General features: G+C 66.3%; 105 protein-coding genes (2 of these 105 running past the window's edge). 47 read left to right on the forward strand and 58 right to left on the reverse strand.

Annotated features, from left to right (window positions below):
• Positions 1–106, forward strand: the 3' end of a protein-coding gene (gene purN / locus HN018_RS14365) for a phosphoribosylglycinamide formyltransferase (protein WP_171833406.1). It extends 515 nt beyond the left edge of the window; 106 of the gene's 621 nt are visible here — the last part of the coding sequence; its start codon lies off the left edge, out of view; the stop codon is at positions 104–106.
• A 52-nt stretch (positions 107–158) separates the two neighbouring features.
• The gene (locus HN018_RS14370) at positions 159–2801 is read left to right on the forward strand and encodes a hypothetical protein (protein WP_171833405.1); all 2643 of its coding nucleotides are present in this window, start codon (positions 159–161) and stop codon (positions 2799–2801) included.
• 10 nt (positions 2802–2811) lie between these two features.
• On the opposite strand, the gene HN018_RS14375 is transcribed toward HN018_RS14370, so the two are convergent.
• The 3 genes from HN018_RS14375 to ndk form a co-directional block, all read right to left on the reverse strand.
• Positions 2812–4230, reverse strand: coding sequence for a DUF2142 domain-containing protein (locus HN018_RS14375; protein WP_171833404.1), 1419 nt, complete (start codon positions 4228–4230; stop codon positions 2812–2814).
• Between the two features lie 185 nt (positions 4231–4415).
• Complete coding sequence (locus HN018_RS14380; protein WP_171833403.1) at positions 4416–5687, reverse strand: MFS transporter; 1272 nt, start codon at positions 5685–5687, stop codon at positions 4416–4418.
• Between the two features lie 59 nt (positions 5688–5746).
• Positions 5747–6169 (reverse strand): nucleoside-diphosphate kinase, encoded by a 423-nt coding sequence (gene ndk, locus HN018_RS14385; RefSeq protein ID WP_171833402.1) that lies wholly within the window; start codon positions 6167–6169, stop codon positions 5747–5749.
• 130 nt (positions 6170–6299) lie between these two features.
• Between ndk and HN018_RS14390 the strand changes: the two genes are divergently transcribed.
• On the forward strand, positions 6300–8189 hold the full coding sequence (locus HN018_RS14390) for an ABC-F family ATP-binding cassette domain-containing protein (protein ID WP_171833401.1): 1890 nt from the start codon (positions 6300–6302) through the stop codon (positions 8187–8189).
• A gap of 15 nt (positions 8190–8204) precedes the next feature.
• Here the strand turns inward: HN018_RS14390 and HN018_RS14395 are convergent, their stop codons facing one another.
• Positions 8205–8954, reverse strand: a complete 750-nt coding sequence (locus HN018_RS14395) for an SDR family oxidoreductase (protein WP_171833400.1) — start codon at positions 8952–8954, stop codon at positions 8205–8207.
• Positions 8955–9508: 554 nt separating this feature from the next.
• Between HN018_RS14395 and HN018_RS14400 the strand changes: the two genes are divergently transcribed.
• On the forward strand, positions 9509–9817 hold the full coding sequence (locus HN018_RS14400; RefSeq protein ID WP_171833399.1) for a hypothetical protein: 309 nt from the start codon (positions 9509–9511) through the stop codon (positions 9815–9817).
• A gap of 315 nt (positions 9818–10132) precedes the next feature.
• On the opposite strand, the gene HN018_RS14405 is transcribed toward HN018_RS14400, so the two are convergent.
• Both HN018_RS14405 and HN018_RS14410 read right to left on the reverse strand, forming a co-directional pair.
• Entirely contained in the window at positions 10133–12463 is a 2331-nt protein-coding gene (locus HN018_RS14405) for a GH92 family glycosyl hydrolase (protein ID WP_171833398.1), read from the reverse strand.
• A gap of 365 nt (positions 12464–12828) precedes the next feature.
• Positions 12829–12984 (reverse strand): hypothetical protein, encoded by a 156-nt coding sequence (locus HN018_RS14410; protein ID WP_171833397.1) that lies wholly within the window; start codon positions 12982–12984, stop codon positions 12829–12831.
• A gap of 461 nt (positions 12985–13445) precedes the next feature.
• On the opposite strand from HN018_RS14410, the gene HN018_RS14415 reads away from it, so the two are divergent.
• Entirely contained in the window at positions 13446–14498 is a 1053-nt protein-coding gene (locus tag HN018_RS14415; RefSeq protein WP_171833396.1) for a nucleoside hydrolase, read from the forward strand.
• A gap of 179 nt (positions 14499–14677) precedes the next feature.
• Here HN018_RS14415 and HN018_RS29405 read toward each other — a convergent pair whose 3' ends face one another.
• On the reverse strand, positions 14678–15070 hold the full coding sequence (locus HN018_RS29405) for a VOC family protein (protein WP_171833395.1): 393 nt from the start codon (positions 15068–15070) through the stop codon (positions 14678–14680).
• A 406-nt stretch (positions 15071–15476) separates the two neighbouring features.
• Positions 15477–16352, reverse strand: a complete 876-nt coding sequence (locus HN018_RS14425) for a LysR family transcriptional regulator (RefSeq protein WP_239478681.1) — start codon at positions 16350–16352, stop codon at positions 15477–15479.
• A 192-nt stretch (positions 16353–16544) separates the two neighbouring features.
• Here HN018_RS14425 and HN018_RS14430 point away from each other — a divergent pair, with 192 nt between their 5' ends.
• A complete protein-coding gene (locus tag HN018_RS14430; RefSeq protein WP_171833394.1) occupies positions 16545–16961 on the forward strand; it encodes a RidA family protein in 417 nt (138 codons plus the stop codon).
• Positions 16962–17165: 204 nt separating this feature from the next.
• Here HN018_RS14430 and cysN read toward each other — a convergent pair whose 3' ends face one another.
• From cysN to HN018_RS14450, 4 genes are all read right to left on the reverse strand, one after another.
• Positions 17166–19079 (reverse strand): sulfate adenylyltransferase subunit CysN, encoded by a 1914-nt coding sequence (cysN, locus tag HN018_RS14435; RefSeq protein ID WP_171833393.1) that lies wholly within the window; start codon positions 19077–19079, stop codon positions 17166–17168.
• On the reverse strand, positions 19079–20017 hold the full coding sequence (gene cysD, locus HN018_RS14440; RefSeq protein WP_171833392.1) for a sulfate adenylyltransferase subunit CysD: 939 nt from the start codon (positions 20015–20017) through the stop codon (positions 19079–19081). Before cysD ends, cysN begins: the two co-directional genes overlap by 1 nt.
• 48 nt (positions 20018–20065) lie before the next feature.
• A complete protein-coding gene (cysQ, locus tag HN018_RS14445; RefSeq protein ID WP_171833391.1) occupies positions 20066–20911 on the reverse strand; it encodes a 3'(2'),5'-bisphosphate nucleotidase CysQ in 846 nt (281 codons plus the stop codon).
• A 126-nt stretch (positions 20912–21037) separates the two neighbouring features.
• Positions 21038–22264, reverse strand: a complete 1227-nt coding sequence (locus HN018_RS14450; protein ID WP_171833390.1) for an MFS transporter — start codon at positions 22262–22264, stop codon at positions 21038–21040.
• Positions 22265–22331: 67 nt separating this feature from the next.
• Between HN018_RS14450 and HN018_RS14455 the strand changes: the two genes are divergently transcribed.
• Positions 22332–23288 (forward strand): AraC family transcriptional regulator, encoded by a 957-nt coding sequence (locus HN018_RS14455; RefSeq protein WP_171833389.1) that lies wholly within the window; start codon positions 22332–22334, stop codon positions 23286–23288.
• 146 nt (positions 23289–23434) lie between these two features.
• Positions 23435–24526: an SDR family oxidoreductase gene (locus HN018_RS14460; protein WP_171833388.1), complete on the forward strand. Its 1092-nt coding sequence runs from the start codon at positions 23435–23437 to the stop codon at positions 24524–24526.
• On the opposite strand, the gene HN018_RS14465 is transcribed toward HN018_RS14460, so the two are convergent.
• Complete coding sequence (locus tag HN018_RS14465; RefSeq protein ID WP_171833569.1) at positions 24411–25280, reverse strand: SDR family NAD(P)-dependent oxidoreductase; 870 nt, start codon at positions 25278–25280, stop codon at positions 24411–24413. The two genes, HN018_RS14460 and HN018_RS14465, sit on opposite strands and share 116 nt — an antisense overlap.
• Complete coding sequence (locus tag HN018_RS28685) at positions 25277–25669, reverse strand: DUF6481 family protein (RefSeq protein ID WP_338034024.1); 393 nt, start codon at positions 25667–25669, stop codon at positions 25277–25279. The genes HN018_RS14465 and HN018_RS28685 overlap by 4 nt, the downstream gene beginning before the upstream one ends.
• A gap of 142 nt (positions 25670–25811) precedes the next feature.
• Between HN018_RS28685 and HN018_RS14470 the strand changes: the two genes are divergently transcribed.
• Positions 25812–26981 carry an SDR family oxidoreductase gene (locus tag HN018_RS14470; protein WP_171833387.1) on the forward strand — a complete coding sequence of 390 codons (1170 nt, stop codon included), beginning with the start codon at positions 25812–25814 and terminating at the stop codon, positions 26979–26981.
• A gap of 90 nt (positions 26982–27071) precedes the next feature.
• Here the strand turns inward: HN018_RS14470 and HN018_RS14475 are convergent, their stop codons facing one another.
• From HN018_RS14475 to HN018_RS14485, 3 genes are all read right to left on the reverse strand, one after another.
• The gene (locus HN018_RS14475; protein WP_171833386.1) at positions 27072–27458 is read right to left on the reverse strand and encodes a hypothetical protein; all 387 of its coding nucleotides are present in this window, start codon (positions 27456–27458) and stop codon (positions 27072–27074) included.
• A gap of 286 nt (positions 27459–27744) precedes the next feature.
• Positions 27745–28914: a DegT/DnrJ/EryC1/StrS family aminotransferase gene (locus tag HN018_RS14480; RefSeq protein WP_171833385.1), complete on the reverse strand. Its 1170-nt coding sequence runs from the start codon at positions 28912–28914 to the stop codon at positions 27745–27747.
• Positions 28911–30896, reverse strand: a complete 1986-nt coding sequence (locus tag HN018_RS14485; protein ID WP_171833384.1) for a polysaccharide biosynthesis protein — start codon at positions 30894–30896, stop codon at positions 28911–28913. The genes HN018_RS14480 and HN018_RS14485 overlap by 4 nt, the downstream gene beginning before the upstream one ends.
• An 80-nt stretch (positions 30897–30976) precedes the next feature.
• Here HN018_RS14485 and HN018_RS14490 point away from each other — a divergent pair, with 80 nt between their 5' ends.
• Entirely contained in the window at positions 30977–32047 is a 1071-nt protein-coding gene (locus HN018_RS14490; protein WP_239478683.1) for a glycosyltransferase family 4 protein, read from the forward strand.
• 9 nt (positions 32048–32056) lie between these two features.
• On the opposite strand, the gene HN018_RS14495 is transcribed toward HN018_RS14490, so the two are convergent.
• From HN018_RS14495 to HN018_RS14505, 3 genes are all read right to left on the reverse strand, one after another.
• On the reverse strand, positions 32057–32506 hold the full coding sequence (locus HN018_RS14495) for a hypothetical protein (RefSeq protein ID WP_408886720.1): 450 nt from the start codon (positions 32504–32506) through the stop codon (positions 32057–32059).
• Positions 32507–32615: 109 nt separating this feature from the next.
• On the reverse strand, positions 32616–33008 hold the full coding sequence (locus HN018_RS14500; RefSeq protein ID WP_171833383.1) for a MarR family transcriptional regulator: 393 nt from the start codon (positions 33006–33008) through the stop codon (positions 32616–32618).
• Between the two features lie 206 nt (positions 33009–33214).
• Positions 33215–34681: a leucyl aminopeptidase family protein gene (locus HN018_RS14505; RefSeq protein WP_171833382.1), complete on the reverse strand. Its 1467-nt coding sequence runs from the start codon at positions 34679–34681 to the stop codon at positions 33215–33217.
• A 97-nt stretch (positions 34682–34778) separates the two neighbouring features.
• On the opposite strand from HN018_RS14505, the gene HN018_RS14510 reads away from it, so the two are divergent.
• The 4 genes from HN018_RS14510 (at position 34779) to HN018_RS14525 (ending at position 38957) form a co-directional block, all read left to right on the forward strand.
• A complete protein-coding gene (locus HN018_RS14510; protein WP_171833381.1) occupies positions 34779–37640 on the forward strand; it encodes a helicase-related protein in 2862 nt (953 codons plus the stop codon).
• Between the two features lie 12 nt (positions 37641–37652).
• On the forward strand, positions 37653–37949 hold the full coding sequence (locus HN018_RS14515; RefSeq protein WP_171833380.1) for an RNA-binding S4 domain-containing protein: 297 nt from the start codon (positions 37653–37655) through the stop codon (positions 37947–37949).
• A 163-nt stretch (positions 37950–38112) separates the two neighbouring features.
• Entirely contained in the window at positions 38113–38442 is a 330-nt protein-coding gene (fdxA, locus tag HN018_RS14520) for a ferredoxin FdxA (protein ID WP_171833379.1), read from the forward strand.
• A gap of 32 nt (positions 38443–38474) precedes the next feature.
• Positions 38475–38957 (forward strand): hypothetical protein, encoded by a 483-nt coding sequence (locus HN018_RS14525; RefSeq protein ID WP_171833378.1) that lies wholly within the window; start codon positions 38475–38477, stop codon positions 38955–38957.
• Here HN018_RS14525 and HN018_RS14530 read toward each other — a convergent pair.
• The 3 genes from HN018_RS14530 to HN018_RS14540 are packed head-to-tail and all read right to left on the reverse strand — an operon-like array spanning position 38909 to position 43061.
• Positions 38909–40369: an efflux transporter outer membrane subunit gene (locus tag HN018_RS14530; RefSeq protein WP_171833377.1), complete on the reverse strand. Its 1461-nt coding sequence runs from the start codon at positions 40367–40369 to the stop codon at positions 38909–38911. The two genes, HN018_RS14525 and HN018_RS14530, sit on opposite strands and share 49 nt — an antisense overlap.
• Before the next feature lies 1 nt (position 40370).
• Positions 40371–41489 (reverse strand): HlyD family secretion protein, encoded by a 1119-nt coding sequence (locus HN018_RS14535; protein ID WP_171833376.1) that lies wholly within the window; start codon positions 41487–41489, stop codon positions 40371–40373.
• 12 nt (positions 41490–41501) lie between these two features.
• Positions 41502–43061 carry an MFS transporter gene (locus HN018_RS14540; protein ID WP_171833375.1) on the reverse strand — a complete coding sequence of 520 codons (1560 nt, stop codon included), beginning with the start codon at positions 43059–43061 and terminating at the stop codon, positions 41502–41504.
• 84 nt (positions 43062–43145) lie between these two features.
• Here HN018_RS14540 and HN018_RS29120 point away from each other — a divergent pair, with 84 nt between their 5' ends.
• Positions 43146–43784: an IclR family transcriptional regulator gene (locus HN018_RS29120; protein ID WP_171833374.1), complete on the forward strand. Its 639-nt coding sequence runs from the start codon at positions 43146–43148 to the stop codon at positions 43782–43784.
• Between the two features lie 7 nt (positions 43785–43791).
• Here the strand turns inward: HN018_RS29120 and xylA are convergent, their stop codons facing one another.
• Together xylA and HN018_RS14555 are read right to left on the reverse strand one after the other, a co-directional pair.
• A complete protein-coding gene (gene xylA, locus HN018_RS14550) occupies positions 43792–45108 on the reverse strand; it encodes a xylose isomerase (protein ID WP_171833373.1) in 1317 nt (438 codons plus the stop codon).
• A gap of 37 nt (positions 45109–45145) precedes the next feature.
• Positions 45146–46189: a LacI family DNA-binding transcriptional regulator gene (locus HN018_RS14555; protein WP_171833372.1), complete on the reverse strand. Its 1044-nt coding sequence runs from the start codon at positions 46187–46189 to the stop codon at positions 45146–45148.
• A 107-nt stretch (positions 46190–46296) separates the two neighbouring features.
• Here HN018_RS14555 and HN018_RS14560 point away from each other — a divergent pair, with 107 nt between their 5' ends.
• The 4 genes from HN018_RS14560 to HN018_RS14575 all read left to right on the forward strand — a co-directional run bounded on the left by HN018_RS14560 (position 46297) and on the right by HN018_RS14575 (position 50441).
• On the forward strand, positions 46297–46470 hold the full coding sequence (locus HN018_RS14560) for a hypothetical protein (RefSeq protein ID WP_171833371.1): 174 nt from the start codon (positions 46297–46299) through the stop codon (positions 46468–46470).
• A 62-nt stretch (positions 46471–46532) separates the two neighbouring features.
• Positions 46533–47579 carry a D-xylose ABC transporter substrate-binding protein gene (xylF, locus tag HN018_RS14565; protein WP_239478685.1) on the forward strand — a complete coding sequence of 349 codons (1047 nt, stop codon included), beginning with the start codon at positions 46533–46535 and terminating at the stop codon, positions 47577–47579.
• A 95-nt stretch (positions 47580–47674) separates the two neighbouring features.
• Positions 47675–49213, forward strand: a complete 1539-nt coding sequence (locus tag HN018_RS14570; RefSeq protein WP_171833370.1) for a xylose ABC transporter ATP-binding protein — start codon at positions 47675–47677, stop codon at positions 49211–49213.
• Between the two features lie 16 nt (positions 49214–49229).
• Positions 49230–50441: a sugar ABC transporter permease gene (locus tag HN018_RS14575; protein WP_171833369.1), complete on the forward strand. Its 1212-nt coding sequence runs from the start codon at positions 49230–49232 to the stop codon at positions 50439–50441.
• 53 nt (positions 50442–50494) lie between these two features.
• Here the strand turns inward: HN018_RS14575 and HN018_RS14580 are convergent, their stop codons facing one another.
• Together HN018_RS14580 and HN018_RS14585 are read right to left on the reverse strand one after the other, a co-directional pair.
• A complete protein-coding gene (locus tag HN018_RS14580) occupies positions 50495–51868 on the reverse strand; it encodes an ABC1 kinase family protein (RefSeq protein ID WP_239478687.1) in 1374 nt (457 codons plus the stop codon).
• 3 nt (positions 51869–51871) lie between these two features.
• Complete coding sequence (locus HN018_RS14585) at positions 51872–53716, reverse strand: M3 family oligoendopeptidase (RefSeq protein ID WP_204259537.1); 1845 nt, start codon at positions 53714–53716, stop codon at positions 51872–51874.
• Between HN018_RS14585 and HN018_RS14590 the strand changes: the two genes are divergently transcribed.
• A complete protein-coding gene (locus tag HN018_RS14590) occupies positions 53715–53900 on the forward strand; it encodes a hypothetical protein (RefSeq protein ID WP_171833367.1) in 186 nt (61 codons plus the stop codon). The genes HN018_RS14585 and HN018_RS14590 overlap by 2 nt on opposite strands.
• Positions 53901–54192: 292 nt before the next feature.
• On the opposite strand, the gene speE is transcribed toward HN018_RS14590, so the two are convergent.
• The 9 genes from speE to HN018_RS14635 all read right to left on the reverse strand — a co-directional run bounded on the left by speE (position 54193) and on the right by HN018_RS14635 (position 62526).
• Positions 54193–55065: a polyamine aminopropyltransferase gene (gene speE / locus HN018_RS14595; RefSeq protein ID WP_171833366.1), complete on the reverse strand. Its 873-nt coding sequence runs from the start codon at positions 55063–55065 to the stop codon at positions 54193–54195.
• 127 nt (positions 55066–55192) lie between these two features.
• Positions 55193–55654: an adenosylmethionine decarboxylase gene (gene speD, locus HN018_RS14600; RefSeq protein ID WP_171833564.1), complete on the reverse strand. Its 462-nt coding sequence runs from the start codon at positions 55652–55654 to the stop codon at positions 55193–55195.
• 135 nt (positions 55655–55789) lie between these two features.
• Entirely contained in the window at positions 55790–58699 is a 2910-nt protein-coding gene (locus HN018_RS14605) for a hypothetical protein (protein ID WP_171833365.1), read from the reverse strand.
• A complete protein-coding gene (locus HN018_RS14610) occupies positions 58699–59319 on the reverse strand; it encodes a protein phosphatase CheZ (protein ID WP_171833364.1) in 621 nt (206 codons plus the stop codon). Before HN018_RS14610 ends, HN018_RS14605 begins: the two co-directional genes overlap by 1 nt.
• Positions 59312–59698 (reverse strand): chemotaxis response regulator CheY, encoded by a 387-nt coding sequence (locus HN018_RS14615; protein ID WP_171833363.1) that lies wholly within the window; start codon positions 59696–59698, stop codon positions 59312–59314. The genes HN018_RS14610 and HN018_RS14615 overlap by 8 nt, the downstream gene beginning before the upstream one ends.
• Before the next feature lie 17 nt (positions 59699–59715).
• Positions 59716–60423: a MotE family protein gene (locus HN018_RS14620; RefSeq protein ID WP_171833362.1), complete on the reverse strand. Its 708-nt coding sequence runs from the start codon at positions 60421–60423 to the stop codon at positions 59716–59718.
• 5 nt (positions 60424–60428) lie between these two features.
• The gene (locus HN018_RS14625) at positions 60429–60944 is read right to left on the reverse strand and encodes a DUF6468 domain-containing protein (protein ID WP_171833361.1); all 516 of its coding nucleotides are present in this window, start codon (positions 60942–60944) and stop codon (positions 60429–60431) included.
• The gene (fliM, locus tag HN018_RS14630; RefSeq protein WP_171833360.1) at positions 60944–62050 is read right to left on the reverse strand and encodes a flagellar motor switch protein FliM; all 1107 of its coding nucleotides are present in this window, start codon (positions 62048–62050) and stop codon (positions 60944–60946) included. The genes HN018_RS14625 and fliM overlap by 1 nt, the downstream gene beginning before the upstream one ends.
• Complete coding sequence (locus HN018_RS14635) at positions 62047–62526, reverse strand: flagellar basal body-associated FliL family protein (RefSeq protein ID WP_171833359.1); 480 nt, start codon at positions 62524–62526, stop codon at positions 62047–62049. The genes fliM and HN018_RS14635 overlap by 4 nt, the downstream gene beginning before the upstream one ends.
• A 181-nt stretch (positions 62527–62707) precedes the next feature.
• Between HN018_RS14635 and flgF the strand changes: the two genes are divergently transcribed.
• The 4 genes from flgF to flgH are packed head-to-tail and all read left to right on the forward strand — an operon-like array spanning position 62708 to position 66062.
• Positions 62708–63448 (forward strand): flagellar basal-body rod protein FlgF, encoded by a 741-nt coding sequence (gene flgF / locus HN018_RS14640; protein ID WP_171833358.1) that lies wholly within the window; start codon positions 62708–62710, stop codon positions 63446–63448.
• A 39-nt stretch (positions 63449–63487) separates the two neighbouring features.
• Positions 63488–64273, forward strand: coding sequence for a flagellar basal-body rod protein FlgG (gene flgG, locus HN018_RS14645; protein ID WP_171833357.1), 786 nt, complete (start codon positions 63488–63490; stop codon positions 64271–64273).
• On the forward strand, positions 64270–65331 hold the full coding sequence (flgA, locus tag HN018_RS14650; protein WP_171833356.1) for a flagellar basal body P-ring formation chaperone FlgA: 1062 nt from the start codon (positions 64270–64272) through the stop codon (positions 65329–65331). Before flgG ends, flgA begins: the two co-directional genes overlap by 4 nt.
• Positions 65331–66062, forward strand: a complete 732-nt coding sequence (flgH, locus tag HN018_RS14655) for a flagellar basal body L-ring protein FlgH (RefSeq protein ID WP_171833355.1) — start codon at positions 65331–65333, stop codon at positions 66060–66062. The genes flgA and flgH overlap by 1 nt, the downstream gene beginning before the upstream one ends.
• A gap of 5 nt (positions 66063–66067) precedes the next feature.
• Here flgH and dksA read toward each other — a convergent pair whose 3' ends face one another.
• Both dksA and HN018_RS14665 read right to left on the reverse strand, forming a co-directional pair.
• Positions 66068–66481 carry an RNA polymerase-binding protein DksA gene (gene dksA, locus HN018_RS14660; protein WP_171833354.1) on the reverse strand — a complete coding sequence of 138 codons (414 nt, stop codon included), beginning with the start codon at positions 66479–66481 and terminating at the stop codon, positions 66068–66070.
• 107 nt (positions 66482–66588) lie between these two features.
• Positions 66589–67032 (reverse strand): flagellar assembly protein FliX, encoded by a 444-nt coding sequence (locus HN018_RS14665; protein WP_171833353.1) that lies wholly within the window; start codon positions 67030–67032, stop codon positions 66589–66591.
• Between the two features lie 122 nt (positions 67033–67154).
• Between HN018_RS14665 and HN018_RS14670 the strand changes: the two genes are divergently transcribed.
• The 3 genes from HN018_RS14670 to HN018_RS14680 are packed head-to-tail and all read left to right on the forward strand — an operon-like array spanning position 67155 to position 68952.
• Positions 67155–68261: a flagellar basal body P-ring protein FlgI gene (locus HN018_RS14670; protein WP_171833352.1), complete on the forward strand. Its 1107-nt coding sequence runs from the start codon at positions 67155–67157 to the stop codon at positions 68259–68261.
• A complete protein-coding gene (locus HN018_RS14675) occupies positions 68258–68563 on the forward strand; it encodes a rod-binding protein (RefSeq protein ID WP_239478689.1) in 306 nt (101 codons plus the stop codon). Before HN018_RS14670 ends, HN018_RS14675 begins: the two co-directional genes overlap by 4 nt.
• A complete protein-coding gene (locus HN018_RS14680) occupies positions 68560–68952 on the forward strand; it encodes a hypothetical protein (protein WP_171833351.1) in 393 nt (130 codons plus the stop codon). Before HN018_RS14675 ends, HN018_RS14680 begins: the two co-directional genes overlap by 4 nt.
• A 78-nt stretch (positions 68953–69030) precedes the next feature.
• Here the strand turns inward: HN018_RS14680 and HN018_RS14685 are convergent, their stop codons facing one another.
• Complete coding sequence (locus tag HN018_RS14685) at positions 69031–70056, reverse strand: hypothetical protein (protein ID WP_171833350.1); 1026 nt, start codon at positions 70054–70056, stop codon at positions 69031–69033.
• Between the two features lie 656 nt (positions 70057–70712).
• Between HN018_RS14685 and mtnA the strand changes: the two genes are divergently transcribed.
• Together mtnA and HN018_RS14695 are read left to right on the forward strand one after the other, a co-directional pair.
• The gene (mtnA, locus tag HN018_RS14690; RefSeq protein ID WP_171833349.1) at positions 70713–71819 is read left to right on the forward strand and encodes an S-methyl-5-thioribose-1-phosphate isomerase; all 1107 of its coding nucleotides are present in this window, start codon (positions 70713–70715) and stop codon (positions 71817–71819) included.
• Positions 71820–71944: 125 nt separating this feature from the next.
• A complete protein-coding gene (locus HN018_RS14695) occupies positions 71945–72862 on the forward strand; it encodes a DUF2272 domain-containing protein (RefSeq protein WP_171833348.1) in 918 nt (305 codons plus the stop codon).
• Positions 72863–72880: 18 nt separating this feature from the next.
• Here HN018_RS14695 and HN018_RS14700 read toward each other — a convergent pair whose 3' ends face one another.
• Positions 72881–73291, reverse strand: coding sequence for a rhodanese-like domain-containing protein (locus HN018_RS14700; protein ID WP_171833347.1), 411 nt, complete (start codon positions 73289–73291; stop codon positions 72881–72883).
• 122 nt (positions 73292–73413) lie between these two features.
• On the opposite strand from HN018_RS14700, the gene HN018_RS14705 reads away from it, so the two are divergent.
• The gene (locus tag HN018_RS14705; RefSeq protein ID WP_239479315.1) at positions 73414–74394 is read left to right on the forward strand and encodes a cysteine synthase A; all 981 of its coding nucleotides are present in this window, start codon (positions 73414–73416) and stop codon (positions 74392–74394) included.
• Here HN018_RS14705 and HN018_RS14710 read toward each other — a convergent pair.
• Complete coding sequence (locus HN018_RS14710) at positions 74339–75760, reverse strand: MFS transporter (protein WP_171833345.1); 1422 nt, start codon at positions 75758–75760, stop codon at positions 74339–74341. The two genes, HN018_RS14705 and HN018_RS14710, sit on opposite strands and share 56 nt — an antisense overlap.
• Positions 75761–75768: 8 nt before the next feature.
• Entirely contained in the window at positions 75769–76737 is a 969-nt protein-coding gene (locus tag HN018_RS14715; protein ID WP_171833344.1) for a PRC-barrel domain-containing protein, read from the reverse strand.
• Positions 76738–76832: 95 nt separating this feature from the next.
• Between HN018_RS14715 and HN018_RS14720 the strand changes: the two genes are divergently transcribed.
• From HN018_RS14720 to HN018_RS14730, 3 genes are all read left to right on the forward strand, one after another.
• Complete coding sequence (locus HN018_RS14720) at positions 76833–77603, forward strand: SDR family oxidoreductase (protein ID WP_239478691.1); 771 nt, start codon at positions 76833–76835, stop codon at positions 77601–77603.
• Positions 77604–77689: 86 nt separating this feature from the next.
• Positions 77690–78409 (forward strand): response regulator, encoded by a 720-nt coding sequence (locus HN018_RS14725; RefSeq protein ID WP_171833343.1) that lies wholly within the window; start codon positions 77690–77692, stop codon positions 78407–78409.
• 33 nt (positions 78410–78442) lie between these two features.
• Positions 78443–79975, forward strand: coding sequence for an ATP-binding protein (locus HN018_RS14730; protein WP_239478694.1), 1533 nt, complete (start codon positions 78443–78445; stop codon positions 79973–79975).
• A 6-nt stretch (positions 79976–79981) separates the two neighbouring features.
• Here the strand turns inward: HN018_RS14730 and HN018_RS14735 are convergent, their stop codons facing one another.
• Positions 79982–81250, reverse strand: a complete 1269-nt coding sequence (locus HN018_RS14735) for an MFS transporter (RefSeq protein WP_171833342.1) — start codon at positions 81248–81250, stop codon at positions 79982–79984.
• 260 nt (positions 81251–81510) lie between these two features.
• Between HN018_RS14735 and HN018_RS14740 the strand changes: the two genes are divergently transcribed.
• Positions 81511–82086 carry a YqaA family protein gene (locus HN018_RS14740; protein WP_171833341.1) on the forward strand — a complete coding sequence of 192 codons (576 nt, stop codon included), beginning with the start codon at positions 81511–81513 and terminating at the stop codon, positions 82084–82086.
• Positions 82087–82362: 276 nt separating this feature from the next.
• Here HN018_RS14740 and HN018_RS14745 read toward each other — a convergent pair whose 3' ends face one another.
• From HN018_RS14745 to HN018_RS14755, 3 genes are all read right to left on the reverse strand, one after another.
• Positions 82363–82764, reverse strand: a complete 402-nt coding sequence (locus tag HN018_RS14745) for a hypothetical protein (RefSeq protein ID WP_171833340.1) — start codon at positions 82762–82764, stop codon at positions 82363–82365.
• Between the two features lie 68 nt (positions 82765–82832).
• The gene (locus tag HN018_RS14750) at positions 82833–83711 is read right to left on the reverse strand and encodes a 4-(cytidine 5'-diphospho)-2-C-methyl-D-erythritol kinase (RefSeq protein WP_171833339.1); all 879 of its coding nucleotides are present in this window, start codon (positions 83709–83711) and stop codon (positions 82833–82835) included.
• A gap of 10 nt (positions 83712–83721) precedes the next feature.
• Positions 83722–85506 (reverse strand): tetratricopeptide repeat protein, encoded by a 1785-nt coding sequence (locus HN018_RS14755; protein WP_171833338.1) that lies wholly within the window; start codon positions 85504–85506, stop codon positions 83722–83724.
• On the opposite strand from HN018_RS14755, the gene HN018_RS14760 reads away from it, so the two are divergent.
• Both HN018_RS14760 and HN018_RS14765 read left to right on the forward strand, forming a co-directional pair.
• Entirely contained in the window at positions 85501–86457 is a 957-nt protein-coding gene (locus HN018_RS14760; protein ID WP_239478696.1) for a uracil-DNA glycosylase, read from the forward strand. The genes HN018_RS14755 and HN018_RS14760 overlap by 6 nt on opposite strands.
• A 227-nt stretch (positions 86458–86684) precedes the next feature.
• Positions 86685–88508, forward strand: coding sequence for a lytic transglycosylase domain-containing protein (locus tag HN018_RS14765; protein ID WP_338033976.1), 1824 nt, complete (start codon positions 86685–86687; stop codon positions 88506–88508).
• A 45-nt stretch (positions 88509–88553) separates the two neighbouring features.
• Here HN018_RS14765 and HN018_RS14770 read toward each other — a convergent pair whose 3' ends face one another.
• The 5 genes from HN018_RS14770 to HN018_RS14790 all read right to left on the reverse strand — a co-directional run bounded on the left by HN018_RS14770 (position 88554) and on the right by HN018_RS14790 (position 94023).
• Positions 88554–90287: a peptide-N4-asparagine amidase gene (locus HN018_RS14770; RefSeq protein ID WP_171833336.1), complete on the reverse strand. Its 1734-nt coding sequence runs from the start codon at positions 90285–90287 to the stop codon at positions 88554–88556.
• Positions 90288–90475: 188 nt separating this feature from the next.
• Positions 90476–90625, reverse strand: a complete 150-nt coding sequence (locus HN018_RS14775; RefSeq protein WP_171833335.1) for an AbrB/MazE/SpoVT family DNA-binding domain-containing protein — start codon at positions 90623–90625, stop codon at positions 90476–90478.
• A gap of 36 nt (positions 90626–90661) precedes the next feature.
• On the reverse strand, positions 90662–91951 hold the full coding sequence (locus tag HN018_RS14780) for a hemolysin family protein (RefSeq protein ID WP_171833334.1): 1290 nt from the start codon (positions 91949–91951) through the stop codon (positions 90662–90664).
• 34 nt (positions 91952–91985) lie between these two features.
• The gene (locus HN018_RS14785) at positions 91986–93638 is read right to left on the reverse strand and encodes a copper resistance D family protein (protein ID WP_171833333.1); all 1653 of its coding nucleotides are present in this window, start codon (positions 93636–93638) and stop codon (positions 91986–91988) included.
• Between the two features lie 10 nt (positions 93639–93648).
• The gene (locus tag HN018_RS14790; RefSeq protein ID WP_171833332.1) at positions 93649–94023 is read right to left on the reverse strand and encodes a copper resistance CopC family protein; all 375 of its coding nucleotides are present in this window, start codon (positions 94021–94023) and stop codon (positions 93649–93651) included.
• Between the two features lie 111 nt (positions 94024–94134).
• Here HN018_RS14790 and HN018_RS14795 point away from each other — a divergent pair, with 111 nt between their 5' ends.
• On the forward strand, positions 94135–94665 hold the full coding sequence (locus tag HN018_RS14795) for a M23 family metallopeptidase (protein WP_171833331.1): 531 nt from the start codon (positions 94135–94137) through the stop codon (positions 94663–94665).
• Positions 94666–94707: 42 nt separating this feature from the next.
• Here HN018_RS14795 and HN018_RS14800 read toward each other — a convergent pair whose 3' ends face one another.
• Positions 94708–95862, reverse strand: coding sequence for a type III PLP-dependent enzyme (locus HN018_RS14800; protein ID WP_171833330.1), 1155 nt, complete (start codon positions 95860–95862; stop codon positions 94708–94710).
• A gap of 348 nt (positions 95863–96210) precedes the next feature.
• On the opposite strand from HN018_RS14800, the gene HN018_RS14805 reads away from it, so the two are divergent.
• Complete coding sequence (locus HN018_RS14805) at positions 96211–97308, forward strand: YihY/virulence factor BrkB family protein (RefSeq protein WP_239478698.1); 1098 nt, start codon at positions 96211–96213, stop codon at positions 97306–97308.
• Here HN018_RS14805 and HN018_RS14810 read toward each other — a convergent pair.
• Positions 97259–97984 carry a septal ring lytic transglycosylase RlpA family protein gene (locus HN018_RS14810; protein ID WP_239478702.1) on the reverse strand — a complete coding sequence of 242 codons (726 nt, stop codon included), beginning with the start codon at positions 97982–97984 and terminating at the stop codon, positions 97259–97261. The genes HN018_RS14805 and HN018_RS14810 overlap by 50 nt on opposite strands.
• Before the next feature lie 333 nt (positions 97985–98317).
• Here HN018_RS14810 and aroQ point away from each other — a divergent pair, with 333 nt between their 5' ends.
• The 3 genes from aroQ to accC are packed head-to-tail and all read left to right on the forward strand — an operon-like array spanning position 98318 to position 100582.
• Complete coding sequence (gene aroQ / locus HN018_RS14815; RefSeq protein ID WP_171833557.1) at positions 98318–98773, forward strand: type II 3-dehydroquinate dehydratase; 456 nt, start codon at positions 98318–98320, stop codon at positions 98771–98773.
• Positions 98770–99228: an acetyl-CoA carboxylase biotin carboxyl carrier protein gene (locus HN018_RS14820; RefSeq protein ID WP_171833329.1), complete on the forward strand. Its 459-nt coding sequence runs from the start codon at positions 98770–98772 to the stop codon at positions 99226–99228. The genes aroQ and HN018_RS14820 overlap by 4 nt, the downstream gene beginning before the upstream one ends.
• 10 nt (positions 99229–99238) lie before the next feature.
• On the forward strand, positions 99239–100582 hold the full coding sequence (gene accC / locus HN018_RS14825; RefSeq protein WP_171833328.1) for an acetyl-CoA carboxylase biotin carboxylase subunit: 1344 nt from the start codon (positions 99239–99241) through the stop codon (positions 100580–100582).
• 223 nt (positions 100583–100805) lie between these two features.
• Here the strand turns inward: accC and sthA are convergent, their stop codons facing one another.
• The 4 genes from sthA to HN018_RS14845 form a co-directional block, all read right to left on the reverse strand.
• Entirely contained in the window at positions 100806–102257 is a 1452-nt protein-coding gene (sthA, locus tag HN018_RS14830; RefSeq protein WP_204259538.1) for a Si-specific NAD(P)(+) transhydrogenase, read from the reverse strand.
• 51 nt (positions 102258–102308) lie between these two features.
• The gene (locus HN018_RS14835) at positions 102309–102824 is read right to left on the reverse strand and encodes an adenine phosphoribosyltransferase (protein WP_171833327.1); all 516 of its coding nucleotides are present in this window, start codon (positions 102822–102824) and stop codon (positions 102309–102311) included.
• 128 nt (positions 102825–102952) lie between these two features.
• Complete coding sequence (locus tag HN018_RS14840) at positions 102953–104749, reverse strand: ATP-binding protein (RefSeq protein ID WP_171833326.1); 1797 nt, start codon at positions 104747–104749, stop codon at positions 102953–102955.
• Positions 104750–104855: 106 nt separating this feature from the next.
• On the reverse strand, positions 104856–105572 hold the full coding sequence (locus HN018_RS14845) for a TVP38/TMEM64 family protein (RefSeq protein ID WP_171833325.1): 717 nt from the start codon (positions 105570–105572) through the stop codon (positions 104856–104858).
• A gap of 232 nt (positions 105573–105804) precedes the next feature.
• Here HN018_RS14845 and HN018_RS14850 point away from each other — a divergent pair, with 232 nt between their 5' ends.
• From HN018_RS14850 to HN018_RS14875, 6 genes are all read left to right on the forward strand, one after another.
• A complete protein-coding gene (locus HN018_RS14850) occupies positions 105805–106824 on the forward strand; it encodes a COX15/CtaA family protein (RefSeq protein ID WP_239479316.1) in 1020 nt (339 codons plus the stop codon).
• A complete protein-coding gene (gene tldD, locus HN018_RS14855; RefSeq protein WP_171833323.1) occupies positions 106821–108260 on the forward strand; it encodes a metalloprotease TldD in 1440 nt (479 codons plus the stop codon). Before HN018_RS14850 ends, tldD begins: the two co-directional genes overlap by 4 nt.
• 84 nt (positions 108261–108344) lie before the next feature.
• Positions 108345–109535: a multidrug effflux MFS transporter gene (locus HN018_RS14860; protein WP_171833322.1), complete on the forward strand. Its 1191-nt coding sequence runs from the start codon at positions 108345–108347 to the stop codon at positions 109533–109535.
• A complete protein-coding gene (locus HN018_RS14865) occupies positions 109528–110757 on the forward strand; it encodes an MFS transporter (RefSeq protein ID WP_171833321.1) in 1230 nt (409 codons plus the stop codon). Before HN018_RS14860 ends, HN018_RS14865 begins: the two co-directional genes overlap by 8 nt.
• 189 nt (positions 110758–110946) lie before the next feature.
• The gene (locus tag HN018_RS14870; protein ID WP_171833320.1) at positions 110947–112002 is read left to right on the forward strand and encodes an aldo/keto reductase; all 1056 of its coding nucleotides are present in this window, start codon (positions 110947–110949) and stop codon (positions 112000–112002) included.
• Positions 112003–112223: 221 nt separating this feature from the next.
• Positions 112224–114071, forward strand: a complete 1848-nt coding sequence (locus HN018_RS14875) for a DUF1217 domain-containing protein (RefSeq protein WP_171833319.1) — start codon at positions 112224–112226, stop codon at positions 114069–114071.
• Here HN018_RS14875 and radA read toward each other — a convergent pair.
• Positions 114060–114332 carry the 3' end of a DNA repair protein RadA gene (radA, locus tag HN018_RS14880; protein WP_171833318.1) on the reverse strand. 1149 nt of this gene lie beyond the right edge of the window, so the window shows 273 of its 1422 coding nt (coding positions 1150–1422); its start codon lies off the right edge, out of view — the gene reads right to left on this strand; the stop codon is at positions 114060–114062. The genes HN018_RS14875 and radA overlap by 12 nt on opposite strands.

Consider the following 114332-nt stretch of genomic DNA (forward strand, 5'->3'; position numbering starts at 1 on the left):
GCGCGTGCTGGCACAGGAGCACCGCCTGTATCCGGCAGCCCTGGCCCGCCACTTGGGCGCTGGCGCCCCAACGGAGCAGGCGGACCGGACGTTGCTGTCGGTGTGACCCCACGCCGCCGGACTGTCCCGACCCTGGAACCGCGTCGGGTCCGGGCCGGATGACACGGATCCGCGGCGTCACGGTCTGCAGCATCGCGCTCATCGTCGTGTTGCCGATCCTGGTGCAGCTACCGGCGCTGATCGGCTGGCTATCCGCGAACCCACTGTTCAGGGACGCGGGCCTCAATATCGGCCAGGTCAGCCAGATCGTTCCGGGCTTCCCCGGCTGGATCGATCCGAATGCCGGCGCGACGACGCAGGCGCTCGGGCATCTGGCCGCCGAGGACTGGCTGCACGGGGAACTGCCCTGGTGGAACCCGTACGCCGCGCTCGGAATGCCGCTGGCCGCGGAAATGCAGAACTCCGCGCTGTTCCTGCCGTTCGTGCTGCTGCTGCATTTCGCCGACGGCCTGCTCTATCTGAAGATCAACCTGCAGATCCTCGCCGGCCTCAGCATGCTGGCGCTCCTGCACGAGATCGGGGTAGGCCGCCGGGAACGTCTGGTCGGCGCGCTCCTGCTGGAGTTCTGCGGCGCCTTTGCCTGGTTCGGCCACGCGCCGATCACCCCGATCGCGTTCCTGCCGCTGCTCGTGCTCGGGATCGAACGCTGCGCGCGTCTAAGCCGCGAAGGCCGGCCGGGTGGATGGCCCATGATCGCCATCGCCATCGCCGGTTCCATCGTCGCCGGGTTCCCCGAGACCGCCTTCCTGGACGGCCTGCTTGCCTTGGCCATTGCAGCCTGGCGGGTGGTGTCGGCCGGCTCCGTCCGACTGGCGCTGGCGCGGCGGATCATCGGCGGAGGCATTGTCGGCCTGATGCTGTCGGCTCCTGCGTGGTTGCCGTTCGCCGAGTCTCTTCCGGTTTCCTATCTCGGACAGAACGCCGATCTCCGCGGCGCTCACCTGATGGCAGCGAGCTATGCGCTGCTGCTGTTGCCGTACCTGCTCGGATCGCTGCTGTACGGACCCGAGACGATCCACGCCTCGGCGGAAATCTGGTGGCACACCGGCGGGTATTGCGATCTCGCAATGGTCTTTGTCGCCCTGGTGGCAATCACCGGCACGGGCGGACGGCAGATTGGACTCCGGCGGGTTTTTGCCGGCTGGCTGGCCCTCAGCCTGCTCAAGGCCGCCGGGATGCCCGTCATCAGCCAGGCGTTCGACCTGATCCCGTTCATCCGCCAGACCCTGTTCCACGTCTATGCGTCGCCCGGCTGGGAATTTGCGCTGTGCGTACTTGCAGCCCTGGCACTGGATGATCTGAGATCGAACGCCGGCCCGTCCCGGCTGCGTCTTGGCGCACTTGCCACGGCCTGCGTCGTCGCGACCGTCGTCGCGAGCCTGAAGGCCGCACCGCTTATGCGCGAACTGGCCGCCCGCCTGCCCGGCTATCGTCTGTATCCGCTGCTGTCCGCGGCATGGGCCGCCGTCGCCGTTGCCGGATTGTGCTTCCTGCTGGCACCCGGCCGCGGAACGTTCGGGCGCCGTGCAGCGTCGTCCCTGCTCGTCGTGAACGGCATCGCGCTCTTCGCGATACCCGTGCTGTCCGGAACGGTCGGTGGGAATATCGACACGGGACTGATGAAATTTCTGCAGGATCGTGCTGGGTTCGAACGATTCTACAGCATGTTCATCGTGGCGCCGAACTACGGCAGCTATTTCCGGGTCGCCTCGCTCAACTACACGGCTGTGCCGGTTCCAGTTGCATTGACCACGCGGCTTGCGCGTGACCTGGACCCGGACATGGACATGAGCGGCCTGCTCAGCGACAGGCTGCACAATATCGGCCGGGAGACAGCCGATCCGGCAAGCGAACAGATCAACGCTGCGACCGCGATCGCACGCCTGGAACGGCTTGGGGTCGGTTATCTGGTGATGCCGCGGGGTTTCGATCCGCTGGTGGAGACGATGTCCGTGCAGGCGATACCCGGCGCGCTGATGCCGCAGTCGCTCGCTACCGTCACGACCATGACGGGATCTCTCTCGACCGGCCTGACCGGCAACGCGGACATACAGCAGGTCGGTATCGTGGTCGGCACCTATGGCGGGCATCCGCGCGGCCTGCTGACCGTGACGGTGTGCGCCGGTGGCACCTGTTCGACCGGGCAGGCCGATCTTGCAGGCGCGGTCGATAACAAGCCGCTCTGGGTCGTGCTGGCACGCCCACTCGAAACCCGATCCGGCGACCGGATCGACTACCGGATCGTGCCGGGCCCACTGACCGGGCCGGTGGCAGTCTGGACGGTTCCGATCGGGCCCGGCAACCAGCCAGCGTCCTCAGGCATCCCGCCGGGCCATGCGGCCTTCGTGCTGTTGCGTTACCGCGCCCGCGTTGCCGGCCTGGAACTGGTGTATCGCGACGCGCTGGCCGACATCGTTCGCCTGCCCGACCCAGCACCCTATCTCGCAACCGAGCAGGGCCGTTGCGTGTTCCAGGTGCAATCGCGACAGGATCTGACCGCGACCTGCACCGGGACGGACCGGCTGATCCGGCGGGAACTGTTCTTTCCAGGCTGGAGCGCCGCCATCTCCGGGCGGGATGTCGGCGTCGACCGGTTCGACGACAGCTTCCAGAGCATTCCGCTGCCTGCCGGCCGGTCGCGTATTCGCTTCTCCTACGCTCCGCCGAATATCGGCTGGGCGTGGGCGGCCATGCTGCTCGGCTTCGCCGCTTTCGCCCTGCCCATGCGCCGACGCACATGAGTGCGGGCCGCTACCACCCTGGGGTATAGTGGTGGCGGATCGCGCTGATGGTGACGAGAGCCGCCAGTAACGCCCAGCCAACGCAGACGACCGTGCTGCCTCTCGGCGCGATTGCTTTAGGCTGCAACAACAGGATTCCGAAACACGCAAGCGGGATGAAGTAGCGGCCCTGCAGGCCGTCGACCGTCGCGGCACCGACCCTGGTCCAGTTGAGATAGAGCGTGCCGAGGATGCCGATCCCGCACAGCGCGATCACCATCAGCGTTGCCGACAGCACGTATGGCCGTTGGCGGCCTGGACGCTCCTGTCCAAGCAATGCCCCGATCACGAACACGCTGACGCCGTAGAACACCGGCGACATCGGAACGTCCAGCCATCCCAGGACGCCGATGAACTCCAGGCCCAGCCGTGCAGCCTCTATATGCAGCGTCTCGACGACGATCGCCGGAATCCGCAGCGGATGCGCCAGCAGCCAGCCGATCTGCTTGCCGGCATCGTTGGGTGTAATTACCGGACGGGCACCGAGGATCAGCCAGCCGAGCCCGATCGCCAGTGGCAGAAGCGGCAGCAGCAGCCACGATAAACCGGAACCATGCAGCCGCATCCGGCCGCTTCGCAGCCCGCCGATACCCGCCCAGAGGAGTGGAAGCGGCGCCAGCAGGAGATACGGAAGCTTCGCGGCGGCGATGCAACCGAGACCAGCCGAGACCGCAATCCAGGCGCCAGGGCCGGCATGCCGACGGTAGGCAAGCCTGGAGATCGACGCCGCTACGAGAGCCGAGGACGCAATGACCAAGGCGTCCTGCGAACAGGATGCGAACAGGGACAGTGTCATCGGCAGGCACAGCAGCCAGAATAACGGCAGGGCGCCGGACACGGTGATGGCGATCGCAAACGCTGCCATCAGCGTGGCGCAGAATGCGGTCGCCAAGCGTGCCAAGCGTAGGTCGGTTAACACTCCCTGGCCGGTTGCCTCGCCGGCCAGGATGCCGGCCGCGGCGGGCAGATAGAAGACCGGCGGATAGATCGCTGTGTTGGCAAAACTCACTTCGACCGGCGCACCCGGCTGCACCAGCGCGTCCCGCTCATAACGCCGCGCCGGAACGTCGACGTGGGCATGGAAGCGGAGATCGAAATAACCGTGGGCTAGCTGGTCGGCGCCGGCGGGCAACATTCCGCCGATCCGGCCGCTCTTCATGCGGGCGGATACCAGGCCACCATGCGCAACCTGTAACGCTCGCAGGAAATGACTATCCTCGTCGGCGGTCTGGAACGGTGGCATGTGCCAACTCAGTAAACAGGCGACCGGCAATGCGACAAGCAGATACAGCGCCGCCAGAAGTCGCGGGCCACGCAATCCCGAGCGAACACGCGAGCTTGCAAGGCGCGTCCTGTCGCGCAGGATCAGATCGACGCTCGAGGAAGCCATCGCCCTGATCAAGCATCGACCAGGTCAAATGTTTCCCGTTCCGGACGCGATATTGCGGCAGAAAGGTTCAGCACGAACTGTTTTCGCTCTCGACGAGACCGCAGCGCCGGTCCGATGAATTCGCGTCACGCGATCTTGAGCGGATTCTCGCGCCGAACGACGCTCGCAGCCGTCCTGTCGTCAGCCTAAAAGGCGCGGACCCGAGGCGAACGCGTGCGCAACCCGAACGCCGCAAGTACGGCGGCGAGGTTCAGCACGGCCAGGTACCACGCCGGCGACACCGGATCGCCGGTCCAGTGGATCAGCGTCGCGAAGATGATCTGCGCGGTGCCGCCGAACACCGAGATACCCAGCGCATACAGGGTGCCGAAGCCGGTGGCGCGCACCGCCGGCGGGAACAGCTCGCACAGCACCACGATCGCCGCGGCGAAGCTGCCGACCTGGAGTATGGCGATGATCGCGGTGACCACGGCGAACGCCCATGCGCCCGGATGCGCCTGCAGCAGCCACAGCATCGGCACGATCCCGAGCGCCAGCGCCAGGCGCGGCCAGACGATCAGCGGCAGCCGGCCGATCCGGTCCGACAGCGCGCCGGCCCCCAGCGCCGCGACAGTGCCGAACACGCCGGCGACCACGGTGCCGAGCAGCGACAGGCCGGTCGGCAGATGCAGCACGGTCAGGGCGTAGGTGGTGATGTAGTTGAGGAAATACTGGCTGACGGTTCCGGCGATCACCAGCATCAACCCGCACAGCAGCGGCAGCACGCCCCCGGACAGCAACAGGGCGATCCGCCCGGACCCCGCCTTGGTTGCCGCGACCGGCACCTCGTACAGCCCACGGCGCAGCAGCATGCCGACCGGCACCACCAGCACGCCGAGCGCGAACGGGATGCGCCAGCCCCAGTCCTCCATCGCCGGAGTTCCCAGCAGCTTGTCGGCGCCGTAGCCGAGCAGGCCGGCGGCCAGCACCGCCAGCATCTGGCTCGCCGACTGCCACGACGCGAAATAGCCGGCGCGACCGGGCGGCGCATTCTCCAGCAGATAGGTGGTGGCGGGGCCAGCCTCGGCGCCCCAGGCCAGGCCCTGGATCAGCCGTGCCAGCACCAGCAGGACCGGCGCGGCGAGGCCGATGCTGCGGTAGCCGGGCAGCACGGCGATCATCAGGCTGCCGAGCCCCATCAGGCCGAGCGAGACCATCATGCCGGCGCTGCGACCGCGCCGGTCGGCAAGATGGCCGACCAGGAATGCGCCGAGCGGCCGGGTCACGAAGCCGATGCCGAAGGTCGACACCGATAGCAGCAGGCTGATGAACGGGTCGTGGGCCGGGAAGAACACCCGGCCGATCATGACGGCAAACGTGCCGTAGGCGATGAAGTCGAACACCTCGAGCGCGTTGCCGAACACGGCGGCCGCGATCGCGGGCCGGCGCACGACATCGGCGTAAGGCGGCGACTTCATGCCAGGGTCGGCGCCCGCGATCGGACCCGACGGGTCCGATGCGGGCGCCAGTCCGAGGATCAGGGCAGGATCTCGGTGCCGGCGAAGAAGAACGCGATCTCGGTCGCGGCATTCTCGGCGCTGTCCGAGCCATGCACGGAATTCGCCTCGATGCTCTCGGCGAACTGCGCGCGCACGGTGTGCGGCTCGGCCTTCTTGGGGTCGGTCGCGCCCATCACGTCGCGGTGCTTCAGGATGGCGCCTTCGCCTTCCAGCACCTGCACGACGACCGGTGCGCCGGTCATCGAGGACACCAGGCTGCCGTAGAACGGGCGCGCCTTGTGGACTTCGTAGAACGCGCCGGCCTGCGCGTCGGACAGCTTGATGCGCTTCTGCGCGACGATGCGGAGGCCCGCTTCCTCGAACAGGGCGTTGATCTTGCCGGTAAGGTTACGACGCGTGGCGTCCGGCTTGAGGATCGACAGGGTGCGCTCGATGGCCATGGCCATTATCTCCTGGTTGGCCGGCACGAAGCAGGCTGGTGAGGTTGGGCCGCGATTTAGAGCAAAAACGTGGCACGTGCCACCGTCTCCACTGCTAGAACGCCGCACGATCCACAGGAGCACGATCCGCTTGAGCCTGCTCGTCATTTCCGCGCTGACGCTGCGCATCGCCGGCCGCACCCTGCTCGACCAGGCCGACCTCACCATCGATCCGGGTCGCCGCATCGGTCTGGTCGGTCGGAACGGCGCCGGCAAGTCTACGCTGCTGGCGGCGATCGCCGGCGACATCCAGCCCGACGGCGGCGAGATCCGCCTGTCCAGCCGGGCCCGCATGGCGCGTATCCTGCAGGAGGCGCCGTCCGGCCCGCAGTCGCTACTGGACACCGTGCTGTCCGGCGACGTCGAGCGCACGCAGCTGCTGTCGGACGCCGACACCGTCACCGATGCGACCCGCCTAGCCGACATCCACGAGCGCCTGCGGGCGATCGAGGCCGACAGCGCACCGGCCCGCGCGGCCACGATCCTGTCCGGCCTCGGCTTCGATGCGGCCGCGCAGCAGCGCGCGGTGAATGACTTCTCCGGCGGCTGGCGCATGCGGGTGGCGCTGGCGACGGCGCTGTTCCTCAACCCCGACCTGCTGCTGCTCGACGAGCCGACCAACCATCTCGACCTCGAGGCGACGCTGTGGCTGGAGACCTGGCTGGCCCGGTTCCCGGGTGCGGCACTGATCGTCAGCCACGATCGCGGCCTGCTCGATCGCGCGGTCGAGGCGATCGCGCATCTGGACCGTGGCAAGATCTCGCTCACGCCGGGCGGCTACGACGAGTTCGTACGCATCCGCACCGAGCACGCGATGCAGCAGAACCGCGCCGCCGAGCGGATTGCGGCCCGCCGCGCGCACATGCAGTCGTTCGTGGACCGGTTCCGCGCCAAGGCCACCAAGGCGAAGCAGGCGCAGGCCCGGATCAAGGCGCTGGAGCGGCTGCCGGCGATCGAGAGCGTGGTCGAGGACACGCCGACCCGCTTCGCCTTCCCCGAGCCGCTGCAGCTGCCGCCGCCGATGCTGACGCTGGAGCGGGCGACGATCGGCTATGACGGCAGGCCGGTGCTGTCGAACCTGTCGCTGCGGCTCGACATGGAGGACCGGATCGCGCTGCTCGGCGCCAACGGCAACGGCAAGTCCACCTTCGCCAAGCTGATCGCCGGCCGCCTCACGCCGATCTCCGGCACCATGCAGCGCCACCCGAAGCTGAAGGTCGGGTATTTCGCCCAGCACCAGGCGGAGGAGCTGGTGTTCGACGAGAGCCCGGTGCAGCACATGGCGCGGGCATTGCCGGCAGCACTTCCGACCGTGCTGCGCTCGCAGCTGGCCCGCTTCGGCCTGGACGCCAACCGCGCCGACACGCCGACGCGCGACCTGTCCGGCGGCGAGAAGGCGCGGCTGCTGCTGGCGCTGGCGACGCGGGATGCGCCGCAACTGCTGATCCTCGACGAACCGACCAACCATCTCGACCTCGACGCCCGCGAGGCGCTGATCCGTGCACTGGCCGAGTTCGAGGGCGCGGTGCTGCTGATCAGCCACGACCCGCATCTGGTCGAGCTGGTCGCGGACCGGCTCTGGCTGGTCGGTGACGGCCGCGTGCAGCCGTTCGACGGGGACATGGCGGAATACCGGGTCTGGCTGTCGGAGCGGGCCCGCGCCGCCGCCCGCGAGGCACCGCGCGAACCGGGCTCGCGCCCCTCGCCCGCCCGCGCCGACGACCGCCGCGACCGGGCCGAGGTGCGCAAGGCGATGGCCCCGGTCCGCAAGCGCGCCCGCGACGCGGAAGCGCTGATGGCCAAGCTGGCTGCCGAGCGGACGGCGCTGGAAGCCAGGCTCGCCGACCCGGCGCTCTACGCCCCCGGCCGCACCGACGAAATCACCCGCGCCAACACCCGGCTGGCCGCGATCGGCCGCGAGCAGGCCAGCGCCGAGGAACAGTGGCTGGAAGCCGAGCAGGAACTCGAGGAGGCCTGCTGAGCCTCCGACGACCCGTTACCGTCCGCCGGACACCGTCATGATGGTTCCGGTCACGTAGGAAGCGGCCGGCGACATCAGCCAGGCCACCGCCTCGGCGATCTCGGCAGCGGTTCCGGCGCGCTTCATCGGGATGGTCGGGCCGACGCGGGCCTGGCGCTCCTGGCTGTTCATCTCGGTGTCGATGATGCCGGGCGCGACCGCGTTGACCCGGATGCCCTCGTCGCCCACTTCACGCGCAAGCCCCATGGTAAAGCTGTCGATCGCGCCCTTGCTCGCGGCGTACTGCACCAACTCGCCCGGTGCACCCAGCCGTGCCGCGACCGACCCCAGGTTCACGATCGAGCCACCCCGGCCACCGTGCCGCGTCGACAAGATCCGCACCGCATCGCGGGCGCACAGGATGGTGCCGATCACGTTGATCGCCATCGTCCGGGTCAGCACGTCGAGGGTCAGCTCATCCAGCCGCCCGGACGCCCCGGTGATGCCTGCATTGTTGACCAGCCCGGCCAGGGGCCCGAGTTCCGCCTGCGCTAGCTCGAACAGCCTGCGGACATCGTCCTCGTTCGAGACATCGGCCGCGATGGCGGAGGCGCGGCCACCGGACTGCCGGATGCCGGCGACGACCGCATCGGCGTCGGCCGACCGGGCGGCGTAATTGACCGCAACGGCATAGCCGTCGGCCGCAAGCTTGCGACAGATGGCGGCACCAATGCCGCGGCTGCCGCCGGTCACGATGACCAGTCCCCGTGCTGACACGTCATTCATCGCAGGTTTCCTTCGCATGATCGACCGGCAGCATGCACGCAGTGCGGCTGCGGACGCTATGGGCCACCGTGACCCCGACGGTCGGGTGCAAGCACATTATCAGCCGCTTTGTGCCAGATGTTGACCTTGAGCGAGGTTCACAGGCTCCTCGAAAGCGGACACGGGAACGAACACTGCCCGACGATGAACTGGCCGTTTATCGTGCTCGCACCACACATGTCGTGCATTGTCACGGAGCCTGCCATGGCGGCAAGGCGCAGGGGATTTGTATTGATGGTCGGACCCGGTATCGGATCAGCGCGGTCATCACGCTATCTCCTGCCACCCTTGATGGTCCTCCTGCTCCATATCGCGATGAGCATGGGCATTAGTTCACTGAGCGTGAACGACAGCTTTGGCGCAACTGCCGTCGGTATGCTTTGGCTATCGCGGGATGGCTGGTCCTGCCGGTTGCGGTTGTCGTTTACGTCGTAAGGAAGATAGCCTCCAGGCAGTGGCGATCGGCGTTTTCCGGCCTCGCGGCGATCGGTTTTGTTGTAGGCATAAGCCCGCTATTGTCGATCATCGACCTCGAGATCAGGCTGGCAGGGCGTATGCCGGATTATCTCAAGGCGCTTGCCGAGCTACCGCAAGCCAAGAGTGCCTTTCATGCTTTCGAGTGGGGAGGATGGGCTGGTGGAACGGATGAATTCTTCATCTACACCTCGAACCCCTCGGCCTTACTGCACGGGAAGCCTGCTCTCGTGGGAAATGTCCTCCAGTGGAGCAATAGAGCGCAGATGGAAGCTGCATGTGCCGGCCGCGCCCTTAAACTTCGTGCCAGGTTCTTTTACTGCAATCCGTTTGCTGGCCGATCGGAATAGTTGCTGTACCCTATTCGATCGCTTCGGCACGCATCATACAGATTGGCCCGGCCACGATCGTCTATCGAAGCACCCGTCAGCCAGCGCTCCAGAGTAGATGAATCGCTACTGGCAAACTGACGACGCGCGCAAGATCGCAGGAACTCAGTATTCTCTCGGCCTCCAGTCCGATGCAATTGTCTGTCCAAATCTCTCCATTATCCCGTAATGGACGACACGATACCGGTCTGCGTTTTGCTCGGGCTTATCACGCTACCAGCCCGCTGGTGGGTCGTTCATCGGCTGGTTCAAGCAGTCGCGCGCGTCGCGCCGACGTTACTCGCCATAGGGCGTGGTCGAGAACGGGCGGTCCTGCCTGCCTGTCGCCCAAGACTTATTCGGCGTCGCCTGCATGACGAAGCGCAGCGTGCCGCCCCGCATGATCTCGTCGTGGCGCAGGAAGCTGCGCGACAGCTTCACGCCGTCTAGCGTCACCTGGCCGACATAGGGATGCGCGTCGGACAGGCCCTCGGCGATCACGGTGAACCGCTTGCCGTTCGGCAGGCGCAGGACCGCGCGGTCCACGAACGGGCGTCCGATGACATACTCGTTCGAGCCGGGCGCCACCGGATAGAAGCCGAGCGCGGTGAAGATCATCCAGGCCGACATCTGGCCAAGGTCGTCGTTGCCGACCAGCCCGTCTGGCGCCGGGCGATACTGGCTCTCGACGATCTGTTTCAGCCGTGCCTGGCCGCGCCATGCCTGGCCGGCATAGGCGTAGAGATAGGCGAGATGGTGGCTCGGCTCGTTGCCGTGCACGTACTGGCCGATCAGCCCGGCCATGTCCTCCACCGCGTCGTACTGGTGCGGCACGATCGGGGCGTCGAACATCCCGTCGAGCTTGGCGACCAGGCGATCGTCGTCGCCCAGCAACCCGATCAAGCCTCCCACATCCTGGGGCTGATACCAGGAATACTGCCACGAATCGCCCTCGGTGAAGCCGCTTCCGGCGCCGGCGCGTGTGGGATCGAAGCCGTCGCGGAACCGGCCGTCCGCGAGTTTCGGCCGCACGAAACCGATGGCGGGGTCGAACACGTTGCGCCAGTTACGGGCGCGTTTGTCGAAGGTATCGGCGATTGCGGCGCGGCCCATGGCGCGGGCGGTGCGGGCGATGGTCCAGTCGTCGAAGGCGTATTCCATCGTCTTGGACACCGCCTCGTCGTCGTGGTCCACCGGAACGTAGCCGAGCCCCATGTAGTCGCCGAGGTGGCCATAGGGCGCGTACGTGGCGCTGGCGACCATCGCGGCCAGCGCACGGTCCCGATCGATGCCGGGAATGTTTTTCAGCACCGCGTCGGCGATTTCCGGCACCGCGTGGTAGCCGATCATGCACCAGGTTTCCTGGCCCTGGATCTGCCAGATCGGCAGGATCCCGAACGGGCTTTCGTCCCGCGAGGCCAGCAGCGAGTCCACCACGTCCACCGTGCGGCGGTAGGGCTGGATCAGCGTCATCAGCGGCTGCTCGGCGCGATAGGTGTCCCACAGCGAGAAGCTGGATACGAAATCGAAGCCACGCGCCTGATGCACCGCATTGTCCGGGCCGCGGTAGCGCCCGTCCGTGTCCATCGACAGGCTCGGCGCCAGCAGCGCGTGATAGAGCGAGGTCGCCAGCGTGCGCCGCATTGGTGTGGGTGCCGTGAACTGCACCGACGACAGCGCCTGTTCCCACGCGGCGCGGGCAGCGGCGCGCACGTGGTCGAAGTCGAAGCCGGGCACCTCCGCATGCAGGTTCGCGAGTGCGCCGGCTTCGCTGACCGAGGACAACGCCACCTCCACCACCAGCGGGGCGGCGAGCGTGCCGAAATCGACCACGCCGACCAGGCCGCGCCCGGAGATGGCATCGGTGTCGGTGGGATCGTCGCCGGGGCCCTTGAAGCCGTGATACGGCACCGGCTCGGGCTCGCGGTCGATGAAGGAATGGCCAGTAGGCGTGTGGGAAAAGCGCATGGCGAAATACAGCTGCCGGGCGGGCGCCCAGCCGCGGGTTTCGCGGGCTCCGGTGATGGTGCCGTCGGGATGGAGCGTCAGCCGCGACCACAGCACCTTGCCGGGATAGTTGTAGATGCTCTGCCGCAGGTCGATCAGCAGGTGCGCGGGCTTGCCTTCCGGAAAGCGGTAGCGATGCACGCCGACACGCGCCGTCGCGGTCAGCTCGGCCCGTATCCCGGAGTCGGAGAGGGTGACGGCATAGTAGCCCGGCTCGGCATGCTCGGTATCGTGGCTGAAGCGCGAGCGGTAGCCGGAGCCGGGCTTGTCCGGGTCGCCGGGATCGAGCTGCACGGCGCCTTCCAGCGGCATCACCAGCACGTCGCCAAGGTCGGAATGTCCGGCGCCGGAAAAATGGGTGTGGGAGAATCCCTGGATCGTCGGGTCCTCGTAGCGGTAGCCGGCGGCATGGCTGTAGGAGTGGTGGAAGTCGCCGATCCAGGTGTCCGGGCTGAGCTGGACCATGCCGAACGGCACCGTGGCACCGGGGAAGGTGTGACCGTCCGGCCCGGTCCCGATCATCGGATCGACGTCGGCGAAGTTGGATGACGGGGCCGGGGCCGGGGTGGCGCCGGCCGTGGAAATCTTTGCCAACGCGACGAGGATGCCGACGATGGGCATGCACCGGCCCAAGGTACGAATTGATAAGGTCACGACAAGCCTTTCCGGTTTTCCCGCTCCGACGCACGAACCGGCATGCCGCTACAGCATCTCGGCAAAACGCCGGCCGCCGTGAACCCTGGAAATGCGATTTCCGTGGCCGACCGCCACACACCGGGGCTGTAGTGTCATGGTGCCTGATCGGCACGGCTATGGCGAACGCCGCCAAGATCAGCGCCGCAACGGTAGGTCAGCACGTCGAGGATCAGTACATCAACCCGCCGGGACGCCCCTCTGAAGTCGGCATTCTTGACCAGCCCGGCCGGGGCCCCGCGTTCCGTGGGCGTTGCTCGAACAATCCACGGACATCGTCCTCGTTCGGGACGTCAGCTGTGTTCGCACAACACACGCACGGCCACCGGGCTCCCGGCGACGACCGCATCGGCATCACCGTCGTCCGCGAGGTTGCGACAAACAGCCGCGCCGATGCCACGGCGGCTGCCGGTCACGAAGACCAGTTCCAGTGCGGACAGGTCATTCATGGCCGGTACCTTTCGCATGATCGACCGGCAGCACGCACGTGAGGTGGCGGCAGGAGCCATCGTCTACTTCGGGAGCCGCCACCTTCGGTCACAGGACCCGGTTGCGGGGCCAGACATAACCTGCCCGATGGCTATCGGCTGCTTTGCGCCAACTCCCGACGTTCACACGCAGCCACGGATCACCCGAAAGCGGACGTCAAATGGTGTAGAGCTTTAAAGCGGATCAACCCCGGTGTCGACTGATCGGCGAAAAGGCTTACCTGGTTTTATCATCACCCAGGCAGGGCTGGAATAACGCGACAGTCCGGGGCTGCATGTGCTGGTACACCGCTCAGGCTCCTACAAGCAGCAACAACTCAAAGGCTCCGCGCGACGCTCCGCTTGGCGCGCGTCGTGCAAGGCAGCCCGCGCACGGCACTCACGTTGGCCGTCGTGGCAATGGAAGAACTGGAACCCGCACAATGAGCATCAATCGCCGACTGCTGCTGGGTGGTCTGATCGCAAGTGGAACGATGGCGATGACACCCCGCACACTGCATGCTGCAGAGCCGGGTGTGTCGGACACCCCGCTGCCCCGGCTGTTGAACAACCATCGCGTGATCATCGATACCGATCCTGGAAACGACGATGCAATCGCTATTTTGATGGCACTGGATGCACCCAATCTGCAGGTCGAGGCGATTACGATCGCACCTGGCAACATCCGCTACGATAAAGAGGTCAGAAACGCACTCTACGTCGTTGAACTTGCAGGATATGCCGGGAAGGTCGCCGTACATCCTGGGATGACCCATCCGATCCTCGATCGGCCTTATTCGACGTCCACCTTCATACATGGGACGGACGGGCTGGGTAAAGCGGCGGTACCAACGGTGCGTCAGCAGCCCGATCCCGAGCACGCGGTTGACGCCATCCGTCGTATCGTAAGGCGATATCCCGGCGAGGTGGTGATCCTGGCACTTGGCGGACTGACGAATGTCGCCATGGCACTTCTGCGCGACCCCGCGATCGCGTCGATGATCAAGGGCATCCAGTTCGTGGGTAGTGCCGGCAACGCCGTACCGAGCTTCAACTCCATGGTTGATCCAGAGGCGGCCGACATCGTCCTGAGGTCTGGAGCGCCAGTGACTATGGGGCTGGGGCGGCAGTACGACTCTCTTCTCACTCGGGCCGACTTCGATCATGTCGCGTCGTTTGACACGCCACGCAGCCGCTTTTTCATGCAGAGCAACGAGCTGCGACTCACGTTTGAAATGTCAGCCCGTAACGCGCCCGGATCGGTGAACGCCGACCCACTCGCCACGGCCATGGTCATAGACCCTGGGATTGGGATCAAGTTCAAAGCAATCCATGCGCGGGTCGAGCTAGAAGGAGAACTCACGCGCGGTGATATCCTTTATGGGGAAAACCGATATTCGATGGTTCCAACCCTGCCTGCCAACGTCAACTTATGCACTGAAGCCTCGAATGACGATTTCAAGCGGATCCTCTTTGCGACACTTGCGCACAGGTGAAGCACTTTTCCGCCATCGAGCCCGTTGGTTGAGCAGACTATCGGCCGGATGCAATTGAAACCTGTTGTTCGGCCTCCTGTTCAAGGTGGCAGACAGAGGCTAGCGGTGAGTGGAAGTGTCAGCCTTGTGCCGCCGTGCTCCATACCCGACAGTCCGGTTCCGGCCAGTTCTCTCTGAAGCTATGCAGCATTTTCGGTTGAGCGAAAATAGAGGCCATCCGGGTCCAGAAGCCTTGAATCCTTCTGGGCCCACGGACGCTGGGTTAGCTCCGTCTGGATAGGATAAGCTAAAGCCCGAAGGGTCTTCTGCAGCCCGTTCAGGTCATGCACGGGAATCACGAACTCAACCCCTACCCCGTAACCTTCTCCTTTCGGCGCCTCGCAAGCGAGGTGATTTTCGTCTAGGTGGGAACGATCCGTCAGAGTGATTAGAACTCGCCTTTTGGCGAGAAATAGGTGTCCTGCTGCGGATCGAGCATCGACAACACCGAAGCTCAGGACGTCGCAGTAGAAGGCCCGGCTCGCTTCTAGATCGTGTGGGAAGATCTCAAGTCTGAGGCGATCCCCTTCCATTCGGCCGCTTCATATCTGGGAAACTGGATGTCCGCTATTACCATGAGGCTATCTCAAAGCAGATGGTCTGCTTTCGGCCACCTTTTGCCGTTTGACGGTGGCAGTTGCGCGCCAGCAGCAGACGCTTTCTGGCATCCTGAGATAGCCAGAGAGCGGACATTGCTATGGGCGAACCCGCTTAACAGCGAACGGCGCCCGATCCCTCCAGAAGTGGTCGCTATCATACCCGTAACGTGATGAGAGCTTTAAGCGAAATGCCTAATGCTCGCATAAGACAAAACGAGACCTCCCTCACAATGATGAAATCGAAGGTTCGGCCTTCGGAATCGATGTTCAAGTTCATTAAGGAAGTTCTATAGCAGCGCGGAGGTTAGCTACAGATCACGAGCTTAAACCCGATCGATCGCTACTCCCGGAATCTCAAGATCTCGATAAGCAGACGAAAGGCAGGGGATACGTGCCGCCTCGATGGATAGTAGAGGTGATAACCAGAGAATGGAGGACACCAGTCCTCTAACAGACGCACCAATCGGCCATCCGTGATCATCGGCCGAACGGCGTCTTCTAATTGAAAGCTTATGCCACGACCTGCGAGCACTGTGCGTGTAATGAGCGGCGAGCTGTTAATCATCCACTGACCACCGACCTTACTTCTGATCTCGCGCCCTTCTTTTTCGAACTCCCATGCGTATATGTCCCCACTTTCAAATCGCATATTGATGCAGGCGTGTTGGGCGAGATCCCTTGGAGACTGGGGTGTCCCACGGCGAGCGAGATAATCCGGAGTTGCGACGGCCGCCATGCGCATGTCAGGGCCAATTCTGATGGCCACCATGTCCCTTGAGACCTCCTCACCCAGGCGGACACCCGCATCGAAGCGGCCCTCGACAATATCCACGAGACCGCCTTCGACGCTCAGCTCCACCGCAATATCCGGAAAGGAGGCAGCAAGTTCGTCGAGCGCCGGCCAGAGCAACGTCTCTGCAGCGTGATCGGTCGCCGTGATACGGATCGTGCCTACGGGGCGCTCGCTCCTCTGCCGAAGCTCTGCAAGTCTCTTGTCAATATTCTCAAGTGCCGGTTGTAGAATCTCGATGAGTTGCTGGCCGACTTCAGTCGGCGACACGCTCCGTGTCGTGCGCGCGAGCAGGCGCAGGCCGAGTCTGGTTTCGAGACGTCGGATTGCGTGGCTGACGGCCGATTGCGAGAGCCCGATCTTCCGCGCGGTTCCGGTGAAACTCCCGTGCTCGCACACGGCCAGAAAAAGGGTGAGATCGGCCATGTCTTCCCGACGCACACGAATCTCCCTCGCCATATCAATCTGCCTGATACATGAATCACATTCATTAACCCAACCAATTGAGTGGGTCTAATCATATGGGATGTAGAGGCGGATAACTCTCAAGGCTTAGCGGTAGGTTTAAATCCAGCCCTCCGCTGTAGCGACATGCAGAACATCCTTGGAGGCCAATACATGCTCCGTCTCATCAATCCGCCGGGCCCTTCCATCCCGGGTATCTCTCAGGCAGTGCTCGTCGAGTCTGGGCGCCTGCTGTTTTTGTCAGGCCATGTTCCGTTCGATGAGAGAGGGAGCATCTCTTCACCAGATATCGGGCCGCAGCTTGAGCAGGTGTTTCAAAATCTCGACGCAACTCTGAAAGCCGCGGGAGTTGGATTTGATTCCGTCGCCCGCTTGACGTTCTATGTGTGCAATCTTAATCCGGCCGTCCTGCCAATCATCCGCGAAGTCCGTGACCGCTGGATCAAGGTAGACAAGCCGCCAGCAAGCGTACTGATTGGCGTTGCGACGCTGTTTCGTCCAGATGTCATGGTGGAGGTGGATGCAGTCGCGGTTATCCCATCTGACGATAGGGTGGAAGGCGATCACTGAAGCGCCTTCCGAAGCTCGGCGGTAGGGAGTGGGACCTACCACCGGATGTCTGCTTCTTCGCTTATTATGCCACGAGCGGACTTTCCGCTCCCGGACATACTCAGCCGAAGAGCAGATCCCATATCGGCTTGGCTAAATCGGCGTCGCCTCTCCTCGCCATCGCTGGCAGGGCGTTACACGATCCCACGGGGTCGGCGGCAGCCCCTACCCGTACAGCCTCGCAACGATCAGCTCAGCCGCCTGCTCCGGGCTGGTGATCGACGTGTCGATGCGGATCTCCGGATGTTCCGGCGCTTCGTACGGGCTGTCGATGCCGGTGAAGTTCTTCAGCTCGCCCCGACGCGCCTTGCCGTAAAGCCCCTTCACGTCGCGGCGTTCCGCCTCGGCGAGTGCAGTGTCGATATGGATCTCGACGAACTCGCCGTCCGGCATCATCGACCGGACCAGCGCCCGCTCCTGCTGGAACGGCGAGATGAACGCGGTCAGCACGATCAGCCCGGCATCGGTCATCAGCCGCGCCACCTCGCCGATGCGGCGGATATTCTCCACCCGGTCGGCATCGGTGAAGCCGAGATCCTTGTTGAGGCCGTGACGGATGTTGTCGCCATCGAGCAGGAAGGTGTGCCGGCCCTGCGCGTGCAGCTTCTTCTCGACCAGGTTGGCGATGGTCGACTTGCCCGCGCCCGAAAGCCCCGTGAACCACAGCACTTTCGGTTGCTGGTTCTTCTGCGCAGCGTGCGCCTCGCGGTTGATCTCGATCGCCTGCCAATGGACGTTCTGGGCCCGCCTGAGCGAGAAATGCAGCAGGCCGGCCGCCACCGTCGCGTTGCTGATCTTGTCGATCAGGATGAACCCGCCGAGTTCGCGGCTCTGCTCATATGGCGCAAACACCAGCGGCTTGTCGGTCGACAGGTTCGCGACGCCGATCGCGTTCAGTTCCAGCGTGCGTGCCGCCAGATGCTCCATGGTGTTGACGTTGACCTGGTATTTCGGCGTCTGGATCTGCGCGGATGCCGTCTGGCTTGCCAGCTTCAGCAGATAGGACCGGCCCGGCAGCATCGGCTCGTCGGACATCCAGATGATCGTCGCCTCGAACTGGTCGGCGACTTCCGGCGGCGCGTCGGCGATGCTGATCACGTCGCCGCGCGAGCAATCGATCTCGTCAGCCAGCGTCAGCGTCACCGACTGTCCGGCGACCGCCTGGTCGAGATCGCCGTCGAAGGTGACGATACGGGCTATGCTGGTGGTGCGTCCGGACGGCAGCACCCGCACGCTGTCGCCGGGATGGATGACCCCCGATGCGATCAGGCCGGAGAAGCCGCGGAAATCGAGGTTCGGCCGCTTGACCATCTGCACCGGCATGCGGAACGCCTTGTCCTGGTCCGCGGTCACGTCCAGCTCGACGGTCTCGAGATGCTCGATCAGCGCCGGGCCGGTGTACCAGTCCATGTTGGCCGAACGCGTGGCGATGTTGTCGCCGGCGAGGCCGGAGATCGGCATGGCGACGAAGTGCCCGATGCCGATCGACGTCGCGAACGTTCTATACTCGGTAACGATGCTGTCGTAGCGCGCCTGATCGTAGCCGATCAGGTCCATCTTGTTGACCGCCAGCACCAGGTTGCGGATGCCGAGCAGGTGCGCCAGGTAGCTGTGCCGCCTGGTCTGGGTGAGGATGCCCTTGCGCGCGTCGATCAGGATCACCGCGAGGTCGGCCGTCGAGGCGCCGGTCACCATGTTGCGCGTATATTGTTCGTGCCCCGGCGTATCGGCGACGATGAACTTGCGTTTCTCGGTCGAGAAGAACCGATAGGCGACGTCGATGGTGATGCCCTGTTCCCGCTCGGCCGCGAGACCGTCCACCAGCAGCGCGAAATCGATGTTCTGGCCCTGGGTGCCGATCCGTTTCGAGTCCGCTTCCAGCGCCGCAAGCTGGTCGTCGAAGATCATCTTGCTGTCGTAGAGCAGCCGCCCGATCAGCGTCGACTTGCCGTCATCGACCGAGCCGCAGGTGATGAAGCGCAGCAGCGACTTGTGCCTGTGTAGGTCCAGGTATGCGTCGATATCGGCGGCAATCAGGGCGTCCGTCGCGTAGTTGGGCAGCACCGGTTCGTCGGCCATCAGAAGTACCCGTCCTGCTTCTTCTTTTCCATCGAGGCCATTACATCGCGATCGATCGCCCGTCCCTGGCGTTCGCTGGTGGTGGTCAGCAGCATTTCCTGGATCACCTCGGCAAGTGTTGCCGCCTCGCTCTCGATCGCCCCGGTCAGCGGATAGTCGCCGAGGGTGCGGAACCGGATCGACCGCTCGACCGGAACCTCGCCCGGGTCCAGGCGGAAGCGGTCGTCATCGACCATCAGGATCAGCCCGTCGCGCTCGACGGTCGGCCGGGGTGCGGCGAAATACAAGGGCACGATCGGGATGTTCTCGATCTGGATGTATTGCCAGATGTCGAGCTCGGTCCAGTTCGAGATCGGGAACACCCGGATGCTCTCGCCCTTGGCCTTGCGCGCGTTGTAGAGGCGCCAGAGCTCCGGCCGCTGCGTCTTCGGGTCCCAGCGGTGATTGGCCGACCGGAACGAGAATATCCGCTCCTTGGCGCGGCTCTTTTCCTCGTCGCGTCGTGCGCCGCCGAAGGCCGCGTCGAAGCCATACTTGTCGAGTGCCTGCTTCAGGCCCTCGGTCTTCCACAGGTCGGTATGCAGCGAGCCGTGATCGAACGGGTTGATGCCGCGCGCCTGCGCCTCCGGGTTATGGTGCACCAGCAATTCCATGCCGCTCTCGCGCGCCATGGTGTCGCGCAGCTTGTACATCGCCTGGAACTTCCAGGTGGTGTCGACATGCAGCAACGGGAACGGCGGCGGGCTCGGATAGAACGCCTTGCGTGCCAGGTGCAGCATCACCGCACTGTCCTTGCCGACCGAGTAGAGCATCACCGGACGCTCCACCTCGGACACCACCTCCTGCAGGATGTGGATGCTTTCCGCCTCCAGGCGTTGCAGGTGGGTGAGACTGGTGCCCGCCTGCCTGGGCCGGACGGTCTGCTCGGGTTCGCTCAACTGATATCTCCGGACTGCTGTCACGATCTGAACCGCAGGAAAGTTTGTCTAGCCGCCTGTCCGGCGCACGGTCGACATATCGAACGCGCCGGTCGCCACGAACCATGGGTTGGCGAAATCGGCATCGCCCGGCTGGCGCCGCTTGCCATAGCCCAGCCGGGCGCCGTCGAGTGTCAGCACCTGACCGCCGGCGGCTCGCAGCACGGCATCGCCGGCCGCGGTATCCCACTCCATCGTCCGTCCCATCCGTGGATAAAGGTCCGCACCGCCTTCCGCCACCTTGCAGAACTTGAGCGAGGATCCGACCGGGACCAAGTCCGCGACCTCGAACGCCTCGAGGTAACGCCGCGTCTCGTCGCTCATGTGCGAGCGGCTGCCAACGACCCGCAATCCGCCCGTCCCGGGAGTTCCGGCCTCGATCGGTGTCCAGCCGGCTGGCAGGCCACCGGCGACCTGGGCGCGGCGTGCGCCGGTCCCGATCTGGCCCGAGTACACCAGGCCCAGCGCCGGGGCATAGACCACGCCCAGCACCGCGACGCCGTTCCGGATCAGGCCGATATTGACCGTGAAATCCCCATTCCGGCTCACGAACTCCCTGGTGCCGTCCAAGGGATCGACCAGGATGAAGTCGTGCGCGGTTTCCGGGACCAGTCCGGCAGAAGCGGCTTCCTCGGCCACCACCGCCAGGCCGGGCGCCAGCAGGGCGAGCGCGCGGTGGATGATCGCCTCGGCGCGCGTATCGGCTTCCGTCACCGGCGAGCCGTCATCCTTGGAGTTCGTCTCGAACGAGGGCCGGCGATAGATCTCGAGGATGGCACCGCCGGCTTCGAGCGCAGCCGCGACGAAGCCATCGAGCAGGTCGGCATCGCCGGGCACGTCATCGGGTCGAGGCATCGGCACACAGCTCCGTCTATCGGAGCCGCTGCCCCACTGGTGGCGACAGTACGATCATTTGCGGCCCGGGAGTCATGGCTGCGGCGACATTGCTGCCGGTCCCGCACCGGGGACCGTGTTTGGTGTTCACGACGTCACTGGCACGCCATCGTCGCCGGCCTGGTCGCGCGCATACATGCTGCCGCGCCCGAGGCCCAGCATCGTGGCGGCACCGACGAGCAATGCCACGCCGCAATACCCGATCGCGCCCGGTGCGCCGAGCCGGTCCACCAGCACGCCGCCAAGAATGGCACCGGTGGCAATGGCGATCTGGAACGTCGTCACCAGCAGGGCACCGGCACTCTCCGCATGGTCCAGTGCCGCCTGAGTGGTCCAGGTCTGGATGCTGACCGGAAGCACCCCGAAGGCGAAGCCCCAGACTGCCAGTGCGACGAACGCGATAGGCGTCGAAGTGCCGTCGCCCAGCAATGCGAACGCGGTCGCGGCGAGCAGCACCGCGCCGACCGCGACGGATACCCTGGGGCTGCGACCGGACATCATGCCGCCGGCGAAGTTCCCGAAGAAGCCGCCGATCCCGAACGCGAGCAGCACCATGGATAGCGTCCGTACATCGAGCCGCGACACCTGCTCGAGGAAGGGCCGCACATAGGTGAAGCCGGCGAAATGGCCGGAGATCACGAACATCACGGTGATGAGCCCGGTCCGGATGCGGGGCCGGCGCAGCAGCAGGAAGAAGGTGCGCAGGGTCGGACCGTCGGTCGATGGCAGCCGCGGCATGGTCGTCAGCTGGATGGCCAGGGCGACGATCCCGATACTGGAAGCCGCCAGGAACGTGGCGCGCCAACCCCACAGGTCGCCGAGGTAGGCACCCAGTGCCGGAGCGCAGACCGACGCGGCGGTCACTCCGGTGAAGATGATCGACATGGCCCTTGCGACCATCCTGGCCGGAACCAGGCGAAGTGCCAGCGCCGCCGCGAGCGACCAGGTGCCGCCCAGCGCGACGCCCAGCAGAACCCGGGCCAGCAGCAGCACCCATATGTTCGAGGCAGCCGCGGCCAGCAGGTCGGACAGCACCAGCAGCAGCGACAGGCCCCACACCACCATGCGACGGTCGATCTTCGCGGTGCCGATCACCACCGCCGGCGCCGCGACCGCGGCCACCAGGGCGGTTGCGGTCACCGCCTGTCCGGCGGCGCCATAGGAAATGTGGAGGTCGGTTGCCATCGGGGTCAGGAGGCTGGCAGGCAGGAACTCAGCGGTAACCAGCGCAAAGACGCCGACCGAGAGCGACAACACGGCACCCCAGGCAGCCCCAGTGGTCGCGGTATCGTCGGCACGGGACATGTCTGACATCGGCGTCTCCAGATATGCCTGTCAATTAGGGCGGGTCGGCTGGAGCTTCCATGCTAGAATAGCCGCAATGCATGATCATTCGTCCAAACCTTGCCCGCATCTTGCCACCGATCCGCTGACCGGGCTGCTGCAGGGGCTGCGGCTCGACGGCGTCGAGTACGGTCGTTGCCGGCTCTCGGCACCGTGGGCGTTCTCGTTCCCGGCCGGGCCTGACGCCCGGTTCCACTTCGTCGCCGAGAGCGGCTGCTGGCTGCTGACCCCCGGAGGCGAGTGGGTCGAATTGAGTGCAGGCGATGCCGTGCTGCTGCCGCGCGGGAGTGCCCATTCGCTGGCAAGCGAGCCGGATGCCGTGGCGGGCCCGTTCCCTCGTTGGCAGTGCAGCCCGATCTGCGACAACGTCTTCGACCTGCAGTCCGACGGTGAGGGCGAGGGCTGCCTGCTGTTCCACGGCACCATGCGCTTCAATCTCGACAGCCTGCATCCGCTGTTGCGCATGATGCCGGACGTGATGCGCACCAACGAGAGACTGAGGCGCGAGCCGACCATCCCGCATCTGCTCGAGGCGATGGGGCACGAGGTGGCGATGAACCGGGTCGGTGCATGCGGCATCGTCGCGCGCCTGGCCGACGTCCTGGCCGCCCATATCATCCGCTCCTGGGTGGAGCACGATTGCAGCAATGCGGCCGGTTGGGTCGCAGCGGTGCGGAACCCCGAGATCGGCCGGGTGCTGGCCGCCATCCATGCCAATCCAGACCGAGACTGGCCGGTGGCCGAGCTCGCCAGGCTGATGGGCGGATCGCGGTCCAGCTTCGCAGCCAAGTTCGCGACCCTGGTCGGCGAGACCCCGGCGAACTACGTGGCCCAGGTCAGGATGCACCAGGCACGGCAGTGGATCGTGCGCGACCGCGCCCGCATCTCGGAGGTAGCGCAGCGGCTCGGCTACGAGTCCGACGCGTCCTTCAGCCGCGCATTCAAGCGGGTCATCGGCAGCGCTCCCAGCCATTTCCGCGGCCCTGCAGGCTGACGGCGTCGTTCGCCCGGCGATGCCCGGGGGCGGCTCTTCGGATCGTGTTCGGACAGGCATCTTTCCAGGCGCCCCGGACAATTTACAGGCGCCGAGGTTCCGGTCCTAATGCGTCATGCTGACCGACGCCGTCCAACACGCATCCTATGGTTGAGCCGGTCCAGCCCCGCGTCGTGGTCATTACCGGCGGATCATCCGGAATCGGCCTCGGCAGCGCTGCACTGTTCGCCTCCAAAGGCTGGCGGGTCGGCCTGATCTCCCGGAACAAGGAGAGGCTGGCCAGCGCATCTAGTTTGATCGAGGCCTGGACACCCGGTGCCACGGTTGCCTGGGCGGCAGCCGACGTATCGGACGAAGAGGCCCTGGCCGCCGCGGCACGACGGATCGCGGCGACGCTCGGCCCGATCTCGGTATGGGTGAACGCGGCTGGCAATGGCGTCTATGGCCATTTCGCCGACGTGCCCGCGGATGAGTTCCGCCGCGTCACCGAGGTCACCTATCTCGGGACGGTCAACGGCACCCGGGTCGCCCTCTCGCACATGCGTCCGCGCGACGAAGGCACTATCGTCAATGTGTGCTCGGCCGTGGTGTTCCACGGCGTGCCGCTGATGACCTCGTATTCCGGCGCCAAGGCTGCGGTCCGGGCATTCAGCCAGTCGCTGAGGCTCGAGCTGCGTCTCGCCGGCAGCCATGTCCGGCTCGGCACGCTGTTTCCGCCCGCGATCAACACGCCGTTCTTCGACCACGCGATCTCGCACATGGGCTTCCCGTCGCGTCCGGTACCGCCGGTCTATGGCACCCGTGTCGCCGCCCAGGGTGTCTATTTCTGCGCGACCGGCGGCGGCGGCGAGATGCTGCTGACCGGCGTGGTGATTGCCTACTCGCTGATCGTCCGGGTCTCGCTGCGGCTCGCCGGCTTCCTGGTGTCGAAAAGCGACTTCGCGTCGGAACTGCCGCGGGACGACCCGGGATCGGCGCGCATGCCCTCGCTGTTCGCACCGGCCTGCAGCCGATGCGTGATGGACGGTGGGTTCGGCAGTCAGGCCCGCAGTTGGAGCACACATCTCAAGCTGCTGTCGGCCTGGCGGGCGTTGCGATCGGCGATGATGCCGGCGCCGAAGCTCAGGGCGTCTCGACCAGTCGTTCGGTCGCCGCGAGCACCCGGCTGCGCAGACGCCCATCGGTCGCCCGCCGGTTCGGCACTGCCGGAGCCCGCCGCTTCAGATAGCGGCCGCTGACCCCGGCGAGCTCGGGAGACAGGCAGGCGTAGAGCGGCGTGTCGGCACCCGCCTCGGCCGTCAGCGAGAACGGTGCGATCACCCTTCTCCAGACGAACTGGTCCACGCCGCCGCTGCGCACCAGGTCGGTGGCGACCATTCCCGGATGCACCACGTTGATGGTCGTGCCGGAACCCGAAAGTTGGCCGGCAAGCTCAAAGCTGGTCATCAGCGACGCGAGCTTGGAGCGCGCGTACGCCCGCGTCATGCGCCAGCCCCGGCGCAGTTCCAGATCGTCGGGATCGATCCCTGCCCGGTCCGAGGTGGACGAGCCGGTCATCACGATCCGCCCGGCCTGCGCATGATGCAGAGCGGGGAGAAGTGCCTGCGTCAGAACGAACGGCGCCAGGTGATTGACCGCCAGCGTCAATTCGTGACCCTCGCCGGTCTCGGTCCGCCGACGCGACAGGATGCCGGCATTGTTGACCAGCAGATCCAGCGACGGCGCCTGGACGACGATCTCAGCGGCGGCCCGCCGGGTCTCGCCCAGCAGCGACAGGTCGGCGACGATCCCCACTATCGCGGCCTCGGGCACCCGAGCTGCGATCCACTCCCGGGTGGTCCGCAACCGCGCTGCGTCGCGGGCAATCAGGATCAGCCGGTAGCCCGCTGAGGCCAGACCGAGGGCGATCCAGCGTCCGATACCGCTCGTGCTACCGGTGACGACTGCGACCGGAACGGCCGCAGCGTCGCCGGAATAGGCGCCTGACGTCAGCGACGCGCCTTGCGGGCAGCATACTTGGCATCCCGCGCAGCTTTCTGCTCGAGCTTGCGCAACGCCTCGGTGCGCGTGGCCTCTACAGCCTGCGCTTCCTCTTCCTTGCGACGGACCGCCTCGGCGGCGAGGGCGGCTTCGCGCTCGGCGGCCTGACGAGCGGTTTCGGCCTCGCGCTCGACCCGGCGCTCGGCCAGTCGCGCGTCCCGTGCGTCCGCGATCGCCTTGCGTTCAACCGCTCGAGCCTGGACGTCGGGATCATCGGCGGACGGACGCTGCTGGAACTTGGCGAGAACGGCACGTTTCGCGTCGGCGGACGTGGATTGGCGCTCGCCGAACTTGTTTCCCTTGAAGATTGTCTTGGCCCTTAAACGTGGTGATACGAGAATAACGGATGATCGCCGGAGAGGTCGAACGAAGAGTCCTACCCTCCGTGATTTCCCATCTAGCGCCGGCTTCCCTTATAGCAAGGCCTGCATGTATCGCGACAGGCCGATGCAAGGCAAAGCCGGTGCCACGAGCAGGGACGCTATGCAGCGAGGACACGACATCGACAAGAAGGAAGGTCGCAAGGCCGGCATGCCTTCGGCCCCGGACTTCAAGACCGAAACCATGGACCTTCTGGTGACCGGAGGCAGCGGCTTCCTGGGATCGCAGTTCATCGTCGGCTGGCTTCAACGCCACACGGAAGCGCACGTCGCGTGCCTCATCCGCGCGCCGGACGACGATGCGGCAGCCATGAAACTGCAGGCTGCCCTGGTGCGTGCAGCGGACGATGGCGGCGTGACCACCGGGCTGGACGCGCTGCTGGCGCGTGCGACCGCCATACGCGGCGACCTGACCAGTCTCGACTGGGTGGGCCGTGTCGAGGCGTGGCGGGTCGGCGCTCCGATCCGCATCCTGCATTGCGCCGCCAACCTGTCGTTCCGGGCGAACGACCGCGAGGCCGTGCGGCAGACCAATGTCGACGGCACGCGGATCATGCTGGACGCCGCCCGTGCGCTCGGTGCGACCGAATTCAACTACGTCAGCACCGCCTACATCGCCGGCGACCGGGTCGGGACCATCCTCGAGGACGAGATCGGTCAGCCGTCCGGGTTCACCAACGCCTACGAGGAGAGCAAGTGGGAGGCGGAGGCCGTCGTGCGCACCATGTGCGCCGAGTCGGATCTGCCGTTCCGGATCTTCCGCCCGAGCATCATCATCGGGCATTCGGTCACCCACCGGCTCTCGGCGCTTTCCGGATTTTACAAGGTCGCGGAGACCATGCAGGCGCTCGGCCGATCCGGGCGCGCACAGGGCGAAACCATCCTCCTGCCGATGCCGCACGATGCGACGCTCGACCTCATTCCCGTAGACGTGGTGGTCGCCGAGATGATCGAGCTGCTGGAAGCCGGAGCCACCAGCCAGGGCCACGCGTTTCATCTGACCAGCGACATCCCGCTGCCGCTGGTCGAAGTCCTGCGCACCCTCTCGCCACTGGCCGGCTTCACGGTCGGTCGCCTGTCCGAGGATGGGGGCCCGGCGAGCAAGATGGCCGAGTTCCTGATGCAGCGGCTGCGCTACTACATGCCCTATCTCGGCCAGACCCGCAGCTTCGATCGGAGCAACGTCCACCGCGCCGGTGTCACGCCGCAGACGCTGCTCGACGTCGGGCGGCTGCGGGATTTCGTCACCAGCTTCCTGGCGCGCGAGGGCTAGAGCGACATCCGGTCGGACGGAAGCGTTCGACCGGATAACCATGTTCGCTCATGCGGCAGGTTCGCCCCCGGAGCCGCCAGGAAGCTTCGGTCAGTGCTGGAAACGCGATGCGAGACCCTGCGAGACCGGACTGGCGCCCGTATACGCGGTGCCGAACTGACCGATATTCGCGCCGGTCTGCGCATCGTAGCCATCATGCTTCTCCTGGTCGCCGGAGATCTTGTAGCGACCGAGATGGGTGGCAGGCTTGTCCGGCGGCGGCGGCATTTCCGGGCCAGGCATCGGCGCAGTCTCGAACTTGCGGCGCCGCCCGAGCACGGTGAGGTTCTCCTGCGAGTTCGCGCCGGTGCCGTCTGTCGACGCGGCTGCCGGGGGAGCAGGCTGGCTCGGTTGCTGCGCCAAAGCCCCTTCCCGACCCGCGAGTGTCGCAAGGGTCAGGACGGCGCCGAGCGTCCCGGTCCGAAGAAATCTCACCATGTCGCCTAATCCTCTGGACCACTGGCGACGACACGGCATCGCACCAAACTGATCTGATCGTTTTCGATGCGCGGGACGCTCTGCCCGCGGCGCCAGCACCGTCGAAGACATTAAATATCGGTATCACAACAATGCTGGAAAGCGTGACACCGTTTCCCGGGCGTCGCCCCGGACGGCACCGGCATGAGTTGCCGCTGATGATCCCACCCTGCCCAGCGCTCGTTATGTAGTGGCCGGCAGGACGCCATCAACCTGCCGGCGATATCGCAACCCGCACCGCGGCACTTCAGTCTCCGGTGCGTATTGCCAATTCGAATGAGCTGATGACGTGCGCCACGTCCGCATCGTCGAGTTCCGGATGGATCGGCAGTGCCAGGATGCGGCCTGCCAGATCCTCCGACACCGGCAGCGCGGTGCCATCGTGGTGCGGGCGGTAGGCCGGCTGGAGATGCAGCGGCCGCGGGTAATAGATCGCGGTCGGGACGCCCCGGCTGCGCAGGTTCGCCTGCATGCGGTCACGGGATATCCCATCCGGCAGCAGCACCGCGTAGACCGCCCAGGCACTGATGCTCTCCGGCACGCGTGCCGGCACGACCGCATGCGCCGACAGGCCGGCATCGTAGGCCTGTGCGATCTGCTCCCGGCGGTCGAGTTCCGCCTGGAACAGGTCGAGCTTGGCCAGCAGAATCGCCGCCTGCAGCGTATCGAGCCGGCCATTCATGCCGGTGCGTAATACCTCGTAACGTGTCTCGCCTTCGCCATGCGACCGCAGGCTGCGATAGAGCTTTGCCCGGTCGGCATCGTCGGTCAGCAAGGCGCCGCCGTCGCCATAGGCGCCCAGCGGCTTGGACGGAAAGAAGCTGATCGCCGTTGCATCGGCCTCGCGGCCGAGGCGCGTGTTGCCGAGGGTGCCGCCGAAGCTCTGCGCGCAATCGTCCAGCAGGAACATCCCGGCATCCCCGGCAATCCGCCGGAGTTCCGGCCAGGGCGCCGGCTGGCCGAACAGGTCGACGCCGATGATGGCCGCCGGCCGCAGCCTGCCCGCCTGCCGTACCGCCGCGATCCGTGCCTCGAGATGCACCGGATCGATCTGGAACGTGTGCGGGTCGACATCGACGAACACCGGGGTCGCGCCGAGCACCAGCGGCACCTCCGCCGTCGCCGTGTAGGTGAATGCGGGCAGGAACACCGCGTCGCCGGGACCGATGCCTTCCGCCATCATCGCGATCTGCAGGGCGTCCGTACCCGAGCTGACCGCGACGCAATGGGCCGCGCCGCAGAATGCGGCCAGACGCGTTTCGAGCTCCTGCACTTCCGGCCCGAGCACGAACTGGCAGTGCGCCAGCACGGTGTCGATCCGGGCCCGGAGTGCCGTCGCCATCCTGGCCTGCTGCGCCTTCAGGTCGAGGAAGGCGACCTGCCTCGACTCTCCTGCACGCGCTGCATCGATGGTCATGACACGGTCCTCTCGGGTTCGGCGGGCTGCATCGTTCCGGTTGCATTGTGGTCGAATTCGGGGACCAGGCGCTTCAGCAGCAGGATCGCCTCGTCCGGCCGTCCCCTCCGGCAGAGGTCGCCGATCGCATCGACGGCATCGCCGACCGCCACCGGATCGGCCGTGCGCGGCGTCGCCATCAGCAGGCCGGGATAACCGGTCGGGACCGGCGCCTCGCGGCCATGGAACAGTTCCTCGAACAGCTTCTCCCCCGGACGCAGGCCGGTGAACCGGATCTGCACGTCCTCGTCCGGACGCAGGCCGGCGAGCCTGATCATCTGGCGTGCCAGGTCGACGATCTTCACCGGCTCGCCCATGTCGAGCACGAAGATGCCGCCACTCTGGAGCAGCGCCTCGGTCTTCGCACCCGGCTGGACGCCCGCACGGCCGCCCGGCTGAACCGGCGTCTGCGCCGCGCCGACCGCGCTGGCCTGCAGCACCAGCCCGACCGCCTCGGTCACCGTCATGAAATACCGTTGCATATCCGGATGGGTGACGGTGAGCGGCCCGCCCCGCTCGAGCTGGCGGCGGAACAGCGGCACCACCGAGCCGGTGCTGCCCAGTACGTTGCCGAATCGCACCGTGACGCAGCGCATGCCGGATCCCGAGCGCCGGGCGGCGATGTCCAGCGACTGGCAATACATCTCGGCGGCGCGCTTCGAGGCGCCCATCAGGCTGCTCGGGTTGACCGCCTTGTCGGTCGAGATCAGCACCATTTCCGAAGCGCCGGCTGCGGCGGCGGCATCCGCCACCTGACGCGTGCCCACGATGTTGGTAAGCATTCCCTCGGACGGGTTGGCCTCGACGATCGGCACATGCTTGAGCGCCGCGGCATGGAACACGATTTCTGGCCGCACGTCCGCGAACAGGCGCGCCAGGCGGGCCGCATCGCGAACATCGGCGACGATGCTCCGGCGCGCGACCATCGGCGCCAGCTCGGCCAGCTCGAGATCAACCTGCCACAGCGCGAACTCGCCATGATCGACCAGCACCAGAGATTCCGGCATCAGCGCCGCCACCTGGCGCACCAGCTCCGAACCGATGGTGCCGCCGGCGCCGGTCACTAGCACGCGGCGCCCACGTACCAGCAGATCCATTGCCTGGATATCGAGCGCCACCTGCGGCCGGTTCAGCAGATCCTCGATCGCCACGGGACGAAGTTCCACCCGCGATGCCGGCGACAACGCGGTCGGATCGGGCACCCGTCCCACCGGGATCGAGTGCCGGTCGGCTTCGCGTATGATTGCGGCGAGGTCGGTGCCGCGCAGTTCGGGATCGGTCACCACCAGCCCGTCCGGGCGCTGGCCCTGCCGGTCCAGCCGGTCGAGCACCGGGCCGACATCGCCCAGCGTGCCGAGAATTGGCACGCCCTGTATGCGCCGTCCCGGCTGGTGGCTGCCGCGCGCCAGCAGCCCGGTGATCCGCAGTGGCGTGCCGCGGGCGCGCCGGACCGCGCGCAGGAACAGGTCGGCGGCTTCGTCCGCGCCGACCAGCAGGACGTTCTGCGTCGTGGTCGTGCCGCTGTTGCTGAACCGGCCCTGCGACAGCCGATACACGATGCGCAGGCCGCCCAGCAGCACCAGCAGGGTCAGCGCGTGGATGATCGGGAAGGTGATGCTGGGCAGCCGGAAGCCGGTGGAGAGCAGCAGCCCGGCGAACAGCAGCGCGCTCATGACCGAGCCACCGGCAATCCCGAGCAGGTCGGCGACACCGGAGAAGCGCCAGTATTGTTGCGGCAGACGGAACGGAATGCCGCCGATCAGCAGGGTGATGGCGCCGCCGGCCAGGAACCACAGCGGATGGATCAGCCCGCCCTGCGGGTCGGCCAGCCAGCGTGCAATCGGCGCGGCCAACGCGGCCAGCGCGCCATCCAGCGCCACGTTGACCAGGATCCGGTTGAACGGACGCAGGTGTCTGCGTCGCGGGGGACGTTGCGAGGGCATCTGCGCGACCGTATAGCCCAGCGTCCGGCGCGCTAGAAGGGTGCGACCGGATTGGCGACGCAGGCTGCCGGAGGATCGTCATGGCACGACAGGACATGGCCGACGCGGCGGCCTCGATGATGCCGTTCCTGATGCTGGCACTGGGCTGCGCGGCGATGGCGGTGTCGGCACTGGTGGTCCGCCGGATGATCGGGCTGGGGGTGCTGGATGTTCCGGGCCGGCGCAGTGCGCACGACCGGCCGGTCCCGAAGGGCGGCGGCGTCGGCATGGTGGTCGCCATCCTGCTCGGCGTGCCGGTGGGCGTGGCGGTGCTGCCGGGCCCGGGCCGTCCGGTGGTCGCGACCGGACTGATGCTCGCCGCGACCCTGCTGCTGGCAGTCGTGTCCTGGGTAGACGACCTCCGCCAGTTCGGCGTCCGCGCCAAGTTCGGTGCGCAGCTGGGCTCGGCCGTTCTGGCGATCGCCGCGGTGCTGGCGACGATGCCGGTCTGGCCGCCCGCGTGGGTGCTGTCGCTGGCACTGCCGGCTGCCTTCTGCTGGCTCATGCTGGTCACCAACGCAGTCAACTTCATCGACGGGCTCAACGGGCTGGCCGCGGGAAGTGCACTGCTCGCCGGCCTGTTCGCAGCCTGCCTAGGCTGGATGCTGGCCGACCCTTTGCTGGTGGCCCTTGCATCGATGACCGCTGCCGGGCTCGCCGGCTTCCTGCCGTTCAACTACCCCAGGGCCCGGATCTTCCTCGGCGACGTCGGCAGCCAGGTCTGCGGGTTGCTGCTCGGGGTGTTCGCGCTGCTGCTCGCCGCCGACGGCCTGCCCTCGTCATGGATCGCTCCGGGCCTGTTCGTTCCGCTCATGCTCGCCGGGATCCTGTGGGACGTGACGTTCACCTTGTGCCGCCGGGCCGTTGCGCGCGAGCGGCTGACGGTGGCGCATCGCGGCCACCTGTATCAGGTGGCGGCACGCAGCTTCCTGTCGCCGGCCCGGGTGGCGCTGGTGCATTGGGGGTTCGTGATCTGGGGCGGAACGATTGGCCTGACCCTGCTGCCCATGTCTCCGCCGGACGCGGTCGTGCTCGTGCTCCTGCCACAGATCGCATGGACGGCAATCGTCCGGCACCGTGCAGCACGAGCCGGACTTGGTCGCTGGTCGTAGGCCGGCGCGTTAGCGGAGGGTGAGCTCGATACCCTGCGCGGCACCTGCCAGGCGCGCGCCCTTGGAGACGTCGTCGATACGGATCTCGACGCCATTGCCATTCTTCAGGATCCGGCCGCCTAGACCGCTTCCAAGGGTCGCCTCGCCGTTGGCGGCCGCATAGGTGCCATCGAAATCATGCAGGCTGTTCAGGTTGTAGACGCGACCATGGCCGACGACCTTCGAATAGCCGACCGCTGCCACGTCGACGCCCTTCACGCCGAAATGGTAGGTATGGCCGTGATATTTCAATGTTCCATCGCCCCATGTGAAGCCAATGCCGACATCGGCCGCCTTGGCGACGATGGTGACGTAACCGGCCGGATGGCCGGACGTGCCCGGATCGCGCGCCGCGATGGCGGGTACAGAGAACATCGCACCGGCAAGAAGCAGGCTGGAAGCAAAAGCCATTCGCATCATGATAATCCTTGCTCGAACATATGACGGACCCGCGAGGCATGGACCCGTCGGGCCGTCATAGCGTTCGAGCAGTCTTCCGGTTGCAGAATCGATCGCTGGGCGAACCGATTCAGCCGGCGGCGCGACGGCTGGTCCGCTCCTCGACATGGCCCGACTTGCGGGACACGGTCGATGCCTCGGACATGATCGAGCGCAGTTCACGAAGGTAGGCAGCACCCTTCAGAGTACGCTGCACCAGGATGGAGCGACGATCCATCGGATCCACCTTACGACGCGCGAGGTCGAGTTCGCCAAGCCGGTCGAGGGCGCGCGTGATTGCCGGCTTCGATACATTGAGGTCGGCGGCAAGGCCGCGAACCGTGTGGGCGCCTTCCTGAAGGTAGCAGGTCAGGAAAACTCCAAGCTGACGTGCCGAAAGATCGGGACCGTCACGCCGGACCATCGATACGATGGTGTCCCGAAGTGTTGTAACCAGGTGGTCGGTCGTTGATGCTTGAGCCATCCTGTTGTTCCTTTCAAATCTCGTCGGAGCCGCAAAACGCCACTCCGTCCGGCCGCCTTCTCTCGAAACTGCGAGACCGGCGGCATTTTCCGCCTATCGTGTGAACCGCATCAGCGCATATCCACAGGCAATATCAAGTACGGGTTATAATCATTAGAAATGACTTGGTTCAGTCCCAATTACGTTACTGGAGTGTTTCAGTTCGTTTATAGATTAAGAATCGGCAAGAGAGCTTGGAATATCGCACGGAGTCCCAGTGCCTCGCCGCCTTCCGGCCGTCCCGGCCGGACGTGATCGTTCCAGGCATATGTATCGATATGAGCCCAGCGGACCGATCTTGCCACGAAACGTTGAAGGAATAACGACGCTACAATCGCTCCAGCCATCGGTCTGGATGAAACATTATTCAGGTCCGCCACAGGGCTAGACAACCATTCGTTGTATCCGTCCCACAGCGGCAATCGCCAGACCGGGTCGTGCGCCGTGAGTCCGGCATCGATGATCGCCTGGGCCACCTTGTCATCGTTACTGAACAGCGCTGGAAGATCCGGCCCCAGCGCGACCCGCGCGGCTCCGGTGAGCGTGGCTGCATCGACCAGAAGGTCAGGCGACTCGTCCGACGCTTCCGCCAACAGATCCGACAACACAAGGCGACCTTCGGCATCGGTGTTTCCGACTTCGACCGAAAGACCCCGTCGCGTGGAGAGAACATCGGAAGGCCGCATCGCGCTCCCGGAGATGCTGTTCTCGACGCAACCGAGGCGCAGGGCCAGCCGCACCGGCAGGTCGTGGTCCATCACCAGGCGGGCGAGCGCCAGCATGATAGCGGCGCCGCCCATGTCCTTTTTCATCCGCAGCATGCCGGCGGACGACTTGATGTCGTAACCGCCCGAGTCAAAACAGACCCCCTTACCCACCAGCGACAACAGCGGCGCCCCGTCGGTCGCCTTCGACCCGCGCCAGTTGGCCACCACCACGCGTGGCGGACGGGCCGAGCCCGCGCCGACCGCCTCGATCGCCGGGTAGTCGCGCGCCAGGGCCTCGCCTGTAACGATTCGGGCCTCGGCACCGAACGCGCGCATCGTGTGTACCGCGGTGTCGGCCAGCTCGGAGGGTCCGAGCAGGTTGGCGGGCATGTTGATCAGGTCGCGTGCCAGCCACGTGGCCCTTGCGACCGCGGCCCCGGATTCGGCACCGGCCGGAACCGCCAACAGCGCAGGCACCGACTTCGAGGCGCGCAACCGGTCGAAGCGATAGGCACCCAGGCAGAAGCCCAGCACGGCGTCGTTGACCGCCACGTCCACCGGCAATGCCAGTCTCCAGACCGGCCGCCCGGCAGCATGATCGGGTGTCGCCGCATCGGCTTCCCCGGCTTCGGATGGCCCCGCCAGCGCCATCGCCAGGCCGCCGAAGGCATACGGCCCCTGCGGACCCTCACCCGCATCGCCCAGGCCGAGGATGGCACTGGCGACGCCCGCCTCGCCCGGCATCTTCACGAGTTCACCGCTTTTCGCGGCGAACCCCTGCGCCCGCAGCCAGGCCGCGTCGGCAGGAGGCAGCGACTCGAGGAGCACCGCAAGCTGAGCCGGCCGCACGGCGCATACTTCGCGCACCACCCGGTCGGGCGACAACTCATGCTCGGCGATCAGGCAGTCAAGCGGACGATCGAACATCGTTCGGACTTTCGATAGTGGAATGGGGGGAACCCAGGAATCCTGGTCCCGGCCGCGCCACCTTGCAAACACCGGCCACCCGACCGACCATCAGGTCATGACGGGCCCACCCTTCCGGCCACATGGCCCAAACGACACGCCAGGTCGCAGCGATCCGCGGCGCGACGGCGCATTCGCACCACGGGTCAAGGCGGTGCTCGGTCCGACCAACACCGGCAAGACCCATCTCGCGATGGAGCGCCTGCTGGCGCACAGCTCGGGCATCATCGGGTTCCCGTTGCGGCTGCTTGCCCGCGAGAACTACGACCGGATGGTGGCGCAGAAGGGCGTATCCCGGGTCGGGCTGATCACCGGCGAAGAGAAAATCATGCCGCCCGATGCGCGCTGGTTCTCCTGCACGGTCGAGGCGATGCCGCTGAGCTTCCTCGGCGACCGGGCCGGCCCGGGAGCCGGCCCGGGCGATTGGTCGGGCAACGACGTCGTGACCCGCCCGGAGTTCGTCGCGGTCGACGAGATCCAGCTGTGTGCCGATCCGGATCGCGGCCACATCTTCACCGACCGCCTGCTGAACGCGCGCGGGCTGGTCGAGACCATGTTCCTCGGCGCCGAGACCATCCGGCCGCTGCTGTCCCGGCTGGTGCCGCAGATCGAGATCGAGACCCGGCCGCGCCTGTCGCAGCTTCTGCATGTCGGTCCGGTGAAGCTGACCAAGCTGCCGCCGCGGTCCGCCGTGGTGGCCTTCTCGGCCGCCGAAGTCTACGCGATCGCCGAACTGATCCGCCGGCGGCGCGGCGGCTGTGCCGTGGTCATGGGCCGGCTCTCGCCGCGCACGCGCAACGCACAGGTGGCACTCTACCAGGACAAGGAAGTCGACTACCTGGTCGCCACCGACGCCATCGGCATGGGGCTGAACATGGACGTGAACCATGTGGGCTTCGCCGGCCTCTCCAAGTTCGATGGCGCCCGGCCCCGCCGGCTCACCGCCGCCGAAGTCGCCCAGATCGCCGGCCGCGCCGGGCGCGGCATGCGCGACGGCACCTTCGGCACCACCGGCACCTGCCCGCCGATGCAGGAGGACGTCGTGGCAGCGGTCGAGGCGCACCGCTTCGATCCGCTGGAGCAGCTATTCTGGCGCAACGACCAGATCGACCTGTCCGCCCCGGACGCGCTGCTCGCCAGCCTGCAGGTGCCCCCACCGATCCGCGGCCTGGCGTCCGGCAACGAGGCATCCGACCTCCAGACCCTGCAGACACTCGGCTACGACCCGGACATACGCCGGCTCGCCGTCGGCCGGTCCGCTACCAGGCTGCTCTGGGACGCCTGCCAGATCCCCGACTTCCGCAAGCTCGGCGACGACAGCCACACCCGGCTCTGCGCCCGCGTGTTTACCGACGTGATGCAGACCGGCCGCCTGTCGGTGGCGTGGCTCGAGTCGCTGCTGAACGGCCTCAACCGGTCCGATGGCGACATCGACACGCTGATGCAGCGCCTGTCGGGCGTGCGGGTCTGTGCCTATATCGCGGCCCGCAAGGACTGGCTCGAGGACGCACCGGCCTGGCAGGCAAAAGCCCGCGAGATCGAGGACCTGCTGTCCGACGCGCTGCACGAGAAGCTGACCGCGCGCTTCGTCGACCGTCGTGCCGCACTGCTGATCCGCAGCCTCGACGAAGCGGAGCGCTCCGGCGGCACCGACCTTCTGTCCGCGGTCACCGCGCAGGGCGAGGTGGTGGTCGAGGGCCATTCGGTCGGGCACGTATCCGGCTTCTCGCTGATCCCCGATCCGCAGGCCGAGGGCCCCGAGAAACGTCTGGTGCTGCGTGCTGCGCGCCGTGCATTGCGCGAGGAAATTCCCCGCAGGGTCCAGGCGCTGTCCACCGCCCCCGATACCTCGTTCTCGCTCAGCGAGGACGGGCGGCTGATCCGCTGGGATGCCGCACCGGTCGGACGGCTGCGTCCGGGCACCGCTCTCCTTCGGCCGATGGTCGAGGTGCTGGACAGCGAGTTCCTCGATGGCGCCCAGCGCGAACGGGTGCGGGCGCGACTGCAGGCCTGTCTCGATGCGATGCTGGCCCAGGTTCTCGCTCCTTTGTTCGATGCGGAGCGCCGGGCCGCGGACGATGCCGAGCTCCGCGGCGTGCTGCACCGGCTGACCGAGCAGGGTGGGCTGGTCCCGGGGCAGGCGCGCGAGCCGATGCCGCCGGCGGTGCGCGCCAGGCTGAAACCGCTGGGCGTGCGCGCTGGCCGGTTCGCCCTGTTCATGCCGGCCTTGCTGAAACCGCGCCCGGCCCGGCTGCGGGCGATCCTGATCGCGCTGCGTGCCGGGGTTCCGCTTCCGGTACTGCCACAGGAAGGCCGGATCTCGCTGGCGAGGGACGGCGCGGCAACGGCTCCGCCCGGGTTCCTGGCCAAGCTCGGCTGGGTCGAGTGCGGGCCGATTTTGCTGCGGCTCGACATCGCGGAGAAGGTCGCAGGCGAACTCGGCTGGCTGACCCGCCGGCGGCCGACCGCGCTGCCGGCGGACATGGCATCGCGATTGTCCACGCGCCACGACCTGCTGCCGCAGATACTGCCCACGCTGGACGTGCGCATCCTGGCGCCGGTCATGCTTGGGGAGGACGCATTCGGGCCACCGGCGCCGACCATGCTGGCAGCGCACGGGCACCATGTCCGGCGTGTCGCGCATGCGCCGCATGCGTCGAGGCCGCCGCGCAAAGCCAGGCCGCCGGTCCTGTTCGGCCCGCCCCGCCCCGAAACCGCCCGGCCGGATGCCGGGACACTCGCCGGGAACGTGGCCGTCGAGACGCCATCGCCCGTACCCGTCGTACGACGGCCCAGGCCGTCCGCGCCGGCCCGCGCTCCGGTGCCGCCCCGCCCACCCGAGCCGGCACCGCGGCCAAGGCCGCCGGTCAACCCGGATAGTCCATTCGCCGTCCTCGCAGGACTGAAGTTCGGCCGCTGAGGCAGGAGTCGCATGCCTGAGAACGAGGATTCGCGGGACTGGCAGCGCCTCGACATGTGGTTGTGGTGCGCCCGCTTCCTGAAGGCGCGGTCGGATTGCGTCCGGCTGATCGAGGCGGGGCTGATCCGGATCAACCGGCAACCGACCGACAAGGCGCATGCCAGGTTGCGGCCCGGCGACGTGCTGACGCTCCCACTGCCCGTGCCCATGGCCCGCACCGGCGTGCGGGTGATCCGGGTGGTGTCGCTCGCCACCAGGCGGGGGCCGGCGCCGGAAGCACGCACGCTCTACGAGGACATTCCGGAATAGCCTGGCGGCGGCAACCGGAGCGCCCCGCTTGCGCTTGCAGGGAAAGACTTTCATATGTCGCGGCCGCAGCCCGACCTGCCCTTTCGGGGCGGCACGTTCAGCTTGCGGATTTTTCAAAGGGCGTTCGGCCAGCTTGGTGCCGGGCGCATGATCGGAGATGGCGATGACCTACGTGGTCACCGAGAATTGCATCCGCTGCAAGTACATGGACTGCGTCGAGGTATGTCCGGTCGATTGCTTCTATGCTGGCGAGAACATGCTCGTCATCAATCCAGACGAATGCATCGATTGCGGCGTGTGCGAACCGGAATGCCCGGCCGAGGCGATTTTCCCGGATAGTGACGACCGCGCCGGCGCCTGGGCCGAGACCAACACGACCTACGCAAAGACCTGGCCCAACATCACCCGCAAGGGCGTGGCGCCGGCCGATGCCGACGAGTGGAAGGACAAGCCCGACAAGGGCCCGCTGTTCTCCCCGAACCCTGCCAACTGACCAGCGCAGTTCCCGCCGCCCGCCTCCTGCTGGTGGCGGCGGGCTTCACCGTCGTCTACGTCACCTGCGTGCCGGCCGCCTTCTTCCTGGTGATGGCGGTCTTCACCTGGCAGCTGTTCCACTGGCTGCTGCTGTCGGTCCTGCTGGTGCCGGCGCTGATCGGACTCGGGCTGTTCGGGCTCGTGAAGGGGCTGATCCCGACCGGTCTGCTGATCGGCGCGGTCGCGGCGCGCACGCCCGACCTGCACTGGCCGAAGCTGCTGGCCGCCGCGACTATCCCGCTGGTCGACCTCTTCCTGCTGCGCGCATCCGTCCTGCCCCACCTGATCGAGCGCGGCAGCCTGATGCTCATGGATCATCGCGCGCTGTTCATGCTCGATACCATCGCGCCGGCCGCCGCCTCGATGCTCGTCACCCTCGCGGTTCCGCAGCGCCTGGTGCGCCGGCTGCTGGGCAGGCAGCGTGTCTACGAGGCGCCGGCGATCGGCTCCCAGCCGCCGCCGAGCGCGCGATAAAGCGCCACGAGGTCGGTCTCGATCTGCGTGTCGCTTTGCGCGAGCGAGCTCTGGCTCTGCAGCAGGGCGTTCTGCGCGGACAGGACATTGAGGAAATCGGTAGAGCCCTGCTGGAACTGCTCGCGCGCCGCGCCGAGCGCGATCTCGTTCTGCCCGGCCGCCAGCGCGGTCTCGTCACGTTGGCGCTGCGCCTGCGCATAGGCGGTGAGCGCGTTGTCGACGTCCTGCCACGCCTGCAACACGATCTTCTGGTAGTTGATCGCCGCCTCGCGCTGCTGCGACTTGCGCAGCCTGAGCGTCCCGCGCAGCCGGCCACCCTCGAACAGCGGGACATCGATCGTGGGGCCGATGCTGAAGGCGCGGGCCGGCAGGCTGAACGCATCGGCGAGACGCAGGCCCTGCGGCCCGAAACTGCCAAGCAGCGTCACGTCCGGATAGAAGTCGGCCACCGCCACCCCGGTCTCCGCAGTCGCCTGGTGCAGCCGTGCCTCTGCCTCGCGCACGTCGGGACGGCGACGCACCAGGTCGCCCGGCAGCCCGACCGGGACCCGCGGCGGCACCGTCGGCTGGACCGAGGCGGTGCGGAGTTCCGGCTCGAGCGCCCGCGGCGGCAGGGCCAGTGCCAGGCCGATCGCGTTGATCGACGCCGCGATCGACGCCTCGTAGGCCGGAAGCGTGGATGCGATCGTCGCCCGCTGCGCCTCCGCATTGGCAAGATCGAGCTTGGTGCTGACGCCGTTGGCGACCCGGCTGCGCACCAGCACCAGATTGCGGTCGGCGAGCTGCAGATTATGCTCGGCGATCGCCCTGTTCACCTGGGTGCCGCGCAGCTGCATGTAGCTCTGGGCAAGATCGGACACCGCCATCAGCGCGATCTCGTGACGAGCCTCGATCGCCGCCTCGGTGTTGGCATGCGCCGCCTCGACGCTGCGCCGGACCCGGCCGAACAGGTCGAGCTCCCATGATGCAGACATGGTGTTCTGGAACAGGTCGTATTCGAGCGGCGCGCCGGGGGCCGGCGTCACCAGCGAGATGAAGCCCTTCGGACTCTGGTGCGTGCGCATGTACTGCGGCTCGTAATCGACATGCGGCAGCCCCTGGGACACGGCGACCTCGCGTTCGGCGCGACCCTGCTGCACGCGTTCGGCCGCTGCCGCGAGGTCGAGATTCTGCCGGGCCAGCCGGTCCACCAGCGAGACCAGCTCGGGATCGTGGAAGCTGTTCCACCATCCGGTATCGACCGCGCCGCCATAGGTGTTGCTGCGCGTGGTCGCCGGCTCGCCGCCCCAGGCGGTCGGCGACGCAATCGTCGGCTTGTGGAAATCCGGGCCGACCGTGCATCCGGCGGATGCCAGGACGAGCAGCCACGAGGCCGGGGCCGAGACACGAAGCAGCGAGGCGATGCGGTTCATCTCAGCGCGCAGTCACGCGTGCGTCGGTATGCGCCTGCACTCCGGCGACATCCGCGAACCCGGTCTCGATGGTGGTCTCGACCGAGAGGCCTGCCCGCAACAGGTGGGCCTGCGGCTGGTTTGGCGAAACCAGGATCTTCACCGGCAGCCGCTGCACGATCTTGGTGAAATTGCCGGTCGCGTTGTTCGGCGGTATCGCGGAATAGACCGCCCCGGATGCCGGCGGCAGGCCCTGCACGACGCCATCGAGGATGATGTCGTAGGCATCGACATGGATGCGTACGTGCTGGCCCGGCAGCACGTGCTTCAAGGCCAGCTCGCGGTAGTTGGCGATGATGTAGACGCGGTCGAGCGGCACCAGCGTCATCAGGGTGGTTCCCGGTCCGACATAGTCACCGACCTGAGCGCTGCGCTGGCTCACCATGCCGGCCAGCGGCGCCGGGATCCGCGTATAGGACAGCGTCAGTTTCGCCTGCTCGAGCTGTGCCTCGTCCGAGTGGATGGTCGCCTGGGCAGCCTCGCCGTTCGCCTTCAGAACGTCGAGCTGATGACGCTCGGCCTCGGCGGACGCCTTCGCGCCCGCGAGCTCCGCCTGCTGCTGAGCCAGCGTCGACTCGGCCTGCTGGCTGTTCTGCTGCGTGCCGGCGCCGGAGCTGGCGAGGTTCCGGTAGCGGGTCCGGTCCGCCTGCGCGAGCGCCAGCCGCGCCTGGATCCCGGTGACGTTGAAGTCCCGCTGCTGGATCAGCGAAGGCTGCCGCTGCACGTTGGCAAGTGCATCGCGCAACTGTGCGCGATCACGTTCCAAAGCCGCCTCGGCGGACACCACCGCGATCTGTTGGTCGCGATCGTCGAGCGTCACCAGCGCCTGGCCGGCCGGCACCATGTCGTTGTCATCGACCGAGACCGCGCTGACCTGTCCCGAGATACGCGGTGCGATGGAGGCGTAATGCACCATCACGTAGGCGTCGTTGGTCCAGACCTTGCTGTTCGGCACGAAGATGATCGCCAGCACGATTCCGATGAAGCCGAGCACGACGATCCCGGCGACAAACCAGGGCCAGCGCGGCGTCGGTTTCTCCGGCTTCGCGTCCCCGTCATCCTTCTTGTCGTTCTCGGCCATGCGGACCGGCTCCTACTTCTTTGCGAACACGATGCGGGGCGGATAGGTGCGGACCGGCAGGATAAACAGCACCACCATCATGAAGACGGTGATCGCGGCCAGCAGCAGGAAGCCGTCGCTCAGGGTCAGCACGGTCGCCTGATGCTCGATGGCCTGGCGAAACTGCTCGAGACTGTCCACGGATCGGGGCCGTCCATTCGGTAGCAGCGGCGGCGGTATATCGTGCCCGTTGCCGTTTCCCTGCAACAGACGGGTGCGATCCTGCCCGGCCTGGTCGGCCAGGCGATCGGAATGCAACGCGCCCCGCCAGCGCTGGATCAGTTCCAGCAGCCAGACGCCGACCGCGGCGCTGATCGCGCGCGGCGTGTTGACCAGGCTCGAGGCGAATGGCCCTTCCTGCGGCACCACGCTGTTGGTCGCCATCATCAGCAGGGGCATCACCACCATGGCCTCGCCCAACGACTGGAAGCCCTGCCAGAGATAGAACTGGTCGCGCTGCCATTCGCTGTTCAGGAACGAACTGCCGATGCAGGCGGCGAGAATGCAGGACAGCCCGATGAAGCTGACGACCCGCGCATCCACCCATTTGACGTTCAGCACCAGGGCCATCAGCGGCAGCAGCACGAGCTGCGACGCGGCGATCTCGGAGGTCAGGAGGTAGGATTGCAGCGGACGATAGCCCTGGACCTCCTGAAGATACCGGCCAGGAAGCGTCGACGCGGAGAGGCTGATGATCAGGAACATGAACAAGGTGAACATGCCGTAGGCGAGATTACGCCGTGCCAGCATCTGCAGCTTGAACAGCGGCAGTTCGTGAAACCACTCGTTGACCAGCAGCAGGGGAATCGAGACCACGCTGATCAGCGCCAGCACGCAAATCGTGTTCGAGTTGAACCAGTCGTAGCGGTCGCCCTGCTCCAGCATCGTGCTGAACGATCCCAGTCCGACCAGGACAAGCAACGCGCCGCGCCAGTCGAACTTCGCGAACCGCTCGTAATGCGGCGGGTCCTGCGGCATCCCGTACCAGACCAGGAGCCCGGCCAGGGCCCCGAGTGGCACCGCCTGGTAGAAGGCGAACTGCCAGCCGAGGCTGCCGTCGCCGCCCTGCATCCAGACCGCCGCGAAGGCGGTGGCGAGATTGGGGAAGAACGTCGCCGTCAGCGCGTATGCGGCAAGGCCGTAGAGCCGGATCGGCGGTGGCAATGCACGCAGCGCGGTGGACATCAGCAGCGGGATGGTCAGGCCCCCGCACAACCCCTGCACGATACGCAGGCCGAACAGCAGCGTCAGGTTCGACGTCGCCGGGATCAGCAAGGTTGAGACACACGTCAGCGTGATCACGAACAGCAGCCAGCGGCGCAACGTCAGTGTCACCGAGAACCAGGGCGACACCGCCATGCCGAAAATCTGCGCGGAGATATAGAGGCTCTCGAACCAGGTGCTCGAATCATGCCCCATGCCGATGGCGCCGCTGATGTCGCCCAGCAGGATGTTGGACACGGCATCGTTCAGCTCGGTTGACAGGGCGGCCACGATGACGCCGGCCAGGGCGACGATGATCTTCTTGTCCAAGACTGCTCCCTCCCCGGCTGGCGCACCCCACTAGCAATCGATACACAGTCCCGCAATCCAGTACACGGCGGAGTGGTGGTAACGATGACGGCCGAGAACCGCGAGGGCGTGCAGGTCATCAGGCGGGCCGCCTCGATCCTGCGCCTGCTTGCCGGCAACCCGGCCGGACTCAGTCTCGGAGCGATCGCCGCGGCGGTCGTCCTGCCGCGCTCGACCGTCCAGCGCATCGTGGACGCACTCCAGGCCGACGATCTGGTGGAGCCGGCCGGACCCGGCGGCGGCACGCGCCTCGGGCCGGCGATCGCTTTTCTCGCCGCGGCCCTCGTCACCGAGCCGCTGATCCTGCTGCGTGAGGAGATGCAGCGACTCCGCGAGGCGACCGGGGAGACGATTGCGCTTACAGCGCTTCAGGATGGCCACCCGACCATCATCGATGCCGCCCCCGGTAGTCAGGAACTGCGCATCGTCCTCACGCTGGGAACCCGGTTGGCCCTCACGACATCGAGTGCCCAGAGCATGCTTGCCGACCCGCCCGGAACCCTGGCATTCGACGAGGAAGGGACGACGACGGGCGTGTCTGCCGTCTCGGCGGCGTTCCGGCAGAAGGGCAGCCGCTACGCCCTGACGGTGATCGGCCCGGCCGATCGTTTCCGCCGGCGACGAGACAGCTGGATCGCCGAGCTCGAGAAGACCCGAGCCCGGCTTGCCGGCAGGTTGGACTAAAGCCGCGTCAGAAGAAGCGGGCGAGCATGTTCTCCAGCTTCTCCTGCTTGCCCGAACGCGGCTGCGGATCGATGTTGCGTGCTTCCGCCTGCGCCGAGATCTGCTCGAGCGACATCGAGCCGTCGAGCATCTGTTTCGCATCCGCGGTCTGCCAGCCGGCATAACGCGTGTCGCGCTGTCCGGCAAAACGTCCATCCTCGACGATCCGGGCTGCCGTCAGGAACGCCCGCGCGCAATGGTCGATGCCGCCGACATGCGCCAGCACCAGATCGTCAGGGTCGATCGACTGGCGACGGATCTTCGCGTCGAAATTGCAGCCGCCCTTGCCGAGGCCGCCGGCCTGGATGACGTAGTACAGCGCCATCGTGGTTTCGTGCAGGTTGATCGGGAACTGGTCGGTGTCCCAGCCCAGCAGCGGGTCGCCGCGGTTGATGTCCAGCGAGCCGAGAATACCCAGTGCGCCGGCGAGTGCGATCTCATGCTCGAAGCTGTGACCGGCGAGCAGCGCGTGGTTGCCTTCGAGGTTGAGCTTGACCTCCTTCTCGAGACCGTAGCGCTTCAGGAAACCGTAGACCGTTGCCGTATCGAAATCGTATTGATGCGCGGTCGGCTCCTTGGGCTTCGGCTCGATCAGGATCTGGCCGGTGAAGCCGATCTTGTGCTTGTAGTCGACCACGAGCGACAGGAAGCGCCCGAGCTGGTCGAGCTCCTGCCCGAGATCGGTGTTCAGCAGCGTCTCGTAGCCTTCGCGACCGCCCCACAACACGTAGTTGTCGCCGCCGAGCGCCTTGGTGGCATCGAGGCAATGCTTCACCGTCGCGGCGCTGTAGGCGAACACATCGGGGTCGGGGTTGGTGGCGGCGCCGGACATGAAGCGCGGATGGCTGAACAGGTTCGCCGTTCCCCAGAGCAGGCGGGTTTTCGACGTCTGCATCTTCTGCCCGAGATAATCCACGATCGTGTGGAAATTACCGAGCGACTCGTTCAGGCTGCCGCCTTCCGGTGCGATATCGCGATCATGGAAGCTGAAAAACGGCACATCGAGAACACGGAACAGGTCGAATGCCGCATCGGCCTTGTCGTGCGCCGCCTGCATCGCATCAGGACGATCCATCCATGGCCGGCGAATGGTCGGGCCGCCGAACGGATCGGAGCCGTTCATCGCAAAGCTGTGCCAGTAGGCGACGGCAAAACGCAGATGATCCTTGAGCGGCTTGCCGAGAACGACGCGCTCGGCATCATACCAGCGATAGGCATGCGGGTTTTCCGAATCGGGCCCTTCGAAACGGACGGTTTCCATCTCGGAAAACAATGTCGCAGTCATGATGATCCTCGGTTTGATTCAGGGGTTGTCGATTTGGTCAGGGGACGTTGTCGCGCAGAAAGATCTGCGCCCGGACCGGCTTGGGAACGAACCGTTCGTCGGCGCGCAGCATCGCCCGCAACGCCATGATGGAGTTCGCTACTTCCTGTTCCTGGTCCTGATGCAGGACCGCGGTGAACGTGCCGGACAGCAGGGCGTCGCGCGCATGCGCCGTCAGTTCGTGCGCAACCACAACCGGCGCGATCTCCGGCTCGACGTCGCGCAAGGCCGCGATGATGCCCCGGTTGCCGGCGCCGGCGCTGTAGAGCCCGACGACGTCCGGGTGCCGCGCCAGTACCGTCCGCAGCAGCCGCTCGGTCGCCCGGCTGTCGTCCTGGCCCTCGATCACCGGCAGCAGCTTCAGGTCGGGGAACTCGCGGCTCAGCACCTGCTCGAAGCCGAGACGGCGCTCGGCATGGTCATGCAGCGTCATCTGACCGACGACGACGCATATCTTCCCGGGTCCCGATCCGTCGCGCGCGGGGCGTGCCATCCGGCCGACCAGCGATCCCGCGACCCGCCCTGCAGCCTTGTTGTCGATACCCAGGAAATAGCCACGTCGCGACGGTGAAACGTCCGACACCAGCGTCACCACCTTGATGCCCTTGGAGACCAGCCTGTCGATCTCGTGCCGCACCGGCGGAGAGTCGAGTGCCACGACGGCCACACCGTCCCACGCATCGTTGTCGAGCGACGCCAGCGCCCTGCACAACGACGCCTCGTCGAACGACACATAGTCGGCAACACGGACCGAAACACGCTGGTCCGCGAACTCGGCACTCGCGGCAAGCACGGTGTCATGCAGGCCGTTCATGAAACTGTTGGTGCCGGGCGCCGGGAGCACGAACAGGTAGCGCTCCAGCCGACGGGTCGCCAGTCCGGCGGCGAAGGCATCGCGTCGGAATCCGAGCTTGTCGACCGCTGCCTGTACTCGCTCGATCGTGACCGGCCGTACGCCCTGGCGGCCGTTCAGAACGCGATCGACCGTCGCCAGACTCACGCCCGCTTCCGCCGCGACTTCGAACACCGTGATCCTGCTCATCTCCACTCCTCAGGCTGCCCACGGTGAATGAGCCGTAAACCGTGTTTTTGAGGCACGCCAATCAGGGTATTCGAGCGGCCCGATCCCGGCAAGAGGTGACAGCAGTCTTGACTTTGTTCGGCGACCGCGCGGCTGAAACTAAAAGCATCATTATTTTGCACCGCAGCAATTCCCGCACCATTCGCCCGCGCTGGCAGCTGCTCTTGCTTTACGTAACGCATTTTGCTTTTGTTGCACCCAATGTCGGCTTTGGGTGCCGCGTGTCGCGGATGCCCTTGTGACCGACCAAAAAACCGGCCTGTCTCCGGGAACGGGGCAAGGTGGGATCCATGGAGGAATTTCTGTGTCGCATCGTGTGGTTTCGACTTCGCCTACCAGCCTGACGCGCAGGCTGCTCGCCGGCGCTGCAACGGCACTCTGCCTTGCCGTCGTGGCACCGACGCTGGCCCATGCCAGCCCGGCTCATCCCAAGATCGGCTTCTCGATCGACGATCTGCGCCTCGAGCGCTGGGGCCACGATCGCGACTATTTCGTCGCCGCCGCGAAAAAGCTCGGCGCCACGGTCAACGTGCAGTCCGCCGACGCCAATGAATCCCGGCAGACCGCTCAGGTCGAGAACCTGATTTCGCGCGGCATGGACGTCATCGTCATCGTGCCGTTCAACGGCAAGGTGCTCGCCAATGCGATTTCCGAAGCCAAGCAGGCCGGCATCAAGGTCATCTCCTATGACCGCCTGATCCTGGACTCCGACATCGACGCCTACATCTCGTTCGACAACGTGCGCGTCGGCCACATGCAGGCCCAGGGCGTGGTCAATGCGGCACCGACCGGCAACTACTACCTGCTCGGCGGCGCACCGACCGACAACAACGCCAAGCTGCTGCGCGAAGGCCAGATGGAAGTGCTGAAGCCGCTGGTCGATAGCGGCAAGATCAAGATCGTCGGCTCGCAATGGGTCAAGGAATGGAGCGCCACCGAGGCCCTCTCCATCACCGAGAACGCCTTGACGGCCAACAACAACAAGATCGACGGTATCGTCGCTTCGAACGACGCACTCGCCGGCGGCGCCATCCAGGCGCTGGCCGCCCAGGGCCTTGCCGGCAAGACCGCCGTCTCCGGTCAGGACGCCGATCTCGCCGCCGCGCAGCGGATCGAGAAAGGCACGCAGACCATGACGGTCTACAAGCCGCTGAAGCTGATCGCCAGCACCGCCGCGCAGATGGCGGTGGATCTCGCGAGGGGCAAGACGCCTGCCTACACCAGCAAGATGAACAACGGCATGAAAGAGGTCAACACGATCCTGCTGACCCCGATCGCGCTGACCAAGTCGAACATCAGCCGCCTTGTTACCGATGGGTACTTTACCCAGGCGCAGATCGACGCGAAGTAGTTCAAGCCTAAACTAATCTGCCGGCCGGACCACCTTGACGGCGGTCCGGCCGTTTCGTCTTAGTAAATTCATCATGCTGCAGGAGACCAGGGTCCATGTCCGAGTATCTGCTCGAGATGCGCGGCATCACCAAGAGCTTCTCAGGCGTCATGGCGCTGGACGGCATCGATCTGCGGGTGCGGGCTGGCGAGTGTGTCGGCTTGTGCGGCGAGAACGGTGCCGGCAAATCCACCATGATGAAGGTTCTGTCCGCCGTCTATCCGTACGGAACCTGGGGCGGCGTGATTACCTGGGAAGGTCGTGAACTGCAGACCGCCTCGATCAAGGAAAGCGAGGCGGCCGGCATCGTCATCATCCACCAGGAACTGATGCTGATACCGCAGCTTTCGGTCGCCGAAAACATATTCCTCGGCCGCGAGCCGCGCGTACTGGGCGGCATGATCGATTTCGACCGCATGTTCGTTGACGCCGCGAAACTCCTGGCGAGCCTGCGTATGGGCTACATCAACGTAGCCATGCCGGTTTCGAATTATGCCGGTGGCGAGCAGCAGCTGATCGAGATTGCCAAGGCGCTCAGCAAGAACGCCAAGCTGCTGATCCTGGACGAGCCGACCTCGTCGCTCACCAAGAACGAGACTGCGATCCTGCTGCGCCTGGTCAAGGACCTGAAAGCGCGCGGGACCGCCTGCGTCTACATCTCGCACAAGCTCGAGGAAATCGTCGAGATCGCCGATACCGTCACGGTAATCCGCGACGGCAAGTTCGTTGGCGATGCACCGATTGCCGAGCTGACCACCAGTGACATCATTCGCATGATGGTCGGCCGAGAGATGAACAATCTGTTCCCGCGCGAGGAACATCCGATCGGTGACGTGGTGTTCGAGGCAATCGGCATCACCTGCATCGATCCTGAAAACAGCGCCCGCAAGCGTGTCGATAACGTATCCTTCACCCTGCGCCATGGCGAGATCCTGGGCATTGCCGGACTGGTCGGCGCAGGCCGTACGGAACTGGTCAGCGCATTGTTCGGCGCCTATCGCGGTCCGCACTCCGGAGAGGTCCGGCTGGACGGAAAACCGATCAACGTGCGTACGCCGCGCGAGGCCGTGAAGCACGGGCTTTGCATGGTGCCGGAGGATCGCAAGGCCCACGGCATCGTGCCCGGCCTCGGGGTCGGTTACAACATCACCCTGTCGGTGCTGGATGATTTCGCACAGGGCGGCCTGATCAACGAGGCGCACGAATTTTCCAATATCGGCGACGCCATCAAGAAGCTACGCATCAAGACCGCAAGCCCGCTGCTGCCGATCTCGAACCTGTCGGGCGGCAACCAGCAGAAGGCGGTGATCTCGAAGATGCTCGAGCCCAAGCCGCGCGTGCTGATCCTGGACGAACCCACCCGCGGTGTCGATGTCGGCGCCAAGTACGAGATCTACAAGCTGATGTTCTCGCTGGTGCGGGAGGGCATGTCGATCATCATGGTCTCGTCCGAGCTTCCGGAGGTCATGGGCATCAGCGACCGCGTGCTGGTGATCGGCGAAGGCGAACTACGCGGCGACTTCATCAACGACGACACCTTGACCCAGGAGCGGATCCTGACCGCGGCGATCACTCCCCTGCTGCGCGCCGCATGATCCGGAGCGAAACCAAATGATCGAAACCACGTCCCTCGCCCCCAACCCCGATGCCGTGGTCGTCGCACAGTCGGCACGACAGCGCACGCTCAAGCTGGAGCATCTCAAAGGCGCCTTCGCGCGCTACAAGATCCTGGCGCTGGTGATCGCGATCGCGATCATCTGGGCACTGTTCGCCCAGCTTACCGGCGGAGACTTCCTGACCACCCGCAACCTGTCCAACCTGCTCCGGCAGATGGCGATCACCGGCATGCTCGCTTCGGGCATGGTGTTCGTAATCATCTCTGGCGAGATCGACCTGTCGGTCGGTTCGCTGCTCGGCCTGATGGGTGGCGTGGCCGCCATCCTGGACGTCACGTTCCATCTTCCGCTTGCCATCAACATCCCGCTGGTCATGGTGGCGGGGGCCCTGGTCGGTGCGTTCAACGGCTTCTGGGTCGCCTACATGCGCATCCCGTCGTTCATCGTCACCCTAGCCGGCTTCCTGGCGTTCCGTGGGGTGCTCCTGGGCATCACCGGCGGCGTCACCATCGCGCCGGTATCGACCGCTCTGGTGTCCGTCTCGCAGAGCTACCTTCCGGACATCGCCGGCTACGCGCTCGGCGTGCTGATCTTTGCGACACTCGCCTACACCGCCCTCCGCTCGCGCGCGAAACGCGCCGAGTACGGCCTGACAGTGCCGGCACTCTGGATCGACCTCGCGAAGCTCGCTGTCGCCGCGGTCGTCATCGTCGGCTTCCTGGCAATCCTGGACAACTACCGCGGCGTGCCGCTGCCGGTGCTGATCGTGCTGGTGCTGCTCGGCCTCTTCACCGTCATGGCGCAGCGCACCGTGTTCGGACGTCGCATCTACGCAGTCGGCGGCAATCTGGAGGCGACGCGCCTCTCGGGGGTGAACGTCCAGCTCGTTAAGCTGTCGGTGTTCGCCCTGATGGGCGCCATGGCGGCACTGGCCGGCATCGCCACCACCGCACGGCTCGCAGCCGGATCGCCTTCTGCCGGAACGTCGCAGGAGCTCGATGCCATCGCCGCCTGCATCATCGGCGGCACCTCGATGCGGGGTGGCGTCGGCACGGTGTTCGGAGCGCTGATCGGCGCATTGATCATCGCCACGCTCGATAACGGCATGTCGATGATGGGCGTCGACACCTACTGGCAGATGATCGTCAAGGGCATCATCCTGCTGCTGGCCGTCTGGCTGGACGTCGCGACCAGCGCCAAGCGATAGGCTCTTGTTCTACTACGGGCGACACCGTTCCGGTGCGCCCGTAGCCGGAGCGGTCAGGCGGTGCCTTCGAGCGGTGCCGGGACCCTTGCCGCTAGCAACGCCGCTGCCTGGCGTTCGGCAAGCAACTGCGCATCAAAGCCGGCGACCGTCTCCTGATAGAGCCGGTGCCAGTTCAGATTGGCCTTCAGCCGTAGGAACACGCTGCCGAGCCCGACCGCCGACCGGTCGATCAACACGAACTCGCGCGGCGGCTTCACGCCGCCGGTACGCTTCAGCCCAGCATGCACGCGTTCGGCAATGCTGCGGCCATAGGCGGGATCGTCGCTTTCCTGGATCGGCCGGACGCGGTCCTGCAGCAGCGGTTCGTAGATGAAGCGTGCCCACTCGTTCAGCACCTCCATCGTCTCCCGCGTCAGGCCGGTGAAACCCCAACTCTGGTAGGCATGGTAGGCCTGGTCGTCGTCGTTGCGCTCGATCGCCTGCTGCAGGTCGATCACGCCCTGCACGAACTGCGGCCGGAAGATCCGGATCGCGCCGAAATCCAGCAGGTTGAGACCACGATCCGGCCTGACCTGGAAATTGCCCAGATGCGGGTCGCCATGGATCACCCCATAGCGATACAGCGGCAGATACCAGGCACCGAACAGCGCACGCGCGGTCTCGTTCCGGTCCTCCAGCGACGGCTTGCTGTCGACATAGGATTGCAGCGACACGCCATCGAGCCAGCTCATCGTCAGCAACCGGGCGCTGGACAGTTCGTCGACCGGCTCCGGAATACTGACCTCGGGGTTGTCGGCCAGCATGTTCCGATACAGCCGCAGGTGCGACGCCTCGCGGGTGTAGTCCAGTTCCTCGCGTAGACGTTCGGCCAGCTCCTTGTAGACTTCCTCATGCTGGATCGCGTTGTCCATGCGAGCATACAGCGCCATCGCCAGACGCAGCTGGCGCAGGTCGGCTTCGACCGTCGACATCATGTCGGGATATTGAAGCTTGGCGGCAACCTGCCGGCCGTCATGCATCGTCGCCCGATGCACCTGGCCGAGGCTCGCAGCCGCCGCCGCCTCATGCTCGAACGACGCGTACCGCTTCTCCCAGTCCGGCCCGAGCTCGGCCGACATGCGCCGGCGCACGAACGACCAGCCCATCGCGGGCGCGTTGGCCTGCAGGTGCGCCAGCTCCGAGGCATATTCCGCCGGCAGTGCATCGGGAATCGTGGACAGCAATTGCGCCACCTTCATAAGCGGGCCCTTCAGCCCACCCAGCACTGCGCGCAGATCCTCCGCATGCGCGGCCTTGTCGGACCGTATGCCGAGGCGTGCCCCGGCGAGCCGCGCAGCTATGCCACCGACTGCACCGGATGTACGGGCCATTCGGCGGATCTCGCCGAAGACGGTGCTGCCACGGTCCAGATCGCGCTCATTTGCCACGGCTCAATCCTGCTCCAGCTCATCGATAAAGCCTGAAATCACGTCCAGGCCCTTACGCCAGAACGCCGGGTCGCTGGCATTCAGACCGAACGGTGCCAGCAACTCCTTGTGTCGCCTGGTGCCGCCGGCACGCAGCATCTCGACATATTTCTGCTGGAAGCCCGGATGACCGTCGGCGAACACGCCATACAGCGCATTCACCAGGCAATCCCCGAACGCGTAGGCATAGACATAGAACGGCGAGTGCACGAAGTGCGGCACGTAGGCCCAGAACACGTCGTAATCGGGCGTGAAGTTGAAGGCCGGCCCCAGGCTTTCGGTCTGAACCTGGCGCCACAGCTCGCCGATCCGTTCGGGTAGCAATTCACCCGTGCGGCGCTCGTCATGCAGCAGAATCTCGAACCGGTAGAACGCGACCTGGCGCACCACCGTGTTCAGCATGTCCTCGACCTTGCCGGCCAGCATGCGGCGGCGGCGCTTCGGATCGGTCTCGGCATCGAGCAGCGCGCGGAAGGTCAGCATCTCGCCGAACACGCTGGCGGTTTCCGCCAGAGTCAGCGGGGTCGACGACATCAGGTAGCCCTGGTCGGCCGCCAGCACCTGGTGGATGCCATGTCCGAGCTCGTGTGCCAGCGTCATCACGTCACGGGTGCGACCGTGATAGTTCATAAGAATGTACGGGTGCGCCGCCGGCACGGTCGGATGGGCGAAGGCACCGCTCGACTTGCCCGGACGTGGTGGCGCATCGATCCAGGGATGGTCGAAAAAGCGCTGTCCGATCTCTCCGAGCTCCGGTGCGAAGCCCCTATAGGCGCCGAGCACATGGGTGCGGGCATCGTCCCAGGAAACCGCCCGATCGTCGTCGGCCGGCAACGGCGCGTTGCGGTCCCAGTGCTCCAGCTTCTCCAGCCCCAGCCAGCGTGCCTTCATTGCGTAGTAGCGGTGCGACAGGCGGCCGTAATCGGAGGTGACCGCCACGACCAGCGCATCGACCACCTCGTCCTCGACCATATTGCCGCGATTACGAGCGCTGCCGGGGCGCGGATACTTGCGCAGTCCGTCGCCGATCTCCTTGTCCTTGGCGAGCGTGTTGGTGATCAGCGAGAACAGCCGGACATTGCGGCCGAAGGTCTCGCCGATTGCCTTCGCGGCTCGCTCGCGGGTCGGACGGTCACGATCGGACAGCTTGTTCAGCGCGTCGCCGACGGTCAACGACTGGCCATCCAGCTCGACCCGGAGCGATGCCATGGTTTCGTCGAACAGCCGGCTCCAGGCACCCGCACCGGTCACCGATTTCTCGTGCAGGACGCGCTCGACTTCCTCCGACAGCTGGTGCGGCCGGAACACGCGCAAGTCGCGCAGGAACGGCTGCCAGCGTACCAGGTCCGCATCCTGGAGCAGGCGCGCCAGGGCATCGTCGTCGAGCTGGTTGAGCTCGAGGGTGAAGAAGATCAGGTGCGTGGCGATCGCCGTCACCCGCTCGTTGATCGACTGGTAGAACCGGCCGATCGCCGGATCGTCCGAGTTGCCGGCAAAGGTGAGGCCGGCATAGGAGGCGGGCCGGCCGAGCAGTTCGTCGATCCGCTCGTACTCGGCGATGGCGCCGGCCAGGGCGGCGCCGTCCAGCCCGGCCAACTTCCCGGCATAGTGCCCGGCGAACGCCTGTGCGGCGGCCTCCGCCTCGTCCAGGTCACGCCGCAGCTCCTCGCTCTCCTGGCCAGGATAAAGATCCGACAGGTCCCAGTGCGGAAGCTCGGAGCTGCCGGTCGCGAGGCCGGAAGCCGTGGACAGGGCGGTCGATCGAGCCGCATCACGCGCGGTCGGAAGAGAGCGGGCGACGCGAGGCATGAGCGGCTTCATCCTGTTCGGGCTGGTCAACCAGTCATTTAAGGTTCTACAGGCCCGCTTCAAAGGGCGCGACCCCGGCAACCGGCACTTCTCTGGTGCGGCACAACCGGTTTTGCCGACGGGCCGGCCGATCGGGTCTTCGTCCGGCATGGCGGTCGGCGGCCGTCGCACCGGCGTAGACTGAGACGGACCGGGCGGTCACCGTCGTGGCTCCAGGAGGGCAGCTGCCTGGCAACAGCGCTGCGGTTGCCGCGGAACGTTCTTGAACGGCGGTCACGCACACGGCGGGGCGCACAGGCGAAGGTGTGCGTCCTGGCGATGGCACGGGCCACCGTCGCCGGCTGGACGCCCTCGCGCTAGCCGCCCTGCCGAGCTGCCGGGTGCGACCTGCGTGCCGGCACCACGCCCTCGAACAAGACTGCTCCGGTACGATCGGATCGCCGGGGTCCAACCCGACGATCGGTCCGTCGTCGCGCTCAGATCGCCGGCAGATGCTCGGCGATGTAGGGCGGCAGGTCGAAGGCGCCGTTCTGGATCGCCGGCGTCCAGTAGCGGGTGGTGCCGAGGATGCCGGCCCGTTCGGCGGCCTCGGTGATCTCCTGCAGCGTCGGCCGCGTGGCGAGCGACCGGCCCTTGCCGGCCAGACCGAGCGTCATGAAGCCGCCGACATAGGTCGGCACCGCCGCAACGTACGCCGAGACGTGGGCAAAGAACTTGGCGCGTCGCAGGCTGGTCTCGTGCAACTCGTCGGCCTGCATGAACGGCACGCCGCACTGGTTCACGATCAGGCCATCCTCGGTGAGGATGCGTGCGCAGTTCTGGTAAAACTCATCGGTGAACAGTGCTTCGCCGACACCGACCGGATCGGTGCTGTCGACGATGATGACGTCGAAGGTGCCGCTGGCCGCGTTTCGAACATACTCGATCCCATCACCAACGATCACGTCCGCGCGCGGATCGGACCACGCATCGCCGCCGATCGCCGGCAGGAATTCCTTCGACAGCCGGATCACCTCGCCGTCGATCTCGACCATCACCGCGCGCTCGATGGTCCGGTGCTGCAGCACGCGCCGCAACACGCCGCCATCGCCAGCGCCGATGATGAGCACGCTTTTGGCCAGGCCATGCCTGAGCAGGGGGACGTGCGCCAGCATCTCCTGGTAGACGAACTCGTCGCGCTCGGTGATCTGGATGGCGCCATCGAGCACCAGCACGCCGCCATGCGTTTCGCTCTCGAACACCACGATGTCCTGGAACTCGCTTTGCACGCGCGCCAGCTCGCGCTTGACGCGGAAGCGCTGGCCCCACCCGGAATACAGCGTCTCGTTGATCCAGTGTTCATCGGACATGGTTGTTCACCGCTTCCGTTTGGTCAGGAAGCCCTCGAGGAAAATGCAAAGCGTCTGGGCCTGGTGAGCGCGAAAAAAAAGCCGGGGACTACCCGGCCTTCCTTCCGAACCGTTCAGCACCGGCAGTTCAGCCGACGCGACCGCGCCGTTGCTCGTCCAGCTCGACCCGAGCGGCCTGGAACGTGCGCTGCATCACCGGGATCGCCAGGTGCGGATCGCAGGCGCCGCACATGAAGATATCGACCGCCGCGAAATCGCGTTCCGGCCACGTGTGGATCGAGATATGGCTCTCTGCCAGCACGACCACGCCCGACACTCCGCCATTCGGCGTGAAGTGATGAAAATGACTGTGTAGAATGGTGGCCCCGGCAGCGAGAGCTGCTTCGCACAGCGTGCGATCGATCAGATCCGGATCGGCAAGGTTCGTAGCATCCCACAGATCGACGAGAAGATGAGTGCCGGCAAACTTCATGCCGTCCTTCTCGACGAAGTAATCCTTGATATCCTCCAGGACTGAGGAGGAAACGGGTGACATCTGGATATTTCTCGGAGAGTCCGAGACCATCCCCAGTTGAGCAAGTGCGTTCATCACGTACCCCAAAACCAGTAGACGGCCTGTTGGGCGGGTATCGCCCCCTTGGGCCAAGGTCGCGGGAGATAGGTCCTGCTGCGTTACAACGCAAGTGATTTTGCTGGAAATGGCTCAAAAACCTCGATGGCGTCATCAACTGCCGCCCTTCGAAGGCTGCGGATCGGGCATCGAAAAGACCGTCCGCGCCGAGGTCAATTCGAGTGCGGACCGAGGCAGATCGGCGACGGTCGCGACCTCCCGGGAGGTAAAGAGCCTGAGCAAGCGAAGCCTGCCGGGATCGGTGAAGCGCTGCGACCAGACCGTGCCCAGGCGATCCACCCCGGCCCGGTCTCCGGCACGTAGCGCGGCACTTGCCAGGCGAAGGACGAGCTCCTCCCCTACAGGGCCCAGCGGACCGGACGCAGGCAGGCGCAGTGCCGCAAGCGCCGCGATGGAGGCTTGCTCGCCACGCCAGTCCTGCCTGGATGCCTGCTCGCGAGCCCGCAGGTCTTCAACATCCGCGCCATGCAGCGGCGCGAGTTGAGCCAGGGCCATGTCCACGTCACCGGCCGTGGCGGCGGCGCGGGCACGTGCGAACGAGCGCGCGGCGACAAGATCGGAAGGAAGGTCGGCGACGGCGCTGTCGTCGAGGGCGGTCGCGGCATCGGCGCCATGATCCTGGTCGAGATCGAGACGGGCGAGCTCGAGCCCGAGCTTTGCCAGGCCTGTCCCCCGGGGCGTCGTGGCCATCGTCTTGCGAAGCAGCGCCGCCGCACGGCCGGGGAGATCCAGATCGGACAGCCGGGCCGCGATCGAGAGCGACAGGGCCGCATTGTCTTCACCGGGGGGCAGCAGGTCGAGACTGGTTTCGAGCATCGTGAGCTGGGCGACCGGCCCGGCGCCGGATGCGGTGGCAGCGCCGGCCGGCGGCTTGGAGCTGGGTTGCGCCGCCCTGGTCATGATCGCCGCGGCGCGCGACGCCACGTCCCCGGCCGCTTCGGGAAAATCACGTGCGGTCAGGCGCAACTCCTTCAGGGCCGCCGGCCAGTCCTGTTGCAGTGCGCGCAGATCCGCGACCCTGAGCCTCACCGCAAGCTCGTTGCCTGCCAGGCGCGCATCCAGGACACGCGCTTCGAGCCGATCGGCGGCATGCCCGGGATCGAGCAGGTGGGTGTCGAGCCGCAACCCGATGGCCTGCTCGGCGGCGCGCTCGGCAACGACCGGATCATCGTTCCCGACAAGCCGGTCGAACGCGGCGAGCGCCGCTGCATCGTGACCGAGCCGCCTGGAAAGCAGTGCCCTGGCAAGCCCCACCTGACCGTTCCCGGCGAGCCCGTCGACGAGGCCGGCCTCGCGATCGTTTCCCGCGGAAGCCAGAGCGAGGGCGGCCATGCCGAGAAGGTGCCGACGGAGAGGCTGCGGATAGGCCTGTAGCAGCGCCAGACGGGCCGCGATGGCGTGGGCGGCGTCGGCACTGTCCGGGTGCGCATGCGCCAGAGCCAGCGCCCGCCACAGCACCACCTCGTCGGTATTGCCGATACGGGGATCCGCAAGACGCGCCCCGGCACCCGGATCCTCGGTCAGGACAGCGGCGGCGGCCTGGAGAAAGTGCGATCGGGCCTGGTCCGACCCGCTGGGTGCATCCTGATCCGCGACCGCGGCGATGATTGCCGCCTCACAACCGCGATCCAGCGCCAGCGCCGCTTCCGCCGCATCGAGGCGACGCGCACGCCGGTCCGCAGCCGGCAACGACGCCGCGGATGCCAAGGCGGTCTTGTAGCGCCTCTGCAACTCGGCGGTGTCGACATCGGGAAGATCCACGCTTCGCGAGAAACCGCCGACGGCACGTGCAAGTCCTTGCCCAAGCGGCTCGAGCCCGTGCGGAGCACCCAGCACGAAGCCCTGGGATGTCGCATTCAGTTCGAGCTGGTCGGACAGGCGCTCCACGGCGACGCCCAGGAGCGTCGATGCCAGCACGTAGCCGACGCCGTGCCGGGACAGCGCCAGGTTCTGACCATCATGCCATGTGGTTCCGACCAGCAGATCCACGCCGACCGCCGGGTCGGGCACCGTAACGACATGGCCCGGCTCCAGCACGGGGAGCTGTACCGCACCATCATCGACCCTTGGGACGATTGCCGCGCCGCCCGGCACGGCACCCTGCATGGTCACGACCCATCCATCCGGCGTGCGTCGCAGGCCGGGCTGCATTCCGGCATCCAGCTTCATCGTCAGGACCGCGCCCGATGGCAGCACCGTGTAGAACGCCCGGCCGAAGGCAGGATCGCCCGCCATCGCCCCGAGATCGACCGGCTTGGTGCTGTCGAGAACCACGAACAACACGTCACCCCGACGGTAGGCAGCCGCACCGACATGGCCGTCGAATGGCAGCATGAGGCCACCCGGGCCGCCCTTGTCCGCAGGCACGATGGAAGCGGCTATCGACACCGGACCAGCACCCCCTGGTATCGGCGCATCCGGCCCGGGCCCCGCATGACCCGTGAGCGGGACCGGTATAAGCGCCGCGATCGGCGCCGAGGCCCGCACCGCCGGCCTTACAATCGGGGTCCGAACGAGAGGTTGCTCGACGACGGCGATCAGCGGCGATGGCAGCCCGGGCAGAAGTGGCGCAACGCTGCCTGCCACGACCATGGCCGCCGCGGCGACATTGTCCGCGGGAGCGGATGCCTCGGACGCCGCATCCACCTGTGGGAAAACATCGACCACCAAGCGTTGTCCGATCCGCATCGTGTGGACCGTGACGGACGGGCGCAGCCTGACGATCAGCCCATCGGTGCCGGCGACCACCGACAGGATGCCGCCCCCATTGGACCGGGCCCGACCGACAAGCATGAACGCCTGGCCGAAGCGAAGCGTTTCGGTGTCACCATCGCGGGTCGAAGTGCAGGAAATTCCGGCCGGCAGCAGAACGACGAGCCGGGCGAACGATGAGTGGTCACCAATCCGGAACGACACTTTCGGAATGGGCGTCGCCGACGCCGGCAGCATGCCGATCGCCCAGAACAAGGTCGCCAGCGCAACCAGGCGACGCGGCAGGCACATCAGTCGAAGCTTGCCAGCAACGCGTCGATATCCGACTGGTCCATCGCGGTGGCAGGCAATTGCGGCCCATTCAGCAGCGAAACATCCGGAGCGCGCACGACCGGCTCCAGGGCGCCAGTTACCGGGGCGAACGTCTGCACGATCCGCGCGATCGTCGTCTCGATGGTCTTGAGCGTGTGGACCACCTTGGTGATGCGCTGGCCGGTGATGTCCTGGAAGCTGCAGGCCTCGTAGATCTTCATCGTGGCATCCTGCAGCTGCCGGGCGGCAACCCCGTCCATCGCGCTGCCGAGCGCATCGAGGGTTTCGCAGACCTCGAGGATGGATTCGGTGGCGGACGCGGTGTGCGCGACGATCGCATCGAGTTCGTCGTTGGCACACGGGATATAGCTGACGGTGATATCGTCTACGCCCAGGGCGGCGATCTCGAGCCTGGTCGTGGCGACCGCCTGCCCGAGACTGCCGATTTCATGCAGCAGCGCCGCTTCCCGCGAGCTCAGATCGCCACTCATGCTGGACAGAATGGAAACCACCACCTCGGCGACGATGTCCGATTTTGCATCGGGATAGTGACGGCCCAGATCGAGAAGACGCTTCGGCAGATCCGAGACCTCAAGCATTTCCCAGAACCTTCTCGATCTTGCCCTTCAGGGTCTCTGCGTTAAACGGCTTCACGATGTAATTCGAGACGCCTGCCTGCTTGGCGGAGACCACGTTTTCCGCCTTGCTCTCGGCGGTGATCATGATGAACGGCAGGGTCTTCAGCTTGGGGTCCCGGCGAACCTCCTGCAGCAACTCGAGGCCGGTCATCGGCACCATGTTCCAGTCGCTGATGACGAGCCCGTAGTTGCCGGCACGGAGTTTCGCCAGCGCGTCGGTTCCATCGGTCGCCTCGTCCACATTGTCGAACTCTATCTGCTTGAGCAGATTGCGGATGATCCTCAGCATCGTCTTGTAGTCGTCGACGATAAGGACGTTCACTGAATGATTGATCGACATGCTGCTTTTCTGCCTTTCTAGCCGGGTGGGTCAGGCGCGCTCGCGGGTGCGACGACGTCCTGGCGGGTTCTTTTCTGGGCGAGCATCTGGGTCGCGAGTCGCGCTCGTTCCGGAAGCATGCCGGCCAGGATGAAGGCTGCCTTCCGCTCGTCCATCCGGTCGAGGACCTCCAGCAGCACCGAGACGTCGAGCACGTTGAAGATCGTGGCCGCATCGCGCGGCTTCATGTCCTCATACATCTTGACGAGGCCGGACCAGTTCGCGCTTCCGCGCTTGCGGCGCTCATCGTCGAGCTGCTCCAGCCGTTGCTGCAGCGCGGTCAACTCGTCCAGTTTCGACTGCAGCTTGAGTTCTGCCGACTGCAGGAGGTCGTTCCGCTGATCGAGCCGATGCTCGCGCTCGTCGAGTGCATCGCGCCGCTTGCGCAGATCCTGGAGCAGTTGCAGCTCGGCCGGAGTGACCGGCGCCACGTCCGGCATCGATGGCAGTTTCGGTGCGTCCGATGTCGCCGGCACCGGAGAGGGTCCCGGCTTTCCTGCTGCAATCGGACCCGCCACGGCAGCGAGGGCCGCCGGGATGAAGGGGCTGCCCGCCACTGCCGCCGGCTGGTTTGCACCGTCGGCGGTCGCTCCGCGAACGAGGCTGACCGCCTTGTCCGCGAAGAGCAGCGCAATGGCTACCATCGTCAACGGCAGGACACGGCTATGCCATGAGAACGCGCGCATGTTCGCTACCTTGCCAGCCGGAGGGCGCGCAGAAGGTCTTTTTCGGCCTGGCTGCGAGGCCGGGAATCCTGATCGTTCGCCTGGTCACGCTTGCCGAGGTTCAGCGAGGGCGCCGGGACCAGCAACCGCAGAGCCGCCGCATCGTGGACCGGAGCCGCCGCCGATCCCGGACCCTCGTAAGGTTTTGCCTGCTGAACCGCATCCGCAAGCCGGTCCGCTATCTTCTCGCCGCGCTCGCTTAGAAACTCGAGATCGCTCTTGAGGCTGCGTGCCTGGTCGACATGACGCGCGATCTGCCGCCCTGCCCCGTCGGCTGCAGCATGCAGACGCGCAATACCGTCTTCGGCCTGCCGGGTGCTGTCATTGAAGCCGACCACCAGTCGTTCCAGGGCAGCCCGGTCACGCCGCAGGATGCCGAGCGCGCGCTCCAGCCGGAACGCATGAAACATGGTGGCCAGCAGAAGAACCATGAGGCCGATTTCGAGCAGCCAGTCCGTGCCGCTCAGGCTGCTACCGGTCATCAGCCTCTCCGCAAACCAGGCGTGTCCGGTCCTCCGGGCAGCCGCCCCACGACCTGTTCGATCCTGACTGCGACCCGGTTCTTGCGCCGGCCGACGCGTCCTTCGAACAGGACCACGTTGCCGCATCGAAGCTTGACCGGCGCCTCGCGACCGTGGCGAAGGATGAACTGGCTCCCCGGCTTGAGCGCGATAATGTCCGAGAGACGCATCGGCTGTTCGTCCAGCACCACGTCCAGGTCGACTTCGGTGTTCCAGAGCTCCTCGGCAAGATGGGTTTCCCAGATCGCGTCGCGGCCGAATTTCTCGCCCATGAATTGCTGCAGGAGCAGCTCGCGTACCGGCTCGAGAGTTGCGTACGGCAGCACCAGGTCCATGCGGCCGCCGCGATCCTCCATATCCACATGCATCCTGGCGAGCACGGCGGCGTTGGACAGGCGCGAGATCGCCGCGAAGCGCGGATTGACCTCGAGGCGTTCGAACCGGAACGTGATCGCGCAGAGCGGATCGAAGCTGGACGACAGGTCCGCCAGCACCACCCTGATCAGTCGTTCGACCAGAGAGCGTTCGATTGTCGTGTAGGGCCGGCCTTCGATCCGCATCGCGGCGGTGCCCCTGCGGCCGCCGAGCAGCACGTCCACGATCGAGTAGATCATTGCGGAATCGATGACCATCAGTCCGTAGTTTTCCCATTCCTCGGCCTTGAAGACCGCGAACATGGCCGGGAGAGGTACAGAATCTAGGTAGTCGCCGAACCGGAGCGAGACCACGTTGTCGATCGATACCTCGACATTGTCGTTGGTGAAGTTGCGCAGGCTGGTCGACATGATGCGGACCAGCCGGTCGAACACGATTTCCAGCATCGGCAGGCGCTCGTACGAGACGAGGCCGGAGCTGATGATGCGCTGCATCCCGTTGGTATCGACGTCCTCCGAGCCGCCATTGTCGAACCCCAGCAGGCTGTCGATCTCGGCCTGGTTGAGTATCCTGGTGGCATCAGGCTGCGCGACCGTATCGAACGGGTCGGCCGCGTCATCGACATCGCCGATCGACGACGCCCATGCGGAGGCCAGATCCTCGTCGTTGGGATCCTCGATGACCGCGTTCACTGCACGAGCACTTCGGTGAACAGCATGTCGGTGAGCTGAACCGGCGCCACGACGATATCGATCCGGTTCATCAAAGCCTCGCGCAGGCGATAGGTGCCCTCGCCTCCGCGCAGTTCTTCCGGCCGCATGCTCCGGAGGTAGGTCTGGAAAATATCGAGTATCTGCGGGATGGCTGCCTGCAGCACGGCGACGTCGGCAGCATGGGCCACCTGGAGCTTGGCATGCAGCTTGATGAAGCTGGCACGCCGGCCGCCGGTGTCGAGATTGGAGACGACGTCCGGCAGATCGACGAATATCGATTTTTCGGCGACCGCGGCGTTGCCGGGCTTGGCCTCGTGGTGGGCCAGATGGGCCAGGATTCCGCTGAACCAGAGTCCGCTTCCGGCGACTGCCAGGAGAACCACCACTGCTCCGATCATCACGATCGGCTTGCGGTTCCCGCCGCCACTGCTCTCGACCGTTGCCTCCGCGCTCATGTCGTTGCTCCCGCTGCAAACCATCCTGGCTCTCCCCGAGCATGAGCCCGAGTAATTAAGGGACGCTTAATCGCATCGACGAGGCCGGAGCCACGCCAGTCGGCCCCCCTTAGTCGGCCGGCGTGCTTAAGCAGCCGTTAAGCATTCGCCGCGATCATGACGACGTGCACGGGGCATTCAGATGGAAAACACCACCTACATCGCACTGTCCCGGCTCGATACGCAGCAGCGGGCCATGGACGTCATCGCCAACAACATCGCGAACGCCAACACCGACGGCTACAAGGCACAGCGCATCCTGTTCACTGATTACCTGTCGAAACAGCACGGGGTCGATGCACCGACGGGCGGGTCGACGCTGTCCTACACCCAGGACCGTGCGACCTATCTCGACCAGCAGGACGGAAGCCTCAGCCAGACCGGCAATCCGCTGGACATGGCGCTCACCGGACCTGGCTTCTTCACGGTTTCCACCGCAGCTGGTCCACGGCTGACCCGGTCTGGACGCTTCGGGATGCTGGCCGACGGGCGGATTGCCGATGCAGCCGGCAATCTTCTCCTCGATACCGGCGGCAACCCGCTGCAGATGTCGCCCTCGGACACGCAGATACGCATCGCCGGCGACGGCACCATCAGCACCGAGAACGGGCCGGTGGGGAAGCTTGGCGTGGTGACGGTGGACGATACCAACCAGCTCATGCCGGAGGGCGGAAAGCTTTATCGCGCCGCGGCCGGAACGACGCCGGTCGCGCTTCCGAAAGTCACCCAGGGCGTGGTCGAGTCCAGCAACGTACAGCCGATCACCGAGCTCACCAGGATGATGCAGACCGAAAAGGAATTCCAGTTCGTGTCGCAGTTCATCGAAAGCGAAGGGCAGCGGCAGCAAAGCGCCATCGACAAGATCGTGCCACAGCAGGGCTAGCCTGCCGCGAACATTCATTCAGCATGACGGGAGGGCGACATGCGCTCACTTGATATCGCCGGCACCGGAATGCAGGCGCAACAGACCAATGTCGAGGTGATCTCGAACAACATCGCCAACATGACCACGACCGGATTCAAGCGCCGGCGCGCCGAATTCCAGGATCTGATCTATCAGGACCTCAGGCGGGTCGGCTCCAACAGTTCGGATAGCGGATCGGTGGTGCCGTCCGGCGCCCAGGTCGGCCTCGGCGTGAAAACCGCTGCGATCTACCGTATCAACGAGCAGGGCAATCTCCAGCAGACCAGCAACAGCCTCGATCTCGCGATCCAGGGGATCGGTTATCTTCAGGTCACGCTGCCGTCCGGCGACACCGCCTATACGAGGGACGGCACGCTGGCACTCGCAGCGGACGGGACGGTCGTGACCTCGGATGGCTATGCGATTGCCCCGGGGATCACCGTGCCGACCAACGCGCAGAGCATCACGATCAACGCATCCGGCCAGGTGCAGGTGATGCTGTCCGGACAGACCGCGCCGCAGACGGTCGGACAGATCCAACTGGCTACCTTTCCGAACGAAGCCGGCCTTGATGCACAGGGCGACAACCTGCTGCTGGAGACGCCGGCGTCGGGAAATCCGACCACCGGGAACCCGGGGGCCGCCGGTTTCGGCAGCGTCATGCAGGGCTTCGTCGAGAGCTCGAACGTCAACGTCGTCAGCGAAATGACCAACCTCATCACGGCCCAGCGCGCCTACGAAATGAACAGCAAGGTGATCACCGCAGCGGACGACATGATGCAGACGCTGACCAATCTCAAATGAGCAAGCCTCTGATCCGGGGGGCGGCGTTCCTCCTGCTGGCAGGTCTCGTCGTCTCCCTGGGCGGTTCGCTGCATCAAGCCGGTGCCGCCGGACTCCGGAGCCATGTCATGGTGCATGGCAACGCGATCAGGCTGTCGGATCTGTTTACCGGCCTGTCGCCCGGGCAGGATTGCGAGATCGGACCGTCGCCGGCCCCGGGCAAGCGGATCGTCGTGCCGCCCATCCAGCTTGCCGCCATAGCCTCGGAGTTCGACGTCGACTGGCAGGCAGGTGCCGGCTATGCGGCGGCGGTGCTCGAACGGCAGGCGCGGACAGTAACCCGCGACGAGATCCTCGCAGTCCTGAAGCCCGCGCTCCTGGCGGATGGCGTTCCGGCTGCCAGCGACATCTCGCTCGGTGCGTTCGCCACCCCGCTGCTCCCGGTCGAAATGACCGCGCCGCCAGAAATCCAGTCCCTGGACCGCGATCCGCAGAGCGGTCGTTTTTCAGCCATCCTGCAATTTGCAGCCGCCGATGCGGAGCCTGTGAGGCTCCGGGTGGTGGGCCGGCTCGAACAGCGTGTCAGCGTGCTCGCCCTGTCCCGCCCCCTGCCCGCCGGCTCTCCGATATCGGCTGCCGATACGCAGACGATCCGGGTTCCTCTCGCCAGCCTTCGCGGAACGCCGCTCACCTCGATCGCCGAGGCCGGCGGATTATCCCTGAGGCGGCCGCTCGGCGACAACGTGCCGCTGATGCGCGACATGCTGGTCAAGGCGATGCTGATCGATCGCGGGCGGCCGGTGGTGCTGCGGCTGCAGAGTGGCGGCCTGGCACTGACCGCGGCAGGGACCGCCCTCGAAGCAGGTGCCGCCGGCGACAGCATTCACGTCGTCAACAGCCTGTCGCACGCCATCCTGGTGGGCCGGATCATCGACAGTGCCGACATCCAGATCGATGCCGGAACCGCGCCGCTCATCGCCCGGGCGAATGGGCAAACCAGGTCGCTGCCACGTGTGCCGACTGTTGGACCCGTCGCGGCCCGCGGCTGGACCAGCGGCCTCCAGGAGGCATCGAACTGATGCGCCCGACCCTGGTTCCGGCGGCGCTGCTGGTGCCGCTCCTGCTGGCCGGATGCGGTGCATTGTCGCGCCTTTCGGACCTTGGCCGCCCACCGACCATGACCCCGATCAGCGACCCCACCCTGGCCCGGAGCTACCGGCCGCTGACCATGCCGATGCCGCCGCTGCAGCCGGTTCCGGCCGATCTCGCCAGCCTGTGGCGCCCGGGCAGCCGCGCCTTCTTCAAGGATCAAAGGGCGGCCCAGGTCGGCGACCTGCTGACGGTGCTGGTGGACATCACCGACAATGCGGACATGCAGGACAACACGACCGCCACCCGGACCGGATCGGAGAACATGGGCATTCCGAACCTGTTCGGCCTGAAGCAGCAGCTCGTCCAGTCGGCACTCGGGGCGAACTCGCTGGCGACCAACAGCACCAACAGCAACACCTCGACCGGACAGATCAAGCGCAACGAGAGCGTGACCCTTCGACTGGCGGGCACGATCACCCAGGTGCTGCCGAACGGAAATTTCGTCGTCAGCGCGCGACAGGAGGTGCGGGTGAACAGCGAGCTCAGGGTGCTCCAGGTCAGCGGGATCGTTCGGCCGCAGGACATCACCGGCGACAACACCATCACCCACGACCGGATGGCCGAGGCACGCATCTCGTACGGCGGCAGGGGTCAGCTTACCGACCTGCAGACCCCGCGCTACGGACAGCAGCTCATGGACGTGTTGCTGCCGTTCTAGAGCGGTCAGTCGTCGCGGTGAACTTTCTCCATGCGCTCGTGACGCTCCTGCGCCTCGATCGACAAGGTCGCGATCGGTCGCGCCTCGAGGCGCTTCAGGCCGATCGGCTCGCCGGTTTCCTCACAGAAACCATAGCTTCCGTTCTCGATCCGCAGCAGCGCCTGGCCGATCTTGGCGATCAGCTTGCGTGCGCGGTCCCGTGTCCGCAGCTCGAGGGCACGATCGGTCTCGACACTGGCCCGGTCGGTGATATCTGCTTCATGGATGCCGCCTTCCGACAGGCTGGCCAGGGTGCCGTCGGCCTCCTTCAGCAGTTCCGATCGCCATCTCAGCAACTTGAGGCGGAAATACTCCGCCTGACGGGGGTTCATGAACTCGTCTTCGTCAGCCGGTCGGTAGTCGGAGGGCAAGGTGATCATGAGCGCCTTTCCTGGAGCGACGGCGGGCGCCACCGTGGAGGAATCCGCCGGCTTATACCCACGGGCGCCCGGCGCGCCAAGCACCAAGTCCGGCTGAGACATAACCTTCAAGAAGGCGCGGCCATTCCTCGCAAGGCCGCAGCTTCGGCCCGGGCGGCTTCGACCCTTGCCCGCAGCCTTATCGCAACGATCGCCCGGGCCAGTATCGGGTCAGCCGCCGGCAGCGGCAGGTCGGCCAGGGCCGCGAGACGCTGAAGCGCATCTCCCGCGCCATCCGACAGCAGCGCGCGCTGCAGTTCAGCCAGGGCATCGACGAGTTCCCGGCCATGCCGGCGCGCCTCGCGGTCGCCGGGTTCGGCGGTAGTCTGCTCCTGCAGGGCCAGCATGGTGGCGGCACTCACCGAAGCGATACGGCCGACCCCGGCGGCCGCCGGACCTGCAGCCGGCACCGTTGCGGCGGACGGCGCCACGAAGAAGCCGGTCGAGACCGGTGTCCTTGCCGGGACGACTGGCGTGGCCGGGCTCGCATGCAGGATGGAAGACACGCTCATGTCCGGATCGGCCGGGACAGGCGCCAACGAGATCCGTGAAATTCAGTCCGCCGTTCAGACATTGTTCGTCCTTTCGCCTCACAGTGTAGGGGCGAAACCTTGACGACACTTGAACGGAACCGATGCGCACGCTCTGCCTGATGATCCTTCTGCTGGCGACGACGATGCCCTGGCCCTGGGCCGCGCACGCCGAAGTCGTGCGGATCAAGGACATCGCCGACATCGAGGGTGTCCGCAGCAACCAGTTGATCGGCTACGGCCTGGTGGTCGGCCTGAACGGCACCGGCGACCGGCTGAACAACTCGCTCTTCACCAGGGAGTCGCTGATCAGCATGCTCGAGCGGCTGGGCGTCAACATTCGCGACCAGGAAGCAAAGCTGCAGACCCGTGACATCGCAGCGGTCATGGTCACCGCCGAACTGCCGGCCTTCTCGCATGATGGCAGCCGGATCGATGTGGTCGTATCGGCCACCGGCGATGCGACCGACCTTTCCGGAGGCACCTTGCTGGTGACGCCGCTGCTGGCGGCCGACGGCGACGTCTATGCCGTGGCACAAGGACAACTGGTCAGCAGCGCCTTTGCAGCCAAGGGTGCCGCGTCCTCGATCACCCGCAACATCCCGACCAGCGCGCATATCGCAAACGGAGGGATCGTGGAGAAGGAGGTGGCCGTCGACCTGCGGACACGCAACGAGCTGCATCTGTCGCTACGCAATCCCGATCTCACCACCGCCAGACGAATGGCGCTGGCGATCAATGCGAGCCTCGGCGAGATCGCGCATGTCAGCGACCCGCGCACCGTCGTCCTCACGCTCGGGGGCCACAACGTGATCGAGACGCTCGAACAGGTCGAGGATCTGTTCGTGCAGCCGGACACCCCGGCCACCGTCGTGATCGACGAGGCCAGCGGCACCATCGTCATGGGTGACAACGTTCGCATCAGCACGGTCGCGATCGCGCAGGGCAACCTCACCATCCAGGTCAGCGAGGCGCCCGTGGCGTCGCAACCCGGACCGCTCTCGAACGGCAGCACCGTCGTGCTTCCCCGAACCACGATCAAGGTCGATACCGATGCCGGCAAGCGCCTCGGTATCCTGACCGAGGGGCCAAGCCTGCGCGATCTGGTCAGCGGACTGAACTCGCTCGGCGTCGGTCCACGCGACATGATCAGTATCCTGCAGACGATCAAGGCAGCCGGCGCACTGCAAGCCAACCTGGTCGTGCGATGACGATCCTTGCAGCCGCGCCGGCCGTGCCCGCGCCGCCTGGACAGCCGGCGCCAACGCCGGTGGATCCAAAGATCATGAAGGCGGCACAGGATTTCGAGGCAATGGCGATCGGGCAGATGCTCGAACCGATGTTCGATACGGTCGACACCGCGAAAGGCCTGCTCGGCGGTGGTGCCGCGGAGGAGACCTTCAAGCCGATGCTGATTACCGAGATGGCAAAGCAGGTCGAGCAGCGTGGCGGTCTCGGCCTCGCCGACAGCATCTACGCCCAGATGTTGAAGATGCAGGAGAAGCATCGATGAGGACCGAAGTGGCGGCTGCCGCAGACCGGCTCGCGACCGTTCTGACCTGCGAGAACGCTGCGCTGGCGTCGCTGGATTTCAGTGCCGTCGGCGGCTTCATTGACGAGAAACGATCGGCTCTGGAGGCACTGGCCGCATTTGCGCGCGATCGCACCGCCCTTCCAACGGAGAGGCAACCACCGGCCGACCTCGCCCTGGCGGAACGGCTGCAGACCCTGGCTGCGACCAACAAGCATCTGCTGGAACAGGCCATGACCGTACAGAACCGGATCATGGCCGTGCTGGCCGAAGCAGCCCGCCACGCCCAGCTTCCGGAAACCTACGGAGCACGTGGCAGGCAATCAGGCGTCGGATCGGCTGGTGCCTTTGCGCTGGTGGTTCGTGCGTAACGCGCTACTCAAAAAGAAACCGGACCGGCGCATGACGCCGATCCGGTTCCGGAACACCAAAGGTTCGATCGCCGAGGATCAGCCCTCGTCGTGGTCCTCGTGACCTGCAGACTCGCCACGATGATCGTCGCCGGTAGACGGTGTCGTGGTCGTGTCGGACTCGCTTGCAGACTTCTTGCGACGACCCTTGGGGGCTGCGGAGTCGCGAAGCTGCCCGGCCGCCGTACGACGATCAGCAGCACTTGGCGAACGGCGCATCTTGACCGCGGCCTCGCTGCGCGTGCTGGCGGGTTTGCGCGTCGCCGGCTTGGACTTGGTCGCAGCCTTGCGTGATGTCGGAGCGGCCACACGTACGGCACCGGTCTTGCGGCTACCGGACGTGCCGAGCGATTTTGCAGCCGGCGAACGGGTCGTCGGGCTCTTCGCAGCACGCTTGGTGCTCACCGCCTTGGTAGCGGGCTTGCGGGTCGTTCCGGCATCGCTCCGCTTCGCGCGGACGGCCGTTGCGGGCTTAGGCGAACGGGTGGTCGCCGGCTTCGCGCGAGCGGGTGTCTTGCGTGCGCTGGTCGATGCTTTTGCACGTGTCGCCGATACCCGGGTGGCTGGCTTACGGGTCGCAGCGGGCCGGGCCGATGCCGCGCGGGCGGCAGGTGCCCGTGTCGATGTTGCGCGCGCCGGTGCGGCACGTCCGGTTCCGGCACGTGCGGCCGAGCGTCCGCCGGCAGTCCGTTTCGCAGGTGCAGCAACCTTGGCGCGTGTCGTCTTAACGGCAGCCGCCTTGGTTCCGGTCCTGGCGCCAGTCTTCGGGCCTGGCTTGGAACTGGCCTTCACGCCCGTCGCCTTGCCGCGCGTCGCCGGTGCACGCTTCGCCGGTGCGCTGGCTGCCTTTGCACGCGATGTCGGTGCCTTGGCAACGCGAGCCGATTTCGGCGCCGCCTTGGGCCCCGGCTTTTTCGCTGTAGCCGTCCGTGTAGCGGCTGTCGTTCCGGTGCGGGTCGTACGCGTCGTCGCGGCACGTGCGCTCGTGCCGGCCGTGCGTCGTCCACCGGCCCTGATTGCCATGGCGCGTGTGCGCCCGCTGTCTGAACTATCGTCGTTGCTCATGGTCGTGGTCCTCTTTCGGTTATCGGGTATCGAGAGTATGCGGGATTCTACGGACGTCGTTGGGAAGCTGAGCCGGGTCACGAAGGTCACGTCCGGTATCATCACGCACACCGGACATCCGAACGTTCGGTACCCTGCGTGACGCCATCGACGGCGATACATCAAGTGCCGAGAGCCGGTCCTGCTTTGTCATCAACATGGTCACCAGCGTGTGGCGTCGCCGCTCAGTCTGACTCGACGGCGCAGATCGCGATTCGGAAGCGTACGATCAGTCATGCTCTTCCTAAACTCGCAAGCGTCTGTCAATGAAAAGCAACCGTTACAGCAAAGTTCCGCCGACGAGTTGATCACGGCGACAGTCCGGATCAACTGGCAGCCCTACCCCGGCACGTGTCCTGGATCCATTCGATGGTCTTGCGATCTACGGTTTTCCGTGATCGGCACGACCCGAGCCCTGACAGACCCGGGATCGGGCCGCATGCACCCGAACGACGAGCCACCCGGCTTCGAGACAAGGCCGGCTGGCAATGCATCCTCCGAGTCGGGAACCCACATGCAGGTGGGAGGTGCCGGAAGACGCCGAACACTGCTACGAGCGACCGGTCGACGGCTTGGGCTGGCCGATACCGAGTTCCATCTTTTCGGAGTTCCCGTTCATGAAGATTCAGGGTGTCGCCTATCGCAGCGTCTGGGTGGATCCGGACGATGGATTTTCCGTGCACATCTTCGATCAGACCAGGCTTCCCTGGGCGCTCGAGGTGCTGCGTCTCACCGGATGCGACGAGGTCGCCGAGGCGATCGTCAGCATGAAGGTGCGCGGCGCGCCTTTGATCGGTGCCGTTGCAGCCTACGGGCTTGCACTCGCACTGCGCGTCGACAGCAGCAGCGACGCGATGGAACGCGATGCCGCACGGCTCGCCTCGACACGCCCGACCGCGATCAACCTGCGCTGGGCGATCGATCGGATGCTGACCAGGCTTCGCAACACCCAGGCCGCCGACCGGGTACGCGTCGCCTACGAGGAAGCTGGCCTGATCTGCGACGAGGACGTGGCGCAGAACGAGGCGATCGGTCGCCACGGGCTGGCGCTGATCGAGCAGATCGCGAATGCCAAGCGTGCGAAAGGCGGCGAGCAGACCGTGAAGCTGCTCACCCATTGCAATGCCGGATGGATCGCCACCGTCGACTGGGGCACCGCGCTGGCGCCGATCTACATGGCGCACGATGCCGGCATCGATGTTCATGTATGGGTCGACGAGACACGCCCACGCAACCAGGGCGCCGCGCTGACCGCGTGGGAACTCGGCAGTCACGGCGTCGGCCACACCGTCGTTTCCGACAATGCCGGCGGCCACCTGATGCAGCGCGGCGACGTCGACATGGTGATCGTCGGCACCGACCGCGTCACGCGCAGGGGTGATGTCGCCAACAAGATCGGCACCTACCTCAAGGCGGCTGCCGCGCGCGACAACGACGTTCCGTTCTGGGTGGCGCTGCCATCCACCACGATCGACTGGACGATCTCGGACGGCCTGACCGAGATCCCGATCGAGGAACGGTCGGCGGCGGAAGTAACCCACGTGACCGGCCGGGCCAGCGACGGTGCCGTAACGAGCGTTCAGGTGACGCCGGACGGAACCGGGGCTGCCAACCCTGCCTTCGACGTCACCCCGGCACGACTGGTCAGCGGGCTGATCACCGAGCGCGGACTCTGCGATGCCTCGGCCGCCGGCCTGGCAGCGATGTTTCCCGATTTCGCATGATGGCTGACTGCGAAATGTTGGCGTGGATCGCAAGGCACGTTGCGCGCGTTCACACCGGGAGCATGCCCGCGACCGGGCAGTTCGCTGCGCCGCCCATACGTACGATGCCAAGCAGGATGACGCCGATGACCGTACCGCCTGCCCTCCTGTCGAGGGCCGTAGTCCCGGCGCTGCCGGCAATGCTGGCACTCGCATTATCAGCCTGCGCAGACACCTCGGCCGGCCATTCGCCGACGCCGCACCCCTCCGCCACGCCCGTCGCACAATACCGAACCTCGCAGGGTCCCGCCGGCCCTGACGAACATGTCCCTGATTTCGCGTCGCGATCCTTCGCCCCGTTCAACCGGCAGGACACGATCGCGATCGCGCTACGCGAGTGGCGGCTGTTCGGTCAGCCGGTGGATGACGACGATCCCGAACTCCGCCCGGACGCCACCACCACCAGCGTGAAGCCGGAACGACTTCCGGGACTGTGGGAGCGGGTCGGCGAGTATTGGTGGATCGGCCAGGACCCTTATGAAACCGAGGTCGACTGGACCGGGAAGCACGACAGCAACGGGCAGCCGTTCGACTTCGTGCATGACGGCCATTACGCCTGGTCGGCCGCCTTCATCTCATACGTGATGCGCGTCGCCGGCGCCGGCGACCGGTTCCCGTACTCGCCGAACCACTCGACCTACATCAATGCCGCCGCATCCGGCTCGACGACCGGGCTGCACGCACAGAACCCGGCAAGCTACGCACCGCAGCCCGGCGACCTGGTGTGTGCCGGACGCGGCCATTCGCGAGCGGTGCGCTTCGAATCCCTGCCGACGGCAAATTCGTTTCCCGCCCATTGCGGGCTCGTCGTGGCGCTCGGCCACAACCAGATCAGCACGATCGGCGGCAATGTCGACGATGCGGTGACGCTCACGCATGTACCGGTCGGCCCGAACGGCATGCTGGCGGCCGCCGACGGCACGTCGCTCGACAGCCGCTATTCATGGTGCGTCGTGCTGCAGGTGCTCTACGACGCAAGCGAGGAAGCGGCCGGCTCCGACTGAGCCGCGCCGGGTAGAAATTCAGCGCTGGCGCCAGGGCAGCTCGTCGGCTTTCCAGCCGGCGACGGTGCCGCGATGGCCCTGCGCATCCGGCGGCCCTTCAAAGCCGTCGCTCACGTTGAACACCGTACGGTATCCGGACTGTTCCGCGGCATCCGCTGCGGCAAGGCTGCGCGCGCCGCTGCGGCAGATGAAATAGATCTCGTGCTGGCGCGTGACGCCGGCGGCGCCGAGCTGCTCCACGAATTGCTGGTTCGGCGCACCACTTGGAAAAGCCTGCCACTGCACCAGCAGGACCCGCTTGCCGATCGGAGACAAGTCGGGCAATCCGACATAGGTCCATTCGGCATCGGTGCGTACATCGACGAGCTGCGCATCCGGATTGGCGCTCAATGCCGCGTAGGCCTGTTGCGGGACGACGTCCTCGACCATCTAGGTCACTCCTGTTCTTCTCGTACCGATGAAGGTGGCCCCTGATGGTCGAAAGCACAATTCCGACTGAACGTCCCGTCACCGGGCCGAACGTTCCCGGGTGGCAGGTGCCGTCGGCCAACATGGGCGCGTCGATCGGCGGCACGCCGCTGATCCGGCTGAAGCACGCGTCGGAGCTCACCGGCTGCACCATCTACGGCAAGGCCGAATTCATGAACCCCGGCGGCTCAGTCAAGGATCGCGCCGCCGTGGCAATCATCGACGCCGCCGAACGGGACGGTACGCTGAAGCCCGCCGGCACCATCGTCGAAGGTACTGCCGGCAATACCGGCATTGGCCTCACGTTGGTCGGCAACGCGCGCGGCTACCGCTGCGTGATCGTGATGCCGGAGACGCAGAGCCAGGAGAAGATCGACTACCTGCGCATGATCGGCGCCGACCTTCGTCTGGTCCCTGCAAAGCCGTTCAGGGACCCCGGCAACTACGTGCATCATTCGCGTAGGCTTGCCGAGGAGCTCGGCGCGGTCTGGGCCAACCAGTTCGACAACCTGGCCAACCGCGAGGGCCATCGTCGCGCTATGGCACCGGAGCTCTGGCACCAGACCGGCGGCCGGCTCGATGCGTTCACCTGCGCCTGCGGCACCGGCGGCACGCTTGCCGGCGTAGCACTCGGGCTCCGCGAACTGAGTGCCGCGCAAGGGATGAAGGCGCCCGAAATCGTTCTGGCCGATCCCGAGGGGTCGGGCCTGTACGGCTGGGTCAAAACCGGCGACCTCTCCGTCACCGGAAGCTCGGTCACCGAGGGCATCGGCCAGTCACGCGTGCCCGGCAATCTCGAAGGCATCGTCATCGACGATGCCGAACGCATTCCGGATGCCGAGGCGCTGGAACAGGTGTTCGCGCTGTTGAAGCACGAAGGCATCTCGGTCGGCGGATCGGCCGGCATCAACATCGCCGCCGCCATCCGTGTCGCCCGGCGCTGGGGACCGGGACACGTGATCGCCACGGTGCTGTGCGACGGCGGATCACGTTACCAGTCCAAGCTGTTCAACCCGGAGTTTCTGCGCGCGAAGAACCTGCCGGTCCCGTCCTGGCTGGCCTGATCGGGCGGGAGGTATCCGGCGGCGCCGTCTCGGTGAACAGCAGCCATACCGACAGCACGCACAGCACCCCGGCGCCTGCCAGCATCAGGAACGCGGCCGATACCGACCGGTCGGCCACGAACCCGGCCAGCGTCGTGCTGAAACTGGCGCCGATCCCCATCGCCAGGCCGAGCAGCCCCATGCACAGGTTGAAGCGTCCGGTGCCACGACTGAGGTCCGCGGCCACCAGCGGCAGCATCACCCCGAACGCCGCCGAACTCACCGCATCGAGCAGTTGCGCCGCCACGGTCATTTCCGGCGAGGACGAGATCGCCAGCAACAGGCCGCGCAATGGCAAAGCGGCGAACGCCACCAGCATGATCGGACGGCGCCCGTAGATGCCGGCCCAGCGCCCGAACCGGGGCGCCAGTACCGCACCGACCAGCTGCGGCACCAGGATGCAGGCGGCAATGATCAGCTCGGCGAGGTGGCCGGCTTCCTTGGTCACCTGCCCGGCCGCCAGCGGCAGCATCCCGGCATTCGACAGGTGGAAGAAGATCACGCACACCGCGAACCCGAACAGCCGTTTGTCGCGCAGCAGGGCGCCGAGCCCCCGCGTGGCCTTGCGCGATGTGCCGGCCTTGGTGCCGGTCGCGCTGACAGATTCAAGTCTGGGCGGCGGCACCCGCTCGATCGCCCGAAGCGCGAACAGGCCGGGTACCGCGAGGGCAGCGCCAAGGAAGAACGTGGCGCGGGCGGACACCGCGTAGCCGACCCCGCCCATCAGTCCCGCCGCCATGGCATTGCCGATCGAACCGAAACTGGCATTGCGGCCGAAGCGCTCGCCGAGTGCGGCATGTGCGGCCATCCCGGACTCCGCCGCCCTGGCTTTCTCGGCAACGTCGCTGCTGAGTTCGCGCGGACTTTTCTCGGCCGTATGCGCGGCCACCAGGGACAAGGTAATCGCGGCGATTGCGGGATTCAGCATGCAACTCGCGAAGCCGTGCAGGATCTCGGCCGCCGTCACCGGAAGCCGCTGCGGGAAGATCGCCAGGAGCAGACAGGAAAACACGATCGCCAGGATCGAGGCCATGGCGGCGACATGCTTGTTGGCGAGCATGTCCACGAAGGCTCCGGCCGGCACCTGGCTGGCCATCGCGGTGATCGACCCGACCGTCAGGACAAGCCCGATCTGCCCCTGGGTCCAGTGCTCGCCGGTAAGATACACAGCGATGAACGGGCCGAACGCGGTCTGCAGGTTGGCGACGAAGAAATTCAGGCCATCGAGGCCGCGTGCGCTGCGCCGGTCGATCGGTGCCGGCACGATGGTGGTCTTGGCATCCGGCGTCGCAGCCGGATCGGCCGCCTTCGGCACATCGATATCCATCGGCGGTCTCAGGGCTGCCCACCGGATGGACGCGCCGGCACGCTCGCCGTTCCCAGCGCCGGAAGCCGCACGACTGAACCCGGCGACGGCGGTGGAAGCGACGCAGGAACGGCGGGCGACCCCGTCGGCAGCGGCGGAGCGCCGGCAGCCGGAGCAACCGGCGGCGAGGTTGCTGGTGCCGACGCGTCCGGTGCCGGAACGACGGGCGCCTTGGCTACTGTCGAAGGCGCGCCTGCCGAGGCGGTGCCCGGTGGGGGCGCACCCGCCACGGCGGGCTTGGCCGGTGGCGGGCTTGCGGCCGCGGGAACGTGGGAAACCACGCCGGTCACGACCGTCACCTCGCCGGATTCTTCCGCCGATGGGGCGGATTTCACTTGCGCGTCGGTCAGGGACAAGCGGATCGGGTCGGTGCTCGCAGGCTTCGGAATATCGAACAGCGCCCACGCCACCACGATCTTGCGGTTGCCGACGCCCATGAAGCCGCCGACGTCCATCTCGAGTGCGGCAGGCTTGCCGTCCTCGCCCAGCAGCACGTCGATCACCCGGCCGACCTCGGTATCCGCGGGCCCATGCACGCTGCGGTCAAGCAGGCCGCCGAGCTTGAGCTTCATGGTCCGCAGGCTGGACGCGGCGGGCTCGGGCATCTGCTTCTGCGGCGGATGGAGGACCACGTCGCGCGCGATCGCATCGGCCCTGTCCCCTGCCTTTTCCGGTGGAACGACAGGCGGCGCCGCAATCGGAGGTACCGGCATGGCGGGCTTCACGACAGCCGGCGGGGCGGTCACCGGCGAACCCGGGACCGCGGGTCCTACCGCAGGCGCCGACACCGGCGCCGCGACCTGGGCAGCGACCGGAGCGGCGGCTGCAGCCGGTGCCGCATCATCGGCCAGGGCCGGTATGGCGATACCGAGCGAGACCGTGACCAGGAGTGACAGGACACGGCCGGGGCCTGCGCGGCTGGAACGTCTGACGGCCATCGTCTCTCCCTCGCGCACCATACGGTCCGCATGCAGTGGCGGCATCCCGTGGCCATCCCCGACGTTGCTCCCCGGCACACGTCGTGGAGCGCATCTTGGCACACCAAATTTCATCAGACGACCGGCCGGCCGGTCGGACGCGGACGGTGCTGGTGACAGGCTCCGCGCACGGGATCGGTGCCGGCATCGTCCGGCGTCTGCTGCGCGACGGCTGGACCGTCTACGGCCTGGATCGCGAGCCGCAAAATCCAGACATCGACGATACCGGCCGCTTCCGTCCGATCCAGGCGGACATCGCTGCGGAAGCCGATATTCTTGCAGCCTGCGCGCAGATCGGCCAGGAGGCCGGGCGCCTGCACGGGCTGGTCAGCAATGCCGGCATCATGATCCGCAAGCCCCTCGCCCAGCTGACCCTCGCGGACTGGACCCGAGTGCTGGCGACCAACCTCACCAGCCTGTTCCTGCTGGCTCGCGAGGCCAGTCCCCTGATGCAGGGCACGGTCGCCGACGGCACACATGACCAGGCGGCCATCGTATCCATCGCGTCGACCCGGGCGCACATGTCCGAGCCGGATACCGAGGCCTATGCCGCCGCCAAGGGCGGGCTGGTCGCCCTGTCCCATGCGCTGGCCGTCAGCCTCGGGCCGCGCATCAGGGTGAACTGCATCAGTCCCGGTTGGATCGACGTGGCGGATGAGGCGCTTCGCCCGGAAGATCACGCCCAGCACCCGGTCGGCCGCGTCGGCGTGCCGGAGGATATCGCCAGCCTGGCCGCGTGGCTGCTCGGTCCCGAAAGCGGGTTCGTCACCGGGGCGGAGTTCATCAGCGACGGCGGCATGACCAGGAAGATGGTCTATGCGACGTGACGCCCCTCCGGCGGCATGTCCACCTCTTGCAACCAATTGCAACGACCTCTGACGCTCGATCGAACCTCGGTATAGCTTGTCGTTACATGGAACAGCTTCCACACATCCTCATCGTCGACGACGACCGCGAAATCCGCGATCTTCTTGCCCGTTTCCTCGAGCGGAACCGCTTTCGCGTCACTGCCGCGCGTGACGGGCGCGAGGCGCGCCGGGCCTGGACCAACGGCCATTACCAGCTGGTGGTGCTCGACCTGATGCTGCCGGGAGAGAGCGGCCTCGACCTGGCGCGCTGGATGCGCGGCCAGGGCAACGTGCCGATCATCATGCTGACCGCGATGGGCGACGAGACCGACCGCATCATCGGGCTGGAGCTCGGCGCGGACGACTACCTGCCCAAGCCGTTCAATCCGCGCGAGCTGATGGCCCGGATGCGCGCCGTCATGCGACGCACCGCCGAGCGCGACGAGCGCAAGCCGGACAGCGAGTCGCGCGTCCTGCGCTTCGCCGGCTGGACCCTGGAGCCGTTGCGAAGGCGCCTGCTCAACCCGGATGGCGCGGAGGTGCCGCTGACCGGCGGCGAATACGAGCTGCTGGTGGCGCTGCTCGACCGCGCCAACCGGGTCCTGACCCGCGACATGCTGCTGGACCTGCTGCGCGGGCGGCAGGCCGGCCCGTTCGACCGCGCCATCGACGTCGCCATATCCCGCCTGCGCCGGAAGCTCGAGGATGACGGGCGCAACGCCCAGGTGATCAAGACCGTGCGCGGCGGCGGCTACGTGCTGGCGGCGGATGTCGAGCGGGTCTGAGATCGCCGGCTGGCCCGATAGGCGATCCACACCTTGACGTTCCGTTTTAGGATCCTGCCGCGCAGCCTTGCGGCACGTACGGCACTCGTCCTTCTCGCGGGCCTGGTGGTGGTCCAGGCCGTCGGCATGACGATCCACGCGCTGGACCGGATCGATTTCGCGCGTCTCAACAACGAGCGCGAGATCGGCAGTCAGGTCGTGATGATCTATCGCACCATCGCCGACGTCGATCCGCCCGGTCGGGACACCGAACTCCAGAAGCTCCACCTGCCGTCCGGCTTCCGTGCCTTCCTCACCACCGAACCCGTGCTGGGCCCGTTGCGGCCGGCGAACGGCCTGATGACGCGTGTCATGCGCCACCATCTCGAGGTCATGCCGATCCGGTCGCAGCGACGGCCGCTGCAGATCATCATCGCCAACAACCTGACGCCGGCGGACCCTCCGGACGATCCGGGCAACTTCGACCATGCCGATCGAGGTCCGGCCTCGATCCTGAAACCGGAGCTTCACCCGGGCCGGCTCTGGCGCGACATGGCGCCCGACGGGACTGGACATGATGGTCCGCCGGACAGGTTCGGCCCACGCGGAGCGGCGGGACTGCTCGGCTGGCATGGCCGTCGCTTTGCCATCGCGATGCAGTTACCCGACGATCAGCGCTGGCTGACCATCCGCTTCGTGATGCCGCTGGCCGACCCGTTCCTGTCACCGACACTGCCGATCGCCTTCATGGTGATGACCATCGCCACCGGACTCCTCAGCGTCTGGGCAGTCCGCCGCCTGACCGCGCCACTTCGCACCCTGGCGATCGCGGCGGAAAAACTGGGACGGGACGTCAATGCCGACCCGCTGCCCGAGAACGGCCCGACCGAGGTCGCGACCGCGGCTATCGCGTTCAACACCATGGCCAGCCGGATCCGGCGCTTCGTCACCGATCGCACGCTGCTGCTGACCGCGATCGGACATGACCTGCGCACGCCGATCACCCGGCTCAAGCTGCGGTCCGAATTCATCGAGGACGAGGAACTGCAGGCCAAGTTCCTGGCCGATCTCGACGAACTCGAAGCCATGGTCTCGGCGACCCTGGCGTTCGGCCGCGACAGCGCCGACCGCGAGCCGATGGTGCCGCTGGACCTCAAGGCGCTGCTGAGCACGGTCCTCGACGATGCGGTCGATGGGCGGCCGCAGATCGCCGATAGCGTCGGGTTCGCAGTCCCGCCACCTTCGGTCACCGTCCAGGCGCGGTCGCTCGGCCTGAAGCGGGCGCTGGCCAACCTGGTCGGCAATGCGATCGTCTATGGTGGTGGCGTGCAGGTGACGCTGCTGCGGCCCGAACATGGGCATGTCGTGATCCTGGTCGAGGATGACGGCCCGGGGATTGCCGCCGGACAACTCGAGCGGGTGTTCGAGCCATTCGTCCGGATCGAGACGAGCCGCAATCGCGAAACTGGCGGAACCGGGCTGGGGCTGTCGATCGCGCGCAACATCGTGCGTGGCCAGGGCGGCGACATCACGCTGGCCAATCGCGCGCCGCATGGGCTGCGCGCGACGGTGACCCTCGTGGCGTAGGACGTTCTAGGCGATCGGCTCCAGGCGACCCAGCACGACGACGTAGGAGACGATACCGACCAGCAGGACGATCCCGGCAATCAGGAAACTCGTCGTGTAGGACCCGGAATAGGCGACGGCATAGCCGGTCGCCACCGGTGCGACGACTCCCATCAGGTTGTTGAAGAAGTTCATGATGCTGCCGATCGTTGCGGTGCCGCCCTGCGGTGCGATCAACGACGGGATCGACCATCCCACAGGCGCCGCTGCCGCGAGCCCGCTCAGTGCGATCGAAATCCAGACGATCGCCCACATCGGATCGCGTGTCAGCGTTGCCCCGAACACTGCCAGGCCGAGCAGCATCCCGCCGACCAGTACGCTCTTGCGCACCACGGTCTCGTCGTGGCCGCCGGCGATCAACCGGTCGATCAGCCAGCCGCCGACGATCAGATCGGATATCGTGGCGCATGCCCAGGGGATCGCCGCGAAGCCGGAGGATTTCAGGATGCCCATGTGCATGGTCTGCACCAGGTAGTTCGGCAGCCAGGTCAGGAACAGGTAGAAGGAATATCCGTAGGCCGAGAAGCCGATAGTCAGGCCCCAGACCTTGCGATTGCGCAACAGGCTGCCGAGAAGCCTGATCTCGCCACCGGGCGCCGGACCCTCGGGCGTCGCACCGCCTGTAATGATGTAGTCGTGCTCGACAGGTGTCAGCAGCCGATCCTCGCTGGGGTCGCGATAGATGATCAGGAACGCAAGGAAATAGAGCAGGCTCAGGACGCCGGTGATCACGAACCCCCAGCGCCAGCCGAGCGTCACCACAGCCAGCCCGACCAAGGGCACGCCGATCACGTTCGAGAACTTGGCTGCGGCATCGAATATCGCCGTCGCGAGCGCGCGTTCCTGGCGCGGAAACCAGTATCCCGTCGCCTTGGCGCTGGCCGGAAAGCCGGGCGCCTCGGCGATCCCGAGCAGGATGCGGGCTGCCATGATGCCGCCGAACCCGCTGACGAAGGCGGTGCCGAACGAGGCGATCGCCCACAGCAGAGTACTGATGCGGTTAACCCGTTTCACACCGTACCGGTCCAGCACCAGGCCGACCGGGATCTGCAGCAATGCATAGGACCAGAAGAACCCGCTGAGCAGCCAGCCGATCTGGATCGGGCTGAGATGGAATTCCGTCTGCAGTTGCGGCGAGGCGACCGACAGGCTGATACGGTCGAAATAATTGACCAGGACACCGGAGCCGAGCAGCAGACCGATCGTCCAGCGGCGCCGGGGAATACTTTGAGTCACCAGGGTCTCCACTACAGCTTGCTCTATGGACCCCCTCGCAGCCGATTATTCAAGGCTTCGCGCTGATCCTGTTCCTCCCGCCCTGGTAGGCCGACCCAGGATCCGAACATTGCGGACACCGATCGCGGCTGCCCGAAGCCATCAGCCCCGACGGTGAGCGGATACGGGCGGGTGCATCGCCTGATCCGGATCGTTGCAAGCGCTGGCCTTCCTGTTTCCGACCCGCTATCTGCTGCACAGTTCGTTCTGGAAGCTGTCCCATGCTCAAGCGGCTTTATGCACGCATCCTGGCTCTCTCCGCGACGCCGGCGGCGCCATTCTGGCTGGCCGCAATCGCCGTGGCCGAGGGCAGCTTCTTTCCGGTACCGCCCGACCTGCTGCTAATCCCGATGGTGCTGGCGCGACGCGACCGCGCATGGGTTCTGGCTGCGATTTGCACGCTCGCCAGCTTGTGCGGCGGTGCGATCGGCTGGGTGATCGGTGCCGAAATGATCCAGTTGGCGACACGGCTGATCCATTTCTATCATGCCGAGCATGCGCTGGAAGTGTATCGGCTGCGCTTCGCCCAATACGGTTTCTACGTGATCCTGCTGAAGGGTCTGACGCCGATCCCATACAAGATCATCGCGATCGCCGCCGGTGCGGCACATTACAGCCTGCCGCTGTTCCTGCTTGCGAGCCTGATCACCCGCGGTTTCCGGTTCTTCCTGGTGGCCGGATTGTTGCGTCAGTTCGGCGCACCGATCCAGGACTTTATCGAGCGGCGGCTGACGCTGCTGGCACTGGCATTCGCGGTTCTGATCGTTGTCGGTGTTCTTGTTGCCTTGCGCGTGTAGCCTAAGCAGCCATGCGATCAAGTTCCGATTTCGAAACATAGATCGCCACCAGCCGGGGTTGTGGCGAGGAACCGGAATGCGGCGTCCAGTCGGCTCCGAATAGCGCAGCAGCGATAGAGCGCCAGCCATGCATGATGGCGATGGCGGCCGGCGAACGTCGCGTCGATGGTAGGCACCTGACGCACGGTCCGATGGTTCGCGCCTTCACATCGTCAGTGTATCGGACGCCACCGGCAACGCGAGGCTGCCGGCAGCGCTGGATCAGCGGGGTGCGGTCTAGCTCGGCTTGCCGGGCGCCCGCTCGCTGGTGTGTACCATGCCCATATGCACGGTGAGTGCGCGGACCACTTTCTCGATGTCGCTCGGCGGCAGCACGAAGCCGACCGGCCCGAATGCCGGGTGCTGGAACGCGATGATCGAACCCTCGGTCAGCGCTTCGGGCTGCACGGTCCACTTGGTCTTGTAGATCGGCGTGAAGGACGCGCCTTCCATCGGCGGAACCGCGCGCTTGTCCTGCATGGCCGCCCGCGCCTGGCCGAGCGTCGCAATCAGCTGGCTGATCTGCTCGAGCGTCAGCGGGATCTCGCCTTCGAGGCCGCTCTCCGGAAGCAGGGTCAAGGTCGCCTGCCGACGATCGTCGGAGACTGCCACCTGCAGCCGTGCCGCACGAACGGTCATGTGTTTCTCCTGGTATGCAACTGCCCCACCCTACAGGATCGCGACCCGGCCCCACCATGAAACCATCGTCAGGTTCCGGCCAGTGGTCCGCCCCACACCCACCAGCCCGGGCGAGCCAGCGCCCGCGCCGCATCCAGCGCTTCGTGTTCCGCAGTGAACAGGCCGAAACAGGTGGCGCCCGAGCCGCTCATGCGGGCGAGCCTGCAGCCGGATTGCGCGACGATCGCCGCCAGCACCTCGACGATCGGCGGACATAAAGCCATCGCGGCAGGCTCGAGATCGTTGGCGAGCCGGGTGAGGTCGTCCGCCATGGCGCCCAGATCGGTCCAGCCGGCAGGGAGGTCGGCCGGTGCCCTGAACCCGGGCGCGCGCGCCCTGAACACGGCGGGGGTCGACACCGCGACGCCGCAATTCACCAGCACCATGAAGCAATCCGGCAGCACCGGCGCCGGCCGCAGTTCCTCGCCGATCCCGCCCATCCGCGCCGCACGCTGCGGCAGGCAGACCGGAACGTCGGCACCGAGTGTGGCGGCCAGGCCGGCCAGCCTCGCCTCATCGACGCCATCGGCGTTCCACAGCCGACGCAGCAGGCGCAGTGCCGCCGCCGCATCGGCGGAGCCGCCGCCGATCCCCGAGGCGATCGGCAGGGTCTTTTCCAGCCGGATCGCGGCACCGGCCCCGTGCCCGGCCTCGGCCTGGAGCAGCCGCGCCGCGCGCATCACCAGGTTGGCGGCGGTATCCTCGTCGCGGAGCCCCGCGGCAAACGGGCCAGTCAGGCCAAGCGACAGGGCCTGCGCCGGTTCCGCGGTCAGCACGTCGTGCGCGCCGGCGAATACCGCCAGGCTGTCGAGCCGGTGGTAGCCATCGTCCCGCCGGCCGACGACATGCAGATAGAGATTGATCTTGGCGTGCGCCCGCTCGAGGAGCGGCCTCTCCTGACCGGTCATGAACGATTGGTCAGCGATGCGGCTTGACGGCGGGTTCCGGCGACGCGAGCCCCAGGTCGGCCTTCTTCAGCGCGTCGCGGATTTTCGCCGCATCCTCCGGCTCCGGATGCAGCACCAGCGCCCAGCGCCATTGATCCTCGGCCTCCACCCGGCGTCCGGCTGCCCAATAGGCAGCGCCCAGGTGATAATTCACCGTCGGATCCTCGGGGATCTGTTCGGCCGCGCGCTCGAGCGTGGTCACGGCACCCGGCACGTCGTCCTGGCGCAGCATCACCCAGCCCAGGCTGTCGCGGATCGAGCCGTCATCCGGCTTGCTGTCGAGGGCCCGCTGGATAAGCTGCCGGGCCTGCTTCAGGTCCTGATGGCGCTCGACCAGGCTGTAGCCGAGATAATTCAGGATGTACGGCTCGGCCGGCGCCAGTGCCAGCGCGTGTTCGAGGTCCGCCTGTGCACGCGGCCACTGGTTCTGGCGGTCGAACGCCACCGCGCGGGAGAACAGCAACTGCCAGTCGTTGCCGGCGAGCGCCTTGCCGGTCAGCGCCTGGCGGTCGGCGATCGCCGTGTCGTAGGCGACCACGGCTGGACCATAAAGCTTGCTGTCCGACAGCACGTCTCCGAGCGACTGCGCCGGCTCGGGACGTTTCGGGTATGCCTTCACCAGCGCCTCCAGCCTGGTCCGGCTTTCGGCCCGCCGGCCCGTTACGGCCAGCAGCGTGGCGGTTCGCAGATCGACCAGCGGCGCCAGCGGATCGGCCGCACCGACATTCGCCAGCGCATCGATCGCCGCATTGGCGTGGTCCGGTGCCAGCAGCTCCGCCAGCATGAGCTTGGCCGCGGTCAGGTCGGGCTGCAGGTCCAGCGCGAACCGCAGGATGAAGGCGGTCGCCTCCTTGGCCCCGGGTCCCTGCTCCTGCAGGATCGAGGCGATTGCGAGATAGGCGCGTGCCAACCCCTGGCGGGGGCTGGCGACCACCGGGTTGCCGAGCGAGGCGACGATCCCCGGCTCGACCATCCCGAGCACGCTGATCTGCTGCGAAAGGTCATGCACCATGGCCTGCGCCTCGACGGCGTGGCCGTTGCGCACCAGGAAGCTGCCCAGCGCCTGCACCAGCGCGAGGTTCGCACCCGGGAACACCGCCTGCGCGGTGCGATAGAGGTTCGATGCGGCTTCCTTGCGGCCGGCCAAGTCGGCGATCATCGCCGCCTGCAAGGCGGCTGCGCTGGCAAGCGGTCCGGCGCTCGCGACTCCGGATAGGGTGGCCAGGGCAAGATCGGTGTGGCCGGCGCCCTGCTGCGCCCAGGCGAGCAGGAGCGGCCGAATGGCATCGTTCAGCGGCGACGGGGGCAGTGTGGAGAACTCCCGCGAGGCTACATCCCAGTCGCCGCGCATCGCCGCATCGTTGCCAAGGACCAGCTGCGCGATCAGGCTCGGCTCGACCCGCGACGCCAGTTGCGGCGCCTGCGGCCGCCCAGCCAGTGCGGAGAACAGGAACGCCGGCTGCAGCAGCAACGGTTCGCCCGGATCATGCGCCAGGGCGTCCAGCAGCAGGTCGGCCGCCGTCGCGCTGTCGCCCAGATGACCGGCGACCGTGCCGGCGAGATAGGAGCCGAGCGCCTGCTCCCGCCGGTGAGCTCCCGACGTGCCCGGCACCGAACCCGATGCGGTTGCACCGGGATCGGCCTTCGCCCGATCCGCGACAATGGCGGGTGATGCCGGCGCCGGATCAGCGATCGCGGTCGACAGGAGGAGGGGCCCGACAAACAGGGCGGTGCGCACGGCGAGCGGGAGTTGCATAATAGCCCCAAGCTAGCGCGCGACGGCATCTGCGCCAACCACGCACGACTGCAACAGGGAGGACCGGGATTGGATGCACTGGCACTTCTGAAGCTGCAGATCGAATGGGGCGCGGACGAAGCACTCGAACCTGATCCGATCGACCGGCTGGCCGCCCACCGGCTTCGCGCTCAGCCTGCCGGGCCTGGCGATTCGCAACCGCCGGTGTCCGTGATCGTGGGACCTGCCCCTCTCGCTCGACGGGCGGTGCCGGTGCCGGCTGCTCCCGTGGCACCGGCAGCCAGGAACGCGCAGGTCGCGCTGGCGCGCAAAGTCGCCAACGCGGCAGGGGATATCCCGGCACTGCGCGCGGCGATCGCGAGTTTCGAGGGCTGCAGCCTTCGCGATACCGCGACACACCTGGTCTTCGCCGAGGGCGATGCGTCCAGCGGACTGGTGATCGTCGGTGAAGTGCCGAACGCCGAGGAGGACCGCGCCGGCCATCCGTTCGCCGGCCGTCCGGGCCAGTTGCTCGACCGCATGCTCGACAGCATCGGGCTCGATCGCGCCGGGGTGCTGCTGGTGCCGTTGATCCCGTGGCGGCCACCGGGCGACCGGCCGCCGAGTGACCTCGAGCTCGCGATCTGCAAGCCGTTCCTGGACCGCCTGCTTGTACTGGCGCGGCCGAACCGGCTGCTGCTGATGGGAAGCCGGCCAGCCAAGCTGCTGGCGAACACCACCATCCGTGCAAACGCCGGCTGGCAGGATATTGCGGCGGCCGGCCCGGACGCTGGCCCCATTCCGATGCTGGCGATGCGTCACCCGAGCTACCTGCTGAGCCATCCGACGGCCCGTCGCGACAGCTGGACCGCGCTCCTGCTCTTGAGACGAACGCTCGACCGGAATCTAAAAAAAGAGCAACTCTCAGATCAAAGTTGCGTGTCGCATTTGGCGGAAAACAGCCAATCCTAAGCTTTAATCAACGGGTTACGCAACGAGTCCAGGCCTGTTGAGGTTGCGCCGCGGGTTCCGGCGGCCTAGAGCCCCCCACCATGCGAGGGTTCACTCTATCCCCCACATTGGCGGCACGGGCCTTCATGGCCAGCGCCGCCCTCCTGGCAGGAGCCGCAATCGCACCCGTGCGCGCGCAGTCTCCCGGACAGCGATCCGGCTCCCCTGCTCCTGCGGAAGAGACCGCCATGGCCGTTCCACGGCTGGCGCTTCCGACCGGCGGACGCGACGGTGGCGGCACCGACGGCGTGGTCATGCTGCCGCATCCGCTGGAAGCCGGCACCGCCGCGCGCATCCGGCATATCTTCACGCTCCAGCGACAAGGCGAGATACCAGCTGCGATCGTCGAGACCGCCCGTCTCGACGACAACACTCTGCTCGGCGACCTGCTGGCCGACCGTTATCTCGGCCCGGACGCAAAGCCCCTCCCGAGCCAGCTTCACCTCTGGCTCAAGACATTCTCCGATCTCCCGGATGCTCCGGCGATCTCCCGGCTGCTCGCCAGCGTCAGCGCGCACGGAACGAGAGCGACCCCGGTGCCGGCCACGCCGACCCTGGCTACTGGGTTACCGAGTGCCGCCGAGGAAGCCGATCCGGCGATCCGCGCCTTCAGGCGCAACGAAGCCTTGGACCGCAGCGTCCAGGCGCACCTGGGTGACGGGCCGGACGGTGCCGCCATTGCCCTGAAGCTGATCGCCGGCAACCGGCATCTCGATCCACTTTACGCCTCCCAGCTTCATGCCGAAATCGCGCTCCGCTTGTTCACCGAAGGTGAGGACGACCTGGCTCTCCAGGTTGGGCAGGCTGCCTTCTCCTTGTCCGGCGGCCGCATCGGCCTGGCCGGATACGTCGCAGGCCTGGCCGCATGGCGCGGTGGGGAACTTGACGCCGCCGAAGCCCTGTTCGAGGCATCCTCGCGCGCGGACCTGACCCCGTCCAGTGTCCGGGCCGGCGCCGCGTTCTGGGCCGCACGAACCCATCTGCGTTTCGGCGATGTCTCTGTCTACCGGCCGTGGCTGGAACGGGCTGCCGCCGCGCCGCGGACTTTCTACGGAATGCTCGCCCTGCGCCTGCTCGGCCGCCAGGACGACACCCCGGACCGGCAGCATGCGCCGGCAATGCGACTGGTCAGCCTGAGCGGCGCTTCCGGACCATCCGGCGACGATGCGCCCGAAGCCTCCAGCAACGACCGCTCAACCCGTGCCGGCCTGCGTACGCTTTCGGAAATCGACGTCGATGCCGTCGCCGCCACCCCAGCCGGTCGCCGTGCGTTCGCCCTGCTCCAGGTTGGCGAGACCGATCGGGCGGAGGCGAGCCTGCGTCATTTGTGGCCGACTGTACAGCCCGACCTGGCGTTGTGCAGGTCGATCCAACTCGTATCCGAAGCCGCCGGACTGAAGTCCCTCTCCGCCCAGCTTGCCGGCATCCTGCAGGACCGTGACGGTCAGCCGCCGGACGAGGCGCATTTCCCGATGCCGCGGCTATCGCCTCATCATGGCTTCACCATGAACCCCGCGCTGGTCTATGCGCTCACCCGGCTCGAATCGAACTTCAACCCCGGCGCCGTATCCGGTGGCGGCGCGCATGGGCTGATGCAGTTGATGCCGACCACGGCCGGGTTCGTCGTCGGCCATCCGGACCGGTTCACCGACAGCGCATCTGCCTTGCATGACCCGGCTCTCAACCTCGAGATCGGGCAACGTTACCTCACCTACCTGTCCGATCAGGTCGGGGTGGATGGCGACCTGGTGAAACTGTTCGCCAGCTACAATGCCGGGCCCGGCGCCGTCCTTCGATGGGAAGGCCTGAGCGACGGCTCCGACGACCCGCTGCTGTTCATCGAGAGCCTGCCGTCGGACGAGACGGGCGACTATGTTCGCCGTGCGTTTACCTATCTCTGGATCTACGCCAGGCGTCTCGACCTGCCGTCACCGTCCCTCGCGTCGCTGGCCGCCGGCCAGTGGCCGAAATTCGCAGACGAACAGGCGCTCCGGCCGGGTGCACTCCACTAGCCGACAGTCCCGGCAGACGGTGCCGGCACTGTCGCTGGCGATTTGTCAGCGAGCAGGCGGTGTCAGCACGCTTCCGTTTTGACGTGGCAGACGTCCGCCGGGATCGCAGTCGTTCGTGTTCGTCATCGTCGACAGCACGCTGTCTGTCGCGGTTTCCGTGCGGGTGATGCATCCGGTTTTCGTATCCCCCGACAGATATCTGGCGCTGCTGCTGCCTGAATGAGCCGTCACCGCGCCCGCGGCGTTGAAGGAGAGCAGGTCGCTCGGGCTTACCGTTTCGCTGATCGCACTCGCCGTGACGGGGATGCCGTTCCCCAGCGTCAGACGTCCGGACTCGAGCGCCTGGGTCACCGTGGTCGCCTGCGTCGCGCTGCCATCGGCCGCCACCAGATACCGGAAATGCACATCCAGCGGATAGGATGACGCGCGCGCCACGACGCTACTGCCGGACCCAGTCTTGGTCGTTACCGTGGTGACGGTATCGGTCCGCTGCAGGATCGCCTGGTCATCCAGCAGATCGGTCACGTCGAAGGTCTGCGCGTTCGAGAACCGGCCGGTCTGTTCCACCGTCGTCACCACCGGTCCGTGCGATGTGAGCAGATACCCGCTGATCGCATAGTCATGCGTGGAGCCCGTGGTGATCGTGCCTTTCGACTCGCCGTTCGTCGTAACGACGCCGTTCGTCACCACCGGGCTCGCAGCGCCGAGCGTGTTCCGGGTGACGGCGCCACGCAGGTTGCTGCCGTGATGATCGAGCGTGAGATAGAGCGTCCCGGTGACCGAGAAGCGGTTGTCGGCGCCGGTGACCGAGAGCGAAACGGTGTGCGGCCTGCCGTCGTCCACGACACCGGCAAATGGCGTCAGGTCGACGCTGGTCGGGTGGAACGCCAGCGTCTGCACCCCCGGTATCGGCTGCCAGAGGTACGGATCGATCCCGCCGGTATAGATCCACGGATAGACCGGAGCCACGCCGGCCTTTACGCCGTCTATCGAGATCAGGCCTTCGCGGAATGCGCCGCCGCCGCATGTTTCGAGCGGGCCGGACAGCGCATCGGGCACGCAGGTGTACCAGAATTCATCGCCGCCCTGGCTCTGTAGCAGGACGTCGATACGCGCCTTCTCCACGTTCGACGGGAGTATCCCGGTCCGCGACAGCGACTGCGTTTCGTCGGCGAGATCGGTGGTGCCCTGGCTGGGATCGTTATTCAGCGGAATGACCAGGTCCGGGGTTTCGGGAGCCGGATCGGCCTTCGTCGCGGGGTAGAACAGCAGGGTCGAACTCGCCGTGATGGCGCTGGTATAGACGCTGGTCTGGTAGTTCGCGATCAGCACATGGCCGGACTGGGCGGTTCTCAACAGGGCAGTGTCGTCGGTCAGGTCGCGCTCGACATGCCAGGCCGGTGCCAGCGTGGACCGTGGCTCGGACGTCGTACCGAACAGGACGTTGACGCCGCCGATGAACATCGAGGCGGTCCTGTCGAACTGCCGTCCGGCGGTCACCGAGATATCCGCGGTCAGCACCACCTTGGCCCACGGTCCCGGACACGCGGCAGGCGGCGCATACGCAAAAGACACCGTGTCGGCCCCGAAGGTCGCGTTGCTGAACAGCCGGACCGCACATGGGGTCCCGGCCGGACGCGTAATAGCCGGCTCGATCGGAGCCGGACTGCCGGTGCCGACCATCGGGGCGGCCTTTGCCGGGACGCTGCCTGCGGGGCAGCTGCTACCGAGAATCGTGCCGAGCATGATGGAGCCGAGCGAGCGAGATCCGAGACGCATGGTTGGCTTCTTGTTTATGTTGCTGAATTATTCGTGCACAAGCCGGGCCAATACTCCACCTGTCGATATGCCGCCGGCCATCACGCTTCAGGAAGCTAGACGGGCCCACCAAGCGCCAGAAGCTCGTGGTCGGGTAGCACAGGCGCATGCCGACCCGCTCGCTGTCCGCTTTCGGCACGTGACCACTATCACCAGGCTTCCTGACCGACGTGCGCTCCCACGTCGATCGTGTCGTGACGGTTCTGGTCGGTGATCGCATCGATCGACGCGGCAGGAGAGTATTCAGCCTGCTGGATCGGCTCGATGATGAGCCGCCCATGCTTCTCATGCACGTTCACAGGATCATCCAGGGGCGTTGACACTGTAGAGACAAGTCAGTTTTCGGCGAGCGCCTGGCGGCTGGCACGAACCTTGTGCACGCGGCGGCCGTCCATCTCCAGAACCTCGAACAGCCAGCCCGAGAACGCGATCTTGTCGCCGAGCGCCGGAACGCGTCGCAGCAGGGCGAGGATAAGACCGCCGAGGGTGTGGTAGCTCCCCTCCGCCGGCAGGTCGACCAGGCCGAGCCGATCCTTGATCTCGTCGGCTGGCGAGGCACCGTCCAGGGTCAGCACCCCGTGGGTCACGGTATGGCTTTGCGGCGTCGTACCTGCCTCCTGCTGTTCTCCGACGATCGCCTCGAACACGTCCGCCGCCGTGACCACGCCTTCGAAGCTGCCGTACTCGTCCAGCACCAGCACCATGCCGAGCGGATGCGAGCGCAGCTGCTCCAGCACGTCGAACGCGTTGATCGTATCCGGCACCACCACCGGCGGCAGCATCACCGCCTCGATCGTCAGCTTGCCGCCGTCGAGCAGCAGGTCGAGCACGTCCTTGGCGCGGATCAGCCCGACCGGATTGTCGATATCGCCGTCGCACACCACCACGCGGGTATGGCCCGAGCTCTTGATGAAGGCACGCAGCGTCTCGGGGTCGGCACGGCGCTCGATCCAGACCAGCTCGTTGCGCGGAGTCATGATCGCCCTGACCGGACGGTCGGCAAGGCGCAGGAGCCGCTCGATCATGTTGCGCTCCTCGATCTCGAGCACGCCCGCCTGCGCGCCCTCGGCGATCAGGGCCTTGAGCTCCTCCTCGGTCACCGTCTGCCGCCCCATCGCGGTGACGCCGATCAGCCGGAGCACCAGGCTCGAGGACCGGCCCAGCAGCCACACCACCGGTCCTGCAGCGCGCGACAACAGCAATAGCGGCAGCGACAGCCGGGCGGCGATCAGTTCGGGATGGCGCAGGGCGAGCTGCTTGGGCACCAGCTCGCCGAGTACCAGCATCAGCGACGTGATGACGATCACGCACAATGTCAGCGCCAGCTCGTGCGCGAACGGGGCGAGTGCCGGAATACGGGCCAGCTTCGGCGCCAGGTCGGCGGCGATGCTGGCACCGCCGAACGTGCCTTCCAGGATGCTGACCAGGGTGATGCCGACCTGCACCGTCGGCAGGAAGCTCTGCGGATCGTCGGCCAGCAGCTTGGCGCGCTCGGCACCGGGAACGCCGCGCCTGACCAATACGGCGAGCCTGGCCCGGCGCGCCGAGATCAGGGCGAGTTCGCCCATTGCGAACACGCCGTTCAACAGCACCAGGAGAAGGATAACGACCATCGAGAGAATCATGGACGCATCTTAGACCAAGCAGCGGGTGCGAGCCTTATGCCTCGCGGTACCAGAGCAGGATAATGCCGACCAGGATGAAGCAGAGCGGCCAGACCCAGCCCGCGATGCGTCCGCCGATACCCGGAAGCCGCAGCTCGAGCCAGCGTCCCCAGCCGGCCGCGATGCCGGCCAGCGCCAGCGGCGTGTGGGTCAGCTCGATCAGTTCGGCATCCTTCACGTTGGCGATCTGATGGCTGTGGGTCAGCAGCAACGCGCCTCCGGCTGCGACCATCAGCGGAAACACCAGGGCGGCCCGGCGCGATCTGAGCCGTCCGGTCTGCACCGACCATTCGAAGCCCGCGAACACCAGGATCAGCACCACGAACAGCCGATGCTGCACCACCTCGACGTCCCGGAACGCCGCCATGAAATCCTCGTTCCCGAGCGGCCAGACCTCGGGGTCGGACCGCAGCAGCAGGAACAGCGCCAGTCCGATGAACACCACCGGCCAGTGACGCGCAGGCCTGAACCCCGCCTGTGCGATCAGCACCAGCAGCCCGATCATGATGACGAACAGGCCTGCCCAGTGATGGTTGTATTCCGACCAGGCGATGTCGTCGGCATTGCGCGGCGGCAGCGTACCGTCGCCGGGAACGAAGGCCGGTGCGGCGACGTGATGCGCGCGCGCGGCCTGGGCATCGATCTTGGCCTGCAAGGCTGGGATCGCCAGCACGTCATGATCCGGCGAGCGCAGTCGCGGCCAGACCGGAGCGTTGCGCTCGATGATCTCGTGCCAGGTGACACGGTCCTGGGCAAGATCCACCGCCGGCGGCACCGAGGTCAGCGACGCGGCGGCAAAGAATATCGAGAAGCCCAGCCCGATCTCGACCTCGGCGAACCGCTTCATCCGGATCACCGACGCGTCCGGATTGCGACGCAGGCGCTCGGTGACCATGAGATTGCCGAAGCCGAGAGCCAGCAGCCCCATGAACAGGCCGATCTTGGCGCCGACCATCACCCCGTAGGCAGTGCCGTAGAATGCCGGCAGCGAGCCGATATACACGATGAACATGGTGATGCCGGACGCCAGGATGCAGGCGACGCCCAGCATCGACAGCCTGGAAAACCGTGCGCCGACCCGACGCCAGCCGACACCGTCATGCACCTCGCCCAGGGCGATCAGGAACGACGGGATGCCGCCGATCCAGATGGCAGCACCGAGCTGGTGCAGCCACTCGACGACCAGCAGCAATGTCGATTGCTCGAGTCGCGCGGCCGCGTGGGTCGTTGCGGTTGCCGCCGCCAGCTCGATCGCCACAAGTCCGAGCAGGAGCGCACTCGGCACCTGCCTGCCGGTCGGCCGCATGGTGCAGGCGGCAATCACCAGCGCGGAGCCGATCTTCACGAGTGCCGCGACAGCGAAGTTCGCCTGCATCACGTCGAGAAACGACAGGTCGACCGTCGACATCAGCACGGCGACCTGCAGCCCGTTGCCGACCGTTTCAACAAGCGCCATCGCGATGGCGCTCCAGAAGGTCAACCGCATGATGCGCGACAGGATGCGTTGGCCGTTGGCCAGCTCGGTCACGAACGGCCTGGCGAGCAGCACCAGGAACAGCACCCCACCCAGCGCCATCGACTGGGCAACGATCGTCAGCGCATGCAGAATGATGCTGAGATAGCCGAACAGGTCGACGAGCAGTGCCACGGCGAGGAGCCTACTTCTCGACGACGGTGAACGGCACGTCGCCGCGGGTGATGTGGCCGTCCAGAGCCAGTGCCTGCCAGCGGAGCGTGTAGCTACCCGGAACAAGGTCGGCCTCGGCATCGAGCGCGTTGGTGGCGCTGGCCGGCGTCACCGTCAGGATGACCGGCTTGCCGCCCGGCCCGGTCAGGGTCAGGCGCGAGCGCTTGTGGTCAATCCGGCTGTTGTAGTTGAAGACGAGGGTCTGGTGGCCGCTGGCAATCGTGCCGCCGGGCGCCGGGGTGCTGGTGGTCAGGATGGCATGCGCCAGAGCGAGCTTCGGCAGCACGAGCAACATGCCAAAGGCAGCCAGCCGGACGGACGAGATAAAATAGGGACGAAGGGTCATCGGCGGAATCCTGCGATGAGGGCCGCCTGGCTGACAGCGGCGTTCAATGGGGCGGGGCGCAATCGTCAGCGGCTCTAGGCCAAAAGATGCCGCGGTGGAACAGTGCGCCAAATGAAAACTTCGAAGGGTCTGCCGTCCCGGTATATCGGCCTGGCGCTGTATTGCGTGGCCATCTGCACCACGTCGACGACCGCGCACGCGTCATCGCCCGACCCGGCGGTGCCGCCTGCCCTGCATTATCCGTCGCCGGTTGCGGCACAATGCTACACCTCGCCGTTCGGCTGGCGGCATTGGGTGGGCCCGATGGCGCCGGCGGGTTTCCATAACGGCATCGACCTGCCGGCCCCGGCGGGCGGCCTGGTGCGCGCTCCGATCGCCGGCACCGTGAGCCGGATCAGGCGGATGGGGATCGGTGGGCTGCAGGTCACCGTGGTGCATCCAGGCGGGCTGACCACGCTGTACGCTCATCTCGGGAGTGTGGTGCCTGCGCTTGCGGAAGGTCGATCCCGCCTCGCCGCCGGCGATCCGATCGGGCGGATCGGCAGGACCGGCGTCACCTACGGCACCCACCTGTTCTTCGCGATATTCGCCGAAGGGCACGCGATCGACCCGAACCTGCTGCTTCGGTTGCCTGCCTGCTGATGGAACCGTCCGGACGCTTAATTCCCGGACGGTCCCGGCGGCTCAGATGTAGTGTTCGGCCAACGGTGCGAAACCGTTGAAACGGGTCGAGCAGTAGGTCGACACGTAGGCACCGGTCGATAGCAACTCGACCCGCTCGCCGGAGGCGAGGTCGAGCGGCAACCGGTAGTTGCTGCGCTCGTAGAGGATGTCGGCGCCGTCGCAGGTCGGTCCGGCGATCGCCACCGGGCCGAGCGCAGAGCCGTCATGCGGCGTGCGGATCTGGTACTTGATCGACTCGCCCTCGGTCTCGGCCAGACCGCCGAAGCGGCCGATATCGAGATAGACCCAGCGCACGCTTTCCTGCGCATCGTCCGGCAGTGCGCCCGGCAATGCACGTCGGCTGACCAGCACCACTTCGGAACTGACCACGCCCGCATCGCCGACGATGAACCGGCCCGGCTCGACGATCGTTTCCGGCAGCGCATTGCCGAAATGCTTCGTCATCGCCCGGCCGATCGCCGTCGCGAACTGGTCGATCTCAGGCACGTCGTCGCGATACCGGGTGGGGAAGCCGCCACCCAGGTTGATCATGCGGATATCCAGTCCGGCCGCCGCCAGATCGGTGAACAGCATGGCGGCGCGGCCGATCGCCGCTTCATACGAAGCCGTGTCGGTCTGCTGGCTGCCGACATGGAACGAGAGGCCGAACGGATCCAGCCCCAGATCGCGGGCACGCAGCATCAGGGCCCGGGCATGCTCGACGGAGGTGCCGAACTTGCGCGACAGCGGCCAGTCGGCGCCGGCATTCTCGACCAACAGGCGGCAATAGACGCGGGCACCCGGCGCATGGATCGCCAGCTTGTCGAGTTCCTCGTCGCAGTCGAACGCGAACATGCTCACGCCTGCGGCATATGCGCTGGTGATGGCGCTCACCTTCTTGATGGTGTTGCCGAACGAGATCGCCGACGAGTCGGCTCCGGCTTCGAGGCACATGCTGACCTCTTCCCAGCTGGCTGCATCGAAGCACGATCCGAGGGCGACGAGCCGCTGCAGGACAGGCAGGGCCGGATTGGCCTTCACCGCATAATAGATACGGGCGAGCGGCAGCGCCGCTTCAAGCTCGCAATAGCGCAGCTCGACCTGGTCGACATCGACGACCAGGCATGGCGTTGCCGGGATGCGATCAGCCAGAAATGACGCGATTTTAGGGTTCATCGCACCCATCCTCCAGTTGTCATCCGCCTGTTGAGACAGCGGACGAGTTGCGAAACGGTCTAACGGACCAGCGACCAAGATCGGTACCGCAAGGGAACCCGATTGCCAGAACGCTTGACGTCGTTGCGTAACCTCAGAGGGCCAGTGGCACGTGCGTGGCTGCGTGGGAGCAGGGATATGAGGCAACCGAACCCTTGATGCAACAGAAGATTCCGGATTTTGTGGCGGGGGTGTTCGTCACGGCCGACAGCGCCCGGCAGCCGCAACCGATTTCGGTTGGCGGACGTTGTTTTCAGCTGCATGACGAGCCGCCCGGGGCCTGGGCAAATCGATAACCGGGAGCCTTGCATGGCACAGGTACGGGAACAGAGCCTGAACCAGGCACCGATGAAACAGCCTGAGTCAGGTGCCGACGATCGGCCCGACCAGACGCCGGGTGCACGGGACGACGTGGTGGAAACGCCGGTCGTGCCGTCCGAAGCAGACCGGGAACTCGGGCGAGGCGCCAAACAGCCGACCCACATCCCGTGGGCCGGATGGAAGAAGGTGCTCAAGCGCACCTTCTCCGAGATGATATCCGACCGGATCGGCCTGGCCGCTGCGGGCTGCGCCTTCTATGCAACGCTCGCCCTGTTTCCGGCGATCAGCACGATGGTGTCGGTCTACGGACTGGCGTTCGACCCGAACACGGTCGAGCCGCAGCTCCGGGTGCTGCGCAACCTGTTGCCGCGGCCTGCCTTCCAGCTGATCTCCGAGCGGGTGCACACTCTGGTTGCCCAGCCGCGCGGCACCCTGACCATCAGCCTGATCATCGGCACGCTGATCACTCTGTGGTCCGCCTCGGCCGGGACCAAGTCTATGATCGCCGCCCTCAACATCGCCTACGAGGAAGCGGAGACCCGGTCGTTCGTCCGGTTCCAGATCACCGCACTCAGCATGACGCTATGCGCGATCCTCGGGGCGGCACTCGCCGTCGCTCTGCTCGTGTTCCTGCCCGCTGTGCTGGAGTTCATCCCGACGCATTTCGGGTTCGAGGCAGTCGAGGCCGGCACACAGACCCTGCTCAGGCTCGGTAGCCCGGTGGTCATGCTGCTGTTCGTGGGCCTGGCATTCTCTCTGCTGTACCGGTTCGGTCCGTCGCGGCGCGTGGCGGGCTGGCACTGGATCACGCCGGGCTCGATGGTCGCCACCCTGCTGTGGCTGCTCGCCTCGATCGGCTTCTCATACTATGTGGGACACGTGGCCAGCTACGACGCGACCTATGGTCCGCTTGGCGCGGTCGTCGGCATCATGATGTGGTTCTTCGTGACCGCCTACGTGGTCCTGCTCGGTGCCGAACTGAACGCGGAACTCGAGCTTCAGACGGCGATGGACAGCACCGCCGGAACGCCGAGGCCTATCGGCCGGCGAGGTGCGTATGTGGCTGACCATGTTGCGGACGATTAACCATGTCGTCGGCCGCCATCAGCGCCTGATCGTTGGTGTCGTCGGCAGCCGCCTGGGCCACTTCGACCACTTCCGGCGTCGCCTGCTGCAGCGTCACGCTTGCGACGCCGCTATCGAGCATGCCGATCCGGGCTGCCGCCGCACGTGAAAGATCGACGATCCGGCCTCCGAACGGGCCGCGGTCATTGACGGTCACGACGACCGATTGCCCGGTCGTATCCGATGTCACCAGCACCTTGGTGCCGAGTGGCAGGGTTGGATGAGCGCAGGTCAGCTGCATCGGATCGAAGCGGGCGCCGCTGGATGTGCGCCGTCCGGCATGGTCGCGGCCATACCAGCTTGCGACGCCGCTCTCGGACCAGGCGAGCGCAGACCGGCCGGCTTCGGCGACATGATGAGCATGCAGCGCGAAACGGGCCTCGACGGCCCGGGCCCAGGCAGTGACCTGATGATGAGGTGCCGCCTCGACCGGTGCCGGGTCCGAGGTTGCGGTGGCGGGATCGAGTGCCGCTTGCTCGGCGAGACGCGAGTGGACCGCCCCTGCCCAGCTTGTCGGTGCGACGGCGACGGGTGCTGCGATCGATCCAGAGGTGCCGAGGCCGAGAAGGGCCGCAACGGCTAGCGAGGCGAGCTGCGTCGCGGAAAGGGCGAGGGCCCTGTTGCTCTGAGGTCGCAAGCTCGTCGATCGCACGTTTTGGTCGTCCCACACCGTTCCCGAGCACTAGAGGCGTACCTAATCAGAAGATCAAGCCTGAATAGCGCCGTCCAAACATGAACAGAGCATAAAGAGGCCTTTATATGCTTTTCGGTCGCAATTCGGGTGACAGCATTGGGGAATTTGAGACGAAGAAGAAGATGACTCTACTGGGTAGACATCAGCGTTATATTGTGCGGCGCACCCAGCCATGCGTGTGCCAGCGGCAACAGCGTGGCTTGGATGTCGCGATCGCCGTCATGTGGCCCGGATGCCCTTGGAGCACCGGTGGCGACATGCTAACGCCGCGTGACAATGACGCCTCCGCTCATCGCCGTGCTGAACGGCCCCAACCTCAACATGCTCGGTCTGCGCGAACCCGCCATCTACGGAAGGGCGACGCTCGACGATGTCGAGCAGATCTGCGTCCAGGCTGCCGAGCGCCTGGATGTCGCGATCGACTTCCGCCAGACCAACGGCGAGGGCGAGCTCGTGTCCTGGGTGCAGGAATGCCGTGGCCGCGCGCGCGGGATCCTGATCAACCCGGGCGCCTATACCCATACCTCTATCGCATTGCTCGACGCGCTGACGGCTGTCGCGTTGCCGGTCGTCGAGGTGCATATCTCCAACATCCACCGTCGCGAGGAATTCCGCCGGCACTCCTATGTCAGCCAGGCGGCTGTGGGCGTGATCTGCGGGCTCGGGGTGCGTGGATATGCGCTGGCGCTGACCGCGCTGGCCGACATCATCATGGACGAGGACGAACGATGAGCCGCCTGCCCGTCGACGTGGACGCGATCCGCGCACTGGCCCAGATCCTGACCGAGACCGGTCTGACCGAGATCGAGGTCGCGGAGAAGGACAGCCGCATCCGCGTGGTCCGCGCCCCGGCGCAGATGGTGCAGGCCTATGCCGCACCGTCCGGCCCCGGAACGGCGCTCGCACCGGCTGCAGGCCCGGCGATCGCGGATCCGGCCGACCTGTCCAAGCACCCGGGCGCGGTCACCAGCCCGATGGTCGGCGTGGCCTACCTGTCGCCCGAGCCGAGCGCGCCGGCCTTCGTAACCGAAGGCCATGCGGTCACCGCCGGACAGACGCTGATGCTGATCGAGGCGATGAAGACCTTCAACCAGATCAAGGCGCCGCGCGCGGGCACCCTGAAGAAGCTGCTGGTCACCTCCGGCTCGCCGGTCGAGTTCGGCGAAGTCCTGGCGGTCATCGAGTGATCGCCGCCTGATGTTCGACAAGATCCTGATTGCCAACCGCGGCGAGATCGCGCTCCGGGTGCTGCGCGCCTGCCGCGAACTGGGCATACGCACGGTCGCGGTTCATTCGACTGCCGACGCCGAGGCGATGCATGTGCGGCTGGCGGACGAGAGCGTCTGTATCGGCCCGCCGGCGTCGCGCGACAGCTACCTCAACATCCCGGCGATCCTGACCGCGGCGCATCTGTGCGGTGCCGATGCGATCCATCCGGGCTACGGCTTCCTGTCCGAGAATGCCGGCTTCGCCGAGGCGGTCGAGGCGCATGGCCTCACCTTCATCGGACCGTCGCCCGACCATATCCGGATGATGGGCGACAAGATCACCGCCAAGACCGCCATGCGCAGTCTCGGCGTGCCGCTGGTGCCGGGTTCGGACGGAGCGCTCGCCGACCTCGATGCCGCCCGCACGGTCGCGGCCGAGATCGGCTATCCGGTGCTGATAAAGGCCGCCGCCGGTGGTGGCGGACGCGGCATGAAGGTCGCCGAGACCGCGAACGATATCGAGGAAGCCTGGCGCGTCGCCCGCACCGAGGCCAAGGCCGCGTTCGGCAACGACGAAGTCTATCTCGAGAAGTATCTCGACAAGCCGCGCCATATCGAACTGCAGATCATGGCCGACAATCATGGCGCCGTAGTGCATTTCGGCGAGCGCGACTGCTCGCTGCAGCGCCGGCACCAGAAGCTGCTCGAGGAGGCCGGTTCCCCTGCCCTCACACAGGAGGAACGCCGCGCGATCGGCGAGACCGCAACCTCTGCTCTGAAGAAGCTCGGCTACCGCAATGCCGGCACGCTCGAGTTCCTGTACCAGGACGGCCAGTTCGCCTTCATCGAGATGAACACCCGGCTGCAGGTCGAGCATCCGATCACCGAGATGGTGTGCAACGTGGACCTGGTGCGCGAGCAGATCCGTATCGCCGCCGGCCAGCCGCTCGGCTACACGCAGGAGCAGGTCCGCTTCGAGGGCCATGCGATCGAGTGCCGGATCAACGCCGAGGACCCGGACACCTTCATGCCGACCCCCGGCCGCGTCACCGTGTTCCATCCACCGGGTGGCCTGGGTGTCCGGATCGATAGCGCGCTCTACGCCGGCTACGTGGTGCCGCCGTATTACGACAGCATGGTCGCCAAGCTGATCGTGCATGCGCCAACCCGTCCCGAGGCGATCGCCCGGATGCAGCGGGCGCTGGACGAGTTCGTGATTTCGGGGATCAAGACCGTAATCCCTTTGCACCAGCGCATCCTTGCGGACCCGGAGTTCCGTGCCGGCGACTACACCATCCACTGGCTCGAACAGTTCGTCGACAAGCCGCACTAGGCGGTCGCTGAACATCGGCGCGATGGACACGCCGTTCTGCCTGGTATCGACCGCCGAGCGGCCATCGATCCGAACCGTGCGCCGATGCTTATCTGCGCTGCCCTGAGCGGGTAGTAGCCGCAAGCCGCGTACCTGTTCACGACCATCGTCGTGATACAGCGTCTGATCCGGACGGCGCCAACAGCGCGATCAGGGTTTCATTCAATGGGCTGGCCGCTGGCCGCTACTCGGCGGCGTCGGCCTGCTCGGCGTTCTCGATCTCGGCTTCCTCGCGGCCGGCGACACGCGGCGTCATCCGGTTCCAGGCGTCGAGGGCGGCTATCTTGTAGGCCTCCGCGAGCGTCGGATAGTTGAACGTGTTCTCGAGGAAATAGTCGAGCGTACCGTGCAGGTTCAGCACCGCCTGTCCGATATGCACGAGTTCGGTCGCACCCTCGCCGACGATATGCACGCCGAGCAGTTTCCGCGTCTTGAGCGACACGATCATCTTCAGCAGGCCGCCCTGCAGACCCATGATGTGGCCACGCGACGTCTCGCGGAAGCGCGCCACGCCGGTCTCGTACGGGATGTGGCGGCTCCTGACTTCCTCCTCGGTCATGCCGACGGTCGAGATCTCCGGCACCGAATAGATACCGTAGGGGAAGAATCTCGGCGGCGGCGGCACGTTCTCGCCGAAGGCATGGCAGGCGGCGATGCGGCCCTGTTCCATCGAGGTTGAGGCGAGGCTCGGGAAACCGATCACGTCGCCCGTAGCATAGATGTGCGGCACGGCGGTCTGATACGTCGTGGGATCGACGGTGATCCTGCCCCGGTTGTCGACCGCGAGGCCGCAGCGATCGAGCTCGAGCGCCTCGACATTGCCCACGCGCCCAGCGGTGTAGAGCACCATCTCGGCGCGCACGCGCCGCCCGCCGGCAAGCATCACGATCGGCTGGCCATGCTCCATGTTGATGGTCTCGACCGGATCGCCCAGCCGGAACGTCACGCCGCGATCGCGGAGCTGGTGGACGAACTCGGCCAGCAACTCGCGGTCGATGAAGTCGAGGAAGCTGTCGCGCGGCTCGATCAGCGTGACCCGCACGTCGAGCGCGCTGAAGATCGTCGCATACTCGACGCCGATCACCCCGGCCCCGATCACCGCCAGGCTGTTCGGCAGCTTCTGCAGATTGATGATGCCGTCGCTATCGACCACCGTGGTGCCGTTGAACGGAACGCTGTCGGGCCGGTACGGCCGCGTGCCGACGGCGATCACGATCCTCTGCCCCCGCACCAGCTGGATCTCGCCGGCATCCAGGGTCACTTCGAGCGAGTGGCTGTCGAGGAAGCGCGCGGCGCCGTGCATCATGTGCACGTGGTTGCGGATGAACTGGTGCTTCAGTCCCTCGACCTCATGATCGAGCGTCTTCGTCAGGCGGATGGTCAGGTCGCCGGCGGCGATATCCTGCTTCACCCGGTAGGCGAGGCCGTAGAAGCCGCGCTCGCGCCAACCGGTCAGGTTGAGCACGGTCTCGCGCAGGGTCTTGGACGGGATCGTTCCGGTATGGACCGACACGCCGCCGAGCCGCGATGTCTTCTCGATGACCAGGACCGACTTTCCGAGCTTCGCAGCCTGAACTGCAGCACGGCGGCCGGACGGGCCGCTTCCGATGACGATCAGCTCGTAATCCTGGATCATGTCATGCTCCTTCGGGCGAAATACACCGTCAGCAAATAGATCCAGGATGCTTCAGGATTCGTAACTGACCAGCGCCGAGGTCGGCACGCCCAGCTTCTCCCGGCCCTTCAGGGACAGGATCTCGATGATGACGGCCGCACCGGTGACGTTGGCTCCGACCTTTTGCAGAAGCTGGATTGCCGCTGCGAGTGTCCCGCCAGTCGCCAGCAGGTCGTCCACCACCACCACGCGCTGGCCAGGCCGGATCGCATCGGCCTGGATATGAAGACTGTCCTGGCCGTATTCCAGCTCGTAATCGACCGAGACGGTACGGCCGGGCAGCTTGCCGGGCTTGCGCAGCATCAGGAACCCGCAGCCGAGCTTGCTCGCAAGCGGGGCCGCCATCAGGAAGCCGCGTGATTCGACACCCGCCAGCAGGTCGGGCTGGGCTGGTGCCACGGCATGCGCGAGCCGTCCCATCGCCACCTGCCAGGCATCGGCGTTCCGCAGCAGCGTCGAGATATCGTAGAACAGGATGCCGGGCTTCGGAAAATCCGGGATGCCGCGGATGTGCTCCTTGAGGTCCATTGCCTTCAAGTCCATTGATCGACAGAGCCCGGACCATGCCCGAAGCTCCCCTCCTCATGTGCAGCCGGGCTTTACCTGTTTCGAGGGGCATCGGCAAGAACGACGGCGCCCGGGCCCGGTGCGTCCCGCTATGCCGCCGCTGCCTTCCCCGAGCTGCGCAGTGTTTCATAAACTGCGCGGGCCAGTTGTTCGCGCCTGAACGGCTTTCCGATCAACATGCCCGCGGGCGCGCGGCGGCGATGCGAGACGGTACCGGTCTCGTCGCCGTAGCCGGACATGTAGAGGACACGGATACCCGGCCGCAGCTGCGCGGATCGTTCGGCCAGGGCGAACCCGTCGAGCGGACCGGGAAGCCCTATATCGGTCAGCAACAGGTCGATCCTGTCTGAACGGTCGCTCAGCATGCGCAACGCGACGCAGCCATCCTCGGCCTCGCAGACGCGATAACCCAGCGTGCGCAGCGTATCGGCGACGATCTTGCGCACGTCTGCCGAATCCTCGACCAGCAGGATCCGGCCCTCGCCGCGCGGAATCCCCGACGGACTTAGCGTCCGTGCGGAGGCGTCCGGGGCGTGACCGGCAGTGCGCGGCAGCTGTATCGTCACGGTGGTGCCGAGGCCCGGCTGGGATACCAGTCTTGCCGCCCCGCCGGACCGGCTTGCGAATGCGGAGAGGGTGGCCAGCCCGAGCCCAGTACCGCCACGATCGGCCTTGGTCGTGAAGAACGCCTCGAACGCCCGGGATGCCACCGCCTCGCTCATACCCTGCCCGGTATCGGCGAGGGACAGCTCGAAGACATCCGGCCGACCGCGAGGCGCCCGAGCCGCGGTGCCCACCGGGTCGGCCGCGCCGGCGGCCAGCCGGATCGCCAGCACACCGCCGCCCGGCATCGCATCTCGCGCGTTCAACGCCAGGTTCAGGATGGCACTCTCCAGCTGGATCGGGTCGATCGTCACCAGCCATTCGCCCTCCGGCAGATCCAGCAGGATCTCGATGCGCTCGCCGAGGGTGCGCCGCAGCAGCGGCATCAGATCGGGCAGCAGCAGCGCCAGGTCGACCAGCTCCGGCAGCAATGGCTGACGTCGGGCGAAGGCCAGCAACTGGCGGGAGAGCCCGGCTCCGCGATCCGCGGCCCCCGCCGCCTGGCCGAGATGCTGCCGCAATCCTGCATCGGTGGCGCCGGGCGACATCGACCCGAGTTCGAGTTGCACCGCCTCGATGTTGCCGACAATCACCGTCAGCAGGTTGTTGAAGTCGTGCGCGATGCCGCCGGTGAGCTGGCCGATCGCCTGCATCTTCTGTGACTGGAGCAGGGCGCGCTCGTTCTGGACGCGTTCGGTCATGTCGCCGATCGTCAGCACCAGCCCACCGGTCTCGATCGGAGCCGATCGAATTTCAAGATTGCGATCTCCCGGGCCGATGCATTCGCGCAGAACCGGGACTCCGGAACCACCGGGCTCGGCGGTGGTCGGGAAGCACGGTTCCAGCACCAGTTCCTGTCCGGGCCGGCGGCGATCCTGCAGAAGGCCGACGATGGCGGCATAGCCCAGCCCGGCCCGGAGCAGCGGAGGCGGCAGATCGAGGAGGTCGGAGAACTTTGGATTCCAGTGACGCAGGGTGCTGTCCGCCGCGAACACCGCAACGCCTTGCGCAAAACTGGCAAGGCCGGAGGTCAATTGCTGTGCCAGGATCCGCTGTTGCACTTCCGCTACGCGCAGGCGGGTCCAGGCCCGGAGGAGCAGCGAGGCGCCGATCAAAGTAAGGCCTAGCGCAAACCCGCTGCTTGCGATCGCCAGGAAATGCACATCGGAACCGATGACGGATTCGAGAGCTGAGGTTCTGCTGACCAGCGACAGTGTCGAGGACACGTAACCGGCCAGGATCACCACCAGGGCGCAAATGGCCACGAGGCTTGCCGCAGCCACAAAAGATCCAGATTGCCGCCGCAAGGGCATAAGGGTTCTCCACCACCCTCTTATAACGACTTAGCGATATTACACAGAATTGAATTGCCAGGGCGGGCCGGTTGTGTCAGCCGCGCACTGTGTCCCGTCTACGCATCAGGATGATGCCGACGCACCCGGATGCCACGAACAGCATGACGGCCAGCACAACTTGCACGGTATGGCCGATCCGCGTGCCCGACCCGAGAAGGGTGAAAATCAGCGTTTGCGGCAGGGTGCCCAGGATCGTGGCCGCCAGGAACGGCAGCGTGCGGACCTCGAGCACCCCGGCCGCGAGATTGAGCGCCAGGCTGCTCCCGATCGGCAGCAGCCTGATCGTCAGGATCGCGCTGAACGGATGCTTCGAAACAAACCGGTCGAGCCGGGCCAGCCATCCGCCGGCCCGTTGCTCCAGTCGGCGACGCGCCCAGTCGCGGGCCGCAAGCCGCGCCCAGAGAAAGCCGAACAGGCACCCGGCGACCGTGGCGACGCTCGACAGCAGCAGGCCGGGCAGCAGGCCATAGGCGATCCCGCCAGCGAAACACACGACCTGCCTGGGCATGCCCACTGCGCACACGACAGTTCCTGCGAGCAGGAACAGCAGCCTGCCGGCAAGCCCGTGCCGCAGCATCGACACGGTCGGCAGCAGCCCGCCATGCGTTCCGGGCAGATGGCGCAGCAGCAGCCCGAGCAGCAGCAGGACCAGCAGCGGCAGGATCGACTTGATGAGCCGCCCGGCCGGATGTCCGGACCCGGCAACGTCGGCGGGCTCGGACGACGGGGTTGCGGAGCGAGGCAGCGACATGGCTTCGCCGGTAGCATCGCGCCTGCCGCTTCACAAGCTGGACAGGGATCGCTTGCATCCTCTTGCAGGCATGCGATGGCGAGCCCTACATCAAACCATGCCTTCCGACACGATCGCTTCCCCCGGCTCACCGTCACGCGTTACGCGCTTTCGCGCACAATACGATGCCGGTCCAGCCACCACCGCCCGTAACGATCGCAGGGTGTCCAGCTGGCTGTTCGCGATCTGCTTCATGCTGCTCGGCATGATCGCCCTCGGTGGTGCCACGCGCCTGACCGGGTCGGGCCTTTCCATCATGGAATGGAAGCCGCTCTCCGGCATCGTGCCTCCGCTGACCCATGCGCAATGGGCGCATCTGTTCGCGCTCTACCAGCAGATCCCGCAATACCGGCTCGAGCACCAGGGCTTCGGGCTCGCCGGCTTCCAGCACATCTTCTGGCTCGAGTGGATCCACCGCTTCTGGGGCCGGATGATCGGCCTCGTGCTGTTTGTGCCGCTGGTGTTCTTCGCGGCTACCGGCGCGATCGGCTGGCGGATGATCGCCCGGCTGCTGCTGTTCTTCGTGCTCGGGGGGCTGCAGGGCGCAATCGGCTGGTTCATGGTGGCGTCCGGTTTCGATCCCGACAGCGTCGCGGTCGCCCCGGCCAAGCTGGTTCTGCATCTGAGCTTCGCCTTCGCCCTCTACGCCGCGATCCTGTGGACCGCCTTCTCGGTCAGGCGACCGGTCCCCGAGCCGATCGCCGGCTCCGATGGTGCCGTCTGGACCCGCCGGTTGGTGGCCGTTGCGGCCTGCGTGCTTGCGGTCACCGTCGTGGCCGGGGGCTTCACCGCCGGGACCCATGCGGGCTTCGTCTACAACAGCTTCCCGACCATGGATGGCCACCTGCTGCCGCCGCACTACGGATCGCTCCACCCGTTCTGGCGCAACTGGTTTCAGAACCTCGGCGCGGTGCAGTTCGACCATCGGGCCCTCGCCACCCTGACGGCCCTGACCATCGGTGGCGCGCTGGTGGTCGGGCTGCGGTCGAGCCTGACGAAAAATGCCCATGATGCGTTGATGCTGCTAGGCTGGGCGGTGCTTGCACAATACGCGCTCGGCATCACCACATTGCTTCTTGTGGTGCCTGCCTGGGCCGGCACCCTGCACCAGACATTCGCCGCCATCCTGTTGAGCGTCACGCTGTTTACCCTGCACCGCCTGCGCGGTGTCGGCGGCCCGATCGGCCGCCTGTCACGATCGGATCGTCCATGAGCGCCCTCGCCACCACCGACCAGCTTTTCTTCGGCCGCCCTGGCTCGACCCTGGATCGCACCGACGCCGAACGCATCCTGGGAACGGCACTCGCCGGTACCGACGACGGCGAGCTTTTCCTCGAATACCGCGAGAGCGAATTCATCAGCCTGGAAGAGGGCGTGATCCGCTCGGCCAGCTTCGACACCTCGAGCGGGTTCGGCCTGCGCGCGGTGCTCGGCGACGAGGCCGGCTATGCCCATTCCGACGAACTCAGCGAGAGTGCACTTGCCCGCGCCGCGACCACCGTCGGCCAGGTTCGTGCCGGCCGCAGCGGCATCGTCGCGGACACCCCCCGGGCGACCAACGCGCATCTCTACGGCGACGCCAATCCGCTCCGGGAGGCAGAGTTCGCCGTGCGGGCCGCGTTGCTGTCCGAGATCGACGCCTATGCACGGGGTCGCGACAGCCGCGTGGTCCAGGTGATGGCCTCGTTGGCCGCCGAGTGGCAGGCCGTGCAGATCCTGCGCGCCGACGGCAACCGGGTCGCCGACATCCGTCCGCTGGTGCGGCTCAACGTTTCGGTGGTGATGGAAAAGGATGGCCGTCGCGAAAGCGGCAGCTACGGCACCGGCGGCCGGTTCGCCTACGAACGGGTGCTGAACGAGACCACCTGGAAACACGCCGCCGACGAGGCGCTGCGCCAGGCGCTGGTCAACCTGGACAGCCGTCCCGCGCCCGCGGGCGAAATGGAGGTCGTGCTCGGCAATGGCTGGCCCGGGATCCTGCTGCACGAGGCGGTGGGGCATGGCCTCGAAGGCGACTTCAACCGCAAGGGAACCTCCGCTTTCTCCGGGCTGGTCGGCAAGCAGGTGGCATCCAGGGGCGTCACCATCGTCGATGACGGAACCCTGCCCGATCGTCGCGGCAGCCTGACCGTCGACGATGAAGGCACCCCGGCCAGCCGCACCGTGATGATCGAGGACGGCATCCTCACCGGCTACATCCAGGACCGCATGAACGCGCGCCTGATGAAGGTGGCGCCAACCGGAAACGGCCGCCGACAATCCTATGCGCACATGCCGATGCCGCGCATGACCAACACCGTCATGCTGAACGGCAGCCACAGCCCGGACGAGATGATCCGCTCGGTCAAGAAGGGCCTGTACGCGGTCAATTTCGGCGGCGGCTCGGTCGACATCACGTCCGGCAAGTTCGTTTTCGCCGCCAGCGAGGCCTACTTGATCGAAGATGGCCGCATCACCGCCCCGGTGCGTGGCGCGACCCTGATCGGCAATGGTCCGGATGCGATGACCAAGGTCAGTATGATCGGCAACGACATGGCGCTCGATCCGGGTATCGGCACCTGTGGCAAGAACGGCCAGGGCGTGCCCGTCGGCGTCGGCCAGCCGACTTTGAAGATGATGGGCCTGACGGTCGGCGGCACCGGCGGCTAGGTGAGCCGGCCCGTTACAATGATCCCAACGAGCCAGCCGATCACCACGGACCGACCAGTCCGCAGAATATTCCAGGACGGGCAGATGCCCGTCTGGCTCATCATCCTGTTGGGGTCGCTGAGTGCGGTCGGCCCGCTATCGACCGACATGTACTTGCCTGCCTTCCCGACCCTGGAGCGGTCGCTGGGCTCGGGCAGCGGCTCGGCGCAGATCACGCTGGCGGCATGGTTCGTCGGCCTTGCAGTCGGGCAGTTCACCCAGGGGCCGGCATCCGATCGCTGGGGCCGTAAGCTGCCGCTGCTGGTCGGGCTGGCGATCTACTCGATCGGCTCGATCGGATGTGCTGTCAGCCACGACCTCTGGAGCTTCAGCGCCTGCCGCTTCCTGGCCGCGCTCGGTGGCTCGGCCGGCATGGTCATCCCGCGCGCCATCGTCCGCGACGTCGCGACCGGCACCCAGGGTGCCAAGCTGATGTCGCAGCTGACCCTGGTGCTCGGCGTGGTGCCGGTGCTGGCGCCTTCGCTCGGCGCGCTGGTGTTGACGATCGCCAGCTGGCGCTGGATCTTCTGGATCGCCACCTTCTACGGCCTGGTGTCGCTGACGATCGTCTATCTGACCCTGCCCGACACCCTGCCCCGCTCGATGAGGCTGCATCTTGCGCCGGTCGAGGTGCTCGGCCGCTATATCTCGATCTTCAACGAACGGGTGTTCCTCACCAACACCTGCATCTGCGGCTTCTCGAGCTTCGTGGTGTTCGCCTATCTGTCCGGCACGCCGATCGTGTTCGAGGAGATCCTGCACTTCACCCCGACCGGCTTCGGGCTGATGTTCGGGATAAACGCCTTCTTCTACATACTCGGCACGCAGGTGAATGCCCGGATCGTCGGCCGTGTCGGGGTCGAGCGAATGCTCGGATACGGCATCGCGTCCATGACCGGCGCCGCGATCCTGCTGACCCTCATGGTCCTGACCGGGCTCGCCGGCCCGCACGGTACCATAATCGCCGCGGCGTTCCCGATCATGTGGGTGATGGCCTCGCTCGGCTTCCTTACTCCCAATGCGGTCGTGCTCGCGCTGACGGCGCACGCGCGCCATGCCGGCAGCGCATCGGCCCTGCTGGGGACGCTACAATTCTCGTTCGGTGCGCTTGCCGGCGTGGTGATGGGCATATTTTCCAACATCAGCATGGTGCCGATGGCGCTGGTGATCCTAGTCGGCGTGCTCGGCGCCAACATCGCCCATCGGGCACGCCACCCGGAACCGCTCGTTGATTGAGCCCGACGTTTCGGCCGGCGCGGACCGCGCGCTGCTCCACCACCCCGGGCTGATCGCATTCCTGTCGTGCCGGACCCTGTCGTCGCTGGGCTTTCAGATCCAGGCGGTGGCGATCGGCTGGCAGGCCTACTCGATCACCCACCGGCCAATGACCCTCGGGCTGATCGGGCTGGCGCAGTTCATGCCGATGCTGGCCCTGGTGTTCGTGTCCGGACAGGTCGCGGACCGGTTCGACCGCCGCCGCGTCGCCATGGCGTGCCAGGCACTGGAAGCGCTGTGTGGGCTCGGGCTTGCCTGGGGCACCTTCCGGCACCTGCTGACGCCCGGCATGATCTACGGGATCGTCGCACTGTTCGGGGCTGCCAAGGCCTTCGAGGGTCCGAGCCTGCAGGCGATGTTGCCGAGCCTGGTTCCCGCCCAGGTGTTCCCGAAGGCAGCCGCGCTGAACTCGTCGCTGTTCCAGATGGCAACCATCGTCGGCCCGTCGGCCGGCGGGCTTCTCTACATGGCGGGGGCAGGCAAGGCCTACCTGGCCTGCACGGCGATGTTCGTGCTGGCCGCCTTCGGGATGAGCCTGGTGCGGCTGGAATCGCCGCCGCGCCCGCGCGGCCCGGTCACGCTGGCCAGCGTGTTCGGCGGCCTCGCCTTCATCCGATCGAGGCCGCAACTGCTCGGTGCGATATCGCTCGACCTGTTCGCGGTGCTGCTGGGTGGCGCGACGGCCCTGCTGCCGGTGTATGCGCTCGACATCCTGCACGGGAGCCCGTTCTGGCTCGGCGTGCTGCGTGGCTCGCCGGCGATCGGGGCACTCATGGTATCGCTGCTGCTGGCCCGACGGCCGATCCGGCGCCATGCCGGCATGCTGATGTTCGTCGCCGTGTTCGTGTTCGGGCTCGCCACCATCGTGTTCGGGATATCGCGCTGGCTGCCGCTCTCGATCCTGTCGATGGCGATCCTCGGCGCGGCCGACGTGGTCAGCGTGCTTGTGCGTTCGACGCTGGTGCAGATCGGCACGCCGGAGGATATGCGCGGCCGGGTGTCGGCGGTGAACCTGCTGTTCATCGTCACCTCGAACCAGCTCGGCGAGTTCGAGAGCGGCAGCGTCGCCGCACTGCTCGGTACCACGGAAGCGGTCGTGGTGGGCGGCGTCGGCACGCTGGTGGTCGCCGGCCTGTGGATGTGGTGGTTCCCCGCGTTGCGCAGGCTTGACCGCCTCACCTGATCGACGTCCTGTTCCCACCAGTCGTTACCTGCCGGGTACTTCGGCCGCTGTCGCAGCGGCCAACCGACGATCGTCCGTGCACCGGCAAAAGACCGGCTCGGGTAGAACCTTCACGGCCAGGTCATCGTTCTCGCAGCACCCGTTGTCGCAGCCACACCGTCGCGGGTCAGCAAAACAAGGAAACGTCGCATGCAGTATCGCACACTTGGTAGATCCGGACTGAAGGTTTCCGTACTCACGCTCGGCACCATGACCTTCGGCGGCACCGGCCCGTTCGCGAAGGTCGGTTCCACCGATCTCGCGGGCGCGAAACGGCAGATCGATCTGTGCCTCGATGCCGGCGTGAACCTGATCGACACCGCCGACATCTATTCCACCGGCCTGTCCGAGGAAATCGTCGGCGAGGCGCTGCAGGGCAAGCGCGAGGATGTGCTGGTCGCGACCAAGGCACGCTTCCCGATGAGCAAGAACCCGAACGATGCCGGCTCGTCGCGCCACCATCTGATCCGCGCCTGCGAGGCCAGCCTGAAGCGGCTCCGCACCGACTACATCGATCTCTACCAGTTGCACCAGCGCGACGGGGTGACACCGCTGGAAGAGACCATGGAGGCGCTCGACTATCTCGTGCGTGCCGGCAAGGTCCGTTACGTCGGCATTTCGAACTTCTCGGCCTGGCACCTGATGAAAGCCATGGGGATCGTCGAGCGTCACCACCTGGCACGGCCGATCAGCCAGCAGATCCACTACACGTTGCAGGCGCGCGAAGCCGAATACGAGCTGATCCCGGCATCGCTCGACCAGGGCCTGGGGATCATGGTGTGGAGCCCTCTCGCCGGCGGGCTGCTGTCGGGCAAACATCGTCGCGGCCAGGCGACGCCGGAAGGCACGCGCCAGCTCGCGGAATGGACCGAGCCGCCGATCCGCGACACCGACGCGCTGTATGACATCGTCGAGGCACTGGTCGCGGTCGCCGAGGCACGCGGCGTCTCGGCCGCGCAGGTAGCCCTTGCCTGGCTGCTGACGCGGCCCGCCGTCAGCACCGTGGTCGTCGGCGCCCGCACCGACGCGCAGCTCGTCGACAATCTGAAGTCGGCCGACCTAGCGCTGACATCGGAAGAGATCGCCACGCTGGAAGCGATCAGCCGTCCGCCGTTGCTCTATCCCTACTGGCATCAGGCCCAGACAGCCTCGGACCGCCTGTCCGAGGAGGATCTGTCGCTGATCCGCCCGCACCTCGCCACCTGACGCCGGCATAGTCTTTCACAGCATCGGCGTTTCGAAGGACCGGTGGCCCACCGATTTTCATGGCCGGTTGACCGGTCGGCATAATATGCCGGCCGGTAGAAACTGCCGGCTCGTCGCGGCAGAAATTGTCGTGTCCTGGTCATGGATTTGAACTGCATCCAGCACCAAAACGACCCGCATGCTGGCCCGGTACTTGCATCCTCCGGTTGTGGAGGGTCGGCATGTCAGGAGTTTCCGGATCGAGCGCGCTGGCCGTCTATCTTTCGGTCATCAAGGACGAGCAGGTCCACGTGGCCCAGAGCGTCAAGAGCGACACGCAGCTCGCCGCGTCGGTCGCGAGCTTCCGCGCCAGTGCCGCCGGCCTCACCAGTGCCGCGGCAATTCTCAAGAACTACACCGCGCTCAGCGTAATCACCGGCGCCTACAATATCGGCGGCCAGATCGGCCGCACCGCGGTGCTGAAGGACCTGATCACCCAGGACGCCGATGCCTCGAATTCCCTGGTCCGGCAGACCGCCAGCACCGACTACCTGCACTTCGCCCGTGCCACCAGCGCACGAGCGACCCAGACCATCTCGCTCGGCGATAGCGGCACACTCAGTCTCGGCACCAGCGGCGCCAGCGCCTCCTCGCTCACCATGCAGAACACCGCATGGGGTCTCGACACGGCCAAGCAGACGAGCACCGCACCCGGGATCCAGTGGTCGTTCGTGCTGAACGACGGCACCGCCGGACGCTCGATCGCCGCTGCGCTCACCAATGCCGCCGCCGGCATGACCGGCGCCGGTGGCACATCGGCCACCTACACGGTCTCGGCGGCCGGGACAGTATCCGGCTCCCCCGGAGCGCCTGCGGTCACCACCACCACCGACAGCGCCGGCAACACCGTCTACGCCCTGGCCCTCTCGACGGACGCCGCCGGCAACACGATCAAGGGCGTCAGAATCGTCTCGGTGAAAGTCACCGAAGGCACCGCCGCAACCGACCGGACCAGCCAGGTCGGGGCCTTGACCGGCGCCTTGAAGGCTGCCGGCTTCAACGCACAGCTGGGCAGCAACGGTGATCTCGCCATCCTCGATCCGCCCGGCGCCGGCACCAACACATTGGCGCTCAGCTACGGCAACGCGATCGCCGTCGCGACCGGCAACACTCTGGCCATCGACGGCAGGCTGATGCTGGGCGATGCCGGTAAGCTGCTCACCGCCGGCCAGGTCCTGACCGACGGGACGACCGAGATCGGGACGGTGAAATCGGTCGACAGCCTCGGCAACGTCACCCTCATGGCCCCTCCGAACACCAGCATCAGGGCCGGCGACACGATCGAGGTGGCACTCGGGATCGGGCTCGCCAATGTCGGCTCGATGCAGGTCACGACAAGCGCAGCGTCGTCCGGAGCCACCACCCTGGCACTGGGAAATACCGGTGCGGCACTCAGGCCGGGACAGATCATCACCAGCGCCGGGGTGACTGTCGGAACGGTCGGCAGCGTCGATCCCCATGGCAACGTCACCCTGCTCGCCGGCCTGACGCAGGCGATCGGCCGCGGCGCCTCGCTGGTCGTGCTGCCGTCGGTCTCCGGCGCCCCGACCGCCGCCCTCGCGGACAAGGCCAATGTCGACTCCATCGTCAACGCCGACGAGACTGCCTCATACGAAACCCAGATGGGCGCGCAATATCCGGGCATGGACGACGCGCTGTACTACACGCGCACCATGGGCAGCATCACCAGCATCGCCGGGCTGATGTCGAACCCCACGCTGCTGAAGGTCGTCACCACCAGCCTCGGCATGGGCGACTGGTTCGGCGGCCTTGATTTCGACCAGCAGGTCAGCATCCTGACCAAGAAGGTCGACCTGAAGGCGATGACCGGCGTTCCCGGCATCCAGCGCAGCGCCCAGCAATACCTGATTTCGGAACAGAGTTCGGTAGTGCCGAAACTGACCGGGCTGGTCGCGCTACTGGCCGGACAGTCGCAGTCCGATACCTCGCTGCTGTCGCTGATCACCGGGGCCACATCGGCCGACGACAGCACCGGCAAGTCCGATCCGATCCTGTCCCTATTCGCCTGATCCGCCCGCGGCGGCATCGGCCGAGAACGATGCGGTCAGGTCGGACAGATGCCCGATCTCCTCGAGCTTCAGCCCCTCGGGGGCCACCAGCTTGTTGCGGCCCCGGGCGATGCGCCGCGGCAGGAAGGCGTGCTCGAAGCCGAGCTTCTGCGCCTCCTTGAGACGCGCCTCCGCCTGCGCCACCTGCCGGACCTCGCCGGACAGGCCGACCTCGCCGAAATAGACCGATCCCGCGCTGGTCGGCTGCCCGGTCGCGGCCGA

Source organism: Lichenicola cladoniae (genome assembly GCF_013201075.1).
Lineage (GTDB): Bacteria > Pseudomonadota > Alphaproteobacteria > Acetobacterales > Acetobacteraceae > Lichenicola > Lichenicola cladoniae.

Excerpts from the sequence above, each read along its gene's own strand:
- HN018_RS14490 (WP_239478683.1), top strand. The coding sequence starts at position 30,977 with ATGGCACGACAGGACATGGCCGACGCGGCGGCCTCGATGATGCCGTTC.
- HN018_RS14805 (WP_239478698.1), top strand. The coding sequence starts at position 96,211 with ATGGCACAGGTACGGGAACAGAGCCTGAACCAGGCACCGATGAAACAG.
- HN018_RS14495 (WP_408886720.1), bottom strand. The coding sequence starts at position 32,506 with ATGATGCGAATGGCTTTTGCTTCCAGCCTGCTTCTTGCCGGTGCGATG.
- HN018_RS14850 (WP_239479316.1), top strand. The coding sequence starts at position 105,805 with ATGCTGCTCGGCATGATCGCCCTCGGTGGTGCCACGCGCCTGACCGGG.
- HN018_RS14415 (WP_171833396.1), top strand. The coding sequence starts at position 13,446 with ATGAGCATCAATCGCCGACTGCTGCTGGGTGGTCTGATCGCAAGTGGA.
- flgG (WP_171833357.1), top strand. The coding sequence starts at position 63,488 with ATGCGCTCACTTGATATCGCCGGCACCGGAATGCAGGCGCAACAGACC.
- flgH (WP_171833355.1), top strand. The coding sequence starts at position 65,331 with ATGCGCCCGACCCTGGTTCCGGCGGCGCTGCTGGTGCCGCTCCTGCTG.
- HN018_RS14605 (WP_171833365.1), bottom strand. The coding sequence starts at position 58,699 with ATGTGCCTGCCGCGTCGCCTGGTTGCGCTGGCGACCTTGTTCTGGGCG.
- HN018_RS14765 (WP_338033976.1), top strand. The coding sequence starts at position 86,685 with ATGGCCGTTCCACGGCTGGCGCTTCCGACCGGCGGACGCGACGGTGGC.
- HN018_RS14795 (WP_171833331.1), top strand. The coding sequence starts at position 94,135 with ATGAAAACTTCGAAGGGTCTGCCGTCCCGGTATATCGGCCTGGCGCTG.
- dksA (WP_171833354.1), bottom strand. The coding sequence starts at position 66,481 with ATGATCACCTTGCCCTCCGACTACCGACCGGCTGACGAAGACGAGTTC.
- HN018_RS14625 (WP_171833361.1), bottom strand. The coding sequence starts at position 60,944 with ATGACCGGTAGCAGCCTGAGCGGCACGGACTGGCTGCTCGAAATCGGC.
- HN018_RS14555 (WP_171833372.1), bottom strand. The coding sequence starts at position 46,189 with ATGAGCAGGATCACGGTGTTCGAAGTCGCGGCGGAAGCGGGCGTGAGT.
- accC (WP_171833328.1), top strand. The coding sequence starts at position 99,239 with ATGTTCGACAAGATCCTGATTGCCAACCGCGGCGAGATCGCGCTCCGG.
- HN018_RS14635 (WP_171833359.1), bottom strand. The coding sequence starts at position 62,526 with ATGAGCGCGGAGGCAACGGTCGAGAGCAGTGGCGGCGGGAACCGCAAG.
- HN018_RS14395 (WP_171833400.1), bottom strand. The coding sequence starts at position 8,954 with ATGAATGACGTGTCAGCACGGGGACTGGTCATCGTGACCGGCGGCAGC.
- HN018_RS14685 (WP_171833350.1), bottom strand. The coding sequence starts at position 70,056 with ATGAGCAACGACGATAGTTCAGACAGCGGGCGCACACGCGCCATGGCA.
- HN018_RS14820 (WP_171833329.1), top strand. The coding sequence starts at position 98,770 with ATGAGCCGCCTGCCCGTCGACGTGGACGCGATCCGCGCACTGGCCCAG.
- HN018_RS14510 (WP_171833381.1), top strand. The coding sequence starts at position 34,779 with ATGACGGGCCCACCCTTCCGGCCACATGGCCCAAACGACACGCCAGGT.
- HN018_RS14505 (WP_171833382.1), bottom strand. The coding sequence starts at position 34,681 with ATGTTCGATCGTCCGCTTGACTGCCTGATCGCCGAGCATGAGTTGTCG.
- HN018_RS14450 (WP_171833390.1), bottom strand. The coding sequence starts at position 22,264 with ATGTCAGACATGTCCCGTGCCGACGATACCGCGACCACTGGGGCTGCC.
- HN018_RS14460 (WP_171833388.1), top strand. The coding sequence starts at position 23,435 with ATGGTTGAGCCGGTCCAGCCCCGCGTCGTGGTCATTACCGGCGGATCA.
- HN018_RS14675 (WP_239478689.1), top strand. The coding sequence starts at position 68,258 with ATGACGATCCTTGCAGCCGCGCCGGCCGTGCCCGCGCCGCCTGGACAG.
- HN018_RS14530 (WP_171833377.1), bottom strand. The coding sequence starts at position 40,369 with ATGAACCGCATCGCCTCGCTGCTTCGTGTCTCGGCCCCGGCCTCGTGG.
- sthA (WP_204259538.1), bottom strand. The coding sequence starts at position 102,257 with ATGATCCAGGATTACGAGCTGATCGTCATCGGAAGCGGCCCGTCCGGC.
- HN018_RS14590 (WP_171833367.1), top strand. The coding sequence starts at position 53,715 with ATGAGCGGCTTCATCCTGTTCGGGCTGGTCAACCAGTCATTTAAGGTT.
- HN018_RS14700 (WP_171833347.1), bottom strand. The coding sequence starts at position 73,291 with ATGGTCGAGGACGTCGTCCCGCAACAGGCCTACGCGGCATTGAGCGCC.
- HN018_RS14585 (WP_204259537.1), bottom strand. The coding sequence starts at position 53,716 with ATGCCTCGCGTCGCCCGCTCTCTTCCGACCGCGCGTGATGCGGCTCGA.
- HN018_RS14425 (WP_239478681.1), bottom strand. The coding sequence starts at position 16,352 with ATGGCCGATCTCACCCTTTTTCTGGCCGTGTGCGAGCACGGGAGTTTC.
- HN018_RS14500 (WP_171833383.1), bottom strand. The coding sequence starts at position 33,008 with ATGGCTCAAGCATCAACGACCGACCACCTGGTTACAACACTTCGGGAC.
- xylA (WP_171833373.1), bottom strand. The coding sequence starts at position 45,108 with ATGACTGCGACATTGTTTTCCGAGATGGAAACCGTCCGTTTCGAAGGG.
- HN018_RS14870 (WP_171833320.1), top strand. The coding sequence starts at position 110,947 with ATGCAGTATCGCACACTTGGTAGATCCGGACTGAAGGTTTCCGTACTC.
- HN018_RS14835 (WP_171833327.1), bottom strand. The coding sequence starts at position 102,824 with ATGGACCTCAAGGAGCACATCCGCGGCATCCCGGATTTTCCGAAGCCC.
- speD (WP_171833564.1), bottom strand. The coding sequence starts at position 55,654 with ATGAACGCACTTGCTCAACTGGGGATGGTCTCGGACTCTCCGAGAAAT.
- cysQ (WP_171833391.1), bottom strand. The coding sequence starts at position 20,911 with ATGCCTCGACCCGATGACGTGCCCGGCGATGCCGACCTGCTCGATGGC.
- speE (WP_171833366.1), bottom strand. The coding sequence starts at position 55,065 with ATGTCCGATGAACACTGGATCAACGAGACGCTGTATTCCGGGTGGGGC.
- HN018_RS14695 (WP_171833348.1), top strand. The coding sequence starts at position 71,945 with ATGACCGTACCGCCTGCCCTCCTGTCGAGGGCCGTAGTCCCGGCGCTG.
- HN018_RS14370 (WP_171833405.1), top strand. The coding sequence starts at position 159 with ATGACACGGATCCGCGGCGTCACGGTCTGCAGCATCGCGCTCATCGTC.
- HN018_RS14620 (WP_171833362.1), bottom strand. The coding sequence starts at position 60,423 with ATGCGCGCGTTCTCATGGCATAGCCGTGTCCTGCCGTTGACGATGGTA.
- HN018_RS14570 (WP_171833370.1), top strand. The coding sequence starts at position 47,675 with ATGTCCGAGTATCTGCTCGAGATGCGCGGCATCACCAAGAGCTTCTCA.
- HN018_RS14480 (WP_171833385.1), bottom strand. The coding sequence starts at position 28,914 with ATGACCATCGATGCAGCGCGTGCAGGAGAGTCGAGGCAGGTCGCCTTC.
- HN018_RS14430 (WP_171833394.1), top strand. The coding sequence starts at position 16,545 with ATGCTCCGTCTCATCAATCCGCCGGGCCCTTCCATCCCGGGTATCTCT.
- HN018_RS14535 (WP_171833376.1), bottom strand. The coding sequence starts at position 41,489 with ATGGCCGAGAACGACAAGAAGGATGACGGGGACGCGAAGCCGGAGAAA.
- HN018_RS14710 (WP_171833345.1), bottom strand. The coding sequence starts at position 75,760 with ATGGATATCGATGTGCCGAAGGCGGCCGATCCGGCTGCGACGCCGGAT.
- HN018_RS14770 (WP_171833336.1), bottom strand. The coding sequence starts at position 90,287 with ATGCGTCTCGGATCTCGCTCGCTCGGCTCCATCATGCTCGGCACGATT.
- HN018_RS14740 (WP_171833341.1), top strand. The coding sequence starts at position 81,511 with ATGCTCAAGCGGCTTTATGCACGCATCCTGGCTCTCTCCGCGACGCCG.
- HN018_RS14800 (WP_171833330.1), bottom strand. The coding sequence starts at position 95,862 with ATGAACCCTAAAATCGCGTCATTTCTGGCTGATCGCATCCCGGCAACG.
- ndk (WP_171833402.1), bottom strand. The coding sequence starts at position 6,169 with ATGGCCATCGAGCGCACCCTGTCGATCCTCAAGCCGGACGCCACGCGT.
- HN018_RS29120 (WP_171833374.1), top strand. The coding sequence starts at position 43,146 with ATGACGGCCGAGAACCGCGAGGGCGTGCAGGTCATCAGGCGGGCCGCC.
- HN018_RS14475 (WP_171833386.1), bottom strand. The coding sequence starts at position 27,458 with ATGGTGAGATTTCTTCGGACCGGGACGCTCGGCGCCGTCCTGACCCTT.
- HN018_RS14845 (WP_171833325.1), bottom strand. The coding sequence starts at position 105,572 with ATGTCGCTGCCTCGCTCCGCAACCCCGTCGTCCGAGCCCGCCGACGTT.
- HN018_RS14670 (WP_171833352.1), top strand. The coding sequence starts at position 67,155 with ATGCGCACGCTCTGCCTGATGATCCTTCTGCTGGCGACGACGATGCCC.
- HN018_RS14750 (WP_171833339.1), bottom strand. The coding sequence starts at position 83,711 with ATGACCGGTCAGGAGAGGCCGCTCCTCGAGCGGGCGCACGCCAAGATC.
- HN018_RS14405 (WP_171833398.1), bottom strand. The coding sequence starts at position 12,463 with ATGCCCATCGTCGGCATCCTCGTCGCGTTGGCAAAGATTTCCACGGCC.
- HN018_RS14680 (WP_171833351.1), top strand. The coding sequence starts at position 68,560 with ATGAGGACCGAAGTGGCGGCTGCCGCAGACCGGCTCGCGACCGTTCTG.
- HN018_RS14755 (WP_171833338.1), bottom strand. The coding sequence starts at position 85,506 with ATGCAACTCCCGCTCGCCGTGCGCACCGCCCTGTTTGTCGGGCCCCTC.
- HN018_RS14725 (WP_171833343.1), top strand. The coding sequence starts at position 77,690 with ATGGAACAGCTTCCACACATCCTCATCGTCGACGACGACCGCGAAATC.
- HN018_RS14410 (WP_171833397.1), bottom strand. The coding sequence starts at position 12,984 with ATGAATGACCTGTCCGCACTGGAACTGGTCTTCGTGACCGGCAGCCGC.
- HN018_RS14665 (WP_171833353.1), bottom strand. The coding sequence starts at position 67,032 with ATGAGCGTGTCTTCCATCCTGCATGCGAGCCCGGCCACGCCAGTCGTC.
- HN018_RS14705 (WP_239479315.1), top strand. The coding sequence starts at position 73,414 with ATGGGCGCGTCGATCGGCGGCACGCCGCTGATCCGGCTGAAGCACGCG.
- HN018_RS14470 (WP_171833387.1), top strand. The coding sequence starts at position 25,812 with ATGCAGCGAGGACACGACATCGACAAGAAGGAAGGTCGCAAGGCCGGC.
- HN018_RS14485 (WP_171833384.1), bottom strand. The coding sequence starts at position 30,896 with ATGCCCTCGCAACGTCCCCCGCGACGCAGACACCTGCGTCCGTTCAAC.
- HN018_RS14745 (WP_171833340.1), bottom strand. The coding sequence starts at position 82,764 with ATGACCGTTCGTGCGGCACGGCTGCAGGTGGCAGTCTCCGACGATCGT.
- HN018_RS14875 (WP_171833319.1), top strand. The coding sequence starts at position 112,224 with ATGTCAGGAGTTTCCGGATCGAGCGCGCTGGCCGTCTATCTTTCGGTC.
- HN018_RS14515 (WP_171833380.1), top strand. The coding sequence starts at position 37,653 with ATGCCTGAGAACGAGGATTCGCGGGACTGGCAGCGCCTCGACATGTGG.
- cysN (WP_171833393.1), bottom strand. The coding sequence starts at position 19,079 with ATGGCCGACGAACCGGTGCTGCCCAACTACGCGACGGACGCCCTGATT.
- flgF (WP_171833358.1), top strand. The coding sequence starts at position 62,708 with ATGGAAAACACCACCTACATCGCACTGTCCCGGCTCGATACGCAGCAG.
- HN018_RS14715 (WP_171833344.1), bottom strand. The coding sequence starts at position 76,737 with ATGGCCGTCAGACGTTCCAGCCGCGCAGGCCCCGGCCGTGTCCTGTCA.
- HN018_RS14375 (WP_171833404.1), bottom strand. The coding sequence starts at position 4,230 with ATGGCTTCCTCGAGCGTCGATCTGATCCTGCGCGACAGGACGCGCCTT.
- HN018_RS14790 (WP_171833332.1), bottom strand. The coding sequence starts at position 94,023 with ATGACCCTTCGTCCCTATTTTATCTCGTCCGTCCGGCTGGCTGCCTTT.
- flgA (WP_171833356.1), top strand. The coding sequence starts at position 64,270 with ATGAGCAAGCCTCTGATCCGGGGGGCGGCGTTCCTCCTGCTGGCAGGT.
- HN018_RS14860 (WP_171833322.1), top strand. The coding sequence starts at position 108,345 with ATGCCCGTCTGGCTCATCATCCTGTTGGGGTCGCTGAGTGCGGTCGGC.
- HN018_RS29405 (WP_171833395.1), bottom strand. The coding sequence starts at position 15,070 with ATGGAAGGGGATCGCCTCAGACTTGAGATCTTCCCACACGATCTAGAA.
- mtnA (WP_171833349.1), top strand. The coding sequence starts at position 70,713 with ATGAAGATTCAGGGTGTCGCCTATCGCAGCGTCTGGGTGGATCCGGAC.
- HN018_RS14615 (WP_171833363.1), bottom strand. The coding sequence starts at position 59,698 with ATGTCGATCAATCATTCAGTGAACGTCCTTATCGTCGACGACTACAAG.
- HN018_RS14380 (WP_171833403.1), bottom strand. The coding sequence starts at position 5,687 with ATGAAGTCGCCGCCTTACGCCGATGTCGTGCGCCGGCCCGCGATCGCG.
- tldD (WP_171833323.1), top strand. The coding sequence starts at position 106,821 with ATGAGCGCCCTCGCCACCACCGACCAGCTTTTCTTCGGCCGCCCTGGC.
- HN018_RS14455 (WP_171833389.1), top strand. The coding sequence starts at position 22,332 with ATGCATGATCATTCGTCCAAACCTTGCCCGCATCTTGCCACCGATCCG.
- aroQ (WP_171833557.1), top strand. The coding sequence starts at position 98,318 with ATGACGCCTCCGCTCATCGCCGTGCTGAACGGCCCCAACCTCAACATG.
- HN018_RS14780 (WP_171833334.1), bottom strand. The coding sequence starts at position 91,951 with ATGATTCTCTCGATGGTCGTTATCCTTCTCCTGGTGCTGTTGAACGGC.
- HN018_RS14610 (WP_171833364.1), bottom strand. The coding sequence starts at position 59,319 with ATGCTTGAGGTCTCGGATCTGCCGAAGCGTCTTCTCGATCTGGGCCGT.
- fdxA (WP_171833379.1), top strand. The coding sequence starts at position 38,113 with ATGACCTACGTGGTCACCGAGAATTGCATCCGCTGCAAGTACATGGAC.
- HN018_RS14575 (WP_171833369.1), top strand. The coding sequence starts at position 49,230 with ATGATCGAAACCACGTCCCTCGCCCCCAACCCCGATGCCGTGGTCGTC.